This is a genomic window from Pseudoalteromonas atlantica, from assembly GCF_043641955.1.
Classification (GTDB): Bacteria; Pseudomonadota; Gammaproteobacteria; order Enterobacterales; family Alteromonadaceae; genus Pseudoalteromonas; species Pseudoalteromonas atlantica_A.
This window is the reverse complement of record NZ_JBHZRV010000002.1, coordinates 759,186-872,798: the sequence shown is the minus strand read 5'-3', so window position 1 is coordinate 872,798 and position 113,613 is coordinate 759,186. Positions and strand designations below refer to the sequence as shown.

Below are 113,613 nucleotides of genomic sequence, written 5' to 3'. Positions count from 1 at the left end.
GTACGCTTAGTGCCTTTAGTTTCGGTGGTCTTCATAAATAAGTCCTAAATGTGTAAACACATTTCAGGACAAGACATTTATTGCCATAAAAAAAGCCGCAAAATTGCGGCTTTTTTTATGGCTAAAATTTAACACTCGATTATATTTACTGCTAAACCACCGCGGGCTGTTTCTTTGTATTTTGTTTTCATGTCATTACCGGTATCAAGCATGGTTTTAATGACTTTATCCAAAGACACTTTCTGCTCACCACTACCACGAATTGCAAGGCGTGAAGCATTAATAGCTTTAATTGCCCCCATAGCATTACGCTCAATACACGGCACTTGTACTAAGCCGCCTACTGGGTCACAGGTTAAACCTAGGTTATGTTCCATGCCAATTTCAGCCGCGTTTTCAACATGAACTACATTACCGCCAACAATTTCTGTTAATGCACCAGCGGCCATAGAGCAGGCTACGCCTACTTCACCTTGGCAACCCACTTCAGCACCGGAAATTGAGGCATTCTTTTTATATAAAATACCAATTGCGGCTGCGGTTAAAAGGTAGCGAGTGGCAATATCACGGTCAACTTCTTTAATGAATGTGTGATAATACATTAATACTGCTGGCAATATTCCTGCTGCGCCGTTTGTTGGTGCAGTTACAACGCGCCCACCGGCTGCGTTTTCTTCGTTTACTGCTAGGGCAAATAAATCAACCCAATCCATGGCTCTTAATGGATCATTACTTACTTCTACATTCAGTTTTAGATGAAGGCTAGGGGCGCGGCGTTTTACTTTTAAGCCACCGGGTAAGATGCCTTCAGTGCGCATGCCACGTTCAATGCAGGCTTTCATTACTTGCCAAATATTGAATAATTCGTCTTTTATTTCGTCTTCACTACGCAGCGTCTTTTCATTTTTCATCATTAAAGTTGAAACGCTATAACCCGACTCTTTACACATCTCGAGCAGATCTTTGGCTGTTTCAAACGGATAAGGTGCTGGGTTTTGCTCGCGAATATCTAATGCTGCTTGTTTTTCGTTATCAAACTCTTCGTCACTAACGATAAAGCCACCACCAATTGAATAGTACACTTTGCTGTAAACACGCTCTGACTCTTTGTAGGCAATAATTTCCATTGCATTAGAGTGCTTAGGTAATGTTTTACGACGGTGAAAAACAATGGCACCTTGCTTGGGGAATTTAGCTTTGTGAGTTTTATTAAGATAAATAACCTGTTCGTTTTCAATGGTAGCAAGAATGTCATCGACTAAATCGGCGTCGATAGTCTCAGGATCGTACCCTGCTAACCCTAAAATAACGGCTTTACCCGAGCCATGGCCAATGCCTGTTTGACCCAGTGAGCCGTATAACTCAACTTTGACGCTCGTAATATCGGTTAACAGGTTTTGTTGTTGTAATTCGTTAACAAATAAACGCGATGCGCGCATAGGTCCGACGGTGTGAGATGACGACGGCCCAATGCCAATACTAAACATATCAAATGCACTGATCATATATTTTCTCTACTTTTTACTCAGCACGACTGCTGCCTCTGAACGGGCGGATATGATAACGTGTAATTGTGTGCTTGTAACCATTTGCAGCACGGTTTTAAACTGGTATGGCTAGTTGCATGGTAAAGTTTTTTATTATGCTTGCAGTGGCGCCCCAGAGCAGCCCGTGTTCAGTCGAAAATCCTTCAAGAGTAATGATTTTGCCAAACCGTTGAAAAGCTAAAGGTTGCCAATTCTTTGTGTCAATTAATGCACTAATAGGAATTAAAAAGCTTTCTGCAACTTCATTGGGATCGTTAAGCCATTGCGTTTGGGGAGTTAATACGCCAACAAAGGGTGTAATAGTAAACCCTGTTAAGGTTGAATATTCAGGAAGCTGCCCTACAACGTTAATTTGTGATTCGCCAATATTGAGCTCTTCATATAATTCACGTAGTGCAGTATGGCGTAAATTTTTGTCGTTTAATTCGCGTTTTCCCCCAGGCAAACAAATTTCCCCTGGGTGGTGCTTTAAATAGCTGGGGCGTTTACATAGTAAAATATGAGCACTGTTTTGGATGTCAATTAAAGGCAACATAACAGCACTGGCACGTCGTGTTTTATGTGGGTGTGCAATTAATGGCTGGGCATTTGCAGCAACACTCAGTTGAAAACGGGCCAGTATTTGTTGGCTGTTCACGGTATTTTACTTCAGTAGTGGGAGTATTTTATTTACTTTATCGTATGTTTCTTGGTATTCCAAGTCCGCTTGCGAGTCGGCAACAATACCACCCCCAGCCCAACAGTAAATATGTTGTTTGTGGCACACGAGGGTACGAATAGTAATACTGGTATCCATATTACCGCAGGCACTTAAATATCCAATTGAACCACAATAAATACTGCGGCGGTGGGGCTCTAATTCTTCTATAATTTCCATCGCACGAATTTTGGGCGCGCCAGTAATAGAGCCGCCTGGAAATGCGGCTTTTAATTGGTCAACCGCGGTTTTGTCATCCGCTAATTGTGCGGTTACTGTGCTTACAAGATGGTGAACTGCTGGAAAGCTTTCGATAGCAAATAATGAAGGGACTTTTACGCTGCCTGGCTTTGCTACTTTACCAAGGTCGTTGCGCAGTAAGTCGACAATCATGACATTTTCAGCGCGATCTTTTTCAGAGTTTTGTAAACGAGTGGCTTGCTGCTGGTCTTCAGTGACGTCTTCGCGACGGGGTAGAGTCCCTTTAATTGGTTTAGTTTCAACATGGCCGTTATTTACTGAAATAAAACGCTCGGGTGAAATAGAAATGATTGCGCCATCAGGGTGATTAATAAAGCTTGAAAAAGGAGCCTTATTAGCCTCTCTTAAAGTGCAGTATGCTTGCCAAGGCGCACCTTGATATTGTGCAGAAAAGCGTTGTGCGAGATTTATCTGATAGCAATCACCGCTTTTTAAATAGGCTTGAATCTTTTCAAATTTATTAGTGTATTGTTCTGCTGTCATATTTGATAACCAATTTTCGGTTATCTTAAAAGGCTGTCTTTGCTGCTTTTCTTCTTTTAAAGCAGATAGGTAAAGAGAGAGCCTGTCGATATTAGGTTGAGCCACATAAAACCAACAGCTTTTTTGCTTGTCATAGATAAGCGCGTCAGGGTATAGCCCTACAGCGAGCTGTGGCATATCTATATCATTTATCGCTTGTACTGATATACGTTCAATAACGCGACCTAAATCATACCCAAAATAGCCAAGCCAGCCGCCACTAAAAGGCAATGCAGGTGTCACTTTACTGGTGTCGAATTTATCCAGTTCTTTTTGCAGGATCGTAAAACAGTCATCAGTGATTGCTTCATCATCAAGGTACGTCTGATTATTTTTAACTTCTAAGCGCCTAGTTGGCGCTATGACAATGATATCGTATCGACTATTTACATGATCGCTGTTTGCCGAATCAAGCAGCATTGCATACGGTAAATGAGCTAAATGGCTAAAAACCTCTACGCAGTTGAGCGATATGTCTAATTGAATACAGGTTTTGTGTTGTTTTATCATCTATTTTTTACCCTGAATGACTGGCTCGAAACGGGCTGGGAGGGTATCATAAGTTAAAATTTTTTGGCAGCATTTAGTGATGTTGCCAAAGCGCTTTGCAAACCACCGTCACCGGTTTGGTCTAAGTTACGTGTTAATCGCGTAAAGGTAACTTAAGGAACCCCTATGAGTACAATTCGTCAGCAAGACTTTATTGATAGCATTGAAGATGCATTGCAATATATTTCGTTTTATCACCCTCTTGATTTTGTTCAAGCATTAGAAAAAGCTTATAACAAAGAACAAAGTAAAGCAGCCAAAGATGCCATTGCACAAATTTTAATTAATTCTCGTATGTCAGCAGAGGGCAAGCGCCCACTTTGCCAAGATACCGGTATTATTACTTGTTTTGTTAAAGTAGGTATGGATGTTAAGTGGGATAAAACAGATTTAACCGTACAGCAAATGGTTGATGAAGGTACACGCCGTGCATATTTAAACCCAGATAACCCTCTTCGTGCTTCAATTGTTGCAGACCCTGCTGGTACTCGTAAAAATACTAAAGATAATACACCGTCTGTTGTTCATATAGATTTAGTACCTGGCGGCGAAGTGGAAGTAATGGTCGCTGCAAAAGGCGGCGGTTCAGAGAATAAAACTAAAATGGTAATGTTAAACCCATCTGACGATGTGGCTGCATGGGTTGAAAAAACCTTACCAACTATGGGGGCAGGCTGGTGTCCGCCAGGTATGCTCGGAATAGGCATTGGCGGTACTGCTGAAAAAGCGGCAGTGTTAGCTAAAGAGTCACTTATGGACCCTGTTGATATTCATGAGTTGATGGAACGTGGTGCAGAAACGACCGAAGAGAAAATGCGTTTAGACATTTTTGAACGTGCAAATAAATTAGGTATTGGTGCACAAGGCTTAGGCGGTTTAACGACGGTTGTTGATGTAAAAATTAAAACGGCGCCTACTCATGCAGCATCAAAACCTGTGGTTATGATCCCTAACTGTGCTGCTACTCGTCACGTTCATTTTACCCTTGATGGGACAGGTCCCGCGAATTTAAAAGCGCCTAAGCTTGAAGATTGGCCTGAAGTGACGTTTGAAGTGGGTGAAGGCACTCGTCGTGTTGACCTCAATACTCTAACCAAAGAAGACACCCAAGAATGGAAAATGGGTGAAACTGTGTTGTTATCAGGCACCATTTTAACGGGTCGTGATGCCGCCCATAAGCGCTTGCAAGATATGATTAACTCGGGTGAAGGCTTACCTGAAGGCGTTGATTTTGATAATAAGTTTATTTACTACGTAGGCCCAGTTGATGCGGTTCGTGATGAAGCGGTAGGCCCTGCAGGCCCAACAACTGCAACGCGCATGGATAAATTTACCGACATGATGTTAGAGAAAACCGGCATTATCGGCATGATAGGTAAAGCTGAGCGTGGTCCTGCGACAGTTGAGTCTATTAAAAACAATAAATCAGTTTATTTAATGGCTGTTGGTGGCGCTGCTTACCTTGTATCTAAAGCAATCAAAAAAGCCCGCGTGGTGGCATTTGAAGACTTAGGTATGGAAGCTATTTACGAATTTGAAGTAGAAGATATGCCAGTTACAGTTGCTGTAGATAGCGAAGGTGCGAATGCGCATACGCAAGGTCCTGCAATTTGGAAAGCTAAAATTGAAGAACTTGACGGTAAATTAAAGTAATTTGCCACTGTGATAGCGGTATTTGTGGGTGACCATAGACCGCTATCACATCTGACCAGTTCACCTCCTCGTTTTATAAACTCTTCAACCCCTTATTATTAAAGAAGTATTCCACATTACCAAGTTGTAATAATTACTTTACAGTGATTCTGGCTTTTATGTTAACGTAAAGCGAAAAGACTCATATAATATATAATTCGCATAATATATTTTAAAAATGCATTAAAGCTGCATTAATTAGCTTTTTATTGTGTTTTGCGAAGCGAGTTTATGATGCTTAGTGATTTTGATTGGTTTTATCATCTCATATAGTGGTCAGGGTCATTGCTAAGTGATAAAGTCTCGACAATTTCAGCGCGCATACCCTCTCACGGGTTATAAATTTCGGAGTAAAATAAAGTGGCTGTGTTTAATCAAGTTGACTTTGATAACCACGAACAAGTGGTTTTTTGTTCAGATAAAGAATCAGGCCTACGTGCCATCATTGCCGTTCACAATACTAATTTAGGTCCTGCTGTTGGTGGCTGTAGAATGTGGGATTATGCCAATGATGACGATGCAGTAGTTGATGCTCTTCGTTTATCCAAAGGTATGACATATAAAAATGCAGTAGCTCGCCTCCCATTTGGTGGTGGTAAGTCAGTCATAATTGGTAATGCAAAAGAAATAAAATCAGAGCAACTCTTTCGTGCGTTTGGTCGTCAATTAGAGCGTTTAAACGGAAGTTATTACTCTGCAGAAGATGTAAATATTACTTGTGCTGACGTGGCTATCATGAACAAAGAAACAAACTATGTTCTTGGCCTTGAAGGTAAAAGTGGTAACCCATCACCATTTACTGCATACGGTACATTCTTAGGTATCAAAGCAGCTTTACAGCACCAACGCGGGCATCAAGATTTAAGTGGCATTAAAGTAGCTGTGCAAGGTTTAGGTGCTGTTGCTTACGGTTTGTGTAAACATTTACATGAAGCGGGCGCAAAGTTATTTGTAACTGATATAAATCAAGCTGCAATCGATAGAGTTGTTAACGACTTTGCAGCTACAGCCGTTGGCATTGATGACATCTATGATTTAGATGTTGATGTATATGCGCCGTGTGCATTAGGTGCAACCGTTAATGATATTACTATCCCGCGCCTTAAAGCGACAATCATTGCCGGGTGTGCTAATAATCAACTAGCTGAGTCACGTCACGGGGAGATTATTCGTGAAAAGGGGATTTTATATGCTCCAGATTACGTGATAAATGCAGGTGGTATTATTAATGTGTATTATGAAACTGCGCCAGAAGGTTACTCAGTTGAAGCATCGAATAAGCATGTTGAAGGTATTTTTACTACCTTGGCTGAAATTTTTGCTCGTAGCGAAAAAGAACAAAAATCAACGCATATAATTGCGGATGAATTAGCGCAAGAGATCATTACAAACGGTCTTTAATTTATTATTAAAGCAAAGGTGTGCATTTACACCTTTGCTTTGTCTTTTAACTTAGTTACGCTATTGATAAATATCACGACGTGTAACCTATCATGACAGCCATTAATTTAGATACGTGGCCTCGTAGCCAACATTTCTCGCTTTTTAAAGACTTTAGCCAACCTTATTTTAATGTATGCGTGCATATTGACGCAAAGCAACTATTTAATTTTTGTAAATCTAGCCAACAGTCATTTTTTCAAAGTTATATTTTTTTAGTGTTACGTGCCTGCCATCAATACCCACCTATGTTACAGCGAATAATAAATGACGCTCCTTGGCAACTTGACAGTGCTCGAGCAAGTGTTGTTGAACTGGCATCTGATGAGACTTTTCGATTTAGCTATTTTTCACTCAAGCAGCAGTTTGCTGATTTTAGTGAACATATACAAAAAGTTAGTAGTCAGACCAAAGTAGCTCCCTTATTTTCAGATGCCTTTGCTGATACTGAAGGTCAAGCTGATTTAATCCATGTTTCAGTATTACCATGGCTCGATTTTACTAGTTTCTCACATGCATATTCTCATGGTAAAAGCATGGGTATACCTAAGTTAGTGTTTGGTAAATACAACAAAGAAACAGGTAAAATGCCGCTATCGATTGATGTTCATCATGCATTGATGGATGGTTTACACGTGGCACGTTTTATTGAGTATTTTCAAAATTGTATTGCTCAATACTGTCAAACGATGCATAAAAAATAAGCGATACTATTTAGGTAATGAAAATAAAATTAATACTATGCTAGTATGAATGCTAAGTAGACAATAATAATGACAATTTAGTCATAATAAAGAATGAATTGCTGTTCTTGTTACGACTAAATACTTGGCTTGGTGTGCTCAAAAGGCGTTTATATGATGAAGCGGATCAGTTTATTTTTTTTCTGTATAGTTCAATTTACCTGTATTGCAGCCGAAAATACGCGACTCCCACTCAATGATTATTTTTCAGAGACATGGAATACGCGCACTGGCCTACCTCATAATAGTATTAATAGCGTTGCACAAACATCAGACGGTTATATTTGGATAGCAACATGGGAAGGTCTCGCTCGTTTTAATGGCCGAGATTTTAAGTTGTTTACACGCTCCGAAATTGAAGGATTACCCGACTCAGGATTACGCAGCCTTTCAGCTGAACCTGATGGTAGTTTGTACATTGTAGGGGCTCGTGGTGGTATAAGCCATTTAAAGAATGGACAATGGAAAACATCACCCAATGCACAGGCGATGGTTAATCATATTTTAACCCCGACTCCTTCAGAAGTATGGCTAGGACTTGAAGGTAAAGGGCTAGTACTTCGCGACAAAACAACCAATCATGAATCCCACCTATTAATAAACTTAAGTGTTTATCGTTTAATACAAGATAGTAAATCAGTAATTTGGGCTGCTACCAGTGAAGGTTTATACCGGATAAAAGATAAAGAGCCGCAACTTATTACCCCAGATCAAGGTTTACCCATAAGCTCTATTTATACGCTGTTATTAACTCGCCAAGGTCAACTTATTGTAGGTGGAGAAAAAGGAGCATGGCGTTTAGTAGACAACAAGTTTGAGGCAGTCCATACAGACCTTGATGGTGAGTCAGTTTCAAGCCTGTTAGAAGACAATAATAATGATCTGTGGCTAGGGACTATTAATAAAGGCTTATTTAGACTGAGCTCTCTGGGGTTAGAGCAGCTAGACTCTGAGGCCGGATTACCCGCTAATAGAACTTTGTCACTACTGCAAGATAGGGAAGGAAGTATTTGGGTTGGAACAAATGGAGGATTGTTCCGTTTACGTGAAGCCCCCTTCTCAGTGTGGACAAAAAAACGTGGGCTAAGTGGTAATTATATTCGGGCGGTGCTTTCACATTCTGATGGCAGTATGTGGGTGGGTAGTAGTTCAGGCTTGAACCGTATAAAAGGTGATAAAGTTCAAAGTTATTCAGTCACTAATCAAACTAGACCAGTATCTGTATTAAGTTTGGTGGAAGATGACTCCGCTGGCGTGTGGATAGGCACTTATACCTCAGGAATATTGCGTGTTGTGGACGACAAGATCCACCCTGTTCTAAACCGTGATGGAGGGCTTGCAAGTAATGAAGTCAGAGCATTACTGTTTGATAATAAACAGCGTTTATGGGCAGGTACTGCCTCGGGATTGACGCGAATAGAAACGGATGGCTCCATTACTCAATTTACTACCGACGAAGGACTCCCAGGCGACTTTATTATGGCATTAGCGCAAGACGCTAATGGCAATATTTGGGTTGGTACAGGAGTCGGGGTTGCTATGTTTAATGACTCCCTTGGTAAATTTAAAGGGCAGCAATTCCCGCGAAAATTTAATGCAGAATACGCATTCGGCTTTTATAGTCAAAACAATAATATGTGGATGACGACAGACCGAGGGCTGATCCGCTTTAATATTGAAACAGGTCAAATTGATATGCTCGGTAGAGAGCAGGGGTTGCCCGTTGACAAGTTATTTCAACTTGTTGCACAAGGGGACTTATTTTGGCTTTCTAGTAACCGTGGCATCATTCAAATTAAACAACAGCAAGTCAATGATTTTTTAGATAATAAAAATTCGGACGTATTACAGTATCAACTCTATGATGAAGGCGATGGGATGCTCAGTGCTCAAGCGAATGGTGGATCGAGCCCTGCTGCCACGTTACATAATGATGGCAGTGTTTGGTTTGCTACTGCAAATGGTGCAGCGAGTGTTATGCCAGAGCGTTTAAAGCGTGCTTCTCAGCTTGCATTACCTACAATCATTGAGTCACTTGTCGTTGATGGCAAAACAATGAATATCAGCAGCCAGGATGACTTAATTGAGCTGCCACCAGGTTCTGATAGGGTGTCATTTCACTACGCTGGTTTGAGCTTTATTATGTCGCAAAGGCTTAAGTTTCAAACTAAATTGCTAGGTTATAACGATAAATGGGTTGATCGTCATAAACTCAATATCACCGAATATACAAACCTTGCGCCTGGTAAATATACTTTTATGGTGCGCTCAAGTTACCCCAATTCACCTTGGCAAGATAATCCAAAGGCAATCACTTTTGAGATAAAGCCTTATTTTTGGCAAAAAATGAGCTTTAAATTAGTGGTATTTATAACTTTATTACTAATTTGTTTTGGTCTTTATAAATATAGATTGTATCACTACAAAAAGATTGAGAAACGATTAACCGAAAGGGTCGATCAGCAAACGTTTGCGCTGCAAGCTCAAAATGAGGCGTTCGCTCACCAAGCCACTCATGACCAATTAACAGGTATACCTAATCGGCGCGCTTTTGATGATTGGCTTGCAGAAAACTTTAATGACTTCAAACAAACAGATAAACCTTTAGCGTTAGTAATTGTTGATATTGATTATTTTAAGCGGATAAACGACAACTGGTCTCATATTGTTGGCGATAGAGTGATTTGCGTGGTGGCTAATATTCTTCAGCAGTGCTGTGACGATAATGAATACCAAGTGTCGCGGTGGGGCGGGGAAGAGTTTACGCTGCTTATGCCAAACAAATCCATAGAGCAAGCACAAAAGGATTGCGAACAATTACGTGAACAGATTGCGAATTATGACTTTTCAAGTATTGCTACAAATTTAAAGATTACAGCAAGCTTTGGTGTGGCTGATTCACGTTCTGTTGATGAATACGATCGACTCCTTGCAAAGGCTGATAAAGCGTTGTATCAGGCAAAAGCAAACGGAAGAAACCGAATTGAATCCCTAGACTAAAAAGTGACCAGCGTGTTTTTATTTTTAGCCAGTAATAGATTGAAATATGCACCAAGCGCGCATACTTATAAGGTAACAATTCATTATTGAGCCTTAAAATGGTAAACGCTTTATTACTTTTCGCACTCGTTATATTTGTAGCTATTTATTGGAATTGGCCAAAGCTACAGCAACGTTTCTGGCTCAATAAATATCATGAAAATTATCTAAACGATCAACAAAAAGCATTATTAATAAAGTATATGCCAATTTATCGAAATATGACCGATGCAGACCGTGAAAAGCTTGAGCGTCATATTATTTGGTTTTTAAATGAAAAACGATTTATTGGTTGCGATGGTTTAAAGTTAAATGATGCAATGAAACTCATTGTTGCCGCAGATGCGTGTTTGCTTGTATTAAATAAACCATGGCCACTTTATAAAAACGTAAAAGAGATATTACTTTATCCCAGTGCATATTATGCGCCTCAAACCTCAACAGATAATGCAGGCCTTGTTAGTTATCATAATACTGTGCGCCAAGGGGAGTCTTGGCCAGGGGGCACGTTGGTACTAAGCTGGCATGATGTACTTGAAGGAAACCGTTTGCCCAGCGACGGGCATAACTTAGTGTTTCATGAGTTTGCTCATCAACTTGACCAAGAAACGGGAAAAACAACCGGAACTCCAATACTTGCTAAAACGAGTGATTACAAAGAATGGGCAAGAATTTTTAGCCGTGCATACACTCAACTTAAAACGCATGTTGCTTATGGTATGCCCCATGTTATTCATAGTTATGGTGCGACTAACGAAGCCGAATTTTTTGCAGTGATCACTGAAACCTTTTTAGAAAAGCCCGGTGAGCTGCGCCACTACGACCCGGAAATTTACACTATGCTGGTGGATTATTACCAGTTTGATCCAATTAAATGGCATTAACCGCTAAATAAACACGCTTTATCAGATATCGCTGGTAACTTGCTTCGCTTTTTGTTGCAATCGTATTAATAAACAACAAGAACAAGCGAGAATTCGATGAAAAAACTGCTTCAAACAGCGTTGGCTGTATCAGTGTCATTAGCACTTAATGCCAATGTACATGCTGCTGAAAAAGCCGATGAGCAAAAATGGCAAGTTGACGCCCCACAAGGCCAATTTATTGATGCTGCAATAAGCGTTGATCAAGGCACTTGGATGAACGTTGATGTGAGCCCTGATGGCGATACGATAGTATTTGACTTACTGGGCGACATTTACACTATGCCTATCAGCGGCGGAAAAGCGACTCAGCTTACTTCTGATATTGCTTGGCAAATGCAACCACGCTTTAGCCCTGATGGGAAACACATTGCGTTTACCTCAGATCAAGGTGGCGGCGACAATATTTGGCTAATGGATGTAAATGGTGAGAACCAAACGGCTGTTACCGATGAAACCTTTAGATTGCTCAATAGCCCTGCTTGGAGCCCTGATGGCGATTATATTGTGGCACGTAAGCACTTTACTGCAACACGCTCATTAGGTGCAGGTGAAGTATGGCTTTACCATAAAGCAGGGGGCAAAGGTGTTCAACTAACTAAGCGTGCTGATGACCAAAAAGATTTAGGTGAGCCAATGTTTTCACCTGATGGACGTTATGTCTATTTTTCACATGACGCAACACCAGGTAAAACCTTCCATTACTCAAAAGACTCTGTTGCCGGTATTTATAAAATTAAACGTTTTGACCGTCAAACGGGTGAAATTGAAACTATTATCAGCGGTATGGGTGGGGCTATTAGACCAACACCGTCACCAGATGGTAAAAAACTTGCGTATATTAAGCGTGATGATTTTCAAACCAGTTTATATGTTTATGACTTAACCTCAGGCAAGCACAGCAAACTTTACGACAAGCTTGAACGTGATATGCAAGAAACCTGGGCGATACATGGTGTTTACCCAACGATTGCATGGACACCGGATAATGACGAGTTGGTATTTTGGGCCGGTGGTAAAATTCATAAACTCGATGTTGAAGATAAGTCAGTCGAGAACATCGCTTTTAATGTTGAAACAAATAAAAAAATTCAAACCGCTGTGCGTTTTACACAAGATATTGATAGTGAAGATTTCGATATAAAAATGCTGCGTAATGTGCAAGTGTCTCCCGATGGTGAAACAGCTATTTTTGAAGCGCTTGGGCATATTTATAAACGCGATTTAGAGTCTGGCAAGGTGAAGCGTTTAACGCGCCAAGATGATCACTTTGAGTTATTCCCGCAGTATTCTCGTGACGGTAAAAAAATTGTTTATGTTACCTGGGACGATAATGAGCAGGGCAGTGTTCGTGTGGTATCAGCACGAAGCGGTCGCGGTGAGAGCATAACGCAAGAGCCAGGTAAATATGTTGAGCCAACATTTAGCCCGGATGGTAAAACCGTGGTTTATCGTAAAGCGTCAGGCGGTGGTATTTTAAACCCAGACTGGTCATTACACCCTGGTATTTACGCGGTGAGTAGCAAAGGCGGTGAGGCAGAATTAATTACTAAAAGTGGCTATCAGCCGCAATTTGGCGCGACCAGTGACCGTATTTTTGTTATGAGCCCGTGGCCAAAACCAAGCTTAAGCGTGGTTGACCTTGATTCTAAAAAAGTACAAAAGCTCTATGAATCAAAACATGCGACAGAATTTAGAGTCTCACCTAATGGCAAATACTTAGCGTTTGCAGAGCGCTTTAAAGTGTTTGTAACGCCACTTGTTGAAAATGGTAAGAGCATTAATATTGGCCCGAAAGACAGCCAATTTCCGATTGAGCAATTGTCTGTTCGTGCTGGTGAAAGTATTAGCTGGAGCGCAAATAGTGATAAACTTTATTGGACTTTAGGCCCAGAGCTTTATCATGCCAGCTTGGCGGGTATTTTTGATATAAACCAAGCCGATGATGCCGATTTTAAAGTAAAAAGCGGTGATAACATCAGCTTTAGCAAAAAAATGGCAGAGCCAAAAGGCATGTTTGCATTAACTGGTGCGCGTATTATTACTATGCAAGGCGACAAAGTAATAGAAAACGGCGTACTGATCACTGATGGCAAACACATCAAAGCACTTGGTAGTGCAGATAGTGTCACGATCCCTAAAGGTGCACAAGTCATTAATGTGGCAGGTAAAACCATTATGCCAGGTATTGTGGATGCCCATGCCCATGGCTCGCAAGGTAGCAATGAAATTATTCCTGAGCAAAATTGGAAAAACCTAGCGGGTTTGTCATTGGGTGTGACTACTATTCATGATCCATCTAATGACACCACCGAAATTTTTGCTGCCAGTGAAATGCAAAAAGCAGGCACCATCGTTGGACCACGTATTTTCTCAACGGGTACCATTTTATATGGGGCAAATATGCCAGGTTACACTTCGCATATTGATTCGTTAGAGGATGCTAAGTTCCATTTAGAGCGCTTAAAGAAAGTGGGTGCGTTTAGTGTTAAGTCATACAATCAGCCGCGACGTGAGCAACGTCAACAAGTGATTGAAGCTGGCCGTGAGCTTGAAATGATGGTGGTGCCAGAAGGTGGCTCATTATTACAGCATAACTTAACCATGGTTGTGGATGGCCACACAGGGATTGAGCATTCAATTCCAGTGGCGAATATTTATGATGATATCAAACAGCTTTGGTCGCAAAGTGACGTTGGTTATACACCGACGCTAGGTGTTGCTTACGGTGGTATTTGGGGTGAAAACTATTGGTATGATAAAACCGATGTGTGGAACCATCCACGTTTAAGTAAGTTTGTGCCGAAAAACCAATTGTTACCGCGCTCTATGCGCCGCGTTAAAGCGCCCGATCATCACTATAATCACTTTAATAATGCACGCGTAGCGAAAGAGCTGCAAGATTTAGGTGTATTAGTGAATCTAGGTGCGCATGGACAACGTGAAGGTTTAGCTGCTCACTGGGAAATTTGGATGTTTGCACAAGGCGGCATGACGCCACTTGAAGCGCTACGTGCCGCGACACTCGATCCTGCTAAATACATTGGCCTGGACAAAAACATTGGCTCACTTGAGGTAGGTAAACTTGCTGACTTAGTGGTTATTGACGGTAATCCACTGGAGAACATTCGTGATACTGACAAAGTTGACTACACCATGATCAATGGCCGTTTATTCAACGCCGCAACAATGAATGAAGTCGGCCAAAAACAACGTGATAAACTGTACTTTGAACAGAAGTAGTCACGCTACAGGCCATTATTGGTAATAAGCGACGAGAGTCGCTTTTACTTACCCGTATGATTGTCATTGTGCCAGACATAAAAAAACCGCTTAAAAGCGGTTTTTTTATTTAAAGTGCATTACTTTAAATTACACAACACCGCGTGGTAGGCGACAGTCATGATCTTTTTCAGCTAGGTAAACAATCCATAACTCTTCGGCTGTGTAGCCGTCTTCGTTAGGTGTTATTACAGCAAATGGTGCTTTTTTCTCAGCTGGTTTTGCTGGCGCGGCAGTTTTAGTTTTAGTTTTTTTAGCTGGCGCTTTTGCAGCAGGTTGCTCAGCCGTTTTACCAGAAGTAAGCTGCTCAGTTAACTCAGCTACATCTGCAAGGCGTAAATTTTTGCCGCCGTCGATGCTGTACCAACCAGGTTTAGTGGTGATTTCAGGTTTCTTACCATTGGCTGCTTCATATGCTGCTTCAAAGGCATTTAACACTTCTGTTTTGTCTAGTTTGCTCATCAGAGACCCTATACGTTGTAAACACAGATAAAGAATACACATTTATACCTAGTTTTGGGGAACTTTTCAATTTTTTGCGATTTTCCTTCCATTTTGACGTTATAAACGCCAAAATTTGCACAAAATCTAATGCAGAGGTGGCAAAATATTATGCAGCGTAGAGAATTTAACCAATTATTAAATGAGATCTTAAAACCGGATTCAATTAAAGATTTTTGCCCAAATGGGCTTCAAGTTGAAGGGCAGGAAGAGATTAAAAAAATTGTGACGGGTGTCACTGCAAGCCAAGCACTTATTGATGCAGCGATTGCTCATGGCGCTGATACGATTTTAGTACATCACGGCTATTTTTGGAAAGGTGAATCACAACCCATTACTGGGATGAAAAAGCGCCGCATTGGTGCGTTGCTAGCACATGATATTAATTTATTTGCTTATCACCTACCACTTGACGTGCACCCTGTGATTGGCAATAACGCGCAGTTAGCAGAGCTTCTTGATATGCAGTGGGAAACAGGCCTTGAGCCGGTTAATAATAGCGTGGCCGTTAAAGGGCGTTTAAAAACACCGATGATGGGTGAGCAATTTGGCCAAAAAATTGCCCAGGTTCTAAATCGTGAGCCGTTAACAAGCCTAGTACGTGATAAACCAATTGAAACTATTGCTTGGTGTACAGGTGGCGGCCAAAGCTACATAGATTTAGCCGCAAGCCAAGGTGTAGACGCCTACTTAACGGGTGAGGCATCTGAGCAGACAATTCATAGCTCACGTGAACAAGGTATAGACTTTTTTGCTGCTGGGCATCACGCGACAGAGCGTTATGGGGTCAAAGCCCTTGGTGAGTTGTTGTCACAAGAGCATGGCTTTGATGTAACCTTTATTGATATCGATAATCCAGTGTAAACACTGCTCAGGCTACTTCAAGAAAGTAGCCTTCTCACTACAGCGATTGTGGATCAATCCAGCGGCGTAACTCAATCCAAGTACGACCAATTATTTCATGCCAAGTAGCGGTTACCGCTTTTAATACTTCAACATTTGGGATGAATAGTTTGCGCTTTGGCCAAGCGGAAAAGTCATAAAAGTCAGTTGCTGCTGGTATAACGTCTATACCTTGTGCGTAGAAGAGATCTTTCGCACGCTTCATATGACTGGCTGATGTAACCAAGGCTACTTTATAGTCGACCAATGCTGTTGCTAGGAATTTAGCCTCATCTGCTGTATCCATTGCGGCTGGATTTTGTTTTATACGTTTGAGGTTCACACCTAAACTAATAGCGGTTTGCGCCATTAAAGTACTGTTTGTAACCTTGCCAATACCACCACCAGATACAATGAGGTGTGCGTTAGGGTAATAATGCGCCAACCGAAGTCCTTCGACTAATCGACTTTTCGCACAGTTACCTAATTGGCTATTAGCTGTTAGTCTTGGATTAGGGTTTACATCACACCCAAGTACAACAATTTTATCCAGTTGTTGATGTTTTTTTACGTTAAAGACATATTTTAACTGTGAGCTAGGATCAATTAATTTCTGTGCGATATAAGGTGTGCTGATTGAAAGAAGCGTCGCTATAACAACAAATCCTACAATTGATGCTAATTTATGATTACGCAATGTAAACATAAAGCAAAGCAAGCAAAGAAAACCTAGTAATGGGAGAGGCATCAACATGGAGCCAATGATTTTTTTAAGTTCAAACATCACAGTAACATCATCATAATAAGAGCGACTATGCTACTGTGAATGATTGATTTTATCGACCATTATTTAGTTTGCAGGTATTTAAAAAATGCCGATAAACTGGGTTATCTTTCATATTTTTTTTCATTGCTAAGTACATTGGACGCGTTAACCCTAATGCGCCAAGCGGAATAGATTTAATTAAACCTTGGCTTTCATAGGGAGTAACAAGCCAATCAGGTAAAGCTGCCACACCCATTCCTGCGCTGACTAATTGAAAGATTAGCAAACCTTGATCTACATTTTTTAGCGTGCCATCAAAGCGTGCATTTTGGATAAAGTGTTTGAAAATATCTTGTCGTTCTCGAGGGATAGGGTACGAAATAATCGTTTCATTTTTCAGATCAAGCGCTGTCACATAGGCTTTTTTTGCCAATTCATGATCCGGTGCCACTATCAGTTTTAATTTAAAATCGAATAGGTGAGCGTATTCAAGTTTATCAGGCTCGCGAATATCTGAGGTAAGCACTAAATCTAACTCTTCATTGAGTAAGTCAGGTATAGCGTCATAACTAAAGCCACGTTCGTAATCAACTTTTATATCCGGCCAAAAGTTATTGAACTCTTTTATAGTAGGTAATAACCAATGAAAGCAAGCATGGCACTCTACACTAAGGCGCAATTGCGAAATAGGCTGATTCAGGCTCTCTTTTAAACGGCATTTCGTTGCTTCAACACGGGGGAGTACTTCATTTGCAAGCTCTAGTAGCAACATACCTTGGGGTGTAAAGCGAACTGGTTGCGTTTTTCTTTCAAACAATTGGCAGTCGAGTTTGTTTTCAAGGTCTTTGATCTGATGTGACAAAGCAGATTGAGTTAAAAAAAGTTCACGGGCCGTATTTACCAATGAGCCAGTCTCTTTCAAAGTTGCAATGGTCTTTAGGTGTTTTACATCAATCATCTTTAAAAATTCTCATGCTAAAAGTGAGGTTTACACAGATATTAGACATAGTACGCCTTTAATCGAGATGCTTCAACGTCTAGATGGCTAAAATTAAAGGGTGTTTCTATCTATATCCTCATTAATGACTATAGCATTAAATTTGACAGCGCTGTCAAATTTATTTTTAATACAGTTTATTTTGTAATAATGAATTTACCTCAAGTTTGAGTAGAGAGAAGTAACAGTGGGTTTAGCAGTGAGTGTCGTAATTTTTTTACAGTAATAAATCATCAGATTAAATCAATCTTAAATAATAGCTATCCCTTTTATGTTTTGTCGATAAGCTACTGTTTAAATTAATGCTCTTAATCTAAAAAATAGAAGAGTAATAAGAGCTGTTTGGTTATGCATACTTAACCTAAAGTTGTTAAGAGCATGCTTTTTCTGGTTTATCAGTTATTACAGGCCAAGTTTACGCCAGTGAATTATTATATTGGCAAAGCATAAGTGTAGTGTGAAGATAAAGTCGTTGAAGCAGTGAGCTATTTCACAATAAAGCTCGATAGACTCTTATTTTGACTAGTATCTATTCAAATCGCGTGTCAAGTGGGCAAAGTAAGGAGGTTAAAAATCAGTATTAGTCTTTTTTTTGCTCTTTTTCAGTCTCTTTTTTTGGTACTTTAAAGCCTATTTTTGCTGAGTGCTTCAATAACATTACGTTACCGATAATTACAGCTAACACCATTAATATAATAAGGGTTTGCCAGAGTTCCATTGCATTTACTTATCTTATGAAAGAATGGTGTTAGTGTATCAAAAATTTTAAAGGTTAAAAGCGTTTAGCAAAAGATAAGGAGATAAAATCAAGACTAGGGTTAGGCCGTTTAAAGCTGAGTTAGAGTAATATAAATAACGCAAGCCTATACTGAAATCACTCGCTTTAGAAATTATGCATATCTGGACTTCAAACTGATAGTGTGCACTCACATTTTTACTTGCAAATGAAGAGTAGTAGATTAATGAAAACCCAATTCCAGCCTCTATAAATAGCGGTACACTTTTAATATGCCTAATATCAATCCGCAATAATACTCAATCATTTAGCGGGGCTAAACGTGTCGCTACCTGCGTTAATAAATTTTCATTTAGAACAACTAAATAGCGAATTTATTGCCTTGCTATCATCTCGTTTTTCTATCCTAAAAATAGCTCATTTAATTAAGCGAATTTATATAACAGGGTATTTAAGCGCAGGGGAAAGCGTAAATACAAAGTTTGTTTGATGGTTTTTTTGGTACCGTATTTCATAACTTTATGATCGAGTTTAATTCAAGCTGCTCTAAACTCACAAATTTTACATTTAACAAAAACCTAATCTAACTAATTGATTATGAAATATTAATTTAATTGGTGCAAAAACGCCATTAATAATGTGCTGTTTTGTTTCTTTTTACAGGCATGTAAAGCGAGTAAATTACACTCAGTTAATCTTAAGGATATTTACAATGATATCATTTAGTCGTTATTTTTTATTAATTCTAATTTTATTTAGTGGTTCGCTTTTTGCTAAATCAACGCATTCTCCTGTTCAGTTATTGACAGAGGTAGGCGATCAGTTATTTAGTGAAATTAGTAAAGTGAATAACCAAGGCACTGCAAGCCAAGCTGAGATGCAAGCAGTTGTGAATAAGCATTTAATGCCGCATATGGATGTAAAGTTTGTTTCTTATAAATTGTTAGGCAAGCATATAAAAAATATTGATCGCAACCAAGCAGTAGCGTTTATAGGTTCTGTTGAGCACTATTTGAGTACCACATATGCAGGTGCCTTGATGAAATATACAGGGCAAGAAATTAAATTCGAAGATGATAATAAATTGGCATCAGGGGATTTTGCCACGGTAAAAACGCAAATTATAGATCCAAACGCACCAACAATTGATCTTCATTTTAAATTACGTCATGCCAAAGATGGTAGCTGGAAAGTTTATGACATAGTTGCTGAGGGAATATCGTTGTTAAGTGCGAAGCAAAAAGAAGTTATTCAGCGTATTTCTGAAGTGGGACTTGCCCAAGTAACAACAGAGTTAAGTAATAAGTAAATACAATCAGCCTCCAACCTAAAACGACAAGCGATGTAAGTAGTTTGTCGTTTTCTATTATTCTTTTAAATTCACACTCTTTAGTCTAGCGCGGTGATCAAGGTATGTTAGAATAAGCCTTCATATTTAAGCTGACTTTTGATTAATGCTTAAGTATAAAATTGATATTAAGCGCAGTGTCAGTTTTCGCTTGTTATAACTATGCACTCACTTTTTACCCTGCATTTTAAACACTGGAGTTGTGTTGATTTAATGGAAAATGTACTCATTTGGCCTAAAGAATACCCGTTGTTAGTCAAAGGACTTATTGAGCAAAACGGGGCATTTATTTTGGACGCTTTAGAAGCGTGGCCTGCATGTCGCTCAACAGAAGAAAATGATGGCGTTTGCACCACAGTATTACCTCCTATTTATTACCTAACTTGGTTTTCGCCACTTGAACCATTTGAAGAATGCTTTTTTCAACACATTAGTGAGTATGATGAGCAGGCTCAGGATTATATCTCAGCAGCAAAAAATCATTACCTAGAAAATGAATACACATCTGAAAGTCTTGTATTGCTTATGTGTCAACGTTTAGAACAATATGCCAGTGTTGCAGCACAAGCTCAGGTTGATACTCCGCTGACTTTACTGAGTCATTTATTCTCAAAGCGTTATTTCACCGTTATTGAGCATGCGCTTAATGCGGGTAGCAAAGTCAGTGCAATGGATGCGTTAGCAATATGGAAAGAGGTCGACTTTAGAGAGCGTTTTAGTCAATTCATTCCAGCCTCAGTAAGTGATAGTGAGTTATTAAGTAAATTAGCGGCTGAAAAAGTGGCCACTGGTAAGGATTACTTTACTTTATTAACGCAAGTATCTCCTGATGTTGATTCCGCTTACTTACTCGAGCAAGCATTACTTGCTCATTTGAGCTCTTGCAGTGCAAAACAAACAATGGCGATGCGCTTTATCGAACAAGGCGCAACAGGAACTTTAAGCGATCAAAGCCATAAAACAGCGTTTATGTGGGCTGTTGAGAAAGGGTATGTAAATTTAGTTCAACTGTTAATCGATAAACAAGATAAAAAACAGTGTGATGAATTAGGTAATACTGCATTACATTATGCAGTTTTAGCCAAGAACGAACCTTTAATGGTGCTTTTACTGAAATCGGGTTTTGATTTTCGTGTTCGCAACAAAGATGGGCTAAGTTGCTATCGTTTAGCTGTAAGTATTAAAGCTACCTCGCTGGTTAAATGCTTAGAGCGCGATTTTGGTATTAAAGAGCTTTCTCCAGAAGGGCAGTTTGATCGCATTAAAAAAGTACATGGGTTACACGCGCTCGTAACAATATTGTTACCACTGCAATTATTTTTCTTTTTTGATGAGTCAGTTGCTATTAAAAGCGAGCTCACACTGGGTTTAACTATGTTATCTGTGGTGTGCTTTTTCTTTGCGCTGAGCCTTAAGCGATGTGCATTGTACCCTGCAGTTAAGCACCCTTGGGGTTTATTTATATTACGTTTTTTCTCATTTATAAGCCTGATAGCACAATTGGGTTTGGCAAGTATTGTTGCCCTGACTACGCTTAGCGATTTAGTTTAACTATTTAACTTGGGTTTAGGCTATTAAATTAAAAAACCCGCTTGAAAGCGGGTTTTTATTTATCAGCTAATTTTAACGCTATTGTTCATGAGATGCTTTCTCGTCAGCTAAATCATCCTTTAGTTTTCGTATTTTAAGTCCTAATTCTTGTCCACGATGGCGAGCATAATAAGTACAGCCTATAAACATGGCGCTTGCGAATAACAGTTCTAGCAACACCCAAACCACCTGTTCTTGTGCCACCCATATTAAAGTAAAACCATGGATAAAGTAGAACATAACAATAAAGTTTGCCCACGCATAGGTATAGGGTTTATCTTGTAAAATACCTTTTAATGGCAATAATAAAGGCAAAATGTACACAACAAAAATAAACCCATTACTGTGTCCTTCGCGCGGCGCAATTAAGAAGAGCCAGATAGGCATAAGCACTAAAAGACCAAAATATCCAAATAAGGCGATTCGCTGGAAACGCAGTGTTATCGCTTTTTTTTCTGGGCTGATTGGGTGTTTGGTTTCTGTTGTCATTTTAGTTTGCTCGTAATTTTAACTAATCTATGGCCAACACTTTGGCATATTTTGATTTCGTCTTTACTTAATTGATTACTATTATTAGCTCCAGCAACATGTGAAGCCCCATAGGGAGTCCCCCCGGATTGTGTTGCTAATAGTTCTGGCACCTCATATGGAACACCTAAAAGCATCATACCGTGATGCAGCAAGGGTAATGATAGATTTAACAAGGTCGCTTCATTACCCCCATGCATACTACTGGATGATGAAAACACGCACGCTGGCTTATCTATTAATTGGCCTTTTAGCCATATATCACTTGTAGTTTCCCAAAAGGTTTTAGCTTGAGAAGCCATCATACCAAAGCGAGTTGGTGTGCCAAAAGCTAAACCGTCGCACTGAATCAATTCATCTTTATCAATAACAATATCTTCAGGGTTTTTAGCTACAAATGTGCGTAGTAGGGCTTTTCCCCCTTGTGCCTCTATAGCGTCTGCAATTTCATGAGCCATAGCTGCAACAGAGCCATGGCTAGAGTGATAAAGTACAACGATGTTTGGCTGCATTACAGCACACTTAATACGTTTTCAGGTGGGCGACCGATCGCTGCTTTATTTCCATTGATAACTATGGGGCGCTCAATAAGCTTAGGGTTTTCAGCCATTGCTTTTATTAACGCTTCTTCATTAGTTTGTGATTTTAGCTCTAAGGTTTTGTAGAGATCTTCTTTAGTGCGCATCATGTCGCGTGCAGAATCAAGCTCAAGTAAATTAACGAGTGTGGAAATTTGCTCAGCGTTGAGTGGGTTTTTCAGATATTCAACAATTTCAGGTTCGATAGAATTTTTTTCCAGCAAAGCAAGGGTCTCACGAGATTTAGAGCAGCGTGGGTTATGATAAATAGTAACAGCCATAGTAAAAATCCAAATATATAAAGTGGTGCTATTTTAAGATAAGAGAAGCGAGACTTAAAGTCTCGCGAGTTCTTTTTGCATTTGCCTATATTGAGTTAACAAAGCCTTAAGACGTTGTTGTTTTATTACTTCTTGCGGTTCAACAAAGTTTAGTGCTTTTTGTACTTCATCTGCAGCTTTCAGATAAGCACCATATTGTGCAAGCACGTCAGCGTTTGCTTCATGGTAGGATGCAAGGTTTTCTTGCTTTTTATAAACGTCGGCAATTAATTGCTTCGCTAAATTATGCTCTGGTTTTTCAAGTAAAAATGATTTTAGCAAGCGCTCAGCTAAATCATATTGTTTAGCCTCTAATGCTGCATTAGCATAATTTAAGGTAATAACCTGGTTATTAGGTCGGTTATCATGCAGGTTTGCTAAAAACTTAACGGCATCTTTGGCTTTACCCTGACCTATTAATAAGTCAGTGTGGGTATCTATATAAAATAAGTTTTTAGGATCAGATGCCATTAGTTCATCAAGTATGGTGGCCGCTTCCTCATACTTTTTTTGATCTAACAAACTGATACCTAAGCCGTATTTAAGCGCGGTGCTATTATAAAAGGTATTTTCTTTAATCAATTTTCTAAATAGGTTTTCTGCATCAACCGGTTTATGGTGATAGCGTGCTATAACACGGCTTTTAGCGAGGTTAAATTCGAGGCTCTGGGGATATTGGCGCTTTTCGAATTGCTGCGCACGCAGACGCACATCGGAAACCCTTGACTCTGGTAATGGGTGAGTAAGTAAAAATGCCGGCGGTTTATATTTATAACGAATTTGTGCTGCAAGCTTAGTTAAAAACTCACTTGATGCATAGGGGTCAAACCCAGCATTATTGAGGGTTTGCATACCAATTCTGTCTGCTTCTTGTTCCGCCGAGCGGCTATGTGTTAATTGACTGAATGCAGCTTGAGTTTGACTGGCCGAAAGGATAGCAATACCGGCATCAGGTGCGACAATCGTTGCTAAAATACCGGCAACCATGCCAGCAATAGTCATGGCACTGTTATCTTGTTGCTGCTGAATACGCCGTGCTAAGTGACGCTGCGTTACGTGAGCAATCTCATGGCCTAATACTGAAGCAAATTGGCTTTCGTTATCCGATTGGGCCATTAGGCCAGTATGTACACCGACATGACCACCATAAAAAGCAAATGCATTTATTTCTGGATTGTTAATCCAAAAAAATGAAAATGGAAACCTAACATCGCTTGCATTTGCTACTAACTTTCTTCCTAACGTCGTTAAATACTCATCAAGCACCGGATCACTAACAACAGGTGATGAGCCACGAATTTGCATCATCATTACTTCACCAATTGCTTGCTCTTTTTCCAGTGGTAAAGCTTGTAATGCTGAGGTGCCTAAATCAGGGAGTTTAAAGTTAGTTTGTGCCTTTAAAGGCTTACTGTATAAAACGCTTGAGGTGATAAGCGCGAGAAACACAGTTATAAAGGCTGATTTTATTCGCATTTTATTCCTTGCTGGTTGTATCGCCGAGCATAATTCGTGCTATGTCAACTTCATCGCTGCAAGCACGGCTATCTTTTTCACATAATTGGTAGAAATCTTTTATTGTGACTCCATCAAGCTTTACAACGTTCAATTCTCTTTGTAAAAAAGTGATAATTTTATGGACTGTCTTGTGTGCATGAAGAATTAATGCTTTGTCGGCTGTGTCTCCGCGTTCAAAGTAGAAGCCAATAAATTTGTGTAACTGGTTTATGCGAATTAAGTTACGCATGGTAACAGGGTCCCATACTTTAAATTCCATGAAACGATTATCTTTAATATATTGGTCAATCGTGACATCTTTGGCATAAGGTAGTGCCCACAACTCAAAACCTCGGTCTGTAAATATTTGGTGCAGTGCTATACGGGGTTTATGTTCGCAGTGAATTTCCCCCAGCGAATCTTCATGACCGCCGAGCAATTCCAGATTCCAGTTACGCTTATCAATTAAACGTTTAACGGCATTATCAAAACCATGTTCTAATATACCCTCAGACTCACTCACGGAAGAGGCTACTAAATGATAAAAAGGCGGCAGCTCTCCCCAATTTATTTGTTTTTTATACCAATTGATATCTTTTAATGTTGGATTACTTGGTAGTAGCGCTTTATTATTCGTGCCTGGCATGGGGCTTTCCTTACTACAATATATTTAATAAGGATAAACCATTGTGCAGAGGGTTTTAAGAAAAAATTGCAGTTGATTTAAAATGCAATGATGTAGGTGAGGAAAATTCGCGTTCTGAGCTTACTTTTTCACAGTGAGAAGTTATGTTAGAACAAGATTTACGCGCATATAAATGCCCACAACAGTTTATTCATTTCAAGCTGGGCTTAAAACAGGCAAACTTTTATCAACAGCCGATTAAGTTTACGTTAACAATAGAGCAATCAACATCTGATATTGAACGTTTTTTGCAAAAGCATAAATATCATTACCAATTACAAAAACAGCTTGGGCTGTTAATGGTGGAGCCACAACGTGTTTGAATATGTAAAAGCATGGTACGAAAGAAAGTTTTCAGACCCTCATTCGGTTACCTTATTATTTTTATTAGTCGCATTAATGGCGCTATTTTATTTCTTTGGTTCATTAATTGTTCCAGTTTTGGTTGCTTTAGTTATTGCTTATTTACTTGATTGGCCAGTTGCACATTTAGAGCGACTCGGGTTAAGGCGATTTACGGCAACTATATTGGTTATGTTAGCCTTTACAGGATTAATGCTTACCTTAATAGTGGGAATGGGTCCCGTGCTTTGGCAGCAAGCAAGTAACTTGCTGCAAGAATCACCTCATATGATTGAAAAAGGGAAGTACTTTTTATTACATTTACCTGAGCAATACCCTAGTTTAATAAACGCTGAGCAGGTGCAATCGGTAGTAATGAGTGTAGAAGGTAAAGTTATTGAATTTGGTCAAGTAGCTTTATCTGCTTCTTTGACGTCGCTTAAAGATGTAGCTGCGTGGTTAATATATTTGATTCTTGTGCCTTTATTAGTTTTCTTTATGTTAAAAGATAAGCTTGAACTAACGCAAAGTGTGGCGAAATTAGTGCCCAAACAACGGCGTTTAATTTTACAAGTTTGGCACGAAATGAATCAGCAAATCATGAACTATATCCGCGGTAAAGTGTTTGAGATTTTGATAGTGGGTTCAGTATCGTTTATTGCTTTTACTATTTTGGACTTACGCTACGCTGCGTTATTAGGTGTATTAGTCGGTTTTTCCGTTCTCATACCATTTGTTGGTGCGGCATTGGTGACTATTCCAGTTGCTGCTGTTGCACTGTTTCAGTTTGGTGTAGAAACGCAATTTTGGACGATACTCATCGTTTACGGCATCATTCAAGCGCTTGATGGTAATGTTTTAGTGCCTTTACTGTTTTCAGAGGCGGTAGACTTAAACCCAGTCTTCATAATTGTTGCAGTGTTGTTTTTTGGTGGGCTTTGGGGGTTTTGGGGAGTATTTTTCGCCATTCCGCTAGCTTCATTGGTCAAAGCGCTTATTAATGCGTGGTCTACGAAGCAAGAAGAGCAACTAGCCGAGCCGCAGGGGTGAGCAGCCTTTAGTCTTAAATAGAATAGATAACGCACCATAGAGATGAATTGATTATTACACCAAACATAAAATTTATGTAGAATGTGTTATAAGATATATCTTTTAGTAATATGGTGCGTTTTTAATGTCCGAACATGTCCCTTGTGCAGATCTAACCGCGCAAATTTATCTCGATGCAAATGCAACTACTCCTGTTTTACCTTGTATTGCTGACGTTGTTTTGCACACCATGCAAACTTGCTTTGGTAATCCGTCTTCTTCACACATAACCGGAATTCAGGCAAAACACTTATTAGAGCAAACACGGGCACAAGCACGGACAGTCATTGGGGCGCAATGCGGCGATATATTATTTACATCCGGTGCCACAGAAGGTATTCAAACTGCTGTTGTGTCAACACTAATTGCAGCTAAAGACCACTCAATTAAAAAGCCTGTACTGTTATATGGTGCAACCGAGCACAAAGCAGTTCCCAATACATTAATACATTGGAATGAAGTTCTGGGGATTCATGCAGATGTGTTGGCGATCCCAGTGTTAAATGACGGAACCCTTGATTTAGACTTTATTACACAGCATGCCAAAAACGCTTTAATGATTTGTACTATGGCGGTTAATAATGAAACCGGTGTTTATCAAGATTTAGCTGCTATTGAAAAGGCTATTCGAGCGCATAATACTGATGTCGCGTGGATGGTTGACTGCGTTCAAGCGCTTGGAAAGACAAATCTGGCTTTGAGCGATACAACGATTGATTATGCGCCATTTTCAGGTCATAAATTGTATGCACCAAAAGGGATTGGCCTACTCTATATTCGTCAGGGACGTGAATACACCCCATTTATTGCTGGAGGTGGACAAGAAAGTGGCATGCGCTCAGGTACTGAAAACTTACCCGGAATAGCGGGATTAAATAAACTGTTTAGTTTATTGCTCGATGAAACGGACACTACATTTAAGCCTATAAGCGTACTGAACGAGTACCGCGATAAATTACATGCAGCTTTAACCCATACATTTGGAAAAATCACATTCAATCATCGGTTCGACAACAGTGTGCCAACAACACTGAACTTTTCTGTGGATGAGTTAAGTAGTAAAGAAGTGATGGATTTATTTGATGCTGCAGGTATACGTATAAGTGGAGGCTCAGCATGTAGTTCTGGTGCAAATAGAAGCTTTGTACTTGATGCGATGGGTGCATCAAATTGGCAAAGTGAAAATGCCTTACGTTTATCATTTGGTCCTGCCATGTCAGCTTTAGAGGTAGATTTGGCATGTGAGCGAATTTGTGCATTAAAGCCTATTTTGCAAGCAAACTGTTTAGTTGTGTCTGATGCATTGTCGCCTCAACAAGAAACATGTGCTTTAGGGTTAACTCAATACAGGCATCAAGGAGCATGTAGTTGGCTTTATGTAAGTGACAGTAAAGAGGCCATCCTTGTCGATCCGATTGCTGAAATGCTTCCACGACTTGAAAAAATAGTTAACACGCAAGCATTAAACATAGTGGCAATATTGGATACGCATGATCACCAAGATCGTATTTCAGCAAGGACACTTTATGAAAGTGCTTTTTCCTCTACTTTAAGTAATATTAAAACAGATAAATTGGGTTGGCCTGATGATAAAGAGGCACTTGACTTAACCCATATTAATTTGGAACGCATTAAAACCCCTGGCCATAGTAAAGATAGTATGAGTTATTTAATACGAAGCAAAAAATCAGGCCAGATTTTATATTGTTTCTGTGGCGATTTACTACTGCCAGCCGGGCTTGGTAATACGTTATTAGCAGGGGGGGATGCAGATGAAATGGCTAACTCGTTGCGTCAGCTAAATCAAATCGTGCAAAATGAAACAGTGATCTGCTCCGGCCATGATTACCAGCAGTGTTTTGCTATTAACTGGCATGCACAAATTCAACAAACTCCATTGTTAAGTGCCTTATTGTCGGGTGCAATATCTGATGCTGAATTTGTTAAAGCCAAACAAGAGAATGACGCTCACACAATTACCAGCCATTCAGCGAGCTTATGTGGATTTGCTGCAACGCTTGATGAGCCTGCTTTAATGCAAGTTGATGTAACGAAGGCCCAGATCATGTTGAGGGAAGATAATACGTTTCTGATAGACACCAGAGAGCCTTACGAGCACGGTGCTAATGATCTGCATAATACATTCAATTTGAATAAAGGACAGATTATTAATATACCACTGAGTCGAATGGCGCATGCTTTAGTGACTGGGCAATTAGAAAAGGCACATCGTTATATTTTATTGTGCCGCAGTGGTAATCGCTCAAAACAAGCTGCGAATAATTTGGCACATATTGGTTTTGAAAATGTGTACAATCTTAAAGGCGGTTTAGCGTTACTTTAGCCGTATATTAACCAAACTCTGGAATTACCCAATAAAAAAGGCGCTAACATGAGCGCCTATTTTGCTTAGCTTACAGCTTTGGTCCTGAGCTATCTCTGACGACAATTGAAGGAGTGAATGAAGTGATAATATCTTTATCTTGATTTCTCGCTCCTCTCGTCTTTGTAAATAACAACCGTGCAGCATGTTGAGAGATTACATCGTTTTCTTGATGAGCTGTTGTAAGCTTAGGCCATGTTTGGCGTGAGAAAGGAGAGTTCTCGAAACCAGTAATCGAGAGCTGTTCCGGTATTTTTATTCCCATTAAACGCGAGGCGAAAAGTGCTCCCGCGGCCATTTCATCATTACCGCCTAAAATAGCAGTGATAGCTAATTTATTGTCATCTGCTAATAACGTTTGCGCACCTTCAACACCTGATTCGAACGAGTATTTACCATCATAAATAAACGCATCGTTCGTTTGAGTATTATGATCTGCCATCGCAGCTTTATAACCTTCTAATCGTTCGCTTGTCGATTTATGCTCTTTATCACCGCAGATAAATCCAATGTTTTTGTGGCCATGCTTTAAAAGGTGCGTTGTTATCTCATAAGCGGCTTTAAAATCGTTAACATATATACACGTATCCTGGTCCTCTTCACTTGGGCGACCTGACAAAACACGAACATAGTGTATATTTAATTCATCTAATAAATTAGTAATGCTGCTTTGCTCTGATAGGGGAGGGGTCAACACTAAACCTGCAAGCCTAGAACGCTTGATCATCATCTTAAAATCATGCTCCATATTCGCTTCAGAATAACTGCATGGGTGAATAACCAGTTCATAGCCTTCATCTTTGCAACGCGAGAGCACGCCGTTTTGCATATCGATTACATAATAAGCATTGGGATTATCATAGACTAATCCAATAGTGAATGAAGACGTTCCAGCTAGATTACGAGCAGCAAGGTTGGGTTGATAATTTAGTTCGTTTACTGCTTCCATAACCACATCAAAGGTTTTTTTACGTACGGAAGGCTCTTTGTTTATCACTCGCGAAACCGTTTTCATTGAAACGCCAGCAAGCTTAGCTACATCATTTATGGTTACTTTCATACAGTTACTTATTAGGTTGTTATTATCGTGTTGTTTATACGTTTATCAAGCGCCGTTATTTGTTCAAAATCGAATCGATGTTTTTTTAAAATTCTCATCAAGCCAACTAGTGTATCTAATGTAAAGTAAAATTAGCAGTAAAATAATTGATAAAATTTTTATGATACCGGTGTCAAACGAGTAAAATTAAGCTATTATCTCGAATGTAAAATATAAAATCAGAACATTGACAGCGTTGTCATTTTAACTTATCGTTAACTTCGTTTGTAGGTTACTAGACTATCGCTTCACTATAGTTCTATAAAGATAGTTATAAATCAGTTTGTTGCAAGTTTATTAGGGGATGTTAAAAATGGGTTGTCGTTCACAACTAGCTAGTTGGCAAGCACTAAATACCAGTGCTGATAAGATGAAAGAAGTTCACCTTAAAGATCTATTCGCCAATAATAGCAGTCGATTCGAGCTATTTTCGACTCAGACCCCCGGAATATTATTTGATTACTCTAAGCAACTTATTGATGAGAAAGTATTAAACCAATTGCTAAAGCTTGCCGATGATTGTGATGTTGCTGCTTGGCGCGATAAAATGTTTTCAGGTGAAAAAATTAATTTCACAGAAAATAGAGCTGTGCTTCATACCGCGCTTCGAAATAGACACGCCAGTGACCTAGTTGTTGATGGTGAAAATGTCAGTAACGTTGTCAACGCCGAGCTTGAAAAGATTAAAGGATTTGTAGCGAAAGTACGTTCAGGTGAATGGCTAGGCTACACAGGTAAAGCTGTAAAGTCTGTTGTGAGTATTGGGGTGGGTGGTTCAAACTTAGGGCCTCAAATGGCTACTGAAGCACTTAAAAGTTATGCCGACGATACCCTTAGCGTTCACTATGTATCTAATGCTGACGGCGTACAAATAGCATCGGTTTTAGAACAAATTGATCCTGAAACGACATTGTTTGTTATTTCTTCTAAAACATTTACCACATCAGAAACAATGACGAATGCTAAAACCGCTGTTGATTGGTTTTTAAGTTCAGCTAATGACAAAAAATTTATTGCTAAGCACTTTGTCGCTGTCAGCACAAATTTAGAAAAAACGGCTGCTTTTGGTATTGCAAATGAAAACGTATTCACAATGTGGGATTGGGTTGGCGGTCGTTTTTCATTATGGAGTGCGATAGGATTACCTATAGCGCTTTATTTAGGGTTCGAAGCATTTGAAGATATACTTGCAGGCGCGTTTGAAATAGATGAGCATTTTAAATCAACACCTAATGATAAAAATATCCCACTATTGATGGCTTTATTAAGCGTATGGAATACAAGCTTTCTTGGCTACGACGCACAAGCAATATTGCCATATGATCAAGCTTTGCACATGCTACCTGCTTATTTACAGCAAGGTGAAATGGAAAGTAATGGTAAACACGTTAACTTTGCAGGAGAAACGGTTAACTATACGACGGTTCCTATCATTTGGGGCATGACGGGCATTAACGGCCAACACGCTTTTTACCAATGCTTGCATCAAGGCAACGTCATTGTTCCGGCCGATTTTATAGCCTCTGTTAAGCCGCAGGTAAATGTTGGGCAACACCACGATATATTACTATCTAACTTTTTTGCTCAAACAGAAGCAATGATGATGGGTGTTGATGAAAACCAAGTACGTGCAGATTTAACGGCTAAAGGTAAATCTGAGAGTGAAATCGAAACGCTGTTAAACCATAAAATACACAAAGGCAATAGACCCACAACCTCTATCCTTTTAGATGTAGTAGATGCAAAAGCAGTTGGGCGTTTAATTGCGCTGTATGAGCATAAAATATTTTGCCAAGGTATCATTCTAGAAATATGCTCTTTTGACCAATGGGGAGTTGAGTTAGGTAAAGGATTGGCGTCTAAAATAGAAGCTGAGTTACTTGATGAAACAGTTAAACATACCCATGATAGTTCAACTCAAGGTTTAATGAGCTACTACAAAGCGCATCGCGCTTAACTAATTTAGCGATTGGCATTAGTAAATGCTGATTGCAAACCAAATACCTTTGAACGGGTAGCGCTGGAGTTCTTAGGGCCTGTATATTTGTGAGAGGATATACAGAGCCCCTAAGGCTCATTTAATCAGCCATATAGAATCGAATTCAACAGGCTTTTTCTCGATGCGAAAAGCTGACATCACTTTAAACAACAAAAACGTATGCCTGAACTGCAATTAAAGTAGTCGACAACTGGGCAATGCTAACGTAGAGAGTTAATTATGCTAAATCCTTTTGATATTGTAATTTTTGGGGGCGGTGGTGATCTTGCATTACGCAAATTACTTCCAGCAATGTATCGCGCATATCAAGAAGGGAATCTACCAGAGGGGTCGCGTATTTTACCGACCGTTCGCGAAGAAAGTAAACGTGCAGAATACATCGAAACCGCGCATGAAGCGTTAAAACAGTTTCTCAGTAAAGGTGAGTTTAACAGCAAAGATTGGAAAGCATTTTCTGCTTTTCTAGTTCCGGTTGTTACCAATGTAACCGAAGCAGATAGCGACTGGGATAAATTAAAAGATATTCTTGATCGTGATTCATCAGAAAAATCACGTGTTTTTTACTTGTCATTACCACCTGCTGTTTATGGTAGTTGCTGTGAAATATTGTCAGTTAAAGGTTTGATCACCCCGACGTCTCGTGTAGTGGTTGAAAAACCAATAGGCTATTGTGGTCAGTCAGCGGAAGAAATCAATGCAAAAATTGCTGAATACTTTACTGAAGAGCAAATATTCCGTATTGACCATTATTTAGGTAAAGAAACAGTTCAAAACTTAATGGCACTTCGTTTTTCAAACTCATTGTTCGAAAATATGTGGGATGCTAAATCGATTGATAACATTCAAATTAGCTTATCAGAAACGGTTGGTCTTGAGAGCCGTGCAGGGTTTTACGACAAAGCCGGTGCATTACGTGACATGGTGCAAAACCATCTATTGCAACTACTTTGCCTTGTTGCAATGGAATCACCTAATAAATTAAATGCCAATAGTATTCGTACTGAAAAATTAAAAGTATTGGAGTCTTTGCGTCCATTGGTCGATGGTGATGTTGATGACAATATTATTCGTGGTCAATATGTACCAGGTGATCTAGACGGTAAAATTGTTCCAGGTTACTTAGAAGAGTTGAACGAAGGCGCCAGCAAAACAGAAACATTTGTAGCTATTCGTGCGCACATAGATAACTGGCGCTGGGCGGGTGTTCCATTTTATTTACGTACAGGTAAGCGCATGGCCAAACGCTGTGCTGAGATTGTTGTTGAATACAAAAAAGTATCACACAATGTTTACGGTGATAATGTAGGTAAAATAGAGCCAAATCGCCTTGTAATCCGTTTGCAACCGGAAGAAACCATCCAACTTACTTTGATGTCAAAACGTCTTGATAATCTTGAAATGCAATTAGAACCCGTCACTATGAATATTGAGTTATCAGAGGCCTATAGTAATGGTTTCCATTCTGATGCTTACAAGCGCTTAATGCTTGATGCTGCAGCAAATAATCCGTCACTATTTATACACCGTGATGAAGTTCGCCAAGCGTGGAAGTGGATTGATCCAATTATCGAACGCTGGCAAGAGAAAGGTAAGCCTGCATTATACCGCGCTGGCAGTTGGGGCCCGGAAGATGCGGATGATCTTCTTGCTGAAAAAAATCATGTATGGTTCAACACTGGCGAAAAGGGATAAGCATGGCACATATTACTGAGAAGTTTTTTGATTCAAAAGAAGCACTAACTGCTGAACTGTCTGCTAGTCTTGAGAAAAATTTAGTTTCTGGCATTGAGCAAGACGGTCGCGCTGTACTGATGGTTTCAGGTGGTTCATCACCGGCACCAGCTTACAAGCACCTTTCAAACCTAGAGCTAGATTGGAAAAATATCGATGTAGCCATGGTTGATGAGCGTTGGGTCGATGCAAGTCATGACAAGAGTAATGAAGCATTTATAAAAAGTACTTTATTGCAACATCATGGCGCTGCCGCTAATTTTATTACCATGAAAAATGATGCAGAAACGGCAGAGCAGGGTAGTGAAAAATGTGAAAAAGCGTATCAACAGCTTAAACAAGCTTTTGACGTAACAATTTTAGGTATGGGGCCAGATGGCCACACAGCTTCGCTTTTTCCACATGCCGATGGTCTAGAGTTCGGTTTAACAACATCGCAATTAGTATGCGCGATTAATGCTATTGAAAGTGACGTGACAGGAAGTATTACTGAACGAATGACTTTAACCTTGTCTGCTATTGCGCAGTCTAAAGTGGTTAAGTTACTCATTAGTGGTGAGGAAAAGTTAGCTGTTTACAAAGCTGCAAAAGCAGGCGGAGACGTTAACGACATGCCACTTCGAGCCGTTCTTAATCACCCAACGATAAACATAGAAGTTTATTGGGCTCCTTAATTTAACAGCTCCTAGTATTAGAAATGCAGACATTTAGTCTGCATTTTCATTTTTACCAGAATACATAATCTAAACCCTGGTTAAAAACTCGCTAATAAACTGATATTAAATACAAATATCTTCACACTACAGAACTCAGTTTACCTATCTACGTTTCAGAATCCCTTTCCTTAGCATGTTGTATATGGATGCTGACAGGTTCTTACATAATGCCTTTGTTTAAATATCAGCTTTTAATCGAAGAGTTGTTACGTGCATTAAATAAAGATAGACATGTGGTGAAGAGGCCTTTATAATTCAAAATGACAACGCTGTCATTGGTATTGATAATTATTTACTTCCCCTTGATTTGTTTTATTTGCCCAATAGCAAATCATTATCTGTTTTACAGCCAATGTTGATTTTATAGAGCTTTCGCTCTTTAAAACGCTTAAGTGGAGCGATAAGTTTACATATTGTTGTGATTTCGCTGCCTTTTTTACCTTTATTAGGTATTCCTCCTTTCTCTTTTGATATTAAATCATGGTATATTTGCGCCGTTAAAATGTAACAAACTATTCATTTACATTTTTAATTTCACCTTAAATCAATAAGTTGCTTTTTTTTGAGCTGTTTTCGTACAGAAATTAGCTAAAAAATGTAGCACAAATGTAATTTAGGGTGTATGGTTTGTTACTAGATGACAACGCTGTCATCATCACTGGGCAGAAGTGATAAATAAAACCAACAAAATGATTCAAGGGGAATCCTGTGTTAGCTAAAAATTTTAAAAAAAGCTTATTAGCAGTAAATATCGGTCTTGTAATGAGTGCCGGATTCACTGGAGCTGCATTCGCAGCAGAAGAAACTCAAGTTCAAGAAGATGTTGAAGTAATTGAAGTACGTGGTATTCGCGCATCAGCTAAAGCGGATATCAACAACAAGCGTTTCGCAAATGCAGTTGTTGATTCAATCACAGCTGAAGACATCGGTAAGTTTCCTGATAAAAACGTTGCTGAGTCACTATCACGTATCACTGGTGTAGGTGTTAGCCGTGAATTTGGTGAAGGTGAAAAAATCACAGTTCGTGGTTCAGATCCTACTAAAAACCGTACTTTGCTAAATGGTCAGAATGTAGGTACGGCGGATTGGTTTATTCTTGATAATCCGTCACGTAGCTTTAACTTCACAATGTTACCTTCATCATTGGTAAGTAACCTTGAAGTTTATAAATCACCAGAAGCCCGATTAGATGAAGGCTCAATCGGTGGTACAGTTATCCTTCACACTCGTAAGCCATTAGATTTGGATTCTGGTACGACTAACATCACGTTACAAAGCCAATATTCAGAAGCATCAGAAAAACACGATCCATTAATCGAAGGTTTGTTTTCATGGAAAAATGAAGACGAGAAATTTGGTATTTTAGTTTCAGGCTCTAAGTCAGATCGTACTGTTCGTCGTGAAGGTTTTGAAGTACTAGGTTGGGATGCGCATGATGACGGTACATACACACCTCGTACAATGGGTGTGCCAGTTTTCCGTCAAGATCGTGAGAGAACAACATTTTTCAGTTCAATCCAGTTTGCACCATCTGATGATTTTAGCGCGACACTTAATATCCTAGACTCAAATATGGATGTTAATAACACTAACTCTAACTTCCTTCTTATGAATCCTGCGAGTAGCTCTACTCTTAGCTATGAAGGTGCGAATGCTGTTAAAGGCTCAGGTGGTACAGATGTACGTTGGAACCACATTAACCGTATTTCAAGTACTGATACAAACTCTATCCATTTAGATATTGATTTTGCTACTGATTCATTCACTATGAATGTTGAACTTGGTACTACTGAAGCTGAAGGCGGCACGCTCAACGAAACTTCGTGGGAATATGGCGGTGAAGGCAACTATAACTTTGATTTAACTGGAAGTACTCCAACTGTAAATGCAGGTATTGACGGTACAGATCCTTCTAAGTTTAACGGTGGTTGGATTTGGGGTGGTAATAAACCAACGACTGATGAAGAGTCTTACGCACAGGTTGATTTTGATATCCCAGTTGATATGGGCGCATTTACAGCGATTAAAGTTGGTGTTAAATATCGCGACCAAAAGCGTACTCAAGATAGAGAAGCATACAGCTGGCACTGGGGTTATGCAAATGACGGTGTAAGCGCAAATTACATGAACCAGATTCTAGCTACAGATTGTCCTACATTAGCACAATGTGACCTATCTGTAGGCACTGATAGCGTTGGTTCAGATGTTGTTAACGGCGATATTACTCAGCAGTTAACACACAACAGTGCGAAAATGCTTGAGCTAGGTTTAGGTCCAAATGCCTCATATGCAGCTCACAAGAACTTAGCTGAAATATTTGAAGTTGTTGAAAAGAAAACATCTTACTACATTCAAGGTGATTTTTCTGGCGATGACTACCGCGGTAACTTAGGCTTACGTATAGCACAAACGGATCAAGACTCTTCTGGCTACTTGTACTCACCAGATTCTTGGGGCTTACTAACAGTTGACAATCCAGGTTTAAACCCAGATTTAGTACCAAGCACGTTAGAGTGGAAAACTGAATCACGTACTTATACTGAGATTTTACCAAGCTTTAACTTGTCATATGACCTAGCAGAAGACCAAATCGTTCGTTTATCTGCTGCTCGTACAATGGCACGTCCAAATTTCTTTGACATCTCACCAATCACTGCACCTGGTGACTTAGGTGAAGATAACCCTACAGCTCAAGCGGGTAACCCTAACTTAGACCCACAGTTAGCGAATCAGTTTGATGCTGCATGGGAATTCTACTTTGATGATGCATCTTTGTTTGCAGTTACATTGTTCTACAAAGATATAGAAAGTTATCAAACATCAGGTACTTATAGCCAAGATTTCTATGATCAAGAAACTGAAACTTGGGTATCTGCTACAGTTACGCGTCCTGATAATGGCCCTGGTGGAACAACTACTGGTCTTGAAGCTTCATTACAGTATGATTTAGGTGACGGTTTTGGTTTATCTGCCAACTACACTTACACTGATGCAAGCAATGACGCTAAACGTGACGTTATGAATCCTGGTTCAGGCTTGGTGATGGGTGCTTCAGAGAATATGTTTAACGCATCAGCATTCTATGAAGAAGACTTATTCTCAGTTCGTGCAATGTATAACTACCGTACTGCTTGGTATAAAGGTTTACACTCTTCAGGCGCAGAGCTTTGGAATGATGACTACGGTCAGTTAGACTTTAGTGCCAACGTAAACATTACTGAAAATATTTCAGTGGTATTTGAAGGTATTAACTTAACAGATGAAAAAGTTGTTGAGTACAACACTAGTAAAGACCGTGTATTGTCAATATACCAAAATGGTCGTCGATTTGTACTAGGTGCAAACTTCAAATTCTAACATTTATTGTTAGAAAAAAATGCCGCTCTTTAGCGGCATTTTTATTTATTCTACTTTTATTTGAAAGCATTTACTGAGGTGTAAATTGATTTAAATTAGTTTTTATGTATTAATTTAATATTCACTATTAATTAGTTTTAAGCTTTTCTTTAATCGCTTCAAAAGCCATTTTCATTTGGTTTATATCCCCATCTAATATGCTGTTACACCCTTCATCTTCATTCTTACTATACTTCGTGTTTTCAAAAATATAATGGTCAAATAGCTTTTTCCATGACTCTTTTTGTTCTGTTGGTAAATGCCTAATAGTAAGAATGCTATGAAGTAAACTATCTGATGGATCGCACCCTAAAATTTTATTGCTTACTTCATCTTTCCACCAATAATTTATTAGAATATTAATCCGTTCGGTTGCTTTTACATTATGCCACCATAATGGGGGGATAAATAAAGCCTCACCTTCATTCAGAGATGCTTTAAGAACGTCATCTTTTACTTTAGAGAATTTTGGGAATTTTTTTAGATTGGGTTGTTCAAAGTCTACCAAGCTAATTGCAGGTCCAGTAATAGACTTATCAATAGGAGCAACGTAAATATCATTAATCGATTCTGTGGGTAAGAGATAAAAAGTTCTTTTCCCACATAGGTTTAAAGCAATGTTATAGTCGCAGTCATAATGTCCAGGGACACTTGCTGAATTACCTAACCAAATTCTAGGCTCAATATCTTTTAAAAAATCAGGTGAAGGATTTTTGTCTAGAAAAGACGTTAAACACTCTTTTATGAGGGCACTTTGTACTGCTACCTTTGTTTTATCATTTGATTTTAAATCTATTATCATTTTTTTTATAACGGATGAAAAAGGAGCATCATATTTTTTAAAAGTATAAGATTTAAAAGTGTCATCTGTGTAACCTATTAAACCATTATATTTATCATCTATAATCAAAGTATCTACAAGCCTTGGCTTTGCGTGGTTTATTAAATAGCGTAATATTTTCTCATCGGAGTTTTTTGCAATCTCCAACGCAGGCCAGCTTTTGAATAAATCAGTAATAATTATTGGAGTGTTAACCCCCTCAAGATAGCCTCTTAAATTATTAACCTCATTTGCACTTATTCGTTCGATTTTCATGCTTTAACTTACCTTGAATACATGTTATTTTTAATAAAATAATAACATATTAGTGAGTAATTAATGTCAGATGATTATGAAGTATTTAGCTTAGAAAAGCATAAAGAATATTATGTAGAGCCTAACGATAAATTTTCTCATGCCAGTAAGCTTCATATGGTAAGTATATTACCTAGTGAGATAGCTAAAGTGGCATTGAACTTCCCAATCTCTTTCGTCAAAAAGCAACAAGGCGGATATCAAATGGTTGCTATACTAGGGCTTCATACAGGGTCTAATGTATTTATTGACAATGGCCATTTTGATAGCGTTTATATACCTCAGAATATCTCAAAGTACCCATTTGCATTAGCTAATAACGAAGCTGGCGACATTGTAATGGCTATCAGAACAGATGCGCTGAATGTTCAGGGTCAAGGCAATGCATTAGTAAACGCAGACGGTAAACCTTCAGATTATCTTATTTCAAAGCAAAAGCAACTGCAGAGCTTAGCAGAGCAAGAAGTCGTTTCTGAGCAGTTTGTTGAGAGATTGAGTGAGCTAGGCCTGCTAACTGAACAAGGTTTTAAGTTTGACTTGGGTGATGGTAACAGAAAACAGATCTCGGGACTGTTTTCTGTAGACCGAGATTTATTAAATACTTTAAGCGATGAGGATATGTTATTAATGCAAAAAAATGGCATGCTTGAAGCTATTTATTCTCATTTAATTTCTTTAGGGCAGTTTCAACGTCTTATTGATAAATCAGCTAAAGTTTAAGTTCACGTCATCGCTATAAATGATGGCGTAGTAATTAAGTGTACTTTACCAAAAGTTACCGCATTTAATCAAAAGCGCTATGTACACTTTGACACAAAATTTTCACTTCCTTTTTGTGTTCAAAACCTTTAGCCTTAGGGCACTAACAGCAAAAAACATAATTTATAATTTAATGGAGCAGTAACATGGCGGAGCAACAAGTACAGCCTTTACACAACGAAAAACATGCCAACACTAAAATTCAAAATGGCATCAACGTTGAATTTTTAAAATCACAACATTTAGTGCCAGTCGTTGCACACGAGTTTGCACGTGTAGCAAATGAATTCCCAATGTCTTTTGTAAAAAATAATGAAACAGGTCAATTCCAGGCCGTTGCTATGTTCGGCTTAGAGCCAGGCGAAAACTTATTTGTTCAAGATGGTAAATGGACTGCTGCCTATGCACCAATGGCAACAACACGCTACCCACTAGGTTTGGTTAAGCATCCTCAAGAAGATCAGTACGGAATCGTTATTGATGAAGCAAGCCCACTAGTTGGTGAAGAGCAAGGTAGTGCTTTATTTGAAAACGGTGAAGAAACTGATTATTTAAAGCGTCGTAAAGAAGCATTAGTATCTTTTATTGAGTTTTCTCAAGTGACAGAAGCGTTCACTAAATTTTTAGCTGATAAAGAGCTGCTAGTTGCACAGACACTAACAGTTGATATTAAAGGCGAGAAAAAAGACATCAATGGTATTTACCTTATTGATGAGAAAAAGCTTAATGAACTAAGCGATGAAGACTTTTTAGACCTTCGTAAGCGTGGTTATTTAGCACCAATGTATTCATTTTTAACGTCTACTCACCAAGTAGCGCGTTTAGCACGTTTAAAAGCACAAGAAGCTTAATTAAACATGTATGACGAAAAGCGCCACTAGGCGCTTTTTTTATGCGTTTTATCTGGTAAAGGTTGTAATAGGAGGTAACTTTATACACAGTAGTATCACACTAAACAAACTAAATAGAAAAATATGAATAAATTAGTTTTAGCTAGCTTAATAAGCGCTACCTCACTTATTGTTACTCCACAATTGCTTGCCAACACAACACCATTCGCAATCGCTATTCATGGCGGTGCAGGCACTATCGAAAAGAGTAGGTTCACACCAGAGCAAGAAAAAGCATACAGAGCTAAACTCAAAGAGGCTGTAGAAACTGGTTATAAAGTGCTTGATCTAGGTGGAGAAAGTCTGGATGCCGTTACAGCCGCAATAAATGTTTTAGAAAACTCCCCTTATTTTAATGCTGGCCGTGGCGCTGTTTACACATATGATGGCGAACATGAGTTAGATGCGTCAATTATGGATGGGCGTAACCGCCAAGCAGGTGCTATTTCCGGTGTAAAGCACATTGAGAACCCTATTAACCTGGCCCGTTTGGTGATGGAGCAATCAGTTCATGTGATGCTTAGCGGTGATGGTGCTGAGGAGTTTGCAAAAAATAACGGTGTCCTGTTAGTTGAAAACAATCTATTTGATACAGAAAATCGATATAAATCTTTATTGAAAGCCAAAGAGAAACTAGATAAAGCAAAGCAAACAAGTAAAGACTACCAAGCCGCTCACTCAGCACTGCCCGTGAACTTTAAAATGGGTACCGTGGGGGCTGTCGCGCTTGATAAAAATGGCAATCTAGCAGCGGGTACCTCAACGGGTGGTATGACTGCAAAACGTTTTGGTCGTATTGGTGATGCGCCTATTATTGGTGCCGGTACATTTGCTGAAAACGAGTCTTGTGCAGTATCAGCGACTGGTCATGGCGAATACTTTATTCGTTATACCGTAGCCGCAGATGTTTGTGCTCGTGTAAAATATCAAGGTAAAACAATTTCACAAGCTGGTGATGAGGTTATTAACGGCGTGCTTAAACCAATTGGTGGAACGGGCGGTGTAATAATTGTTGATAGAGAAGGGAACATGAGTATGCCGTTTAATACCTCTGGTATGTATAGAGCTAGCAAATCAAACACGCAAGCTACTTATGTTGGTATATTTAAAGGGGAGTAACAGCTTTCACTAGGCGATGTAATATATAATTTATGTGGGTGATGCAGTCAGTTTATTTGTGTAATCACCCTTAATAATTTCCAATGCCTTTAAAACATCTTCAGGTTTGACATTGTTTTCTTCTAATAATTGAATGAGATCAACAGCTAGTTTTATGTGGGTAGGTGCTTGTTCAAGTGTTTGACTCATACCTTTCCTTTTTTTGCGATTTGGCTGATAGCAACATCAATTGCAATGTTTACTTGGTTTTCCATGTGAATTCGCTCGTCTTGTGGCAAATAAAAAGCCATATCAACATCAAAACGAATATATCGCGGTGTTAACTGATTTAACACAGTGCAACAAAAATCCGCCATAGTATCATCGTCATATTGCTTATCGAGCTTACGCTTAATTATCTCTTCAACCACTATTTTTTCAAAGTAGTTGTGTATATCATCATGAAGTCTCACGGCTTTGCTCACTTAATTTATGTTACTGATTTTAGTTTATACTAAGGTGTTGAATAAATCGAATATCTGTTGCAAAACTGAGCGTAAAATTATGATTTTTGCAAAAACAATGTTTGGATAGAGTAGCTAACGTAGTTGTTTTTTTTCAACAAGTTGAATTTTTTCTTCAGTGGCCGATATTGCTTTTCTACAGCGACCTAAACGACCGTGCAAGGTTAGTATTTCTAAATTTAATTCAGAGGCTTTAGCGGGTCCGACATTTTGCATTTTTAGCTTACGTTCTTCTATCATCAATACAAGTCTTCGCTCGAACTCATGATTTTGTTTTAACTCATCATAGAGTTCATGAATCGGTTGCATGATTTTTTTTGCGGTTTGCTGAAAAACTTTTGCTTTATTGCGGGGTTTAAATGTATTTTTATTTTCTTTCGCCCAGATTGGTGTTGATTTAATAACAATAAATACGGCCTCTACTTGGTTGCCAATACGTTCGAGAGCATAATTGTAAGCATGGCGATGCTCTGCAGGAGGCAACTTTGCTATTTCATCTTCTATTTCAATTACGTAGTCAGCCAAATTTAAGCTTTTAGTAGAAAAAACACGACGGTCAAATAAGCTTGGTTGAGCTTGCATATAACGATTTTTAGTAAGTAATTTAGCATTATCAAACTTGATAGCTTGTTGCTTGAGTGTACTTACTTGCTGGCAAAGCTTTTCAAACGCGATTGATTGCATATTACAAATATGCCTCATAAATTAATTTAAGCGCTAAAATAATCACAACTGTATTAAAAACAGGCTTTATAAACTTACTACCAAAGCGAATTGCAGAGTGAGCTCCTAACCATGCACCTAGCATCAGAAACAGCCCCATTGTAACGCCCAGTATAAAGTTAACATGGCCCAGTGCAACAAAGGTGATTAATGACACAAAGTTTGAAACAAAATTCATGGAACGCGCTAAACCACAGTTTAATAGTAAGCTCATTTTATAAAGCAAACTGTTAGTTGCAGTCCAGAAAGTACCTGCACCTGGTCCTGCTAATCCGTCAAAAAAACCTAAGCTTAAGCCTTGCAGCCATTGCTTAACCTTTGTTGAGCGATTAAGTGGAGGTAACGCATGCTCTTCAGTCGCGCTCAGGTTTCCGAATAAGCTGTAACAAGCTACAACAATAATCACAACGGGTAAGAGTTTATTTAAAAATTCGATACTTAGGTAATCAACAACCAGTGTGCCAATTAATGCACCTAAACCGGTAGCTATGATTGAAGCGGCCCAAAAACGGGGATTAAATAGTTGTTTACGAAAATACGTTACGCTTGCGGTGAGTGAGCCAAAGCTCGCGGCTAATTTATTTGTGCCTAGAGTCAAATGGGGTGGTAATCCGGCCGTTAATAATGCAGGTACGGTTAACATACCGCCGCCGCCAGCTATGGCATCAATGAAACCTGCGGCCAGTGCCACAGCGCAAAGGAGTGCCCATGTTGTTGGGTCAAGTGCAAGTTCAAACATTAATAGTCTATTTGTCTTTTAAAGGGTGGTAGCGTATCAAGCATGGCTTTTCCATATCGCTTGGTTACTAATCGGCGATCAAGAATTGTGATTCGTCCTTGATCGTTTTCTTTTCGTAGCAGTCTACCACAGCTTTGTACTAATTTCTTTGCTGCATCGGGCACTGTGATTGATAAAAATGGGTTCCCACCCTTACTTTGAACAAACTCAGCTTGAGCTTCTTCTATCGGTGAGGTTGGCACGGCAAAGGGAATTTTAGTTATCACGAGGTTTTCAAGATATTTACCGGGTAAATCGAGTCCTTCGGATAAACTTTGTGTGCCAAATAATATGCTTCCTCTGCCTTGTTCTATGTTTTTATTATGTTTTTTCAAAAGCGCTTCTCGTGACATTTCGCCTTGTACTAAAATATCTATGTTCTTTAACCGCAATGCTTTGACTACATGATCCATCTGCCAATACGATGCAAATAGCACTAAGTTAGCTTGTTGTTTATTTAAGTGATTGGGCAGTACAGAGGCTAAATGATCACTAAAATCTTTATCAGTAGGTTCGATAGTCGATTTTGGAATATGTAATGTAGCTTGATTTGGATAATCAAAAGGTGAAGGCACTTTGAGATATTTTACGCCTTCTTCTTTGGCTAAGCCGCTTTCATATGCAAAATGATCAAAAGACCCCAGTGCGGTTAATGTTGCAGAGCACAAAACAGCACCAGCACATTGTCGCCAAAGTTTATCTTTCAAGTAATAACCCACTTCGATAGGGCAGTCACTCAATAGGTGATCATGATGGTTTTTATACTCTAAACGTTTTATCCAACGCGCATGTGGAATGCCTTCGCCTTTATTAGCATAACTAAACCAAAGCTTGTTGAGTTGCTCTAACCGGTTTATGTAATGACCACTTTCACCTAGTATAGGATCGGCTATATATGGTTTGATATCGCCATCACTTACATCTTGTACTAATGTATCGTGCATTTTATTTAAACAACGAAGAGCATCTAGGGTCGCTTCGCTAATATCTTTAGATTTGTTGTATAACGAATCGGGTATTTCACCATGTTCAAAACGATACGTGTCATCTTTAGAGTAATTAAAATCAGCCTTATCTAATAAATCGCGAACAACCTTTAAATCTTTATTAGCATCGTTCACGCTGTCACATAGTTTAAAGTTTTGTCCTATTGCTTTTTGGCCGACTAAAACCTTTGCCATTTTCCCACTGAACTTTGTGAGTTTGTCTAGCCAGTCAATAGTGCCTTTAATCGTGGCTGCTGCAGAAGAAAAGTCACGTGTTATGTGTGCTAAATGATGAGCTTCGTCGATAACATAAATGGTGTTATCAGGTTCGGGCAAAATTTTACCGCCACCTAAATCAAGATCTGCCAGTAATAAGGAATGGTTGATGACCAAGACATCCATTTGCATTAATCGTTGGCGAGCAAGTTGAAATGGGCATGTTTGATGCGCTTTCATTTGCCTTTGACAGGCGTGCTTATCGCAGGCAATTAGCCCCCAAACACGATCAGGGATAGTATCAGCCCAGCTATCTCTATCGCCTTGCCATTTTTTGTTGGTGTAAGCATCATAAAGTTGTTTTAGGCATTTTGCTTCCATTGGGCTCAAAGGAGAGCTCAACGAAGGCATAAATTCCATATGTGTTTGGCTATCACCATTTACAGCATTGTGGAGCTTATGTGCGCATATATAGCGTTGGCGCCCTTTTACTAAATCAAATTTAAAATCAAGCCCTGAATGGGTTTTAAAAAATGGCAGCTCTTTACTTATAAGCTGCTCTTGCAATGCAACGGTTGCAGTTGAAATAACAAGTTTCTTTTTTTGCGCCAGTGCTAAAGGCAAAGCCCCAAGGCAATAAGCGAGTGATTTACCAGTACCAGTTCCTGCCTCAATGACACAAATACGCTGTTGTTTATGGTATTCACCGGCTAGTGTTTTCGCTATTTCAGCGACTAAGTAGTTTTGGCTGCTACGAGGGCGGTAATCACTCAGGTTATCGGCCACATGCTTATGAATTTTTCGTATGGTGGCTTTTAATGGATCAGAAAGCATGGGTGAATAACCTAAAGTATGTATATAATTACAGTGCTATATATTAATTGGGATCGGACATTGACACAAGCAATCTATCAAGGCTTTATACTATCAAGGCAACAATACTCTTCTAACAAGTATAACCCCCAAGAAGGTATTACTCTGTGTTATTGGTTGTCTAGCGATGTTGGCCCGATAAAAGTGTTAATACCTAATCAATCGGCTTTGTTTTTTATACGCTCCTCAGATGTTGAAAAAGCAAGCGCTTTATTACAGTCCGCTACAATTCCAGTCGACATAAAAGATGTATCAATACACCATTTTGACTCAGAAAAATGCATAGCCTGTTACTTTTCTTCAACTCAAACATTATATAAAGCACGCACATTACTTGAGCCGTCAATCTCAATTTATGAAGCAGATATTCGCCACACTGACCGCTTTTTGATGGAGCGCTTTATTCGTGGCAGTGTTTATGTCACTGGAGAGGTCACGCAAAAGCAAAATTACATTCAAATTAATCATGCGCAAATAAAAGCAGCGGATAACTATATACCCTTATTTAAGCGTTTATCGTTAGATATAGAATGCAGTGGAGAAGGAGTACTTTTCTCAATCGGTCTTGTGGGTGATGACATAGATTGTGTGCTGATGATTGGCGAGCCAATAGAATCTAAAAAGTCAATTGTGTGGTGTCATGATGAACTTGATTTACTCAATCACCTTCAAGCTTTTATCTTAGAAGTGGATCCCGATATCCTCATTGGCTGGAATGTAATCGAGTTTGACTTTTCTGTCCTTTACAAGCGTGCTGAAGAGCTTGGAGTAAAGCTATTAGTAGGAAGAGATCACTCACCTCTATTTGTAAAGGAAGGTCATTTTACGCGTTTAACAATACCTGGTCGTTGCGTTATCGATGGAATTGATACGTTAAAAAATGCAACGTATCACTATGATAGTTTTTCGCTTGCAAACGTGAGTCACAAAGTATTAGGTGAAGAGAAACTAATAAAAAGCAATAACCGTTTAAGTGAAATCGTTCGCCAATATAATGAAGACAAACTGGCACTTGCAGCCTATAACCGCCAAGATTGCGTTTTAGTTAATAGAATATTCGATAAGCTTAAACTTATAGAGTTTGCCGTTGTTCGTACTGAATTAACAGGCTTAGAGCTTGAGCGGATGGGTGGCTCAGTGGCTGCGTTTACTAACTTGTACTTACCGTTACTTCACCGAAGTGGCTATGTTGCACCTAATTTAGGTGAGCATGGTTTAACGTTTGAAAGCCCTGGTGGCTATGTTATGGAGTCAACACCAGGACTTTATAAAAACGTGTTGGTTTTAGATTTTAAAAGTTTATACCCTTCTATTATGCGCACCTTTTGTATTGATCCATTGGGTTTAATTAAAGGGCTTGATAATGTGAGTGATGCAATCCCTGGGTTCTATGAAGCTTACTTTTCAAAAGAGCAGCATCATTTACCAAACTTAATCAAAGAGCTTGCTGCGTCTCGCCAACGTGCTAAAGAAACCGACCAACCTATGTTATCGCAAGCGATTAAAATTATAATGAACAGTTTATATGGTGTGCTCGGTTCAAAAGGCTGTCGGTTTTATGATCCGCGTTTATCGAGTTCAATTACCCTTCGCGGCCATGAGATCATGCAAACGACACGTAAATGGCTCGAAGAACTGGGTCACACAGTTATTTATGGCGACACTGACTCGACCTTTGTCTGTCTAGATGAAGCAATGACTGCACAGCAATGTAAGCAGGAGGGGAGCCGGCTGGCTCTTATCATCAATAAACAATGGCAAGAAGATATAAAAAGTCGATTTGATTTAGAAAGTTATTTAGAAATAGAATTTGAAACTCACTACAGTCCCTTTTTTATGCCCACTATACGTGGAAAGACAACTGGCTCCAAAAAACGCTATGTGGGTCAAGTTGATAATGATGGAGACAAAAAGCTGGTATTCAAAGGTATGGAAACCGTGCGCAGCGATTGGACACAGCTTGCACAAGAATTTCAGGTAGCGCTTTTTGAGTTGTTATTTAAAGATAACTTTGACGCCACAATGTTAACAACAGTTATCGAAAGTTATATCGAACGATTATATGCTGGTGAGTTCGATAGTAAGTTAATTTACCGTAAACGCCTAGGCCAACATTTATCCGATTATCAAAAAAACATCCCACCTCACGTACAAGCAATAAAAAAATATCAAGCTAATAACCCTGAATTTGAAATAGCAAAGGGACAGGTTGTTGAATATGTATATACAAATAACGGGGCGCAATTACACCAAATTGGCAACAAGTTTGATTATGCAGTCTATGTCGAAAAACAAATAAAACCTATCGCACAAATGATACTTCAACCATTAAAGTTAGACTTTCAAAGTACAAAAAAGAGCCAGTTAGACCTGTTTTGATTGTTGTCAAAAAGGAAACTAAGTTCCCATATTAAATCCTCAGATGCTAAATTGTAACATTTAAAGAATTTCAATTGTCCCTTTAAAGTGTATTTTTGTACCTTTTTGGTGTGTTTTTTGGGTTAATTGCTCAAATTAGTTTAATTATTCGTGAACAGATGTTGGCAGTCGTGATTTTTTTGTTTAGTATCTTTGTGTGATTGCAACTTTAGATGTGTAATCGTTTACAAAAGCTAAATAAAAATAACCGCAATATAGTGGTCCAGGGAGAATCAAATGTTAAATAATAAAGTTTCAAAAGCTGTTCGCTTAGCGATTGCTTTTGGTGCAGTTTCAACTGCAGCCTTTTCAGCAAACTCATTTGCTGCCGAAGAAGGCGCAGAGAAAGTTGAACGTATCCAAGTAACAGGTTCACGTATCAAACGTACTGACCTTGAAGGTGCGTCACCAGTTATCTCACTTACAGCTCAAGACATAAAGATGGAAGGTGACTTTACAGTTGCTGATGCTTTACGTTCTAGCTCTTTAAACTCTTTCGGTTCATTCTCTGAGCGTTCAGGTAGCTCAGCGCAGTCGCAAGCAACTATTAACCTTCGTGGTGCTGGTTCACGTCGTACTCTTGTACTTCTAAATGGCCGTCGTTTCCCAGGTTCACCTACTCTTGGTGGTGCTTCTGCAAACCTTAATGCTATTCCAATGGCAGCTGTTGAACGTATCGATATCATGACTGAAGGTGCTTCTTCAATCTATGGTTCTGATGCAATGGCAGGTGTTGTTAACGTAATCTTAAAAGACAACTTTGAAGGTTTAACTTTCAATGTTGGTGCTGGTCATCGTGACCAAGATGAAGGCACAACTTCATCTGAGTTCTCAGTGGTTGGTGGTATTTCGAACGACAAAGGTAACATTACGTTCTCTTTCGACCATCAAAAGCGTAAAGGCATCAGTGATGCTGCTCGTGAATACACTAAGGCAAAAATTGGTGATTTAGACGGCGACGGTGACATCGAAGCTTACACTGCTGATACTGTTGGTTGGTCTTACTACGGTGCAACTGTTTTATCTCCAGATTTTGAAACGGCATCTGCATCTTTAAAGTGTGATGATTTAATAGCAGAATACGGTGAAGATACGTTCCGTCGTGTTGACGCAAATGAAGATTGGGGCCCTGGTTCTGAATACTGTATGTATGCTTACGGTAACGTTTCTTACAACACTGCTTCAATCGACCGTAACACATTATATGTAAGCTCTAACTATGAGCTATCTGAAAATGTAGAGTTCTTCGGTCAAGCAATGTTTGTTCAAAACTCTTCGTTTGGTCGTTACGCTCCTCCAGCTGCTGCGTGGACAAACATGTCAGCTGATAATGAACATAACCCATATGGTGTTGATGGCGCATACGGTCTTTTCCGTTGGGTAGGTATCGGTACTCGTGATGGTAACGTTGATGATTACAACCTAGATCTTACAGCGGGCCTTCGTGGTTTCATTGATTGGAACAATGCTTCTTGGGAAGTATATTACCACCGCAACAAGGCTGACAATAAGTCTGTAGGTCAATACTACCTTTCTTATTCAGGTCTTGCTTATAACGAACAAAATGATATCGATTTAGGCTCAGATGAAGGTACTGCTAACATGAAAGCAACTACTCTTCAGGAGTCTGCTTCTACATTCGACCAAGTTTTTGCTGGTATCGGTTTTGATTTAGGTGAATTATCTGGTGGTACAGTATCTCACTATGTAGGTGCTGAATACTTCGAGCAAACTTATGAAGATATCTATGATGGTCAGTCAGAAGCAGGTCTAATCGGTGGTTCAGCAGGTAACTCTTCTGAAGGTGTTCGTGATGTAACAGCTGTATTCTTTGAAACAGTGTTACCGGTAACAGATACTGTAGAAGTTAACTTAAAAGCACGTTACGATGATTACTCAGATTTCGGTGATAATGTTGCTCCAGCTGTATCAGCTCGCTGGGAACTTGCTGATGGTCTAGTATTACGTGGTTCATACTCTGAATCTTTCCGTGCGCCTGGTCTTGATTTGTTAAATGCTGCACGTACGTTCTCTGCTGAGTCAGCAATCGATTACGCTAACGGCTCAACTACATCACGCCAATATGATACTTATTACACAGCTAACTCAGAGCTAGATGCAGAATCATCTGATTACACTAACTTAGGTTTAGCATGGGATGTGAATGACAATGTGAGCTTAAAACTTGATTACTTCCAACTTTCAGTTGAAAACGTAATCCAGTCTAAGTCTCTACAGGGTCTTCTATCTGACGAAAGTGCTGGCTTAATCAGTGCTGTAGCAGTCGATGCTGATACTTCAAACGAGACTTTCTACTTGAAGCGTGCAGCATCAGGTACTCTAGTTGAAGCAGGTACGTCTTACTTCAACGGTGCAGGTTTCGAAATTGAAGGTATCGATTTCACAATCAATGCTAACCTTGAAACTGCATTCGGTGACTTACGTTTCAGCAATGTTAACAGCTTTGTACTTGCATATGACTCAGAAGTAGGTGGTACGGTTCAAAATACTACAGGTTGGTCTGGTCAACCAGAACTTAAGTCTGTAGCAACTGTGTCATGGTCTTATGAAGATCACTCAGTATCTTGGAACTCTACTTATACAGATAGCACATCTGAAACTGAACTTGATTCAGATGGTGATGGTTTCTACGAGCAAGATGGCAAGCTTGACAGCTGGTTAATCCACAACTTAACTTATACTTACCATGCAGGTGATTACGGTTCAGTTACTTTCACTGTTAATAACTTAACTGATGAAGATCCAGTGTTCTCTTCAGCTGGTACGTGGGACAACCAAGACTTGTATAATAACTTTGGTCGTGACTACCGTGTGAACTACACAGTTAGTTTCTAAGTTTTAATAAAACTATATTTAAAAAGGGCTGATTATTCAGCCCTTTTTTTACATCAATAAGAAGGGTATATGAAAGATTATTGGAGTGAATATTGGGCGCAGGGTTATATAACTTCTTTTGGTCAAGATATAAAAGATAATTATTCAGGTAAACTAAAAGAGTGCTGGGAAGGTTTCTCAAGTACATTAAATGCAGATGCTACTATTCTAGACATAGGTACAGGTAATGGAGCATTAATTGATTTAATAAATAATTCTCGCGTTCACAGTTTTACATTTTTCGCAGTCGATCAGGCACAATTAAAAGAAGATATTATAAAAAACTTACCAGGGACATTTATACCTAATACGAATGCAGAAAATCTTCCATTTGAAGATGAGTTATTTGATGCAGTAGTATCACAGTTTGCAATTGAATATAGTGACCTTCATGCCAGCATTAAAGAGTGTGGCAGGGTTTTAAAGAAAGGGGGCGCTTATCAGTTCATTTGTCACGAAAAAGACTCTGACATCGTTACTCCAAATGTAGATATATTAGCTTCAGCTAAACGAATTCAAAACACGTTTTTAAATGAGCTTCATCAGCTAATTATGTGTATCAAAAAAGGCGATGAAAAGTTAAGTGAAAAAATTGATTCTATAGAACTTTTGATAAAAGAAGAAAACTTAATAAACCCTTACGCATTCAATGCAACATTATTCCCAAGTTTTTATGAGTTTGTTTTAAGTAATAGAAAAATCGACCTAGAAAGGGCATTTACTTTATTCAATAAAGAGCTTGAAGGGCTAATATTTAGACTGAGTGATTTAGAAAATGCTGCAAAAAATAGTAACGAAATTTTAGGTTACATAAATGAATATAACTTATCAGTATCTACTGAAAAATTAATCGATAAAAATAAACAGTATATTGGAACACTTTATCAAGGTTATAAGCTTTAAAGTTGTGGGAAGTCCATTATATTTATTTTATGGATTTAGAAATGTAAAAAACCGTTGAGTAAAGCTATATACTATTCTGGTTTTAAAATTTCTTAGCCACCAATTAAATGCTAATGAGAAGCAGTTCATATTTAATGCCATTTATTTTCTTTTCGGTTTTTTTCTAGTAGTTTTATCATATTTCTACCTAAATTACATATGGTTACATTTCACCTTCACTGTTAACAGACGTTTTTTTTGTAAACAAAACGCCTCGCAAGTTAAAAAACTGTTGACCAAATGATGTTCCTGATATTAGTATATTTTCTCGCAATGGGGTACTTAGTTGCCATTACGTTAACTAAGTCACCCCTTTGGGGTCTAAAACTAATAAAATCATATTTCAAATATGACCAGGGAATAATCAAATGTTAAATAATAAAGTTTCAAAAGCAGTTCGCTTAGCGATTGCTTTCGGTGCAGCATCAACTGCTGCATTTTCAGCGAGCTCAATGGCTGCTGAAGAAGGCGTAGAAAAAGTTGAACGTATTCAAGTAACAGGTTCACGTATTAGCCGTACTGATATGGAAACTGCAACACCTGTTACAGTCTACACATCTGTTGAGATTGAAAAAACAGGTGTTTCTACTGTGGCAGAGTTTTTAAGAACTAATGCTTCTACTGGTGGATTTAATGAATCATCAACTCTTAGTCAAGCTGCAGGTGCTTCAGGTGTTGGTATCCGTGGTTTCGGCCCAGATTACACGCTAATTCTTTTAAACGGTCGCCGTTTACCTAAAAACTCAGCTGGTGGTGTATTTACTGATATTAACCAAATTCCTATGGCTGCCGTTTCACGTATTGATGTACTTACTGATGGTGCCTCTGCTATCTATGGTTCAGATGCTGTTGCTGGTGTAATTAATATCATCACAAAAACTGATATGGAAGGTGTTGAAGCTAAGGTAAAATATGGTGCTGCAGTTGAGCATATGGATGGCGACGAACTTCAGTTCTCTGTTACTGCAGGTGCTACAAGCGGTAATACTAATATCCTTTTCGCTGCTGATTACTTTGAGCGTCGCCCAATTATGGCAAAAAACCGTGAGATGGGTAGTACAGCTTTTCTAGAAGGTAAAGAAGGCGGTGACGGCCGTTCATCTTATGGTATTCCTGGCTGGACATTCTTATCAACCGATGTAGATGCAGCTGCTGGTTATGCTCCATTTTCTGATTGCCCTGAGCGTGATGTAGCAGCACCAGGTGTGTGTAAGTATGACTTTGCTCCACTTTATCAATTACAACCAGCAAGTGATAGACAATCAATATTCACTTCTCTAAATCATGAATACAGCGATAGCTTATCTTTTGATGCTCAGTTCCGTTATACAAGAGCTTATACTCTAAGTTCAAATGCTCCTGCTCCAGGCCAAGTAAACATCACTAATAGCCCATATTTAGAAGACTTTTTACTAAATGATCGTTTTGATGGTGATCAAGCCTTAACAGATCAAGTTATGGATTCAATTGAAGCTGGTGGCACGCAAGCATACATTGGTCGTCGTTATATTGATTTCCCTAATCGTCAGAAAGATAATACAAATGAAACGTTTGAAGCAATCGGTGGTGCAAACTATCTGATCAATGATAATTGGGAATTAGACTTTGATATCGGCTTCTCTCGCTTAACTAACCGTCAAATTGGTAAGGCTGGTCAACTACTTGTAGACGGTGTTGAGAGTGCATTTGCTGATGGTACACTGAATCCATTTATCGTTAATGATTGTAGTTCTGCTGAACTTTCTGATTTCTGTGAAGGCTTGAATTCTGCTATACACAGAACATCTGAATATGAACTTGCTTTCTCTTCATTAGCAGTTTCAGGTATTACTGGTTTAGAGCTTCCAGGTGGTGAAGTAGGTATTGCTGCTGGTGTTGATGTTCGTCGTGAGAATTATTTAGACCGCTCTGATCAAGCTTCAATCAACGGTGATGTAATTGGTGGTGCTGGTTCAAATGGTGGCGGTGTATTCCAAAACGAAGCAGTTTTCGTGGAAGTTAACTTACCGATTCTTGATAACTTAGAAGCGAGCCTAGCAGTACGTAATGACTCTGCAGACTGGGGTGAATCAGACGCAAGCGAAACAACTTACAGTGCGAAAATTTCTTACCGCGCGACAGATGACATAATGCTTCGTGCATCATATGGTACAGGCTTTAAAGCTCCAGCACTTGATTCACTTTACTTATCTTCTTCATTTGGTGTTACCAAAGCGGTTGACACTAAGTTATGTCAAGCAGCTGGAAACGATCCAAAACACCCAGATTGTTTAGAACAAGAGCTTAACTCTAAATCTGGTGGTAATGTTGAGTTAGAACCAGAGACGTCAGAGTCTTACAATTTAGGTTTAGTATATGATGTAACTGAAAACCTTTCATTTACAGTCGATTACTGGTCATTGACTATAGAAAGTATTGTTGGCTCTCTTGGTATTCAAGAAATCCTTGATGAAGAAGCTAAAGGTAATCTTACTGAATTAGTAGTTCGTAACTCATCAGGTCGTTTAACTGATACTGCTAGAACTGGTTTTGTAAAAACAGATTTACAAAACTTAAGTGAAGCTAGTGCGTCAGGTTTGAACTATGACATTCAATATGACACAGATTTAGGCTTTGGTTCTTTAACATCACGTCTAACTATTGAGCAGTATTTAAGCTTTGAGTCTCAAAATTCTGCAACTCAACCATTGTGTGACTCAATTGAAGATGATTCAACTCGTAAATATAACGCAAATGGTAATCTAACGCTTGAAACTGGTGATTTCACCACATCAATTAATATGCGTTTCTTACCAGGTTATGATTCGTACGATAAGCGTGATACAGCTGCAAAGTCGTGTAATTTAGTTGGTTATTATGATACTGAACAAGATAAGGATGGTAACTACACTGACTTCGGTCGTAGTCAGCATTTTGCCTCTTACCTACAGTTTGATTTAACTGGTGCATATCATATCGATGAAAGCAACAGCTTAACTATTGGTATTCGTAACTTACTTGATAGACAGCCACCATTTAGCTCAGTAAATGATTGGCCTTTCTACAGTCAGTCAACTTATGACAACATTGGCCGATTCGCATATGTTCAATATGACATCAAGTTCTAATATTTATTAGGAACAAATTAGAGCGCTTTTTAGCGCTCTTTTTTTAATTAAGGATAAGTCTCTATGAAAGTTATATCAATTTTAGTTGTTTTTTTTATTGCGGGTTGTAATTCAACGTCACAATCAGAAAGTGATGAAGTTGCACTTAAGAATGCAGAAAGTGATAGTAATTACGTATGTCAGACTGTGAAGAAAACAGGTTCACATTTCAATAAGAGAAGATGTATAACAAAAGAAGCTAAAAAAAGGGAAGAAGAAAATGCAAAGAAAACAATGGAAGATCTTGATCGCAATTGGACCTTAAATGGAGGTTAAAATGTACTATCGTTTTTTTCGAATATTTTTAGTCTTCACACTTTGTAGTACCTCTTTTTTTTCATTTGGTAGTGCATCTGAATGGATTGATTTTGAAGTTAAGAATGGCAAAGTGATTGTACCCGCTAAAATTGAAGGGATTAAAGTTAAAGCAGTACTGGATACTGGTTTAAAAAAACATTACATAAGTGATTCTTTTTTAGCAAAACACCCTATTTCTGAAAGGAAAGGTCAGTCGATAACTATAAAAGACACTACTACAGAAAAAAATAAGTTTTTATACAATCAAGTTCAATTAGATATCTTTGGCTTTGAGAATAAACTAGACACTATGATTCCTACATCAGTTTCAGAAGGCGATATTGTCTTAGGCAGTGGTTTCTTTTTTAATTTTGTGATGCAATTTGATTTTTCAAATCAACGATTAAGATTTCTCGAAAGAGGTTCAATCAACTTAAAAGAAGTCGAAAATATTGAGATGCGTCTGCATAGACAATCAGCTTTGCCGATAGTTAAAGTTAAGCTCGATAATAAGAAAAGTGTTTGGGTGATTTTATCTACGGGTTCAAAAGAAGGCTTAAGGTTGGATAGGTTGGTCGTAGAATCTGAAGGTTGGGATAAATCTTTACCTTCTCAATCGATTGAAATAACAGAAATCAACGGCAAACAGTCCTATGACATTATGAACTTACCTAAAGTAGAGTTTGGTCCATTTAGCATTGATGAAGTTTCAACTGCTTTTTCAAAGAAAGGAGCTAAATTTCAACTTTTAGACAATAACTCTTTCACCGGTTCATACATGAAAGGAATGGACGTTAAGGGTGTATTAGGTTACGATATTTTACAGCACTTTTTAATTACAGTGGATTTCAAGAATGGTCGTATGCATGTAGGTATCCCTGAATAAAATATGATTATTACTTATGCTAAGGGCGTGAAAAGTCTTTTACTACTTAAATTTTACAATGCTAGTATAATTAAGCGCCCTTTAATTAATCTTTACCTGAAGTAAATACAAGCTCTAACTGATTGAGTAATATTAATTTTAAGCTTTTTCGGTGTAGTATAATAATTCAGTTTATGTATCCACTTTGTGTTTTAAGGTAAATCTGCCATTAATTAAACTGGAAGTTTTAAGCACCAAAAATGGCTATGTGCAATCCCTCTTAACTCCGATTTTATCAAGTGTTGACCTACCAACCTTTAAATTAGTTATTGGTATATTGGTTTTTATTTCTATAGGCCAAGTATTTCATTAAGCTTCGTTTATGATGGTATTTAATGGAGCCCTAATTTATGGAATGGTAGCTTTATTACCTCATATTTATTCCAGATTTTTTTCATGCTGGATCTCCCATACCTAAACTAATTAAAGTAATAATTAGGCACTTGGACTTTATAGTTTCCATCAAGTATTTAAAATAAGGTGGGGGTGGACTATGTGATACATTAAATACCTTAGCGAGTTTGAAAGCGATAAGCTGATGAGAACGTATATATTATGATTTATATCTTCTATTTTATATCACTACTAGCGATAGTTACGCTTTTTGTAATAACTATTAAAGTTTGTAAGATTAAAGGTTGGTTTGTAAGAAAAGACATGTTTGTTCAAAATATGCATGCCATGGAATCTGTTATGCCATATTTTTATATTCAAGACACTGAAAATATATTTTTATATTGTAATGAGGCATGTCTAAAAAAATTTAATGTTTTATTTAATGATACGAGTGGGTCTTTAAGTGGAATTAACTCTTTAGCACAGTACATGTTTCGGTTAAATGATGAAGTAATTGATACTTCTCAATCATTAAGTTTTTGTATATTCATACCTAATAATATAGGCTTATTAATCAAAGTAGAATGCTCTAAAACCCCTTATTTAAATAATGCAGGCAAGATAGCTGGCGTCATTACTTTTTTAACGGAACTAAAACCGGTTGTTAATGAAAATATATTCTCAAATATTCAACCTGATCAAAATACCGGGTTAATAAATGCTTTTTCAGACGGTAATTGTCAGTTTGAATATTTTCCGAATGGAGAAGGGCGTTTTTTAGAGTTATCAACAGATGCATTGATACTGTTAGGTTTAACAGAGAGTGCGGTTAATAAAAAAGGAATAACAGGGTGTATATCACCTGCTATTTGCGACAAAGATAGAGTTAACATAGCCCTTGCTTTTAAAAATATTGATAGCGATACCAATAAACTAGCGTGTTCATTTCGTTACAACTCGAAAGGGAAAATACGCCAATGTAACTTTGTTGCGATTAGAGATGTTGCATTTAGCGAAAAATCACAAAGTAGTTTATGGCATGGGATTTTTATAGACGTAGGTATTATAGGTAAAGATGCTGAACTTGAAAAAAATTTGGCCCCACTGATAGACCAAGGTATAAGGAATAAAGAACCATGGCTTCTATTCAAATATCACCAGGCTTTAGTTGATGGTCTTACTCTCAATTTAATTAACTTTAAAATATGCCAACAACCTACTATAAGTGACGTATTAAATAATACGGCTAATATTGTATTTATGTTGGACGATTTAGTTCAGCAGTATGGTCGAAAGTGGCTTGACTGCATTATTGATTTTAAAGGCAAAGTGATTGTTGTAGCAACAAATGGCGAACAGCTTCATTATTATACTGAATCAATAGTTCAAATACCGTTAACGCAAATTAGTAAAATTAAATTCGCAACCCTGTTCTGTCATACTGATTCATCTTTGGCAAATAAGGCACCTTTTCAGCCTTGTAACTTTAATGTGTTAGTTGCAGAAGATAATCAGATCAATCAATTTCTAATTAAAAACCAGCTTGAACAGTTAGGGTGTGATGTAACGATAGTTGATAACGGTAAGGTTGCACTTGAAAAATTAAATGAACAGAAATTTGATATCGTCATTACTGACTGTCAAATGCCTGTGATTGACGGCTTTGAGCTTGCTAAGCAAATTCGTCAGAACGCGCTACCAATAATCAGAGACTTACCCATTATCGGCCTTACGGCAGATAACTCAAAAGATATATCTGTTTTATCTCATAATGTTGGTATAAATCATGTGTTGTTTAAACCGTATGCAATTGCTGATTTGTATGAGGTTTTAATTGATTTGGTTGAATCATCTGCCCTAGGTCATAATGACGTTGAATCGTTAGTTTGTAGTGAAATAGCTGTTCCAGAGTTATCTCAATGGGTGGGGGTTTTCGGCACTGAAGCAGATGCAGTTACGATGGCGCGTATTTTTCATGAAACATTAGAAGCAGATATATTAGCGCTGCAAAAGGCCATTGAAGAGAATAATCCTCCAATGTGCCAGAAAATATTGCACCGAATAAAAGGGTCAATAGTGATGGTTAAAATGGATACAATCACACAACAAATAGAAGAGTGCGAAGCGTTCATTTCACTTGAAAATCGTATAGATAATCGGTTAAATAAATTAGTAACCAACCTTGTGCAAATAAATAAAGTTGTTCTGACTTGGTTAGTTTAAAATAGTTACTGCTTAGATTATTATTAATAATATGCTTATAATGGATTATAGTTAAAACCTAAACCCTTTATTTATTTTTGAGAGTCAAATGAAAGAAATACGTTCATTTATTAAAAATGCTAGTTTATCTGAGTTAGAAAAAGCGCAGTCATTAATTAATAATGCAATTGATAAGTTCACCGAGCAACAACAGGCTAAGCAAGAAGTGCTCGACTTACTAAAAGAAAAAGGATTAACACTGGAAGATCTCCAAGATGTTGCTGGTGACAAGCGCACTAAGGTGTTACCTAAATACAGAATTGAACACGAAGGTAAAATCGTAGAGTGGACTGGCCGTGGTAAACGTCCTAAAGCGTTTCAAGGTGTAGAGTTAACAGATCACCTAGCATAATTTGAATATGCCCATTAATACGCCAATGATTCATTCATTGGCTTTTTTGTTTAAGTAGTATCGATGAGTTATATATTAAGGCCTTATCAACAAGAGGCTGTAGAGCGCACTGTTGCTCACTTTAGAAAAACAGATAATGCAGCAGTCATTGTATTACCAACAGGCGCAGGTAAAAGCTTAGTTATTGCTGAATTGGCTCGTATCGCCAAACAAAAAATTCTTGTATTAGCCCATGTAAAAGAGTTAGTTGAACAAAATGCAGAAAAGTATTTAAGCTATGGCCTTCAAGCAAGTATATTTTCAGCTGGATTGAAGCAAAAATCCCTTTCACATCAAGTTACATTTGCCAGCGTACAATCTTTATCGCGAAACCTATCACAATTAAATGAACATTACTCTTTACTCATTATTGATGAGTGCCACCGTGTGAGTGATGATGAAAACAGTCAATATTTAAAAATAATCAAAACACTTAAAGAATATAATCCAAAGCTCAAAGTGTTAGGTTTAACAGCGACGCCTTACAGATTGGGTATAGGGTGGATATACCATAAGCATTATCATGGATTTGTACGCGGCAGTGAGGCAAGTCCATTTAAACAATGTATATTTGAATTACCACTGCGTTATATGATCAAAAATCAGTTTTTAACATTACCAAAAGAGGTGGATGCTGCATTAAGTCATTATGATTTTTCATCGCTAAAAAGTGATAGCTTTGGCCGATTTAATCAAGATGACTTAAATACATTATTAAAAGCAAACACGCGGGCCACTCAGTCTATTTGTAGCGATATATTAACTCTTAGTGAAACGCGTAAAGGGGTGATGGTGTTTGCCGCAACGGTCCGCCATGCGCAGGAGGTATTAAGTTATTTCCCTCAGCAATCCAGTGCATTAATAACAGGAGATACCCCTACACATGAGCGTGATGAAATGATCCGCTCTTTTAAGTCAAAACAGCTCAAGTATTTAATAAACGTGTCTGTTTTAACAACTGGATTTGATGCCCCTCATGTCGATTTTATAGCGATATTACGCCCCACAGAGTCAGTAAGTTTGTATCAACAAATCGTAGGTCGTGGGTTAAGGTTAAGTGAAGGAAAGAAAGATTGCCTTGTGATAGATTATGCCGGAAATGGGTTTGATTTATTTTATCCTGAGGTTGGAAATAAAAAGGCAGACAGTGATAATGAACCTGTGCAAGTACTTTGCCCAGGCTGTGGGTTTGCCAATATATTTTGGGGTAAAACCGATTCTCAAGGGAAAGTCACCGAGCATTTTGGCCGGCGTTGTCAAGGCTTGCTAGAAGACGAAACAGATTCAGCACAATGTGATTATCGCTTTAGATTTAAAGAGTGTGAACAGTGCGGTGCTCAAAATGATATTGCAGCGAGAGTGTGTCAATCGTGTGATGCAACACTTGCTGATCCGGATGATAAATTACGCGCAGCGTTAAATTTAAAAGATGCATTAGTATTGCGATGCAGCGGCTTGAGTGTCCAGGCACTGAACTCAAATAGTAGTGTTATTAAATTAACCTACTTTGATGAGGATGGTGCAAGCTGCGATGAAATATTTGATTTTTCTAATTCGAAAGCCCGCTATATATTTAATAAACAGTTTGGCGTTCGCTCTTCCCAAGGGCGTGTACCGATTGAGTATCAAACGGCCAGAGAGGTAATTGCTGATGAGCTTAACTTAACTGCGCCTGATTTTGTTATTGCTCGAAAAAGCAAAAAGTATGGTTGGAAAGTGGCTGATAAACTATTCGATTACAAAGGTAACTTTAGAAAGGCTAACCAGTTAAGTCGTTAACTACTTAACTGGTTCCAATAGGGATTATTCGCTTTCTAATCCCCAACCATCGCCGTAGCCTTTATGGCCATTAGCAATGCTTTCTAGATACTGTTCTGTTTGACCAAGTAAGGTGTGATCAGGAACCATTTGAACTTGGGTGATAACTTCCCAGATACCTGTGTCTTTACATTGCACAAGTTGTGTTGTTGGCGCTAATTCATCTTCACTAATCGCTTTTGCAAATTGTTCAGCTTCAGGTTTTTGCTCAAACAAAATATAAAAATCAATTTTGTGCATTTGTGCTAAATCAATACCAGCATCAGCTATTTCAGTTAGTAATTGGCCATTGTCGTCATCAGGAAATTGCATTTAGAAGCTCTATAATATTATCTCAAATTCGTTATCGCTATTGTAACCAAAATAAAGCAATTAAGCGTACTAATTTTCACATTTGAGTTGATGTGTCGCGGTACAGGCTTGTGGTATTATTAGGTTTCTTGAAGGTTCACTTGTTTTTTAGTAAGGAAATTACTTGCCTAGTCGTGTATTTGCGCTCATCGCAGCAGTATTCTTTTTTATATCGTGCAACTTAGTTGCCGCTTCCCAGGTTGTAAAGAGTTACGATATCAATGGTATTAGTGGTGAGCTTGAAAAAAATGTAGAGTTGTATTTAAAGCAACTTGAGGGAGAAAAGGCCACAAGTACGCTGTTAAGTCATGCTAAAAAGCAAGTTGCAAATAGCTTAAAGGCACTGGGGTACTATAAGCCTAATATTAAACTAAACTATATCCCCGAGTCCCAAGAGCTTGTTGCCACTATTGAACGGGGCCCTGCAACACGTTTAGCTGATATTCGTATCACTGTAAATGGAAGCGGGAATGAAGATCCGCAATTAATAGATGTAGTAAAATCAATTAAGTTAAAACAAGGTGATATTTTAAACCACAGCCATTACGATGCAGCTCGCAAAAGAATTGAAAGCCAATTGCTCGAGTTGGGTTATTTCGATGTTAAGTGGCAAACTCACCAATTAGCGATTTCTCTAAAATCAAATAGCGCTGAAGTTATTTTAACCTTCGATACTGGGGTTAGGTATCAATTCGGTACGCTAATCTTAGGTGAACAAACCCCGGCAGAGAAATACATTCGCTCACTTGCTGAGTTTAAGCAAGGGGAGCAATATCAAGCCTCAATTGTTTCAGAGTATAACCTCTCTCTATCTACAACCCCTTATTTTAATAGTGTTCGGGTTTATGCTGATATAGCAAACCGTTCAAACCAACAAGTACCAATAAATGTAGATGTATTGCATAAGCCTGCAAACAGCTTCGAAGTGGGTGGTGGTTTTGACACTGACTTAGGGCCTAAAGTGAGGTTCAAATGGTCAAAACCATGGATCACAGAAAATGGTCATTACCTTGAAAGCAACTTAAATGTAGCTGAAAAACAGCAAGATATATCACTTGGCTATACTGTGCCAGTTGACAATCCTAATGACGATTTATGGCGTTATTCAATTGGTTACAAGCTTGAAGATGAAATAACTGATGATATTTACAGCAAAATATTTACTGCACAATTGCAACGACAATGGTTGACTGAGAGCGATTGGGTACGAACTGCATTCATCCGTCGTGACTACGAAAACTATCGGTTTGGAGATGATGAACAAAGCTCCAAAATGTTGATGCCCGGCATTAGTTACGCTAAAAAAGAGACCAAAGGTGGTACAACACCCTATTGGGGTGAGCAATGGCTTATTTCAGCAGAGTTTGGTTTAGAAGATGCGTTTTCAACAACCAATATTATACGAGTACAATTTCAAAATGCATGGTTACGCACTTATTTGGATAAGCATTTACTTTTTTTAAAGGCAAATGTAGGTGCTATGTATGTTGATGACATTAATAATGTGCCTTTATCTCTTCGCTTTTACGCAGGTGGTGATCAAAGCGTGCGAGGCTTTGCTTACGAGTCAATATCGCCAGAGGATGAGGAAGGACGCTTAATAGGTGGTAAATACTTACTTTCAGGTACGGTTGAATACAACTACCAATTTGCACAAAGTTGGAGGTTAGCGTTATTTATTGATAGTGGTACGGCAAGCAATGATTTTTCGGACCGAGTTGAAGTGGGCGCTGGTTTTGGCTTTCGTTACCTCACGCCTGTTGGGCCTGTTAGGGTTGATCATGCTTGGGGATTAACAAAAGAAAGTAAAAGTACACGATTAAGCATTACAATAGGGCCTGAAATTTAATGTCAAAAATGAAAAAAATTACAGCCGCACTGACCATCGTAGTCAGTACTCTAGCAGTTTTCCTATTTTGTTTGCTATTTACAGCTCCGGGAAACCAATTACTTGCGTACACAGCAAATAAATTAGTTGATGGACTTTCTATTAATATTAAAGACGGTCGCTTTTTATATAATGACGCGTTTGACGTTGACTATAAGTCACCGAGTCTAAACTTTACAGCAAAGCAGTTAAAACTCGACTTATATTGGTGGCACTGTGATGGACTTTGTATTGAAAACCTCAGCGCTAAGGCTATTAATTTAAACATTAGCGAAACTCAAACTGAGGGTGATAGTTCTAAATCTGTTGATGACGAATTATTAAATGACTCACCCGACGAAAAAATGGCACAGATTAGCTTACCTTTTGCTGTGTCAATTAAACGCGTTGCAATAGCTAACTTTAACTTGTCACATTCTAGTGCAGATGTAATGGTTCAGCAATTTCAATTAAGTGCTAAAGCGAAAGATTCTTTATTTACCTTAAAGTCCTTGAATGTACAGCAAATTGACGTGCAACTAAAGCAGAGCGAACAGCCATCAGTTGAACCTTTAACTGCATTGGCGCCACTACCTAATATTGAATTTAGTTCACCTATTAATGCAAATGTTGAGCAAATGGCAATAAATTTAGTACGCATAACCCAAGGTGAGCAAGAGCACGAAGTTAAACATATAAATACAGCCCTTTCGCTGCAAAAAGACCAGCTGGTGTTGCAAACACTCAGCGCAGATTATTTACAATGGCATCTTTCAAGTGAGCTAAAAGCAGAGCTAAAAGGGCGCACCCCTTTGAGCGCTAAAGTTGAAGTTACAAGTACAGAACATCAATTAACTTTACTCGCCAGTGGTGATTTAACCGACCTTCAACTTGATGCAACCACGCAAGGCCTTTACCCATTATCAGCTAAATTAAAAGTTGATCTAAAAACGGTAAACTTTCCTTTTACGCTAAAAGCAAATATTGCACAGTGGCAGCTAAACACTCAAAGCAGCCCGTTAACGGTGGAAAATTTTGATTTAAATGGTAAAGGTAACGCGGATGACTACGTGTTAACGCTTACGGGAAGGAGTCAACTAGGTGCCTACCCTGAGGTAAACCTAAATGCGATGTTAAATGGTGGATTAACTCAAATAAACGTGGAGCAACTTGCTTTAGCCGCTAATGAGAGCAGTGCAATGCTAAAGGCATCAGCGAACTGGGATAATGGTATAAAAAGCCAATTTTCTGGAAAATTAGACCAACTTAGAGCGCAATACTTAACGGATGTCATTACCAGTGATATTTCTGGTCAATTTGCTGGTTCTTTCGAGGCTGCGAATGATAACTGGCAGTTAACTATGCAAAATAGTCAACTAAAGGGGCTCATTGATGATGTTAACTTTAACTTTGTGTCAGACTTTGATTTAAATAGTGATTTACATGCAAATATAAAAGTATTTGAGTTAACAAGTGGTGAGAATACACTGTCTTTAGCGGGGAATATCGAGCAGCAATGGAATATTGATGCAAAGCTACATTTAGATAAACCAGAACAAAAAAAGCTGCCTTTCACGGGTGTAGGAAATGGGAACCTTTCAATACGAGGCAAACGTTTAGAGCCAATAATTAACTTAGACTTAGCCTTACAGGATTTAACTTATGATGATATAGCAGTTGCAGCATTATCTATTAAATCTGACTTTAATTATGCAGCTGACTGGCAAACGAATGCCAGTATTAAGTTAACGGATGCTCAACTTGGCGGGCAGCATATTAATAGCCTAAATATAAATGCAACAGGGGACAAGAAAGACCATACAGCGCAGTTTGAATTAGATGCTCTCGAAGGTAAAGCTGAATTTGAAATAGCAGGAGCGCTTGTTAATAAGGTCTGGCAAGGGCAGCTAAGCAATGTGTTATTGACAGATAATACAATACAATTAAAAGCAGTTCCTAAAGTAGCTGTAAGTTTTGACACAAATACTGGCGACTTTTCAGTTGATAAACATTGTTGGCAAACTAAAAATAGTAAGTTATGCATTGATAAACTTAAGCAAGTTAATAAGTCGGGGCATTTAGCAGCTAAGTTGGATAATTTAGATTTAACTGAGTTAAAACACTTATTACCTCATAACGTAATTACTAAGGGGGGCTTTGATGGAGTAATTGAAGCTAAGTGGCAAGCCGCTAGTTTAAGTGTGCTCACAGCTTCATTGCAATCTCATCAACTGTCAGCCACATTTATTGATGATGAAAAACGGTATCAGTTACCAATTGAAACGTTTACGCTAAAAGCGAGTTCTGATGCAGTTAATGGCCAACTCCAAGCTAATCTTAGTTCTAGCTTGATAGGAGATATAAGTGCTGATATTTCAGTGCAAGATTTACCTTCTAATCAGGCATTATCAGGCAACATAAACATAGATGAAATTTTACTTACAGATCTGCAACCTTTTATTGGCAACCTTGAACAGTTAAAAGGCAGTATTAGCGGTCAGGTTGCACTTAGTGGTTCTATAACTGATCCGTTGTTAAATGGTAAAATTAACGTCGCTCAATTAAATTTACAAGGCGACCAACTCCCTGTTTCAGTCGTTGATTCAAATATTGATATCGGCTTTGATAAAACAACGGCTACTTTAAATGGCAAGATCAATGATAGCGAAGGTGGCAAAATTATCCTCACTGGCGATATCGATTGGGGAGGAGAAAAGCCTGCAGTAAATTTAGACTTAGACGGTGAGCAGTTTTATGTTAGGGCACAGCAAGGTGTACTCTTTAAGGTATCGCCAGATCTAAAAATTAACCTCGCAGCTAACACGTTCAAACTAGCAGGCAAGGTTGTGGTGCCTTATGGCCGAATCACTATTGAAGAATTACCAGAAGGAGCTGTGCAGGTCAGTGACGATGAGATTATTATCGATAAGCAAGTAGAACAGTCCAATGAAATGCCATTTGATTACGATGTTGATCTAAAATTGATTGTAGAAAATGATGTACGTATTGATTCGTTTGGGCTTGAATCTAAAATAGCGGGTAACTTGGCCATTAAAATGGATCAACAAACTCCCATGATTACTACTGGTGAGCTAAACTTACTTAAAGGTACTTACCGTGCATTTGGGCAAGACTTAATTATTACTAAAGGACAGATTGGTTTTAGTGGACCAATTGATAAACCTTACTTAAATATAAAAGCAATACGTAACCCTGAGAATACCGCGAATGATGTGGTAGCGGGTATTACATTAACAGGAAATGTTGAGCAACCTTCTTTAAAAGTATTTTCAGAGCCGGCGATGGATCAAGGGCAGTCATTAGCTTATCTTTTAAATGGTCAGCCGCTTGATGAAGGTGATAGCTCAACAGACGCCATGTTAACTCAACTATTATTAGCGCAAGGGGTGAGTCGCAGTGAAGGCCTTGTGTCAAAAGTAGGCGAAACCTTTGGCTTATCAGATGTTAGCCTCAGTTCTAAAGGCAGTGGAGATGACACCAAAGTTGAAATTTCTGGTTATGTTGCCCCAGGAATCCAAGTGAAGTACAGTGTTGGAGTATTTGAATCGTTGAGTGAAGTGGCTATTCGTTATCAGCTCCTCTCTCAATTGTATGTCGAAGCGACCAATGGCTTAACCAGAAGTGTAGACATACTTTATAAATTTGATTGGGATGAATAAACATTAAAGTGAATAGACTCTTAATTATTGGATGCATATTAATGTCATTTATGACTGCGGCTGAGGATTTAACAGTCCGTTATACTGCGGGTGGGCACCCATATATCAAAGAGTTGCTTAAATTAGTGCTAAGTAAATCAGACATCACCATCAAACCAATTGAAGTTGACAAAATCCCGACACAGACTCGTGCTATCCGCCTTTTAGGCGAACAAGATGGCATTGATGTTTTCTGGACGGTAACCAGCCCTTCTTCTGAAAAAAAGGCAAAAGCGATATTAATACCTATAGTAAAAGGGTTGATGGGATATCGCATTGCATTAATACAAAATACAAGAAAAGATATTTTTTCAGGTGTTACTCATTCAGGCCAACTGAGCCCTTATACATTTGGCTTACGCCAGGATTGGCCTGATACCGCTATTTTTCAAAGTAACCATTTAAAAACTGTTGAGTACGGACAAGGAGCAGATCCAATGAGTATGCTCACCAGTGGTCGTTTTGATGCTTTACCATTTGAAATATTCGACCTCGCAAGTTTACACAATGAGCAAGTTGTTGGTGATCAATACATTGCTATTCGATACCCAAGTGCAGTGTACTTTTTTGTTGCTAAAAACGATTTGAAGCTTCATAAGCTGATAGAGTCAGGCTTACTAAAGGCTATCCAGGATGGCTCATTTGATATGCTATTTAATCAACACTTTTCACAAGTTATTAAGCAGGCAAAATTAGGTAGTCGTCATATTATCGAGCTTAAAAACCCATTACTGCCCCCAAGTGCGCCTATTCACAATGCACATTATTGGCTTGATAAAAATAAATTAAAGCAATAACCTATATAAAAACCTTATAAGCCTTTGTTATGCGTAAACACTTTTCTGCAGTTATTTTCACCTCTTTACTACTTCATTCGCCTTTAATAAATGCTCAGCAGCCCAGTGCAGCTGCCATCATTGAACAAGCACAACAATCACAGTGGCGACAAGTCGATCCTAGCAACGTGCTTAAAATATCTTTACCCACAGGTGACGCTTACGTTGAGTTAAACCCGCTTTTAGCACCAAACCACACTCAGAATATTAAGCGTTTAGCTAAAGAGGGCTTCTATAAAGGCTTGAACATGTACCGCTTTGTTGAAGGTTTTGTGGCGCAAGGGGGAGATGCAAGTGGTAACAAAATCACAAAAACAGCTAATAAAAAGATACCCGCAGAGTTTTATCTGACGACTCCAACAGCACTGACGATTACTGAACTTGATAAAAGTGACGGCTACGCCCCAATTACTGGTTTTATAAATGGGTTTGCTGTGGCTCAAAATGAGACAAAAACCCAAACATGGCAAGTACATTGCCATGGGATTTTTGCTATGGCCAGAGGAAACGAAACGGATAGTGGGGGGACTGAGTTTTACACCACAATTGGAAATAGCCAGCGTTATTTAGATAGAAATATAACCGTTTTTGGTCGAGTGTTAGAGGGGATGGAGTACTTTAACCGATTGGATAGGCAGCCAATTGATGGGAAAGCATTTAATCCTATTACTGATGTGCAGGTATTAAATGATATCGCCAAAGATGACAACAGCCAGTTTGAGGTAATGCGTACGGAATCCGCTGCGTTTAAAGCACTGATCGAGGCCCGTAAAAACCGCACTGAAGCGTGGTTTGTTACATCACCTGGTTACATTGATGTGTGTTCAATGCCCATCCCGACACGCCGTATTTCCCGATAATAAGGTAAACTAGCCCCAAATGCATGGGGTTAGTTTTTGTTAACGGCTACTGGCGGTTTATTTTTACATTAAATGGCACGGTGTCATTACTTGTAGAGCGGTATGGATTAATGTCTAAACCACCTCTGCGTGTATAACGTGCATAGACTTCTAAATTTGATAGCTGTAGCTGAGTATTTAAGTCGCAAAAAATACGTTCTACGCATTGCTCATGAAATTCATTATGGGTTCGAAACGAAATTAAATACCGCAGTAACGACTCTTTACAAATTTTCTCACCAGAATAGCGAATAATGATACTTGCCCAATCAGGTTGTGAAGTAATTAAACAATTAGATTTGAGTAGGTGACTGTGGAGTGTTTCAGTTACATGCTCATTGGATGCGCTTTTGAGGTTTTGAGCATCTAAATCATAACTATCTATTTCAATGTCTAAATCGTCAATACATACACCAGGCAATGGGGTGCAAGGTAAGCAGTTATAATCATCAGGGCTATATAAAGTAACCTTTACAGGCATTGCAACGGCCTTTGATAAGTCATCAGTTAGTGCGCTTTTTACTTTCTCAATTGAATCAAATCGTGTTTGATTAAAACTGTTTAAATAGAGCTTGAACGATTTAGATTCAATAATATGGCTTGTTTGGCAAGGGAACTCAAACAATGCGACAGCAACCATCGGTTTTCCCTTATTATTTAACCAAGATATTTCGTAGCCAGTCCATATATCTTGCCCTTTAAAGGGTAACTGCGCTTCGTTGATGTTTAAATCATCACGATTAAGCTTGCGCGCAATAGGAAAAAGTAAGCTAGGCGTGTAAATATCTACGTACTCTGTCGATTGACCAAGAACGCTGTCTTTTAGTTCAGGTGAATTGCTGTAATCTGTCATGTTGCGTCTTTTATAGTTACAATACGTTTATTATACCTAAAGCTAATGAGTTTCGCAGTATGTCTATTGTTAACAACTTAGAACAACTCCATAAAAAATTTGCTCAACATACCACACAGAAAACCGGTAGATTCCCTCTAATAGAACAAGATAGTAATTGGCCTAGCCCCTGTGAGATTGGTGATGTGGATGAGCATGGTCAAATACAATGGCAAGCAGTTCATCGTGAAAACCCTGGATCATTAATTGATTTAGCTAAAGCACTGGATGTAACGTTTCCTGAAGCACTGAACCAGTATTATGGGTCTTTTTTTGGCGGCTGTATTATCGCTACAATCGAAGAACATGAAGTAGAGTTATTACAAGCTTGGAGTGACGATGATTTTGACTTACTTCAGCAAAATATTACGGGCCATGTTTTAATGAAGCGCAAGCTAAAGCAAAAGCCTAGTGTATTTATTGGTTTAACTGAACAAGAAGACTTATTGGTTACTGTATTACTAGAAAGTGGGGAAGTGTGCTTAGAGTATGTAGGTAAACAACCGCACCATGTACTTGCTCCTAACCTTGAAGAGTTTGTAAAAGCGCTCAAAGTTTAAAGTATTAGCGGAGTACAGCTTACTCCGCACCAATTTGATTACTGAAAATCCCATGATATGTTTGATACTAAACCGCATGGCTCGCATCTGAAATCAAATAAACCAAACCATGGTTCGGCTAGCTTCCAATCACCATTGCAACTTGGGCACTTACGAGCCAATTCAGACGCTTTATCTTTCCCGCCTACTCGGTATAAATAGTAGTAAACCGGTTTTTTAGTTAAAAACTTAATACGTTTAGCGATATCTTTGCCACGACGAGACAAATCGCTTTCTATATTTGATATTTCATCCAGTGCTGGGAACTCACATCGTGTTGCGCCATTAATCTGAATTTGGTCGCATGCTTGCCAATCTTCTTGCCATTTTATAAGGGTTTTATAATCACCGTTTGCAATAGCAGGGATATTAAATAACGGTACAGGCAAAAAGTCATCGCCACAATACAGAGGACTACAGGTATGCACGTATGTTGTATAGAGAATATAAGATGATGGCGCTTGGCAGCTATCCGCGCCATTTGAATGAATGTCTTGGCCAATCACTTTTACTTTAGGCGCTAATAAACCTGCATCATGTAGCTTGTCAATACTGTGTTTTACAAATGGGCTGTGATTCAAAGGATGCATAGCATCATCGGTCGGGCACATTACACGGGTAACAAAATAGCCATCCTTGAGTACTGTTGGGAACTCTTCTCCCATGATTTGGCCGTTAAAACGCAACGCATTCACTAAACGTATAATCGCTTGCTCAGCATTTTCTAAGGTCGTATCTTGGTAACAGTCGAACGTTAAATCAACAACAAACATGTCATTTTCTCAATTAATTTTTGCTAAGTAATGCTAACAATGTATCTAATTTAGCTTCAATGCGATCTAGTTGGTTATGATTTGCAGCGTGTTTGCTTTGTTCAACCGGTTGTTTTGTCAGACTGTTAATTGAATCTGGATTATTCTTGTATTGGCTAACAGCAGCAATTATAACTGGCATTGGAACAGGTTGAGACAGCCTATTTTTAGTCAAAGCAACGGTGGGAGTTTTGCCTTCTTCAAGAAGGGCTTTTATAGCATCTAAAACAACAGCATTCATGTAATTAAAAGACTCTTAGATTTGTATGAGACGCAGTAGTGCGACACGTGTGTATAGTATCAATTTACACACGAGTGCTCAATGTTGACAGTATGACAACACAAGCATCAACATGATGGACTTTTACAGTTTAACTTGCGCTGAATTTGCGTTTTGTTACAGATAGGAATATACCTATAAGTAGCAACATAAAAATAATCAAAATAACAATACCAACTATAGCAAAAGAGTGATCGTGTCATACGGTAAAAAAGTAACTATTACAAAGCAAATTTATTCACTAGCTTTCAATACAATAATACCCGTACAGAACAGCTCACTCATAATTTGAGTTCGCTTTAACTAAATTGGTACAGTAAGGATGACTTATGACAACTATCACGCCAGACGATGTATATAACGTACAGTATATTGCAGCTGAAGATATTAGCATTGCAGCAAGTTTAATTTATCAAGCGTACCATGATGATCCTGTTCTGCAGAAAATGCTCAACTACTCAGGAGATGATTTAGCAGCCTATGAAAAAAAATTACGAGCGTTAATACGTGAAGAACTAAGTACATTTTGGCAGGAAAAACAACCGCTGATTGGTTTGTACAAAAACGATAGGCTCAAAGCTGTAGCGTGTGTATTTGAATCAAACAGCCAACTGCAGGCACAGCGCTATTGGCACTGGCGTTTAAAATTGATGCTAAGCGCGGGTTACTTACAGACAAATCAGTTAATTGAAAAAGAACAAACCATTCGCGATGCACTGAAAGAGCAAGGAAATTATTACTTTTTAGCCTTTATTGCCGTTGACCCTCACTTTCAAGGCGAAGGGCTTGGTCGCTATTTACTACGAGGCCTTGATGATTTAGTAAAAAGTAATGCTCAAGCAACAGGTATGGCTGTATTTGTTACCCAAGAGCAGCATATTGCATTTTTCCAAACTGAAGGGTTTGAAAAGCTAAAAAAACTAACATTTAATAACGTCGAGGGGGAGTTATTGTTTAAGTAACTGTTGCTCTTAGATAAAGCTGAACTGCCAATATTAGAAGTTCGTTATTATACAACCTGAACTCTGGTTAAGAGATTTAACAATATATTGATATTAAATCACAAATATATTTATTAGCCTCCAGCCGGAGACTTTTAGCGATAACAAGGCAAATTTACGCGTCAATAGCTGGTCTATTGTAACTAAATTCCAAGCAGTTAGCGTTGAAGGTAGCCACTGGCGATAGAGTTATTATCCAAAGTTCATGTTAAATATATTCAGTAATTATAAACATTCCATTTGTTACCCTTACCTTAAATGTCCAACTTAATAAGGAGGGTTTATGGCAAGCGGATGGGCACGAGATGGTGCTATTCAAGAACAAATTGACGCAAGCGTTAATGATGCCGTTCAGTATGCTAGGGTTAACCTTGTTTCTGGTACAAGTGCAGAGTTATGTGAAGAGTGTGATGAGGAAATACCACAAGCTAGAAGGCTTGCACTGTCGAGCGTTCGCTATTGTGTGACTTGTCAAAGCAAAATAGAAGGTGAGCAAGCGCTCGGTAAAGCTTTTAATCGGCGTGGTAGTAAAGACAGTCAGTTACGATAAAAAGGTGCATACAGCACCTTTTTTAATATCGTATCAGAGTTGAGCTTAGATAATTAAAAAGGGGTTAGTAAACCTATTAAATAAATTTACTAAAATTTATTCATGTTCTCTTTTTTCTGAATAAGTTCAATTGAGTAGCCATCTGGATCTTTTACAAACGCAATTTCTGTTGTACCACCCTTTACTGGTCCTGGTTCACGGCTAACGTTACCACCAGCGCCCTTAATATCTTCACAGGCTTTATAAATATCATCAAACTCAATGGCGATATGACCATAGGCATTACCTAAATCGTAGCTGTCGGTATCCCAGTTATAGGTTAGTTCAAGTACTGTCGTGTCAGTTTCATCACCGTATCCTACAAAGGCGAGGGTGTAGCGGTACTCTTCGTTATCAGCACGGCGTAACTCTTTCATACCGAGCACTTGAGTATAAAACGCAATTGATTTATCTAGATCAGCAACCCGTAACATGGTGTGTAGTAAACGCATTTAAACCCTCTTAAAATTCTCATAAATTTTGATAACGCAGCTACTTTGTAACGACTACTGCTGCGCTGTTAAAATATCAATAACCCGATTATAAATTATTTCTGTGAGCATCACAGTATCATCGCCATTAGTATTTATAAACTGTACAACGACTGTATCGATATCCTTATAATAACGAGCAATGCTTGAATACCCTAATACCCAACCCGTGTGTTCATACTTATAAAGCGATGTATACAAAGCTTGCTCTTGTTCGTCGAAAAAAGTGCCTTTGTTTAAAGCAATAAGAAAGTCGCCTATATCTTGTGCGGTTGCCACATAGCCTTGATCTAGTGCTTTAAAATCATTCTCATAACCTACGTAGTAACCACTCATCAAATCTACTAAATTTATTTCATGCACTGATGAAAACGTGTTCGTTAGGCCCAGTGGCGTTAAAATTTCATCTTTAATATATTGGTTGTGATCATAACCCAGTACGTTAGACATAATTTTTCGCAGCAACAAATAATTAGTATTAGAATAGCCATAATCAGCATCAGGGCTAAAGTCCGCGGGTTTATCGAGCACTAATGCAAGTGGATCAGGGTAGGTGATTGACCAATCAAAATTATGGGTGTCTGTGTAATTGGGTATGCCACTTCTGTGCTTTACCATCATTCGCAATGTAATTTTATCTGCGTTTTCAATGCGACCAATTAATGATGGAAGATAGTCAGCCAGTGTTTTATCTACATCAATACGTCCAATGGCTGCAAGCTTAGTTAAAGCCGCTGCGTCATAAAGCTTTCGGATACTGCCTATTTTAAATAGTGCAGATGGATAAGCTGGGATGGCAAGTTGCCTATTATGCCAACCTTGGGCATAAAGTTGAGGCTTTTCACCTTGCTTATGAACGTAAACAATGATGCCATCCAAACCTTGCTCTACAGCCTGCGCTGCCTGTTGTTCAATTGAAGTAGGCAATGGGTAGAAGTAATACACAGCAAACTTCCATGGCGCGAAAAAGTAAATACTCATAATAGTAACAACGGCAGCAGCTATACGCATAAGTGTAATTGCTTTTTTACTTTTTAATTTATTCATGGCGATTTTTCACTGAGTTTGGTTAGATTTACATACTCAAAAAAGTGTATGTTGTCTGATTTAAAGCACGTATCTAGGTTGAGTACCCATTCAACTGCAAATATTAACTTTGAATATATGTATGAAGGTACTCGAACATAAAAGAATATTTATAAAATATCAACTCATAGTGAGTACTTTATATATAACGCTTTTAAAGCAACGCTGGTGGGGTTATTTGACGGTTTATATGCTGGTTAATTGTATCCATAATATGTGGAGCATTCTTTACCTGTTTATTTAAATATAAATAGACGGGAAACTCATCAATTTTATAAAATGTCAGCTTTAAATCAGCATGTTTTGCTTGTTCAACGCGAGTCGGTGATTCATAACCCAAAACACAATCAGCTCTTTTGTATTTAAGTGCCTTTACTGCACTATCATGATTTTGCGCGTGAAGCTCTATATTATAGCCGCCTTGCTCATTAATTTGTTTTTGTGTGCCATAGGTATACCCAGACAATAAAATTAACCTGAGTTGCTTTAGATCATTTAATGTTTTTATGTTTAGTGAATCATCTAAACATACAGCTCCTAATACAATCCGGTAGATTGGCAAGTTACTTTTCAAAAAATTATTAGGCGTAGAAATAAAGCTTTCGATTACTGTAGAAAAATCGACTCTACCTTGTGTGATGTATAACTTAGCTCTTTTATTGGGCAGTTCTACGGCGGAATATGTTAACTTTGCATCATTAAATATGTACTTAACTTGTTGCGCAATAACCCCTGCTACATTTTCGTTTTCACTGTAATGGTAGGGTGCAAAATTTACATATCCCCACGTTAAAGAGCGTGAATCATTAGTTGCAAAAGCCGCCGGATTAAAGAAGAGCAACATTGCAATCAAGTATAAGCGATTCATGATAATTATGAGCACCTTTAAGAGTAACGGAACCGTTGTTCAATAATTACATAAATTCCCAATAACGCAAACATGATGAATAATATAATTAACGGTTAACTTAGTTTGACATTGCCAAAGCTAAAACTCTGTTTTAATTACTGCTTAGTGCAAAATCAGGTGAAACCTTAGGGTAACAAGGTTACTCCTAAAGTGAATTTTTAGCACTCACGCTTAAAAAAAGCGCGAGAACAATAAGCGTAGTGACAAACTATTGTCAGTATCAACCAGTGGGCTGTCAGTTATATTTGAATCGCTTAATGTATAATCAACACTTAAACGAGTGAATCCGTCAAAGAATATTGGTGTCGCAACTGAAAAACCGATCGTCGTGTTTAAAGCGCTGTCAGCTTTATAAGCCGGTCTTAACGTTGTTGCCTCATAATCTCTCACGCCATAGTAATAATTCACATGATTAGCATCAAGATAACTAACTGAAATTGTAGGCTCATAAAAAATAGGACCGCTCTTAAATGCACGCCCAAGTGATGCTTTTAGCTCGTAGCCATTGGATTTATTAAGTACGTCAAACATAGACGATAAACCTACATTCCAATCATTACGCTCATACTTAACTCCCAAACCAGCATCAAATGAAAAGTCTCTTTCATCCATTCCAATAAAAACATCGCTGTCTGAGCTATCAAAACCTTGAAATCGAGGTGACGCCTGAGCTGATAACTTAATCCCATCTTGGTTCAATACATCATAGCTAACAAAAGGGCCCAATACAGAGAGCCTATCACCTCTATACCCTAATATTGGTAAAGGAATAACCCGTCGATCATATCCTTTATAAAGTTCTTGCTTAACACCTAAGCCAAACCCATATAAAAAACCTTTTGGTTCTAGACGTTGTCGTACTTCTCCTCGATCATCAGCGAGAACGGGTGTAGTAAGGCACAGGGCTAGAGTCCCAAAAGTAAATAAACTAATATTTTTGTACATTGTAAATTTCATAAATAATTTTTATTGTTATACCTTACGTACCAAACGATTTTTTAGCTTACTTTTTACTCTAAAAATTAAACTGCTATAGACGCAGCAGCAATGAAACAGACATTGCTGCTGGAATAATTGAGGTGATTTATTTGTTTGCCTTGGCCTTTAAAACATAAATCTCGCCGTCGAAACTGCCTTGAATCGTCAACCCTTGCCCAGCTAACTCTTTTAGATATTCTATATGCTCCTCAGTGATATGCTGACCAGGAACTAAAAGCGGAATACCTGGCGGGTAGGGGGTGACTAACCCTGCACAAATGCGATTGTTGCTTTTGCTAATGGGTACTGACTCACGCTCGCCATAAAAAGCGTCACTTGGAATACACGCCAGATCTATTGCGGGTAAACTCTCTGGTAAGCGAGAGCGTCTGGTCGATGTTGCCAACTTCACTTTACCACTGTCGAGCTTTTTCAATGCATTATATAAACGAATAATCTTCGAACGTGTGCCGCCTAGTGTCAGCAATACCAAAATAGTACTGTGCGTGTACTTTTCTATTTCGAGGCCTATTTCATCCAGCAAAAATTTATGAATATCTTTTAATGAATAAGGCAACTGACTAATATCGATGAGAATTTTCAACGGATCATGACCCATGTTGTCACCACTAAAGTGTGGGAATATGTTCATAAAGTCTTGCTTACCTAACACTTTAATATGCTTGAGTGACGCCATCTGTTGTTTAAATTCTTCTACGTGGTTTAACAAAGCATTAAGTAACTTATAGCCTTCCATCTCCAACTGTTTTTGGCATACATCAAGCGATGCGATTAACTGATACTTAGGCGATGTGCTGGCGTAAATACTGTAAATCTCTCTAAAGAAATCAGCATCAAAATCGGGATCGTTTACATGAATATAAGACGCCTGAGAAAACGCCGACACTACTTTATGAGCAGAGTGAGTGACATAATCTGCACCGGCATGAATAGCGGAGTAATAGCGCAAACTAGGGTGGAATAATGAATAGGCAAACCACGCTTCGTCGATAAACACTTTAATGCCATGCTGGTGGGCAAACTCCACGACTTGTTTTAGATCACTCAATAAACCATCGTATGTGCAGCCCGTGAGTACCAATAGTTTTGCGTCGGTATTTTGTTCAATCGCTTGTTTAATATCGGCCAATGACGGTGGTGCAAAAATGCCATATTTAGGGTTTAACACACTCGATAAATAAATAGGGAAGCTGGCTGACTGCAAAATGCCATAATGCACAGATTTATGACAGTTGCGGTCGATGATCACTTTGTCACCCTTGCGTAGTAATGTCTGCAAGATGATTTTATTTGAAGTTGATGACCCATTGGTAACAAAGTAAGTATGCTTTACTTCAAATGTAGCCGCAGCGGACTCTTGGGCACGGCCAATTGTGTTGGTGCTGTCGGATAATGAACCTAATGAGTCAACGGATACAGACAGGTCTCCAACGAAAACATTGCGACCATAAAATTGGTAAAAATCTTTGATGTAAGGTGAATTTCTAAAGCTAGAACCACCACTGTGACCCGGTGTATGCCACGAGTCGTTTGATTCACCCACATAACGACGATACGCTGTCCAAAATGGCGTTTCCGACCGGTCATCAAAGTCGTTGATCATATACCCCAAAATAGCTTCTGGGTCTGAGATTACTTCATCTTTAAAAAAGAAAGACTCGATTTCTTCTGATTCGTTTACAATTTCCAGCCCATTAGTATCGTCGCCGATAACGTATACTGGCAATTCTAAGCGAATAGCCTTCAATTGTTCAATAAATCGACTGTAAGTGCGTTCACCGACCTTGTTGTGTACATCCCAACTAAGTACGACAGCCTGAATATCACCATCTTCTTCAACACAACCTAACGCGTGTTTTAGTTCAAGGCTTTCAATGATATCGATTTGAATATCATCTCGCTCAAAATTAGCAATTGTTTTGGAAAGATTCGCAGAAAGCTCTTTTAAAGTGGTTTGCTCTTGCTCTATCAGCAATATTCGAAGTAAAGGTAACATGGGGTGTCGCAATTAAATTTTATAATACTCAGTAGCATAACCAAAGCATTGACACTTGTGAAATTAATAGCTTGAAAATGTTCTAATAATTGCTTTTAAAAAACCTATCCGTATAAATAGCATGTATTTAAATTGATTTTCCAGAGATTGAAAGATGAATTTACTCTGTTCTATCCTTGAACTCATACAAGTCTTCATTAAAACAGCTGCCACATATAAGTATATGGGCGTTATAAACTTAGCGCTTGTTTACTTTTAACCTGTGGTGCGCATCAACGTTAAACTCTTTAGAAAAACTTTTTTAGCTTTTTAGCACACCCACATTTTTACCAAAGCAAACTTGGTAAGGTTTGATACACGGTTAATAAGGTCGTCCTAGTTAATGGTCGATTAGACATAAGATTTTAAAACTAGAAAGTGAAGTATACCTCAAGTTTGCATATTTGAGGCGCATGGAACTGTGTGAATTTAAATAATGTTACAAATAGTTCCTTGCATGACATGTAATACCTACCTATATTAGCAATAGCTTTCGCAAGTGCTTGCGGATATTTATGATTTGAATAAGAGAATTAAATTCATGACTAAAGAATCACATTTTAGTAATCAAATAAGATCGAATTATGCTTTTATGGCAAAGTCTGTTTTTGATTTACATTGCCTTATACAAAGCCAGTCTGAAGAGTTATATACTGAAAAAGAAATGGGTTTTCCCGTTTTTGCTTCATCTACATTGTTGTTTTTATCTAATGTAGAGAGCGCATCTATTATGCAAATCTCCCAAGGACTAAATTTATCTCATCAGTTGGTTTCTCAGCGGTTAAAAATAATGCTCAAGCTAGAATTAGTTGAAGGCATCAAAGATGGTAATGACAAGCGAAGAACCTTGTATCACTTGACGCCTAAAGGGCAAGAAAAATCTGAGATACTAAATTTGTATTGTTTGGACGCTGAGCAAGCATTTAAAGACTTATCTAACGAAGTAGGAGTAGATATTCAAAGTGTGCTTAATTCAGCAATAACAGCACTTCAAAACCAATCTTTTGGCAAGCGTTTTCCTGAACATTTACAATCATATAAGCAACGAGTTGCTTTAAAAAAAGATGAGAACGCCTAATATGAACGCGACTAAAAACACCTATATTACACTCGCCACATTTTTGGCCTTCGTTATTGCTTTTTACTTCCTAGGATTTTGGCTGATATTTAGAATGGGGCAAGCAACGCCCCTTATGTTGTCAGTAGGAGCTGCTACGATTTTAACTTGTTTAGTGAGAAAGAAGAGCTTATCTGAGCTGGGTTGGAAATGGGGGAGTTGGAAAGTTCAATGGAAAAGCTATCTAATACCCTTTGCTATTGCGTCAGTGGCTTATTTACTTATTTGGTCTTTGGGGGGCGGTGAATTATACAACAGTGAATTCTTAGCGGACAAAAAGCAAAGCTATAACTTAAGCGAATGGAATGATTTAAGTATATTTCTTTTTCATTTGATTTTAGTCGCATGTATCAGCTTCATAATGTCAATTCCGTCTATTTTAGGTGAAGAAATTGGATGGAGAGGGCTATTAGTTCCTGAGCTTTCTAAAATCACATCATTTACAGGGGTCGCGTTAGTAAGTGGCATACTTTGGTCTGCGTTTCATTGGCCGTTGATTTTTTTAGGGTTGTATGGAAATAGCGATACATCGATTTACTATCAACTATTTTTCTTTACGTTATTCATTATTTCTAGCGGAACTATCATGGCTTATATCCGGTTAAAAACAGACAGTGTCTGGACTGCTGTTATGTATCATGGTGCTTCTAATATATTTATTCAGAAAGTTTTTACGCCGATTACCATTACAAACGAGAACTCAAGTTATTACATTGATGAATTTGGAGCTGTATTAGCGTTGGTTGCCTCCGTTGTTGCGTTTGTCTATTGGAGGAAAGGCGTAAAGGAGTTTTCTTTATTAGCTCAAAAAACATAATACTCTGTAGAGGGATATACTAATTAAAGCATCAATTGAATAAACATAAAACATTATTCAGTTTTGCCTTTAAACTCACATCACTATTTAACAATACATGAGCCGCTTCTAAGTTTGCGAGCAGTCCTTACAAAGCGGCCATGTATGATTTAAGGGTATTGTACGTCTACTTTAAACTTTGCTGGCACAACGTTAAGAGGCTTTTTTCAACCTGTTAAACCCTTTTACCCATTGTAATAGCCCGATTGCTCACACGGAGTATACGTGTATCTTAAGCGATTGTCGGGCAGCCAAAAGATAACAACAGTAGATTGTGGAATGCTCGTGTTTGGCGGTTTGAAACGAATTCCAGTTACTCAAATTCACCCAGTCGAATGATTTTAGCAACAGGGCTTGAGCAATCATTAGCATAGCTTGGCATCAATCGATTGGATAAACAATAAAGTGGTCTGTAATCACCCGTGATGGTAAATTTCTGCTCTGCATAATTTCATTTAGCAGGCTAAGATCTTTAACGGACATAGGTAGCGCTGCTTCTTCTGGCTGATAGGTCGTTCCCATTTTATAATCTTGTCCTGGGGTATTCTTCATTTCAATATGCGTACCCATTAATGCCGATATGACATTATTTTGCGAAAAATCAGTTAGCCGAGCTATGCTATTACGAAATGCTTCCCAGTCTTTCACATACAAGCGACCCGGATAAAGACTATCGCCTGTAAGTAGCCACTTGGTTTCACTGTCATATACGGCTATTGCATCTGACTTGTGTCCTGGTAGTGCAATAATAGTGAGGTGACGATTCCCTAATTCAACATTAGCATGAACGTTCGGCCACTTGTTGCCGTGCAATCTGAATGCTTGCTTGACCGACTCCAAGTTCGGCTTGATCAGGGATACATTAGGTTGATTTAGAAACTGACTATCACCTGCAATGTGATCTCCGTGCCCATGTGAATGAGCAACTAACCAAGATAAATTGTCGTAACTCGGCCTTCTTTGTTCAGCTAACTTGTTGACGATGGATTCAATGGTTCGAAACAATGGAAATGTAACTGGATCTGATGTCGCTCCAGTATCGAGTACAAAAACCTTGTTCTTACCGAATAATAGGTAAATAAAGGGGGCTTCGTAGTGGCTACATTTGCTTTGCCTGAGTATATAGGTTGTATCTGAAAACTGATAAACTTCTATAGACGGATCACTATTACCCTCACACATTGGTGAACCGTGAATCCATGTGTGTTTTGCAAGTTTAGCCATTCGGTTATCAAAATCGTTTTCTCTTGCTAATGAATTGTCCGAAGAAAATAAAGCAATTGAAAGCAGTACAAGTATTAACTTCATTTGGCAAAATCCCTTATTTCAAAGTACAACACTTCCATCGACTGACATTGCTTTATTTTAGAATACAACGTGCCAATGTCAGGCACTGATTCGGACTGATTCACTAAGCTATTAGCAAGGCATTGATGACCAAACACGATTGCGTCAAACGATGGCGCAGCTTGAATAGGATGGATAAGCAGTTGCTTGTTATCTGGTCCTGTATCCAAAATATGCCACTCTATTTGATTTGGTTTTTCTGCGGTACGCAAAGTTGTTAGTGGCCGTTTATATATTTGACGGACAAATGTGAAGTTTTTGTCCTTCAGCCATTTCTTACCACCTCGCTCAAAGTGGCCAAGGTAAAACTGAGTGTCTATCTCAAAAGATTGACCGTCGATAAGTGTGTTTAAGTCAAACGTTGCTGGCAGCAGCGTTATCATGTTTTCCACATAGTGCGCGTGTGTCGTTTTATTTGTTTGCGTTAAGTGTTCGAGCAATTGCTGGCGATGTGTACTTTCCACTTCATAAACAAGTTGGTAATCGTGAGGCGCTTGATATAAAGGTAAGTGACTGGCAAAGAGACGCTTGCCGTTAGTAAACAACACCATGCCATGAGAACCTACTCGTGTATGTTTTTCATGTAGGTCATGTTTATTAAGGGAAGTTTGTGCATCTAAAGTCATGCTTGTTAATATTAACAATGTGAAAAGGGTGTGCGTTATGTTTTTCATGGCTGGTACACTTAATACGTTATTATACAACACGAACTATTGCCTTTCCGGTGTTTTGCCCTTCAAATAATCCAGCCAATGTATCTGGCAGATATACAAAACCGCAGACCTCTGTGGACTTGAACTCTATTTCACCCGTTTTGATCCAAGGGGCAACATGCTCGATCATTTCTGCCATACGGTGAGTAAAATCACGTGCCAATATTCCTTGCACAGAAGCTCGTTTATACAAAAGCTGATGTAAAAAGCGAGGGCCCACTTCAGGGATATCCAGACCGACGTTGTATTGTGAAATTTGGCCGCAAACAACAACACGGGCCCTCAGATTCAGACTGGTCAACGCTGCATCTGTTATCATGCCCCCAACATTATCAAAGTACACGTCAACACCACCCAGCTCCAAAAGTTTAGTTTGCAATTGCTGCGCCGAAGAATACGACTTGTAGTTCAGTGCTTCATCGACCCCCATTGTTTTTAACCATTCACATTTTTCTTCAGAACCCGCAATACCGATCACACGGCATCCAGCTTTAATAGCAAACTGAGTTACGAGCGAGCCAACGGCGCCTGCAGCACCAGATACGAGTACAGTTTCACCGGGTTTGGGTTTGCCAGCTTCCATTAGTCCAAACCACGCAGTTCTGCCTGGCATACCTAAGATCCCCAATGCAGTTTTTACATCGGCTTGTTCAGGATCGATAGTCTGTATTTCATTGCCGTGCACAACAGCATGAGTTTGCCAGCCAATATATCCGCTCACCCAGTCTCCGGGTTGGAAGTTGTCATTGTTTGATTCAAGTACTTTAGCTACAACCGCAGCACCCTGCACAGTATTTAAAGGGTGAGGTGGTTCCCATGAGTGTGTTGCTGCTTGCTGGATCCGCATGTAAGGGTCAACAGAAATGTATTCAGACTTTACCAGCACCTCATTTTTGGACAATTGGGGACTAAAATCAGACTCTCTGAGTTCATAGTGCTCTGTGCCTACAAATTCATTAGGTCGTTTTACGTAAAACCATTGCTTCAACTGATAACTGCTCATTTCTATCGCACCTCTTGTATATAATGAGCGAAATTGTTGCATGTAATTTATGTCTCGGTAAGCTATAATTATTCTGCTAATGATTCCAATTTGGAAATGATGGATTAAATGGATACCGAAGATTTAAACAAATTTCTAATTGTTGCTGAGACATCAAATTTACAAACAGCATCTGAACAGCTCAACATTACAGCAGGAGCGCTTTCAAAAACAATTAAGCGCATTGAAACCAAGCTCAACATACGACTTTTTGACAGGGTTGGCCGAAACATTCGGCTCAATCAACACGGTGAGAAATTTCGTCACTATGCATCACATTTGGTGCATGAAGCAGAGCAAGCAATTAGTGAGTTTAGTGGCGATAGAAATAAAACATTGGTGAAGATGGTCGGGCCTTCATTGTTACTTCAGCACTATATTCCCAAACTTACCTTAGGGTTAAACAAAGAACATTATGATTACAGTTTAGAGTCGGTTTGGGAAGGCCGTGCCATTGCGCAGGTAAATACGGGGCAGGCACATTTAGCTTTGGTAACTCGGTTTGCACTAGAAGAAAGTTCCTACAGAGAGGACCTTGCGAGCATACACCTTGGTACTTCTGAGTTTAAAGTCGTAGCAGCAGTTCAGCACCCTTTGCTCAAACGCTTTCCAGATGGAGAGGTCACTGTTGATCAGTTGCGTGAATTCGGTTTTGCTTGTCCGAGTGTATCGCCCTTTTGTGGTATCAAAAGAGGCATTGGTTCTGACGGCTGGCGCGACGATAAAGTGCCTCGTACTATCACCTATCGGTGTTCCGAGTTTAGTGTGCTGATGTCCTTGGTTAACAATGGGATTGCACTTGCGTATGTGCCAGACTTTGTTGCCCGTAATGCAGGGTTAGTGATTATCGATGTGGTGGGATGTGAGCACAGTTGCCAAGAGCATATAGAACTTATCTATAAACCGAGCCTAGCGGCTGGTTGGTTACACCGATTTACGGGTTCTATCGCGATTGAAGAGCAATAAGTAGGGTTATCCGGTCTTATACTCATAAAAGTATTCAAAATACAGTTGCCGCACTTAGGTTTACGGGGGGACACTTATAGCGACCGTGCAGAATAAACCAATGGTGCATATCTACTTTAAACTCTTTAAATATCACTTTTCGAACTTTTTTCTACTCCAATATTGTTCTTACCTATGGTAAATCGAGAGCGGTTTGATACGCGGTAAAGTATGGTGATGTTTAAGCGAGATATAAACGTTGAAGAGCGTTTTATTTTAGCTTTCTGATACTATGCGAACGCTATTTCAATTTTGCTAATCCTAGCAAAAATGACTTATTTGTTTTCTAACTGCTGCTTACGATACTGGCCAGGTGTAAAACCAGTAAACTCCTTAAATGCTCGTGTAAATGGAGCGGCGGAAGCAAAACCACTTTCAATTCCAACAACAAGTACAGGCCAGTCACTTTTATCCGGTGCAATCAAAATGGTTTTAGCATATTCAATACGCATTTGATTTACGTAATGGTTAAAGTTTTTAGCATTAAAATGGTTGAGCATTACAGAACGGATACGATATTCGGGTACGTTCAATTCACGAGCGATGTCAGCAACTCGTAAACTCGATTCCAAATAACGTTTTTCATCAACCAGAATCGCCTGGATTTGTTTGGCTAGTGCGGGCTCCTCCTGAGCAGAGGGCGCTGTGTTCTGTTCTTTTTGATCAAGTTGCTGTTGGCGGAAGAGTATTAATCCATGAGTGCTGATCAGTATGACTAAAAACGCGAAAGTCGAGAGCCAGTCTCGTCCAGTGCCAGCCAATAAATCATTTGGAAGAGTTGCACCTATTAACATGACACTAACAACGCAAAAAATGAATGACGATAGGTAAATAGTTGCCATTTTGCGCTGTAATGCAGTTGAACTATTTAACACCCGATATCCTTCCCAGAAAATAAGAATGAGCATACCCGGGTACAAAATCGAAATTATTTCAGTTAAAACGTTTGTTAATAAGGAAAGCCAAACTGAATGGGCTAGCCACAACTTTTTAGAAAGAAGTAAAAGGTGTTGCAATATTAGACATGCTGAAAGTAACCCAACAAAAATTAGATGGTGACGATTAATAGAGTTATTTTTTCGGAAAAAAGCGCGAGCAAATAGCCAATATGCACTAGAGACGCCAACTCCCAGCATACCGATTAAATGGTGATAAGGTTCCCAAAAGACATTGGTTAACTTGTGTGCGACATACATAGAAGTTGATGCACAGAAAATCGCAAAAACAAAGTGTAAGAGATGCCTTTCTTTTAGGCGAAAATGAAAGATGGCTAATATAAGACTTAGCAAAATTATAATTAATTGGGCTAGATTTAACAGTTCCAACTTTTACTCCCTTTGTTTCTTACGTTATTTTACAGTAACTCAGTTCTTTTTCTATAATCTTCTTGTTTTTGTTCATTTTCGTATATCGATTTTCAAATTTGATGCTCCTCAGGCCTTACGACATGCGAGTATTGATGCGAAATTTGAACAATAAGGTTATTGCTATGAACAGTAAATTGATCACAAATAACGACAGTGTTATTGCAAGTAGAAGTATTAAAAACGAAGACAATTTAACGCAAAATAACGCGCCATTAGTACCACTATGGCAAACTTGGGGACTTCGAGTATTTTTTGCGGGATTAGTGTTTGTCATTGGTAAATGGCAGTTGATGTCTATTTTACAGGGACCTTTTGAGTGGACATCATGGCGAGGTGTGGGGCATTCGCTTTTATTTACACTTGCTTTATTGGCTATCGGCGGCATGTTTCGCCCAATAGTATTTCTACCTATTATGCTATTTGAAATCGTTTGGAAAGTAGTTTGGTTGGCTGCTGTCGCACTGCCACTATGGATGGCAGGTGAGCCAATTCCGGGCGTTGTAAGTGTAAAAGGATCGCTAATTGGGGTTGGTTTAATCATTATTTGTGTCCCTTGGAAATACGTTTGGTGGAGATATTTTTCACAACCTATTGAGCCATGGAGACGCAAAAAAAAGGTGAGTAATAAAAGTAGCAACTAAACAGTGATTAAGGCAGGGGAGGAGATCTATACCCAAGCCACCTCAAGATGCGAGTTTCAGTTGGAGTTAAAAGCGATTTAGGCAAGGCATTGATTGCAAGTAATGGTGGTTCTATTGTTAAAATCAATAACGCAGTATAAATCGCTTTTAAACCAACCCTCTGGGCGCTTCACAGGAACTTACTTTCATCGTTGTAACTTATTAAAAGGGACTGCCATTCTTGCAAAGTAACGCCTTGATATTAAGCCCCTGTGAAACGCTGAATTCTGCATCTTGAGGTGGTTTGGGTATAATTGTGCTTAAATGGATTACATACTGTGCTCGAACCTACTTATAATTAAGCTCGCTCATCGCTTAAAACAGCATCACGAAAATACAATGCCTTAAATCCGTTTATTGGTTGTTTTAACAACCCTAAGTGGAATTAAGGCTGATCTGTTTTATCCTTGAATTTACACGAATCTTCAACAATACAGTTACCACATTCAGGTTTACGGGTCGAACACATGTAGCGGCCGTGCAAAATCATCTATTCATGTACGCCTACCTTAAATTCAGCGGGCAGGCCTTTTAGTAACTTTTCTTAAAATTTTAAAGCGTTTTGCCCATAGCTAATTTAGTGCGGTTGGAAACGCGGTAAATATCTCTGTCTAAGATGGTGGGTCAGTTAGATGGTAAAGAAAGTAGATAAGCACTCTATGTTTAATAAAATCATACCGACTTGTTTAGCGGCAAGTCAACGTAATTAGACTCAAGGGAATTTATTTAAAAATAATAAAAGTGTCGTTTAAGCTCACTGTTTCTCTAGTTGGCAGGAAACTGGCGGCTATCTGGCGTGTTGAATATCAATCGAGTTAGTCATACTATCTGCAACTGAAAGACAGGAGTTATAAACAAAGATGAAAGTATGTAAAAATAAAATTGTCACGCTTAGAAAAGAGCATGGATGGTCTCAAAGTACACTTGCAGAAATATCTGGCTTGGGTGAAAGAACCATACAACGAATCGAAAAAGAAGGGGTTTGTTCACTTGAATCTGCTATGGCATTAGCATCTGTATTCGAATTAAGCCCTAAAGAACTACACGTTGACGTTGAGGTAAACCAAATTGATGATGAGGTTATTCATGCTAGAGAAGTAAATTGGGGCGGAGTGATTGGCATGATTGTTTTGTTTCTGTCTGCTTTTTTTATCATTGATTTAACGAGTAAATACCCAAACTGGGAAATGGTAAGCGCTTGCTTAATATTAGGTCTTTCCTTTACTCTGTCTTGTGTCGCACATGGCATTAGAGAAACCTTATCAAGTTTAGCTGCGACGGCGTGGATTATTCGTTTACCAACGGTCGTACAGGGGGTCAGTAAGAAGATTGCGATAATAAAATCGTTGCGTGATTATGCATACATTGTTGGCATAGTTAGCTCGCTAGTATGTGGATTAACAATAGTTAACCACTCTCAAATTGACCTATTGCACCTTACAAATTACTTCACCTATGCTATTCGACCACTTGTATACGGGATATTGATATCTGAGCTTTGGTTTAGGCCCTTAAAGCACAGACTAGAGCATATACTTAAAGTAAATGCTGTACCTCATAAGGGGGAGAGCAAGTCATGAAAAGAATTTACGTTTTTTGGTTGGTCTTGTTAACTATCACACCTATCACAATAGAGGCAAACACGTTAGAGTCTGAGTTGAATGATAAAGTAGTAAATATTATTGAACAATTTCAAACCCAACATGGGTTTAATGGTTCGATTGCCATAAAACTAAAAGCAAATCCCATTTTTACTTACTCTGTGGGCTACCAAAAGCAAAACACTAAGTTAAACGCAGAGCACTTATTTAGCAGTGGTTCAGTTGGCAAAGAGTTTACAACAGTTGCGCTTTTGAAGTTAATAGATGAAAGCCGTTTGACACTCGATGATCTCATTGGCAAGTATATTCCGACACTTCCACCTTGGGGGCAACAAATCAAAGTTAAGCATTTACTTTCCCATACATCAGGTCTGCCTAAAATTAGCTGGAAAAATAACATCACAACCCAAGATGTCATGGACCAAGTAATGGCTTTGCAAGTTTTAGAATTCCCACCCGGTACTGATTATTTGTATGGCAACATTAATGTGATGTTGCGAGCTAAAATTGTTGAAAACATAACAGGGCAGGAATTCGATAAATATTTAAAAGATCATTTCTTAGACCCGTTAGGAATGACGAATACAATTCAATCAGTAACAATTAATCAATCAAAGCAACAGGTTGCTGGTGATTATCCTACGGCCATAAACGGTGTAACAATCTATACTACCGCATCTGATTTATTACTTTGGGAAATGGCACTGCTAGACGGAAAAGCTCTAAATGGGAAGTCGGTTTTGAGGTATATATCCAAACACAAACTGTCGGGAAAACCGAACCACATTGAATATGACTTTGGCCAGTTTTATATGGGAAATGAAAAAATTTCTGCGATTAAACATGATGGCAGTAATCCTTCCCACCATGTGCTGAAGTATACAAATTTGACCTCTCAACTCTCCTTAGTCGTTATGTCCAGTGATGGAAACAAAAACTTACTGTATTTAATAAAAGACGATATAGAGGCACTGTTCCAATCGATTAATTAAGTTTTTAGGTCACTTAACCTGCTTTTGAGCACTTAAACGTTAGCAAGCATTATTAACCTAATTCGGTTTTGATAGCTCTAAATATATAACGTTTATTTCAGATAATAGTGAAATACCTTGCTCAGTATAAACGAGATTTAGCTGGTTTGGGTTAGATAGACTGAGTAAATTAGAGTTCCAACTTTACTCAGTCTAATCTTTAAACTCACAAGTCTTCGATAATACAGAGGCCGTGTACTATCAACCAGTGGTGCACATCAACTTTAAACTTTTTAGGTACTCATTTTTCGAGTTTTTTTCTGCTTCAACAACGTTCTTCCCTATAGCAAACTTTGTACGGTTTAATAAACAAACGATATGAGTGTCGACATCTGTTGTAGGCCAACCATAAGATAATTAAGGTAGATGAAGTGCTTGGTTTATTTCCTGTATGGTTTTCGACTTAACGTGCTTTTGGTGATAACAAGGGACTTTAATAGTGGAGAACGAGTTAATTATAAAAATTTTTATTCACTGTGACACAATCGTGTTTTATCACCGACTAATTAAATATCTAACCAATTGGTAATATGCAAATACAGATGCGAAAACAATTCGAACAAATGATTATCAACAACCAAGGTCGCATACGTTACATTGCTTCCCGATATAGTCATGACGGCGAATTTGACGACATGTATCAGGAAATATTACTGCAGCTTTGGAGAAGTTTCGAGTCGTTTAGCGGCGAGTCGAAACAAGAAACGTGGGTTTTTAAAGTTGCATTGAATACGGCTTGCACATTTGTAAGGGCAGCAGTGAAGCAAAAAGAGATTAAACAGTCTCCATTACACCAATCAATGCAAGCGCTTCAGCCTACGCAGGACAGCTGCCAAGCAGACATCCTTAATCGATTTATGGATGGGCTGAGTGACATAGATGCGAGCTTGCTGATGATGTACTTAGATGGGCTATCTTCGGACGACAGCGCTAAAGTGCTTGGTATTAGTTCCAATGCCGTTAGGTCGCGTATTAAGCGCATTAAAAATGAATTTGAAACCAATTACATAGGAGATTGATATGAAGCTAGATGATTTAAAGCAAGACTGGCAACAAGCCATTGAAACCGAATCAACTCCTGATAATTTAACTGAGGTGATAGACATGATTGAGCAACAAACCACTAAGATTGATAAGGAGATTAAACGTCGCGATTTCCTCGAAATTGGAATTGCAGTATTTCTTATCCCGGTTTGGTTATGGGGTCTATTAAATTCGGCAAGCACGATGCAAAGTATTGGATTAATCATCGCGATTGTCGCTTGCATATACATACCATATCGACTGATATCTGCAAAAAAAGTAAACGCTAAGAAAAGTGACAGCGTTAAGGATTTTTTAGTCCAAGAAAAACAAAAAATTCAGCAACAAAAACAGATGTTGGAGTCGGTTGTATGGTGGTACATAGCACCGCTGACGGTTGCAATTTTACTCATCACGTTAGGTGCAAAAGTGAACGAACAAGGTATTCCTCAGATAGCGTTGGGCATGGTTTGGTATTACGCTTGTGTTGGTTTGCTGGTTGTGGGTGTGTACTTCTTAAATAAACGTGCTGCCAAAAATAAGTTTGCCCCATTGTTAAAGAACATCGAGCAACGATTGGCAGAAATGAGCTAACTAACCAAAGTCAGCTCATTCTTTTCTAACTCTCTAATTCATAAAGCTTTAATGGCACTTTGAGCGACTTGTTGAGCAAGTCGCTTCGGGCAAATGCGGCCAAAATTGACTAAGGAATTTCGACCATGAACAACAAAGAAACAAACAGCAAACAACAAAGTAATAAGAAAGCTTCGTCTTCGACGATTATTGTCGTTTTGATCACATTAATAATTGCGATAGCCTCTGGTAGCTCATCGGCTGCAAATGCCGAACTAGAAAAGGTGCTTAAACACAAAGTAGAAACTGAAAAACTAAGTGTTGGGATCGCCGTTGCCATCATCGAAAACGGTCAAGTGAGCTTTATTAACGTTGGTGTTGCAAACAAGGAAACGGCTCAAGAAATCGACCAGAACACCTTGTTTGAAATTGGCTCTGTTAGCAAAGTAATGACATCTACGGCACTTGCGACCTTTGTCGACGAAGGGACGTTAAAACTATCCGATCCCGTTCAAAACTATTTGCCTAAGTCAGTCAAGTTACCAATGAAAAATGACAAAGCCATCACGTTTGAGTCTTTGGCAAGTCACCGTTCGGGTTTACCTAGACTTCCAAGCAATATGCAGTTTAGTAACCCGTTAAACCCTTATGTAGATTACACGACAGAAATGATGTACGAGTTTCTTAATCAATACACCTTGCCTCGTGAGGTAGGTGAGTCACCAGAATACTCAAACCTTGCAGTTGGTTTATTAGGACACACGCTTGCTAAAATTGATGATATGAATTACGAGCAAATGTTGATGCAACGTGTTCTAAAGCCATTAAAAATGAAGGATACCTTTGTTGACGTGCCTAAATCTGCGTTGACAAGAAGAAGCAAAGGGCACAACGGAAATCTTGAGACTACCGACTATTGGCAACTACCAGCAATGGCTGGCGCAGGTGCTGTTGTTTCAGATGCTACTGACATGGCACTTTATTTAAAAGCCAATATGCAACAAAACGAGTTAGCGTCGGCAATCAAATTGACCCACCAGCCTACGGCCGAATTTGGAAACTCACTTACTAAAGTGGGACTAGGGTGGATCATCCAAGGCACAGCGGACGGTGATGTTTATATGCACAATGGTCAAACTGGCGGATTCGCTTCGTTTATTGGCTTTAATCCTACTTCGCATAAAGGTATCGTCATTTTATCGAACACTTCTATATTAATGGATGAGGTAGGGTACAGTTATTTGACGAATTCTTTGGCATCTTTAAAGCTAACGACGCCTGTAAAAGTGGCTGAAGCAGAGTTAGCAAAACTGATTGGGAGGTATGAACTGGTACCTGGCTTTATATTGTCGATAACTCACGATGAGGATAAGTTATTTGTTCAAGGTACAGGACAACCAAGACTGCCTCTAACTGCCAACTCAATCAATGAGTTTGTAAATAATGCAGTAAAAGCGAGGATACAATTTGAGCTTGATGCTAATGGCATAGCAACGTCACTTACTATGTATCAAGGTGGTCAAACACTTCCTGGCAAAAAACTAAAATAGAAAGATAGTTAATTGCAGCTCAGAGCTTTTCATTTTGCGCCTTTTTACAAGGCGTCTCTTTCTTACTTGGTTTTATCCTTAAACTCACACAAATCCACAATAATACAAGCGCCACATTTAGGCTTGTGAGCAACACAAGTGAAGCGACCGTGCAAAATGAGGCAGTGAAGCACATCGACTTTCAATTCTTTCTGTACAACTTTTAGATGTTTCTGTTCAGCCTCTACTACGTTTTACCCATCGCAAATTTAGTGCGATTGGATACGCGGTCGATATGGGTGTCGACAGCTATTGTCGGCCAGCCAAAAGATAATGAAAGTAGATAAAATAAGAAAATTAGACTTCACTGATTGAGCTCCTTCATAAAGGAATGTGCTCTGTAGCGTTTAATTAATCTATTATGTTGGAGAGGGAGTATTTGTATTTTTCTTTAAATTTAGGAAGTAAATTCGTTAATTGATTACTTATGTCACTTTCTAAATGGCCAATACTTTTGTGGATTGTATGGTGGATAGTTACCTTACCAAGTTGAACTAAATTAAATTTTTCTTTAAATAGGGGGAGTGTATCTTCATGCTCTAAATAAATTAAATATTCAATTCTGTCTATTTTTAACATTTGTAGCAATGTGGCTGCATTTTCTATCGTAGCGAAATTGAACTTTAGATCTAAGCTTTCAGTCAGATGCTTTGTGCCTTTCGCTGCAAATACGTGATTCTGTTCACTCATTGCCGTGTCGATATCACAAGTTACTTTTTTATTGCAAAGTAAATATAAAATAGCATTACCTAATGGAGGAGTTAATTTTATTAAACTTTCTCTAGTATCTATAGCGTATGATAACCGTGCAACATCAGCTTGAAACATTCCTTTTTCTAATTCCTTCAAACCGCGCCCCGATGGCATAGACACAATCTCTATATCAAAGCCAAGGCTGTTATAAACTTGACTAATTAAAGGCCAATAAAAGTAAGCTTTGGGGTGATTGGGTGATTGGGTGATTGGGTGATGAAACAGAAAGTTTTTCTTTTTGAGCGGTTACAGTCGGAGTAACTAGAACAGCTATGGGTATTAGCAAATGTGAAAATGATCTAGTTAATTTGCTTGTTAGACTCAACTTTGTGTCACCCCCCATTTTTTTGCCTTTAGAACAATAATCCGACTATTTAAATAATAGGAGACATTCGCTTTTATTGCCAAATTATTTTGTGGCGAGTGTACAAAATTCAAAGCTAGAAAGGGGAGTTAAGTCTTTAGAATGGAGGCACTTATACAAAACGCTTAAACCAACCATTACTAATTTAAATTAGTCTAATATATCGGTGACGCAGTAGACCAATAAAAGCTTTACTCCGTTTTATCTTTAAACTCACACAAGTTTTCGATAATACAGCTGCCACATTTAGATTTGCGGGCGGTACACATAGCGGCCGTGTAGAATCAACCCGTGGTGCACTTCTACTTTAAATTCTTTCTGCACGACTTTTAAAAGTTTCTGTTCAACCTCTACTACGTTTTTACCCATAGCAAACTTGGTCCGGGTGTAACAGATGCAGAAATTGAAAAGATAACCACGGAGATTAAATACTCCATAAAAGCTCCTGTACGGCCTATATTATCAATTACAGTTATATTTGACGTTAGAAAGGGTTAGGTTATTTTTCCATCACTAAAATAATAAGCGATGAGGCCTAAGGAGTTGATCAACCCATGCGCAATGATCAGTGGGAATAATTTTCGACCGTTATATAAATATACCAAAGCGAAAATGACAGCTACAACACCCGTGCTAATAATTCCTGGTATACCTTGAGATATATGAAGCATACCAAAAATAGTCGCGTGCAAGATAACGGCTGAAAGAATGCCTGCTTTCCTTTCTCCAAATAACGACATTAGGTTGTTCAATAAAAAACCACGCATTAATAGCTCTTCACCTATCGCTGCACCAACCCAAATTACAACTAGTAAATATATGGCTAAATACAAAGGATTACCTAATAAGAATTCAAACCTATCGGTAGAGCTTTTGGGTATGGTGACATCAAGGGCACTTGAAATAATCGGAACTACTGCTGCCATAAATGCGAGTACTATCACCACTATTAAAATGGCAATGCCTATAGATTTGAACAAACTTCTCCCATCAGTAGGTAAGTTAAATCCGCGACTTTTCCATGTGATGTCTTGTTTCTTCATAAAGTATGTTGCGACAAATATTCCACACCACATTGCGATTGAACCCGCACCAATAACACTTAACCTGTCTGCGATGTCTTTAACGAGTAACATTACGCCTAGGACTACAACAACTTCAAAAATTGTTTGTTGTTTCGAAGTTAACTTTATCATTATCAAATTTTTCCTACTATTGCCGAGTTTTAACTTTTCGGTGGTATTGTATTGGCCTATTAAAATAATGGTTTAGTCCTTATTATTTAAATGATAATATTTAATTTATTTATTAGTAAAAGAGATAACTGGTTTCCAATGGCATTACATCCGGCAACGTTAACTTGTCTTCAAGTATTTAGCGCAATAGTTGAAGAGGGTGGTTTTAGTAGGGCATCCGAACGGTTGGGGTTGACGCAAAGCGCGGTAAGCCACCGAATAAAACAATTGGAAGAAATCACAGGTGTAACACTTATTAATAGAACAACGAGATATATGAAGGTGACTGATGTTGGCCAACGTTTATATAATCAGTCTCGACTGAATCTTGTTGAACTAGAGCGTACATTATCCAGTTTGAAAAGCATGTCTGAAGCTCCTTTAAGTTTAACCACTATATCGTCATTAGCGACCAAGTGGTTGCTACCTAAACTCAATGAGTACAACCAAGAACACCCTAATCAGCCATTATCGGTGCTAACTGATGATAAAATTATCGACTTAAATTATGAAGGCATCGATGCCGCAATACGCCTAACCGATATTAACGATCCTGCTCTGCATATGACCTTTATTTGTGATGAATGGGTTTTTCCCGTAGCAAGTGGTGCTATAGCTAAAGATGAAAATATTATTGCTCAACCAAACCTGTTATTAGATTTTCCTTGGCTTATAGATGTTATTGCTGAAAAAGGAAGTGATGAAAGCTCTTGGAAAGGTTGGCTCAGCAACCAAGCACTAGGTTTTCCTGACAATCATAAGAAGCAAAGCTTTAACCGAACTGACATTGCACTTCAGGCAGCGGCGGCGGGGCAAGGGGTTGCCATCGCTAGGGCAAGTTTAGTTGAAACAGATATGCTGGAAATGAAACTTTTTAAACAAGTAGGACGTGCAGTAAAGATGAAATATTCATATTATTTTGTATGTCCTCATGAAAAGGCAGATCACCCTGTGATAGCCAACCTTAGAGATTGGATATCCAAAGAACTAAAGGCATCAGTGAGCAGAGTTAAGCAGCATATTTGTTAAATACAATACACGTGAAATAAAGTGTCTAATTAACTAGGGATAGATAATTGGCACGTCTGTAGATGCGTTAGCATTTAATAGTCCAATAAGTCGGTTGCATTAAGCTTTAAGCATAATTCCAGAATACTCATCTTTCAGCTTGTGTAATTAAAGTGAACCTAGTTATTCACTCTGGTCTTTAAATTCACACAAATTTTCAATAATACAAGCGCCGCATTTGGGTTTACGGGCTACGCAAGTATATCGACCTTGAAGAATAAGCCAGTGATGCACATCGACTTTAAATTCTTTCGGTACAACTTTTAGACGTTTCTGTTCAACCTCTACTACGTTTTACCCATCGCAAATTTAGTGCGATTGGATACGCGGTCGATGTGGGTGTGTAAAGCGATAGTAGGCCAGCCAAAAGATAATTAAAGTAGGCATTGTGACTGACTCAATTTTTAGATCTGCTTTTAGCCAAAAGCTGAGCTTAACTCTTGAGTTACTAAAATCAGTTCAGCAGAGCCTAAAATCGACAAAATGCCTTTATGAAATAAACCGCAACCTAATCTAAGACCTGGCCTCTGCTAGTTTATGAGGCTAAACCAATCTGTTAGCTGACTATCAGTTTCAAATACACGAGAAAGTTATATTTAACGAAAAGTAGCAAAACGCGTTTTATTTAATTACTAGAGAATACATCGAAATTTCGATTCTTCGTATAAGCATATACAAGAGACATTTTTGAAATATCAAATCGGGATGGTAATTGGTCTGCCAAAATATCAATTTTCTTCGTTTGTTCTGAATACCTTTTTATTGCGTTTTTTTGTCCTAATGCTAACCAGAACCATTGTTCACCATACTTCTTAATATTTAAAGAACGATGAGTAATTAAGGAAATATCATCAGTCGGAGTATTTGTATCTATCGTTCCATTTGGTCCTGATTTCACAATATTGTTTTGGTCTACCCAAATAGTGTTTTCAGAATTACTTGCATGCTGGACATATTTCCAATTGGGGGATTCAATTGATGAAATTTCACTCATTAAGTCATAAATATGAACTTGCCATTTACCTTGTTTCTTCATGCTAAAACTAATTTGTTGATCTGTTTTGAACGATACAGCGCGCAGTTCCTGCTCTGGTAAAGGTAATTTGGTGACTTTAAAATCAGATAAATTAACATAAAATATACTATTGATACCCAGCGCTATTAGCGCTTGGCCATTTGGAGAAAACTTCAAATCGAAGTAGTGATTTTGGTGATCAAAGTTAGTTAGCTTTAAGCGCTTTTCTGTCACAACATCATAAAGCCATATTTGTTCACTGCCTGTAGCTTCACTTATATAAGCTACTGCTTTACCGTTTGGAGAAAATGCTGGTAGCCTGTCACTAACACTAGCATTTGCAATAGTTTTGCTGTTCCCATTAATTAGATCTACAAGTTTAATATCTTTGTTATGCCTACCTGCAACATACAAATAGTCCGTGCCGATACTATGTCTGTAGGGTCTTACGATTTGTTCACTGGCAGAAAAAATAATTTCTTTTTCCTTACCTGATAAATCATAGCTAGCCAATTGATATGATGGGAAACCATCCATAAGGACAATTCTGTTTCCTTGATGAGACCATATTCCGCAGCAAATATAAGCATTTTGCTTGAACAGTAAATTAAGTTTTTCACTTTCTAAATCAAGAGAGTAAAACCCTACCCACTGCTTTTCATCAGGCGATGAAATGAGAAGCTTGTTTTTTGTTGGGTGGAGATCAAATTGACTATTTCCTGCCAGATGAACACTCGGCTGATTTAATCGTGTTTTTATTTTGGTTTTAAGATTTAACTCAAATAATTCATAGGGTGTACCAGCCCCGTTATTTTCTGAAAATACAACTGTATTCTTATCGTGGGTATACGACATCCCCCCATAACTTCCTTTATTACAAGTATAAATCAATTCTGGCTCTTCTAATTGCAGACCATTGACGGCTCTAGTGTAGTATTGGCAAGTATTGACACTAGTTACCAAGTAAACTATTTCTTTACCGTCTGGGCTCCAACTCGCAGGACCAACATCTGCATCATTACTATGTTGCACATATACTTTCTCATGACTTTTTAAACTTTTGATGACAAGGTTAATTTGGTTGTCTGATGTAATCGACATATAGCTAATTCTAGTGCCATCAGGAGAAATCGAAGGTTGAACTTCATTACCGGCATCAGTGGTAAGAACAATTGAACCTGAAATTTTAATGTCTTTATCTATTGTTAGCTCAGAACTAGGTTTATCTTGAACAAGTAGGAACCAAGAACAAAATGCAGCAATTAACAGAAAAGTTGCTAGTAACAAAAGTTTTTGATTACTTTGTCTAATTATTTCGCTGCTTCGATCAGCATGTATTTCGATCAAAGGTTGTTTTTCTTTATAATCAGCTAAAGGTTGAACATTAGCGATAAACTTGTAACCTTTTTTTGGAAAAGTAGCGATAAAGTTAGGCTTTCTTGCATCATCTAGAAATACTTTCCTGAGCTTTGTGATAATCCTAGTCACAGCATTATCGGAAACAATGCGGCCTTGCCATACATATTCAATTAGTCGGTCTTTACTAATGATTTCATTCGGATGCTGACAAAAGTAAACCAAAAGCTCTACCATCATAGGTTCTAACTGGCTCGAACCATCCTCAGATAGCAAAGTCTGCTTTTCGTCACAAAAAATATAATTATTAATTTGCCAACGCATATAAAATATTTTAACAAAGGTAAGTATTTGAAAATTAACATACATCCTCCATTTAGTCACATAAAATCATAACAAATCACAAGATTGTCACGACTTATTTTCACCATTCCCTTAACTTCTTTTCGCAATCTAAATTTATTGAACTAAAAAGCAGGTAACTATGAATAAAGCGTCTTATCTATTGGCCATTGCAGCTTCTATTTCTCTAACGTCATGTTCTGTGAGCAGTACAAAAAGTGAAGCGACATTAAGGGCTGCGAGTGTTTGTTTTTCAACTAACTCAAGTGCAGATATTAAAGCCCAATTTGAAAACGGTATCGTGTCGAAAACGATATTCACTAACAAAGAGGAATCTTTATCTAGCATTGAAGAACGGTTAGAAGATCTTAATATTCCTTCCCTTTCATTAGCTGTAATGAACGGTGGTATTATCGAGTGGTCTGCTATTTATAATTCACCATCAAACAAAGCGCTAATAGATTGTAATACACGTTATCAAGTGGCTTCATTATCAAAGCCTGTCACTGTCATGGCTGCGATCCGTATGCAATCAAATGGGTATATCGATCTAAATGAAAATATCGAAAACTATTTAAAGAGCTATAAACTGCCAAAAGGCAAGCAAACGAAGAGTGCGCCTATTACGATTAAAAATACGCTAGATCACTCTTCGGGGATTAATTCTGGAGGTTTTTTAGGGTATCAACAAGGTTCGCCTATACCATCTGATATTGAAATATTAAAAGGTAATAAGCATTCAAATTCAGCACCTTTATCTGTTGTTAGTAAACCAGGAGTGCAACTTGCTTATTCAGGAACAGCATATACGTTAGCTCAAGTTGCATTAAAGGATATATTCAAAAAAGATTTTTCCAGCATTATGGATAAATGGATCTTGTCGCCGTTGGGGATGGAAAACTCCAGTTATCGTTCTCCTGATATATCTTCTATAAATCAACCAAACTCAAAAATACAGGCAATTTCAATTGCTAAAGGCCATGACTCTGATGGTAAAGAAATAGAAGGTGGTTGGAGAGTTCATCCTGAACTAGCCGCCGCTGGAATGTGGAGTAACGCCAATGATATGGCTACTTTTATGCTTGAAATATACAAAGGCTACCAAGGCAAGAGTACTTTGTTTTCTCAATCAGAGATAGAGCAAATGCTTGAAAATGAAAAAGATGGCCACGTTTATGGGTTTATTTTAAACCATGAAGGAGATGACATTACTCTCACCCATTTTGGCGGTAATGTGGGTTACCGAGCTGGCATGACTATTAGCTTAAAAACGGGAGATGGCTTAGTTTATTTACTTAATTCTGACAATGGTGCAGCGTTAGGAAACCAATTAATGATGACCGCATCAAAACTGTACGATTGGTCCAGCTTTAAACAAATCATCAAAACCAAACGTGAAGCCAAGATAGAGATATTGAAGTCTCTAGTAGGTAATTACTTGTGGAACGAGCAACTAGCGTTATCCATTAGTTATGAAGATGAACATCAACAGATTTCACTGCATTTCCCCAATGGTGATCAATACAAACTCACTCCTATAAAAGGAGTTGGTAAATCCTTTATACATCAGGACACTGCCACACTTGTCTCTTTTAACTCATGGGATAAAGAGACTGAATTTACTGTATATGGACAACGAGCTGTAAGAATGAAATAACGCCAACACGCCTCGTTAACAATGAGCGTGAATGACACCCGAAAGCAATTTACTAAAAGGAAAAAAAGATGAAAACACTAACGGCGATAATACTAACATTACTGTTACTCACGACAAATGCGACAGCAGAGCCTAGAAAAAAAATATTAATAGTTGCCTCTAATATGATTGATATGGGCGATCCTGAAAAACACGACGCAAGAAATAATTTATGGGAATTCGCTCCGCCGTATCATATTTTTGTTAGTCATGGATTTGATGTCGACTTTGTATCACCTCAAGGTGGAAAAGTGGATTTTATGATGGATCCATTAGGTATTAGTAGTTACACCATCAAGTATGAAGGTTTTCTAGAAAAAACGAACAGTTCATTATCGCCTGCTCAAACTGATCCAAATGACTACTGGGGAGTATTCATCGGTGGTGGTTACGGGGTTATGTTTGACGTTGCAGAGAATAAGGAAATACATTCGATTATAAGCCGGGTATATGAATCAGGTGGTATTGTTGGTGTCGGCGGTCATGGCTCAGCAGGTATCGTAAACGTAAAATTATCGAACGGTGAGTTTTTGGTGAAAGAAAAAAAAGTGGCCGGTTTTCCTAACTCTACCGAAAAATCTAAATCATGGGCAAAGCAAGGGACACTTTTGCCTTTTCTTATTGAAAGTCAGTTAAATAAAAATGGCGCTATCGCTCAGAATAAGAAAACACTAAAAGATAAACATGCAGTGGTAGTAGACCAACGAATAGTCTCAACAATGTTCTTGCCTCCAGCAGCAATTGTCGCAAAAGAAATGATTTTATTGAAAGAAGCTAAATAAAGCGCGATGACGAAAGTAGCCGATGCTAATTAGCAATGCGCTCGATTTTAGCTTCTTCTAATTAAGTACAATAAGGAAAATGTATGGTTAACCTATTAAAAATATTAAACTTTTACAGTATCGTAATTACCAGTTTGATGTTAAACATCGATGCACACGGGCAGGTTGGTGGTAGTGCGGGCTACGACAGTTCTTTACGAGCAATTGAACCTAAAAATATTACCTTTAATGCCGGACTTGCTGGTTCCTCTTCGCCTCAAATAGGTAGACTAATAGTCGCGAAAAGTCACAGGCACGTAATTTACAGTCTAACACCAAATTAAACATCGTTAATTCTTGCAGGTTATTTGCCAGCTCTAACCTTATTCTAATTGACCATATATCTTCGAGTTTTAGAGAAAGTTTTGACTAACTAGTTTGCCTTTATTCCAGCAAGATTTTCGTGAAGTTGATTTGCTGTCGACCATGATAGTGCTCCTTTCATGAAGGGACTATAAGTATGACTGGGAGCACTGAATTTATTAATAGCAGACATTGTGCGTATGTAATTAAGGAATGCTTCACTTAGCCAGTTTCGGACATTAGTTTTTGAGTTACTAACGGCAGCTCAGAGTCTGAATCGGACATCGATCTTTTGTGATGCCATAATCATACTAAGGGTAATATTAAACCAAGATTTCAACTTATTTGTGACGCGGGTTCAAGCTCATTGCAGCCGTAACAATTTGCGTTTCTAAAACAAAAAACGACTATTTTAGTAATTTCGCTTTCATTGATTCTAATTTTTAATTATTAGGGGTTATGTAAGTAATACCTGTCTTTATGTCAGTGATACTTGACACCCATTAACTTTGATGTAATGCTTACCTTACATTATGTCATGAGCTAGTGACATGATTAGATAGTTGATTAACGATAGCAAGGTAAAGACCGGAGATTAAAATGAGTAATGAATTAGATAAAAAGGAAAAGAAGTTTCTAGTCAAATTTATGTTGCATATAGCGATGTTTTTAGCGGTTTTAGCGATATCAGTAGTAATGAATGAGACCAATAATTTGTCTATATACAGCACTGGATTCCTCGCAATGTCTCCTGTAATTCCTGTGATATTTTTATTGCGGCTGGTGGTAAATCATTATAGGTCATTAGATGAATACATCCAGAGAGTAATGGGTGAAAGTTTGCTTTGGGCTGTAGGTGTTGTTGGTTGTGCGGCAATGGCTTATGGCTTGCTGGCAGAAATGGTTGAGGTGCCAAGCTTTAGCCCCGCCTTTATGTTGCCAGCAATAGCAGTCATCTTTGGTGTAGCGCAGTTTATTAAACTATCGGGCAATACCCATGAAGAATAGGTTACGGGTACTTCGTGCAGAAAAAGGCTGGTCTCAAGCAGATCTTGCTGAAAAGTTAGGAGTGTCACGTCAAGCCGTGAACGCTATAGAAACAGGAAAACATGATCCTTCTTTAACTCTTGCTTTTGCTCTTGCGGATGCTTTTGGACAACGCATTGAAGATTTGTTTTTGCACAAAGGGTAAATCTTAAACAATATACCTTCTTTTGGCGAACTGTCGTCGTTATTCTGTGCGAATAATGCATGTCTGCTTTGTCGGAGAACTTGTCGTTAGATAAGCGAAGGCTAATGTCAGCAGTTGTATCAAAGTAGACAAAAGCTATTCTGTCTTATCTTTAAACTCACACAAGTCTTCGATAATGCAGCTGCCACATTTAGGTTTGCGGGCGGTACACACATAGCGGCCGTGTAGAATCAACCAGTGGTGCACATCAACTTTAAACTCTTTAGGTACTACTTTTTCGAGCTTTTTCTCAACCTCAACTACATTTTTACCCATCGCAAATTTTGTGCGGTTTGAAACGCGGTCGATATGGGTATCTACGGCGATTGTCGGCCAGCCGAAATATAAGAAAAGTAGATGTTAAAATGTTTTTATATCAGGCTGTTATGTGCCAATGTAGACATTAACCGTAACTTACTTCTGTTGTAACATCATTTAGTACTAGAAGCATTAAGCATTAGAAAGTCAACTTGGTACTTGACCTGTCTATCGCTTTATAGTTTACATTTATTATCGCATTTAAAATGTATGAGGTTATATGTGTATCTTATTTCTGAGTTAGCTTCGTTGGTTGGCTTATCTAGAACGACTTTACTTTATTACGAAAAGCTTAATTTGATTTCGGGTAAGAGGCTAGAAAACGGCTATCGGGCTTATAGTGAAAGAGATTTACAGCAAGTTCGTTTAGTTCAACAACTACAAAGTGGTGGATTAACCTTGGCGGAATGTAAATCTTGTCTTGAAAGTAAATTGGATAGGTCTGTTCTTAAATTTCGTTATGAAGAGTTAGAGCAAGACATTGAGCGAAAACAAAAGTCGTTGGCTTTATTGTCTTCCCTGTTAGGAGAAAACAGTAGTAAGTCATGGCATCAAACACTCGCTGAAGTCGCGCCAGATGCACATATAGACTGGTTAAAAGTCCAAGGGTTTGACGAAAAGCAAGCCCTAAGAATCAAATGGTTATCAAAAGACATGAACGAACATGACAAATATATGCAAGATTTCATGAGCGTATTTGAGGCGCTGGAGTCTTGGGGACCAAATAGTGAAGCTGACACTTCAAGAGCGTATGAATTACTCAGCACCAACCCTGAAAAAATTTTGGAGGTTGGTTGCGGTAAGGGCAATTCAACCATGTTACTCGCTAAACTATCAAGCGCAGAAATAGTAGCGACTGACAATGAACAAAATGCTCTTGATAAAGTAGGAGAAAAAATAAAGCAAAATAACCTGAGTGAACGAGTATCAACTAAGTGCATTAGCATGACTGAATTAGATTTTGGTTTAGAGAAATTTGACGTTATTTGGGCTGAAGCTTCCGCTTATGTTATGGGCATCGAAAACGCACTTAAGAAATGGAAATCGTTACTCAAAGATGATGGAACGCTGGTTTTTAGCGATTTAGTCTGGTTAATAGACGATCCAAGTCAAGAAGCTATTGACCATTGGAAAAGCGACTACCCCGATTTACAAAGCGTTGATACCCGCAGATCACAAATAGAAAAGGCTGGCTACGAACTTCAACACACATTCACGGTATCCGAGCAGGCTTGGAAGAGCTACTACGAGCCATTGGAACAACGTCTGAAAGAGGTCGCTTCAAAAATGGTAGGATCACAAGCTGTGATGGATATCCAAAAGGAAGTTGATTTGTATAAATCAAGCCTCGGTGAGTTTGGTTACCAATTTTTTATTGCAAAAAAACTTTGACAGATCAACAGAAGTGGACTGATTTAAAATAACAGACAATCTTAACTCTAACACCACTCAAATGAAGGTTTTTGAATGGTGTTATATAAACTCTTTATGCTTAATAAAGCTAGAGCTATAGTTTGTTTTTACTCTTTGAAGGCTTTAGCTATTCCGTTTTATCTTTAAACTCACACAAGTCTTCAATAATACAGCTGCCGCACTTAGGCTTACGCGCCACGCAAGTATAACGACCATGTAAAATGAGCCAGTGATGTACATCGACTTTAAATTCTTTGGGGATCACTTTTTCGAGTTTTTGTTCAACCGCTACAACGTCTTTACCCATGGCAAGCTTAGTGCGGTTTGAAACACGGAAAATATGCGTATCTACAGCGATTGTCGGCCAGCCAAAAGCGGTGTTCAGTACGACATTAGCTGTTTTACGGCCCACGCCAGGCAGGGCTTCTAAGGCTTCTCTGTTCTCTGGTACTTCGCTGTTATGTTGATCCACTAATATTTGGCACATTTTATATACGTTAGCGGCTTTTGAATTAAATAAACCAATGGTTTTAATATAATCACGCAGTGCGTCGTGGCCAATATCTAAAATAGCTTGTGGTGTATTAGCAACTGGAAATAGTTTGCGTGTCGCTTTATTCACACCAACATCAGTGGCTTGTGCTGACAGTGTAACGGCAACGAGTAACTCGAATGGGCTTGAATACTCAAGCTCTGTTTCTGGGTTTGGATTATTATCGCGTAGGCGAGTAAGTATTTGATAACGTTTTTCTTTATTCATGCAACTTAAAACGCATTAGCTTTTATTAAGTTAATGCGCTTTCCCCTTAAGTTAAGCTAGTAACACGCGCCCGAGGGCCTTTTTCAGCTTCTGGCGATGTTATTTGTTTTGATTTTATTTGTGCGTCGATAACGTTTTTAGCTGCAATGAGTAAACCTAAACCCAAAAATGCACCGGGTGGTAAAATAGCGAGTAAAAATTGATTATCAAAACTAAACACTTCTATGCGTAAAACGCTAGCCCAAGGGCCTAGCAATAAATCAGCGCCATCGAATAATGTACCTTGTCCTATGAGTTCGCGCATTGCACCTAAAACCACGAGTACAACCATAAAACCGGCCCCCATCATTAACCCATCAAATGCAGATAAGTGAACGGGGTTTTTAGATGCATATGCTTCAGCACGGCCAATAATGGCGCAGTTAGTAACAATAAGGGGAATAAAAATTCCCAGAGATTGATACAGACCAAAGGTGTATGCATTCATTAATAATTGAACAATCGTTACAAATGCGGCAATAATCATTACAAAAACAGGAATACGGATATCTTTTGGTACCCAATTACGTACTGCAGAAATAGTTACATTTGATCCAATGAGTACCATCATGGTTGCAAGTCCAAGACCTAGCGCATTAGTGATGGTAGATGTAACAGCTAACAGTGGGCACAACCCGAGTAACTGCACTAATGCAGGGTTGTTTTTCCACATGCCTTCGTTGATTAACTCTTTATACTGACTCATGCGTCACCTGTATTACATGCATTGGGGGCATCAAATATCATATTAAATTGAGATTGCGAAAATAACACTGCGTCTTTTACAGAGCCTACCACTGCACGTGGTGTAATTGTGGCACCTGTAAACTGATCAAAATTACCGCCATCTTTTTTTACAGCCCAGCGATCATCATTTTCACCTAATACGGTTTTTCCTTCAAAGAGCGTGATCCAAGGCGACTTTTTAAGTTCAATTTTATCGCCAAGACCTGGCGTTTCTTCATGCTTGGTTACACGTACGCCGCCAATAGTGCCGCCTGCGAATACAGAGGTAATCAAATCAATATCACCACTATAACCTCTTGGTGTTACGTGTCGTATTATTAACGCAACAGGTTTGCCTTTCATGCGGGCTCGGTAAATTATTTGTGGGGACTTACCAAGTTGTGGGTCATTAATAAGCACACAGTCTTGATATAATGAATTATCATAAAACTGTGGTTTCAGAACCTCTTGTAGTTGGGTTGATAATTGATTGCGTTCTTGCAGTGCGATGTTATCAGCAGTTAAGTTATAGACTACAGCAACAGCCCCCGTTGTTGCTAACGCAAAGGCTGTCAAAAGGGCACCGTTTTTAGTCATTGAGGGTAAAATCATTATTTTTTCACCCCATGCCCGTAGGTCCTAGGTTGTGTGTAGTAGTCTATTAACGGAACAGCCATATTTAATAATATCACAGCAAAAGCCACTGCATCCGGAAAGCCACCAAAGGTACGAATTAAATAAATTAATAAACCGATAATTGCGCCATATATTAATCGACCTTTATTGGTGGTTGCAGCAGATACGGGATCAGTCGCGATAAAAAATGCAGCAAACATAGTCGCGCCACTAAATAAATGAAAAACAACCCCAGGTTCTGTACCTGGCGATGCAATATAACCAATACCACTACATAGAGCGAGTGTTCCAACTAGGCTCATAGGGATATGCCAGTTAATGACTTTACTTTTAATCAGATAGAGCCCACCGATTAAAAAGCCTAGATTAACCCAACCCCAACCTTTGCCAACCCATTCATTGAATAAAGGAGATTGCATACTTTCTGACACGGTTAGGCCATGGGCGATATCCGTTTTTACAGTATCGAGTGGGGTAGCCATTGTCATCCCATCTATCCCTACTCGTAATTGATCAACACTAAAACCAGTTGCAGTGAAATCAGTGAATATCACCCCCAGTTGCTGACTAAAATCAATTGAATTACCGAGTAAGTCGCTGACCGGTAACCAAGCTGTCATTTGAACAGGAAAGGAAATAAGTAATAATACATAGGCGGCCATTGCGGGATTGAACAAATTAAACCCTAAGCCTCCGTATAGTTGCTTTACTATCACAATCGAAAATAGGCAGCCAATTACAATAATCCACCAAGGCGCAAGTGGTGGAATGCTCAATGCAAGTAGGACACCCGTTAACCAAGCACTGCCATCTTTTAAAGTCTGGAAAGTAGGGCGCTTTCGCATTTTCATGATTGTAGCTTCTGCCACACTCACTGTAATAAGCGCAAGTACAAGTTGAATGACTACCCCAGTGCCAAAAAATATAACCTGTGCGATAAAGCCGGGAATACAGGCTGCAATCACCGTGAGCATAAGCTTGTTTAAAGACTTATGGCTATGGTTGTGGGGCGAGCTGGCCATGGTTAATTTCATGACTTATCACTTCCTTCTTGTTGGTTCTTTTTAGCTTTTGCTCGTGCAATAGCTTTTGCTACAGCGGCTTTCTTTTTATCTTCAGCACTGAGCGGCGCACTTTCTTTGGCTTGTTCAGGCTCAGAACTGACAGTCACCTCATCTGCGCTTTTGGTTACATCTGCCTTAGCTGCTTTTTTAGCTTTTGCACGGGCAATAGCTGCGGCAACAGCTGCCTTCTTTTTATCTTCATCGCTGTGCAAAGCACTCTCTTGCGGTTGCTCAGGTTCAGAAACCACAGATACCTCATTTAGTTCTTCAACTTTATCTGCCTTAGCGGCTTTTTTAGCTTTAGCCCGCGCAATGGCTGCGGCAACGGCCGCTTTTTTATCATCAGCAGGAGACTGCTCTGTTGCTGATATTTCCTCAGCCTTAGTTGCTTTTTTCGCTTTGGCACGAGCGATAGCTGCGGCAACGGCGGCTTTTTTATCATCAGCAGGAGGTTGCTCTGTCGCTGATACTTCATCAGCTTGTGCGGCTTTTTTGGCTTTAGCACGAGCGATAGCTGCGGCAACGGCGGCTTTTTTATCATCAGCAGGAGATTGCTCTGTTGCTGATACTTCATCAGTCATAGCGGCTTTTTTGGCTTTAGCACGAGCGATAGCTGCGGCAACGGCAGCTTTTTTATCATCAGCAGGAGATTGCTCTGTTGCTGATGTTTCCTCAGCCTTAGCTGCTTTTTTGGCTTTGGCACGAGCGATAGCAGCCGCTACAGCAGACTTTTTATCGTCAGTGGTTTCATTAGTGTTTGAACCAGCTTCTTTTTGTGCTTTGTAAGCACGTGCTTGTTCTTTACGTGCAGCACGTTCTTTTGCGACTTCACTATTATCTGGTTCAAGTTCACCAGAGTTCTTTTTAGCTTTAGCGCGGGCGATAGCAGCGGCTACGGCTGACTTGTTATCTGATTTTTCATCTGAGCTTTTAACTCGCGCAAGAGCATCTGCCACTTTTTGTTTTTCGTCGGCAGATTTTGTTGTTGCAGGCTGACGTTTATGACGATTCTGCCTTGCTTCTTGCTCTCGTTCCAAACGCTCTTTTCTTAGCTCGAAGCGCTCTTTCGCTCTTTCGGCCTTAATTTTTTCGGCTTGCTGTTCTTTTATTTCAACTTTTGCGACACGGTAATATTGCACCAAAGGTATTTCACTTGGGCATACATAGGCACATGCACCACATTCAATACAATCAAATAAGTTGTATTCTTTTAATTTGTCGTATTCTTTTGATTTGGCAAACCATTGTAACTGTTGCGGTAGTAACGAAGCTGGGCATGCATCAGCACACGCGCTACAGCGAATACACGCTTGTTCAGGGCCCGGCTCTGCAAGTTCGTCATGATCAGGAGCTAAAATACAGTTGGTTGTTTTGATAACCCCTATACGCACAGTGGGTAAGGTAAAGCCCATCATTGGGCCGCCCATTACAACACGTTGTTGTGGCACCGGTGAAAAGCCTTGGCAGTCGAGCAGGTGTTTAATCTCTGTGCCAAGCAAAGCCCATACATTACCCGGTTTGTGAATAGTATTGCCTGTTACAGTCACAACACGTTCAATTAAAGGCTTGCCTTCTAGAACAGCTTGTTCAATTGCATACAAGGTGCCGACATTATGAACGAGCACCCCAATATCAGCAGGGATCCCACCACTGGGTACTTCTTTATCAGTCAATAATTGTATTAACTGTTTTTCACCACCTGAGGGATATACAGTAGGCACCGTTTGCACAATGATATTGTCATCATGTTTGGCGGCCAGTTGCATTGCTTCAATTGCTTCTGGTTTATTATCCTCTATACCGATAATGGTTAGTGTAGGGGATAGCAGTTGTTGCATTATTTTAATGCCGGTTACTATCTTATCGGCATGTTCACGCATTAAAACATCATCAGCTGTGATGTAAGGTTCACACTCAACGGCGTTAACAATTAAAAACTCAATCGGTTTTCGGCTATCGGCTTTTATGTACGTTGGAAAGCCTGCGCCTCCCATGCCCGAAATACCACTGTTATGAATGATATCAATGAGTTCATCATGCGATAAATTAGCAAAAGAGGCATGAGGTGCAAGTTCACACCAGTTATCTTGTCCATCAGGCGTAATAATAATGCTTAACTCTGGCAGCGCAGAAGGGTGTGCAGATGGCATTTGGCAGATGTCGGCGATCACTCCCGATGTAGGCGCGTGAACCGGTACTGACCAATTAGCTACAGGTTTGGTGAGTGCTTGCCCTTTTAATACGGTTTGGCCTTTTTCAACAATAAGTTGGCCATTAGCGCCAATATGTTGTTTAAGTGGAACAACAAGTTTATCTGGCAGTGGTAATCGAGTGATTGGCCTTGCATTAGATAGACTCTTTTGACCAGGTGGATGAATACCACCGGGAAATGGCCACACTTTGCCTTGTTTGATCTGTTGAATTAATTTTTCCATGTGTGACCTCAATCTATTTGCGTAACAGGGATTGCATCTAACTGCCATTTCCACGTTTGTTTTGTGGTTTCTAAAGGCAACATATCAATACAATCAACTGGACAAGGTTCAACACATAGGTCACAGCCAGTACATTCATCAATTAGCACTGTGTGCATTTGTCTCGTTGCACCAACAATAGCGTCAACAGGACATGCTTGAATGCATTTAGTGCATCCAATGCATTCATCTTCGCGAATATATGCAACAGTTTTGACAGGCTCAGCTTGTTCTCCGCCTGCAAGTGGCTTGGCCTCAACACCCATTAAATCAGCTAGCTTCTTAACTGTTGATTCGCCTCCTGGGGGGCATTTATTTATTTCGTCACCATTGGCAATGGCTTCAGCGTAGGGGCGACAACCCGGGTAACCGCATTGACCACATTGAGTTTGAGGTAAAATGGTATCAATTTGTTCAACTATAGGGCTACCTTGTACGCGAAATCGTACTGCGGCAAAGCCTAAAATCAAGCCAAAAATAAGTGCTAGCGAGCCAAGCGCTAGTAATGCATAAAACAAGGTCATGTTAAAACTTCACTAATCCGGTAAAACCCATAAAGGCCATCGACATTAAGCCTGCAGTGATCATTGCTATCGATGCACCTTTGAAAGGAGCAGGGACGTCTGCGGCAGCTAGGCGCTCCCTGAGGGCTGCAAATAAAACAAGAACTAAAGAAAAGCCCACAGCAGCACCAAATCCATACACTGCAGATTGAAGAAATGAGTGATCTTCTTTTATATTTAATAGGGCAACGCCAAGTACTGCGCAATTGGTGGTGATTAATGGTAAAAATATACCTAATAATCTATATAAAGTAGGGCTTGTTTTTTTAACAACCATTTCGGTAAATTGCACTACAACAGCAATGACTAAAATAAAGCTCATAGTACGCAAAAAGGTTATGTCCAGAGGGATCAAAACGTATTGATTGACTAAATAGCTTGTTACAGAGGCGAGTGTTAGCACAAAGGTCGTCGCGAGCGACATACCAATAGCAGTATCTAATTTACCAGATACTCCCATAAAAGGGCATAAACCTAAAAACTGTACTAAAACAAAGTTGTTAACCAGCACGGTGCCAATCAACAGCAAGACATATTCTGTCATATTCGCCTCAAGCTATAATAATCGCGGACATTATCCTTTTTTCTCACTGCTTTAACAACACATCACACGGAAAAAAGCTGCTTTTGTAGCACTCAAAGTGATACGTATTGATTAAAATAAATGATTAGTTTTGGAAGAGTCTAAGAAGCTGTAAATTAAAAGGCGCTGTGCGCGCCTTTTAATTGCTAGTAAGGTGTTTAAATATCTTTGGGTTTCTCGATGTAATAACCTTGAACACCATCTAAACAAAGTGTTTCAACTATGTGTTTTTCTTCTTGGCTTTCAATGCCTTCAGCAAATACGCTAACGCCAATTCGATGAGCTAAATCTACCATCAAGCGCATAAAATATTGATTGTTTTTATCTTCTTCAAGACCGCGAGTATAGCTTGCGTCCATTTTGATAAAATCCGGTTTTAAATCACGGAAGAACTTAAATGAGGTTAAACCTACACCAAAACGTTCTACAGTGATTCTAGCACCAACGCGGTGTACCATATCAATAAAGCGTTTACTGGCTTTAATATTTTGTTGTAAGCCAAACTCACTCACTTCAAAAACCAGTTTAGAAGCGATGTTGCTGTCTTTGAGTAAGCGCCGCTCAAGCCAAATCACAAACTGGTCGTTGTGCGCACTTGATGCTGTGACATTGATACCAAAATACTTCTCCGAAAAGTTGCGGCTCTTAATTTTTTCTAAAGAGGTATCAATGATCAATCGATCAATTTCTATTGCCATATCAAGCTTTTCAGCCATCGCTAAAAATGAAGCCGTAGGGAGTACTTGGCCTTCTTCAGTTTTAAAGCGCACTTGTATTTCTGCATACGCTTTTGCACTTTTACCAATCGGCATGATGTTTTGCATCACTAAGTTTACACGTTTTTCTTCAATCACTTCGTTAATTACTTTACGCCAATTTTGATTACCAAATCCTGCGCTTACGTTATTAATTAAGTCTGTTTCACGTTGAACATGCCACGCATTGGCTTGTTTTGATTGTGCCATGCTCATCGCGTTATCAACGACAGAGAGTAATTCACCCAGCGGCTTACCTTTTTCATAACCAACAATACCGGTATTCGCCACTGAGCTGAGTTCTTGATTTTGTTGATATTGAGTAAATCGCGATTGCAGGTTATCACCAAATCGTTCTGATTCTTTTAGCGGGACGTTGGGTAAAACAACGGCGAAGTCAGAGCTATTAAGGCGAAATACCTTACTGGCTGTATAAGTGCCACTAATATGTTTAATAATATCAGCAACTGCTTTTACGTATTCATCACCTTTTTGGTAGCCACGAGTCTGGTTGATAATTTGTAGTTCACTACAACGAACCATTGCTAAAGAGCCAAATGTGCTTTTATCACTGCTTTCTATATTTTTTTCGTAATATTCAACGAACATATTCCTGTTGCCAAGATCTGTTACAGTATCTTTGTAGGCTTCTTGTTTTATCGAGTGCGCAGCATTTTGAATATCATCATGTTTGCTTTGTAAAAAGTGAGACAACCGATTAAAGCTTGGTACAAGGTCTGAAGCTAACTTTTTAATCTTGCTGCTATCAATGGCGGTATCCAAGCCATCGTTTACTTGATTTTGATTAATATAAACATCAACAACGTCAGCAACAGTCATGCTTATATTTCTATTTAATCTTTTTAGCATCGCTTTCATAAAGATGACGGGTATAATTGCCATCACACCTGATACCAAAATCACGATAAAAAAAGCGTGTTGAAGTAAAAGCGCTAAATTACTGGCATTGATAGTAAACTCGACTTTTATATCAGACGCATTGTTAACTGCAAACTGTGGCCTTACTGAGTTGAATGTAGAATTCACCATCGCTGCAAAAGCTGGTAACGGAGCAGGGGACTGTATATTGACTATTTCTTTCCCGTCATAGTCACGTAATATAAACGTCGAAAAAACTTTCCCATCCATTAGAGCTTTTTGGATTTTTGATGAAGAAAAATCGTCCATAGTTTGTGCATTTATATAGGTACTAATTACATTTTGCGCTGCTTTTTGTTTTTCACTTACTGCACTGTTAAAAGCAGATGCAACAAAGTAACCGCCAATGCTGGCAAATAGTAACCAAGAAATGAGTTGTATAAATATGAGTTTTTTAAAACCAGCCATGATTTAGTCTTTCATTCGTTCAAAAGGGAAGGAATCAAATCCTTGATTTATCAGCGTACTTTTTCAATTACTTGCGTAATTTAAAATATTTACATTTGATTGGCTTAGAGTAGAGGAAATACTTAGAAAAGTCTAATTGATTCGTTAAGTT

At 38.7% G+C, this 113,613-nt stretch carries 95 protein-coding genes and 5 pseudogenes; 51 read left to right on the top strand and 49 right to left on the bottom strand.

From position 1 onward, the window contains the following. Nucleotides 1–128 precede the first annotated feature (128 nt). From ACHUE3_RS07385 to pabB, 3 genes are all read right to left on the bottom strand, one after another. A complete protein-coding gene (locus ACHUE3_RS07385) occupies nucleotides 129–1,505 on the bottom strand; it encodes an L-serine ammonia-lyase (protein ID WP_394191623.1) in 1,377 nt (458 codons plus the stop codon). Between the two features lie 97 nt (nucleotides 1,506–1,602). Then, nucleotides 1,603–2,184 (bottom strand): NUDIX hydrolase, encoded by a 582-nt coding sequence (locus ACHUE3_RS07380; protein WP_394191621.1) that lies wholly within the window; start codon nucleotides 2,182–2,184, stop codon nucleotides 1,603–1,605. A gap of 6 nt (nucleotides 2,185–2,190) precedes the next feature. Further along, complete coding sequence (gene pabB / locus ACHUE3_RS07375) at nucleotides 2,191–3,537, bottom strand: aminodeoxychorismate synthase component I (protein ID WP_394191619.1); 1,347 nt, start codon at nucleotides 3,535–3,537, stop codon at nucleotides 2,191–2,193. A gap of 165 nt (nucleotides 3,538–3,702) precedes the next feature. On the opposite strand from pabB, the gene ACHUE3_RS07370 reads away from it, so the two are divergent. From ACHUE3_RS07370 to ACHUE3_RS07345, 6 genes are all read left to right on the top strand, one after another. Further along, complete coding sequence (locus ACHUE3_RS07370; RefSeq protein ID WP_394191617.1) at nucleotides 3,703–5,229, top strand: fumarate hydratase; 1,527 nt, start codon at nucleotides 3,703–3,705, stop codon at nucleotides 5,227–5,229. Between the two features lie 399 nt (nucleotides 5,230–5,628). Beyond that, complete coding sequence (locus tag ACHUE3_RS07365; RefSeq protein ID WP_394191615.1) at nucleotides 5,629–6,669, top strand: Leu/Phe/Val dehydrogenase; 1,041 nt, start codon at nucleotides 5,629–5,631, stop codon at nucleotides 6,667–6,669. Nucleotides 6,670–6,761: 92 nt separating this feature from the next. Continuing rightward, entirely contained in the window at nucleotides 6,762–7,412 is a 651-nt protein-coding gene (locus tag ACHUE3_RS07360; protein WP_394191613.1) for a CatA-like O-acetyltransferase, read from the top strand. A 153-nt stretch (nucleotides 7,413–7,565) separates the two neighbouring features. Beyond that, complete coding sequence (locus ACHUE3_RS07355) at nucleotides 7,566–10,451, top strand: diguanylate cyclase (RefSeq protein ID WP_394191611.1); 2,886 nt, start codon at nucleotides 7,566–7,568, stop codon at nucleotides 10,449–10,451. Between the two features lie 98 nt (nucleotides 10,452–10,549). Beyond that, a complete protein-coding gene (locus ACHUE3_RS07350) occupies nucleotides 10,550–11,374 on the top strand; it encodes a M90 family metallopeptidase (RefSeq protein ID WP_394191609.1) in 825 nt (274 codons plus the stop codon). A gap of 96 nt (nucleotides 11,375–11,470) precedes the next feature. Continuing rightward, nucleotides 11,471–14,656: an amidohydrolase family protein gene (locus ACHUE3_RS07345; RefSeq protein WP_394191607.1), complete on the top strand. Its 3,186-nt coding sequence runs from the start codon at nucleotides 11,471–11,473 to the stop codon at nucleotides 14,654–14,656. A 129-nt stretch (nucleotides 14,657–14,785) separates the two neighbouring features. Here the strand turns inward: ACHUE3_RS07345 and ACHUE3_RS07340 are convergent, their stop codons facing one another. After that, complete coding sequence (locus tag ACHUE3_RS07340; protein WP_394191605.1) at nucleotides 14,786–15,157, bottom strand: hypothetical protein; 372 nt, start codon at nucleotides 15,155–15,157, stop codon at nucleotides 14,786–14,788. Nucleotides 15,158–15,307: 150 nt separating this feature from the next. Between ACHUE3_RS07340 and ACHUE3_RS07335 the strand changes: the two genes are divergently transcribed. Further along, a complete protein-coding gene (locus tag ACHUE3_RS07335; protein ID WP_394191603.1) occupies nucleotides 15,308–16,060 on the top strand; it encodes a Nif3-like dinuclear metal center hexameric protein in 753 nt (250 codons plus the stop codon). 37 nt (nucleotides 16,061–16,097) lie between these two features. On the opposite strand, the gene ACHUE3_RS07330 is transcribed toward ACHUE3_RS07335, so the two are convergent. The 4 genes from ACHUE3_RS07330 to ACHUE3_RS07315 form a co-directional block, all read right to left on the bottom strand. After that, nucleotides 16,098–16,862: a YdcF family protein gene (locus ACHUE3_RS07330; protein ID WP_394191601.1), complete on the bottom strand. Its 765-nt coding sequence runs from the start codon at nucleotides 16,860–16,862 to the stop codon at nucleotides 16,098–16,100. Between the two features lie 52 nt (nucleotides 16,863–16,914). After that, nucleotides 16,915–17,802: a LysR substrate-binding domain-containing protein gene (locus tag ACHUE3_RS07325; protein WP_058558405.1), complete on the bottom strand. Its 888-nt coding sequence runs from the start codon at nucleotides 17,800–17,802 to the stop codon at nucleotides 16,915–16,917. Nucleotides 17,803–18,421: 619 nt separating this feature from the next. Next, entirely contained in the window at nucleotides 18,422–18,559 is a 138-nt protein-coding gene (locus tag ACHUE3_RS07320) for a DUF2897 family protein (RefSeq protein ID WP_394191599.1), read from the bottom strand. A 47-nt stretch (nucleotides 18,560–18,606) separates the two neighbouring features. After that, nucleotides 18,607–18,870, bottom strand: coding sequence for an acyloxyacyl hydrolase (locus tag ACHUE3_RS07315; RefSeq protein ID WP_394191597.1), 264 nt, complete (start codon nucleotides 18,868–18,870; stop codon nucleotides 18,607–18,609). Between the two features lie 419 nt (nucleotides 18,871–19,289). On the opposite strand from ACHUE3_RS07315, the gene ACHUE3_RS07310 reads away from it, so the two are divergent. Further along, the gene (locus ACHUE3_RS07310) at nucleotides 19,290–19,886 is read left to right on the top strand and encodes an MlaC/ttg2D family ABC transporter substrate-binding protein (protein WP_394191595.1); all 597 of its coding nucleotides are present in this window, start codon (nucleotides 19,290–19,292) and stop codon (nucleotides 19,884–19,886) included. A gap of 252 nt (nucleotides 19,887–20,138) precedes the next feature. Further along, a complete protein-coding gene (locus tag ACHUE3_RS07305) occupies nucleotides 20,139–21,476 on the top strand; it encodes an ankyrin repeat domain-containing protein (protein ID WP_394191593.1) in 1,338 nt (445 codons plus the stop codon). Nucleotides 21,477–21,554: 78 nt separating this feature from the next. On the opposite strand, the gene ACHUE3_RS07300 is transcribed toward ACHUE3_RS07305, so the two are convergent. The 5 genes from ACHUE3_RS07300 to ACHUE3_RS07280 are packed head-to-tail and all read right to left on the bottom strand — an operon-like array spanning nucleotide 21,555 to nucleotide 25,084. Continuing rightward, nucleotides 21,555–22,004, bottom strand: coding sequence for a DUF2069 domain-containing protein (locus ACHUE3_RS07300; protein WP_394191591.1), 450 nt, complete (start codon nucleotides 22,002–22,004; stop codon nucleotides 21,555–21,557). Further along, the gene (gene wrbA, locus ACHUE3_RS07295) at nucleotides 22,001–22,555 is read right to left on the bottom strand and encodes an NAD(P)H:quinone oxidoreductase (protein ID WP_394191589.1); all 555 of its coding nucleotides are present in this window, start codon (nucleotides 22,553–22,555) and stop codon (nucleotides 22,001–22,003) included. Before wrbA ends, ACHUE3_RS07300 begins: the two co-directional genes overlap by 4 nt. Then, on the bottom strand, nucleotides 22,555–22,902 hold the full coding sequence (gene arsC / locus ACHUE3_RS07290) for an arsenate reductase (glutaredoxin) (protein ID WP_394191587.1): 348 nt from the start codon (nucleotides 22,900–22,902) through the stop codon (nucleotides 22,555–22,557). Before arsC ends, wrbA begins: the two co-directional genes overlap by 1 nt. Nucleotides 22,903–22,956: 54 nt before the next feature. Further along, a complete protein-coding gene (gene bepA, locus ACHUE3_RS07285; protein ID WP_394191585.1) occupies nucleotides 22,957–24,417 on the bottom strand; it encodes a beta-barrel assembly-enhancing protease in 1,461 nt (486 codons plus the stop codon). A gap of 1 nt (nucleotide 24,418) precedes the next feature. Next, on the bottom strand, nucleotides 24,419–25,084 hold the full coding sequence (locus ACHUE3_RS07280; RefSeq protein WP_394191583.1) for a hypothetical protein: 666 nt from the start codon (nucleotides 25,082–25,084) through the stop codon (nucleotides 24,419–24,421). A 143-nt stretch (nucleotides 25,085–25,227) separates the two neighbouring features. On the opposite strand from ACHUE3_RS07280, the gene ACHUE3_RS07275 reads away from it, so the two are divergent. From ACHUE3_RS07275 to ACHUE3_RS07265, 3 genes are all read left to right on the top strand, one after another. Further along, nucleotides 25,228–25,446 carry a sulfurtransferase TusA family protein gene (locus tag ACHUE3_RS07275; RefSeq protein ID WP_394191581.1) on the top strand — a complete coding sequence of 73 codons (219 nt, stop codon included), beginning with the start codon at nucleotides 25,228–25,230 and terminating at the stop codon, nucleotides 25,444–25,446. After that, a complete protein-coding gene (locus ACHUE3_RS07270) occupies nucleotides 25,439–26,515 on the top strand; it encodes an AI-2E family transporter (RefSeq protein WP_394191579.1) in 1,077 nt (358 codons plus the stop codon). The genes ACHUE3_RS07275 and ACHUE3_RS07270 overlap by 8 nt, the downstream gene beginning before the upstream one ends. A 124-nt stretch (nucleotides 26,516–26,639) precedes the next feature. After that, nucleotides 26,640–28,898 (top strand): aminotransferase class V-fold PLP-dependent enzyme, encoded by a 2,259-nt coding sequence (locus tag ACHUE3_RS07265; protein WP_394191577.1) that lies wholly within the window; start codon nucleotides 26,640–26,642, stop codon nucleotides 28,896–28,898. Between the two features lie 70 nt (nucleotides 28,899–28,968). On the opposite strand, the gene ACHUE3_RS07260 is transcribed toward ACHUE3_RS07265, so the two are convergent. Beyond that, nucleotides 28,969–29,997 carry a LacI family DNA-binding transcriptional regulator gene (locus ACHUE3_RS07260; RefSeq protein WP_394191575.1) on the bottom strand — a complete coding sequence of 343 codons (1,029 nt, stop codon included), beginning with the start codon at nucleotides 29,995–29,997 and terminating at the stop codon, nucleotides 28,969–28,971. A gap of 352 nt (nucleotides 29,998–30,349) precedes the next feature. On the opposite strand from ACHUE3_RS07260, the gene pgi reads away from it, so the two are divergent. From pgi to ACHUE3_RS07240, 4 genes are all read left to right on the top strand, one after another. After that, the gene (pgi, locus tag ACHUE3_RS07255; protein WP_394191573.1) at nucleotides 30,350–31,993 is read left to right on the top strand and encodes a glucose-6-phosphate isomerase; all 1,644 of its coding nucleotides are present in this window, start codon (nucleotides 30,350–30,352) and stop codon (nucleotides 31,991–31,993) included. A gap of 261 nt (nucleotides 31,994–32,254) precedes the next feature. Further along, entirely contained in the window at nucleotides 32,255–33,727 is a 1,473-nt protein-coding gene (gene zwf / locus ACHUE3_RS07250) for a glucose-6-phosphate dehydrogenase (RefSeq protein WP_394191571.1), read from the top strand. 2 nt (nucleotides 33,728–33,729) lie between these two features. Continuing rightward, nucleotides 33,730–34,440 (top strand): 6-phosphogluconolactonase, encoded by a 711-nt coding sequence (pgl, locus tag ACHUE3_RS07245; protein ID WP_394191569.1) that lies wholly within the window; start codon nucleotides 33,730–33,732, stop codon nucleotides 34,438–34,440. A gap of 750 nt (nucleotides 34,441–35,190) precedes the next feature. Beyond that, nucleotides 35,191–37,839, top strand: a complete 2,649-nt coding sequence (locus ACHUE3_RS07240; protein WP_394191567.1) for a TonB-dependent receptor — start codon at nucleotides 35,191–35,193, stop codon at nucleotides 37,837–37,839. Between the two features lie 127 nt (nucleotides 37,840–37,966). Here ACHUE3_RS07240 and ACHUE3_RS07235 read toward each other — a convergent pair whose 3' ends face one another. Next, entirely contained in the window at nucleotides 37,967–38,974 is a 1,008-nt protein-coding gene (locus tag ACHUE3_RS07235) for a cupin-like domain-containing protein (protein ID WP_394191565.1), read from the bottom strand. 63 nt (nucleotides 38,975–39,037) lie between these two features. Between ACHUE3_RS07235 and ACHUE3_RS07230 the strand changes: the two genes are divergently transcribed. The 3 genes from ACHUE3_RS07230 (at nucleotide 39,038) to ACHUE3_RS07220 (ending at nucleotide 41,781) form a co-directional block, all read left to right on the top strand. Further along, complete coding sequence (locus ACHUE3_RS07230; RefSeq protein WP_394191563.1) at nucleotides 39,038–39,733, top strand: SapC family protein; 696 nt, start codon at nucleotides 39,038–39,040, stop codon at nucleotides 39,731–39,733. A 185-nt stretch (nucleotides 39,734–39,918) separates the two neighbouring features. Beyond that, a complete protein-coding gene (locus ACHUE3_RS07225; RefSeq protein ID WP_394191561.1) occupies nucleotides 39,919–40,623 on the top strand; it encodes a SapC family protein in 705 nt (234 codons plus the stop codon). Between the two features lie 123 nt (nucleotides 40,624–40,746). Next, nucleotides 40,747–41,781, top strand: coding sequence for an isoaspartyl peptidase/L-asparaginase family protein (locus tag ACHUE3_RS07220; protein ID WP_394191559.1), 1,035 nt, complete (start codon nucleotides 40,747–40,749; stop codon nucleotides 41,779–41,781). Between the two features lie 30 nt (nucleotides 41,782–41,811). On the opposite strand, the gene ACHUE3_RS07215 is transcribed toward ACHUE3_RS07220, so the two are convergent. The 5 genes from ACHUE3_RS07215 to dinG all read right to left on the bottom strand — a co-directional run bounded on the left by ACHUE3_RS07215 (nucleotide 41,812) and on the right by dinG (nucleotide 45,821). Continuing rightward, nucleotides 41,812–41,970: a DUF2496 domain-containing protein gene (locus ACHUE3_RS07215; protein ID WP_394191557.1), complete on the bottom strand. Its 159-nt coding sequence runs from the start codon at nucleotides 41,968–41,970 to the stop codon at nucleotides 41,812–41,814. Next, on the bottom strand, nucleotides 41,967–42,233 hold the full coding sequence (locus tag ACHUE3_RS07210; protein WP_099295879.1) for a late competence development ComFB family protein: 267 nt from the start codon (nucleotides 42,231–42,233) through the stop codon (nucleotides 41,967–41,969). The genes ACHUE3_RS07215 and ACHUE3_RS07210 overlap by 4 nt, the downstream gene beginning before the upstream one ends. 126 nt (nucleotides 42,234–42,359) lie before the next feature. Further along, a complete protein-coding gene (locus ACHUE3_RS07205) occupies nucleotides 42,360–42,968 on the bottom strand; it encodes a primosomal replication protein (protein ID WP_394191554.1) in 609 nt (202 codons plus the stop codon). Between the two features lies 1 nt (nucleotide 42,969). Beyond that, the gene (locus ACHUE3_RS07200; protein WP_394191552.1) at nucleotides 42,970–43,746 is read right to left on the bottom strand and encodes a sulfite exporter TauE/SafE family protein; all 777 of its coding nucleotides are present in this window, start codon (nucleotides 43,744–43,746) and stop codon (nucleotides 42,970–42,972) included. Further along, a complete protein-coding gene (dinG, locus tag ACHUE3_RS07195; protein ID WP_394191550.1) occupies nucleotides 43,746–45,821 on the bottom strand; it encodes an ATP-dependent DNA helicase DinG in 2,076 nt (691 codons plus the stop codon). The genes ACHUE3_RS07200 and dinG overlap by 1 nt, the downstream gene beginning before the upstream one ends. A gap of 60 nt (nucleotides 45,822–45,881) precedes the next feature. Here dinG and ACHUE3_RS07190 point away from each other — a divergent pair, with 60 nt between their 5' ends. The 9 genes from ACHUE3_RS07190 to ACHUE3_RS07150 all read left to right on the top strand — a co-directional run bounded on the left by ACHUE3_RS07190 (nucleotide 45,882) and on the right by ACHUE3_RS07150 (nucleotide 61,251). Beyond that, nucleotides 45,882–48,239, top strand: coding sequence for a DNA polymerase II (locus tag ACHUE3_RS07190; RefSeq protein ID WP_394191548.1), 2,358 nt, complete (start codon nucleotides 45,882–45,884; stop codon nucleotides 48,237–48,239). A gap of 276 nt (nucleotides 48,240–48,515) precedes the next feature. After that, a complete protein-coding gene (locus ACHUE3_RS07185) occupies nucleotides 48,516–51,134 on the top strand; it encodes a TonB-dependent receptor domain-containing protein (RefSeq protein ID WP_394191546.1) in 2,619 nt (872 codons plus the stop codon). 69 nt (nucleotides 51,135–51,203) lie between these two features. Further along, nucleotides 51,204–52,076, top strand: coding sequence for a class I SAM-dependent methyltransferase (locus ACHUE3_RS07180; RefSeq protein WP_394191544.1), 873 nt, complete (start codon nucleotides 51,204–51,206; stop codon nucleotides 52,074–52,076). 407 nt (nucleotides 52,077–52,483) lie between these two features. Further along, the gene (locus ACHUE3_RS07175; protein ID WP_394191542.1) at nucleotides 52,484–55,222 is read left to right on the top strand and encodes a TonB-dependent receptor domain-containing protein; all 2,739 of its coding nucleotides are present in this window, start codon (nucleotides 52,484–52,486) and stop codon (nucleotides 55,220–55,222) included. 63 nt (nucleotides 55,223–55,285) lie between these two features. Next, nucleotides 55,286–55,537, top strand: coding sequence for a hypothetical protein (locus tag ACHUE3_RS07170; protein WP_394191540.1), 252 nt, complete (start codon nucleotides 55,286–55,288; stop codon nucleotides 55,535–55,537). 1 nt (nucleotide 55,538) lies between these two features. Continuing rightward, nucleotides 55,539–56,444, top strand: a complete 906-nt coding sequence (locus ACHUE3_RS07165; protein WP_394191538.1) for a hypothetical protein — start codon at nucleotides 55,539–55,541, stop codon at nucleotides 56,442–56,444. A 696-nt stretch (nucleotides 56,445–57,140) separates the two neighbouring features. After that, on the top strand, nucleotides 57,141–59,042 hold the full coding sequence (locus tag ACHUE3_RS07160) for a response regulator (RefSeq protein WP_394191536.1): 1,902 nt from the start codon (nucleotides 57,141–57,143) through the stop codon (nucleotides 59,040–59,042). 88 nt (nucleotides 59,043–59,130) lie between these two features. Further along, nucleotides 59,131–59,433, top strand: coding sequence for an H-NS family nucleoid-associated regulatory protein (locus tag ACHUE3_RS07155; protein ID WP_394191534.1), 303 nt, complete (start codon nucleotides 59,131–59,133; stop codon nucleotides 59,431–59,433). 63 nt (nucleotides 59,434–59,496) lie between these two features. Then, nucleotides 59,497–61,251 (top strand): DEAD/DEAH box helicase family protein, encoded by a 1,755-nt coding sequence (locus ACHUE3_RS07150; protein WP_394191532.1) that lies wholly within the window; start codon nucleotides 59,497–59,499, stop codon nucleotides 61,249–61,251. 24 nt (nucleotides 61,252–61,275) lie between these two features. Here ACHUE3_RS07150 and ACHUE3_RS07145 read toward each other — a convergent pair whose 3' ends face one another. Continuing rightward, complete coding sequence (locus tag ACHUE3_RS07145) at nucleotides 61,276–61,602, bottom strand: ribonuclease E inhibitor RraB (RefSeq protein ID WP_394191530.1); 327 nt, start codon at nucleotides 61,600–61,602, stop codon at nucleotides 61,276–61,278. A 163-nt stretch (nucleotides 61,603–61,765) separates the two neighbouring features. Here ACHUE3_RS07145 and ACHUE3_RS07140 point away from each other — a divergent pair, with 163 nt between their 5' ends. The 4 genes from ACHUE3_RS07140 to ACHUE3_RS07125 are packed head-to-tail and all read left to right on the top strand — an operon-like array spanning nucleotide 61,766 to nucleotide 68,923. Further along, nucleotides 61,766–63,490, top strand: a complete 1,725-nt coding sequence (locus ACHUE3_RS07140; protein ID WP_394191528.1) for an autotransporter assembly complex protein TamA — start codon at nucleotides 61,766–61,768, stop codon at nucleotides 63,488–63,490. After that, the gene (gene tamB, locus ACHUE3_RS07135; RefSeq protein ID WP_394191526.1) at nucleotides 63,490–67,188 is read left to right on the top strand and encodes an autotransporter assembly complex protein TamB; all 3,699 of its coding nucleotides are present in this window, start codon (nucleotides 63,490–63,492) and stop codon (nucleotides 67,186–67,188) included. Before ACHUE3_RS07140 ends, tamB begins: the two co-directional genes overlap by 1 nt. A gap of 41 nt (nucleotides 67,189–67,229) precedes the next feature. Further along, on the top strand, nucleotides 67,230–68,024 hold the full coding sequence (locus ACHUE3_RS07130; protein WP_394191524.1) for a hypothetical protein: 795 nt from the start codon (nucleotides 67,230–67,232) through the stop codon (nucleotides 68,022–68,024). A 29-nt stretch (nucleotides 68,025–68,053) separates the two neighbouring features. Then, on the top strand, nucleotides 68,054–68,923 hold the full coding sequence (locus tag ACHUE3_RS07125; protein WP_394191522.1) for a peptidylprolyl isomerase: 870 nt from the start codon (nucleotides 68,054–68,056) through the stop codon (nucleotides 68,921–68,923). Nucleotides 68,924–68,969: 46 nt separating this feature from the next. On the opposite strand, the gene queF is transcribed toward ACHUE3_RS07125, so the two are convergent. Then, entirely contained in the window at nucleotides 68,970–69,815 is an 846-nt protein-coding gene (gene queF / locus ACHUE3_RS07120) for an NADPH-dependent 7-cyano-7-deazaguanine reductase QueF (protein ID WP_394191520.1), read from the bottom strand. Nucleotides 69,816–69,874: 59 nt separating this feature from the next. Between queF and syd the strand changes: the two genes are divergently transcribed. Further along, entirely contained in the window at nucleotides 69,875–70,414 is a 540-nt protein-coding gene (gene syd, locus ACHUE3_RS07115) for a SecY-interacting protein (protein ID WP_394191518.1), read from the top strand. A gap of 38 nt (nucleotides 70,415–70,452) precedes the next feature. Here syd and ACHUE3_RS07110 read toward each other — a convergent pair whose 3' ends face one another. Together ACHUE3_RS07110 and ACHUE3_RS07105 are read right to left on the bottom strand one after the other, a co-directional pair. Further along, entirely contained in the window at nucleotides 70,453–71,226 is a 774-nt protein-coding gene (locus ACHUE3_RS07110; RefSeq protein WP_394191516.1) for a Zn-ribbon-containing protein, read from the bottom strand. Nucleotides 71,227–71,239: 13 nt separating this feature from the next. Continuing rightward, nucleotides 71,240–71,506 carry a hypothetical protein gene (locus tag ACHUE3_RS07105; RefSeq protein WP_394191514.1) on the bottom strand — a complete coding sequence of 89 codons (267 nt, stop codon included), beginning with the start codon at nucleotides 71,504–71,506 and terminating at the stop codon, nucleotides 71,240–71,242. A 368-nt stretch (nucleotides 71,507–71,874) separates the two neighbouring features. Here ACHUE3_RS07105 and ACHUE3_RS07100 point away from each other — a divergent pair, with 368 nt between their 5' ends. Further along, nucleotides 71,875–72,507: a GNAT family N-acetyltransferase gene (locus ACHUE3_RS07100; protein WP_394191512.1), complete on the top strand. Its 633-nt coding sequence runs from the start codon at nucleotides 71,875–71,877 to the stop codon at nucleotides 72,505–72,507. Between the two features lie 322 nt (nucleotides 72,508–72,829). Next, the gene (locus ACHUE3_RS07095) at nucleotides 72,830–73,096 is read left to right on the top strand and encodes a DksA/TraR family C4-type zinc finger protein (protein ID WP_394191510.1); all 267 of its coding nucleotides are present in this window, start codon (nucleotides 72,830–72,832) and stop codon (nucleotides 73,094–73,096) included. Between the two features lie 89 nt (nucleotides 73,097–73,185). On the opposite strand, the gene gloA is transcribed toward ACHUE3_RS07095, so the two are convergent. The 5 genes from gloA to ACHUE3_RS07070 form a co-directional block, all read right to left on the bottom strand. After that, the gene (gene gloA / locus ACHUE3_RS07090; RefSeq protein WP_010388396.1) at nucleotides 73,186–73,587 is read right to left on the bottom strand and encodes a lactoylglutathione lyase; all 402 of its coding nucleotides are present in this window, start codon (nucleotides 73,585–73,587) and stop codon (nucleotides 73,186–73,188) included. Nucleotides 73,588–73,641: 54 nt separating this feature from the next. Then, a complete protein-coding gene (locus ACHUE3_RS07085) occupies nucleotides 73,642–74,673 on the bottom strand; it encodes a serine hydrolase domain-containing protein (RefSeq protein WP_394191508.1) in 1,032 nt (343 codons plus the stop codon). A gap of 193 nt (nucleotides 74,674–74,866) precedes the next feature. Beyond that, nucleotides 74,867–75,580 (bottom strand): substrate-binding periplasmic protein, encoded by a 714-nt coding sequence (locus ACHUE3_RS07080; protein ID WP_394191506.1) that lies wholly within the window; start codon nucleotides 75,578–75,580, stop codon nucleotides 74,867–74,869. Between the two features lie 213 nt (nucleotides 75,581–75,793). Continuing rightward, on the bottom strand, nucleotides 75,794–76,567 hold the full coding sequence (locus ACHUE3_RS07075) for a MipA/OmpV family protein (RefSeq protein ID WP_394191504.1): 774 nt from the start codon (nucleotides 76,565–76,567) through the stop codon (nucleotides 75,794–75,796). Nucleotides 76,568–76,706: 139 nt separating this feature from the next. Beyond that, on the bottom strand, nucleotides 76,707–78,617 hold the full coding sequence (locus tag ACHUE3_RS07070) for an aminotransferase class V-fold PLP-dependent enzyme (protein ID WP_394191502.1): 1,911 nt from the start codon (nucleotides 78,615–78,617) through the stop codon (nucleotides 76,707–76,709). A 580-nt stretch (nucleotides 78,618–79,197) separates the two neighbouring features. Here ACHUE3_RS07070 and ACHUE3_RS07065 point away from each other — a divergent pair. Together ACHUE3_RS07065 and ACHUE3_RS07060 are read left to right on the top strand one after the other, a co-directional pair. After that, the gene (locus ACHUE3_RS07065) at nucleotides 79,198–79,734 is read left to right on the top strand and encodes a MarR family winged helix-turn-helix transcriptional regulator (RefSeq protein WP_135474970.1); all 537 of its coding nucleotides are present in this window, start codon (nucleotides 79,198–79,200) and stop codon (nucleotides 79,732–79,734) included. Nucleotide 79,735: 1 nt separating this feature from the next. Then, nucleotides 79,736–80,590 (top strand): CPBP family intramembrane glutamic endopeptidase, encoded by an 855-nt coding sequence (locus tag ACHUE3_RS07060; RefSeq protein WP_394191499.1) that lies wholly within the window; start codon nucleotides 79,736–79,738, stop codon nucleotides 80,588–80,590. A 420-nt stretch (nucleotides 80,591–81,010) separates the two neighbouring features. On the opposite strand, the gene ACHUE3_RS07055 is transcribed toward ACHUE3_RS07060, so the two are convergent. Genes ACHUE3_RS07055 through ACHUE3_RS07045 form a run of 3 tightly spaced genes read right to left on the bottom strand, consistent with a single transcriptional unit; the run spans nucleotide 81,011 to nucleotide 83,692 of the window. After that, nucleotides 81,011–81,937: an MBL fold metallo-hydrolase gene (locus ACHUE3_RS07055; RefSeq protein WP_394191497.1), complete on the bottom strand. Its 927-nt coding sequence runs from the start codon at nucleotides 81,935–81,937 to the stop codon at nucleotides 81,011–81,013. After that, nucleotides 81,934–82,650: a hypothetical protein gene (locus ACHUE3_RS07050; RefSeq protein WP_394191495.1), complete on the bottom strand. Its 717-nt coding sequence runs from the start codon at nucleotides 82,648–82,650 to the stop codon at nucleotides 81,934–81,936. Before ACHUE3_RS07050 ends, ACHUE3_RS07055 begins: the two co-directional genes overlap by 4 nt. 22 nt (nucleotides 82,651–82,672) lie before the next feature. Further along, nucleotides 82,673–83,692, bottom strand: a complete 1,020-nt coding sequence (locus tag ACHUE3_RS07045; RefSeq protein ID WP_394191493.1) for an NADP-dependent oxidoreductase — start codon at nucleotides 83,690–83,692, stop codon at nucleotides 82,673–82,675. Between the two features lie 108 nt (nucleotides 83,693–83,800). On the opposite strand from ACHUE3_RS07045, the gene ACHUE3_RS07040 reads away from it, so the two are divergent. Next, nucleotides 83,801–84,697, top strand: a complete 897-nt coding sequence (locus ACHUE3_RS07040) for a LysR family transcriptional regulator (RefSeq protein WP_135474965.1) — start codon at nucleotides 83,801–83,803, stop codon at nucleotides 84,695–84,697. A gap of 314 nt (nucleotides 84,698–85,011) precedes the next feature. Here ACHUE3_RS07040 and ACHUE3_RS07035 read toward each other — a convergent pair whose 3' ends face one another. Beyond that, entirely contained in the window at nucleotides 85,012–86,061 is a 1,050-nt protein-coding gene (locus ACHUE3_RS07035; RefSeq protein ID WP_394191491.1) for a helix-turn-helix domain-containing protein, read from the bottom strand. A 164-nt stretch (nucleotides 86,062–86,225) separates the two neighbouring features. On the opposite strand from ACHUE3_RS07035, the gene ACHUE3_RS07030 reads away from it, so the two are divergent. From ACHUE3_RS07030 to ACHUE3_RS07020, 3 genes are all read left to right on the top strand, one after another. Beyond that, a complete protein-coding gene (locus ACHUE3_RS07030) occupies nucleotides 86,226–86,744 on the top strand; it encodes a hypothetical protein (RefSeq protein ID WP_394191489.1) in 519 nt (172 codons plus the stop codon). An 899-nt stretch (nucleotides 86,745–87,643) separates the two neighbouring features. After that, on the top strand, nucleotides 87,644–88,363 hold the full coding sequence (locus ACHUE3_RS07025; RefSeq protein ID WP_394191488.1) for a helix-turn-helix transcriptional regulator: 720 nt from the start codon (nucleotides 87,644–87,646) through the stop codon (nucleotides 88,361–88,363). Beyond that, entirely contained in the window at nucleotides 88,360–89,376 is a 1,017-nt protein-coding gene (locus ACHUE3_RS07020; RefSeq protein ID WP_394191487.1) for a serine hydrolase domain-containing protein, read from the top strand. The genes ACHUE3_RS07025 and ACHUE3_RS07020 overlap by 4 nt, the downstream gene beginning before the upstream one ends. A gap of 205 nt (nucleotides 89,377–89,581) precedes the next feature. On the opposite strand, the pseudogene ACHUE3_RS07015 reads toward ACHUE3_RS07020, so the two are convergent. Further along, a pseudogene (locus ACHUE3_RS07015) lies at nucleotides 89,582–89,769 on the bottom strand (endonuclease III); the annotation flags it as partial. 188 nt (nucleotides 89,770–89,957) lie between these two features. Here ACHUE3_RS07015 and ACHUE3_RS07010 point away from each other — a divergent pair. From ACHUE3_RS07010 to ACHUE3_RS07000, 3 genes are all read left to right on the top strand, one after another. Further along, the gene (locus ACHUE3_RS07010; protein WP_099295841.1) at nucleotides 89,958–90,434 is read left to right on the top strand and encodes an RNA polymerase sigma factor; all 477 of its coding nucleotides are present in this window, start codon (nucleotides 89,958–89,960) and stop codon (nucleotides 90,432–90,434) included. Nucleotide 90,435: 1 nt separating this feature from the next. Beyond that, nucleotides 90,436–91,032 (top strand): hypothetical protein, encoded by a 597-nt coding sequence (locus ACHUE3_RS07005; protein ID WP_394191485.1) that lies wholly within the window; start codon nucleotides 90,436–90,438, stop codon nucleotides 91,030–91,032. Nucleotides 91,033–91,157: 125 nt separating this feature from the next. After that, the gene (locus ACHUE3_RS07000) at nucleotides 91,158–92,561 is read left to right on the top strand and encodes a serine hydrolase (protein WP_394191483.1); all 1,404 of its coding nucleotides are present in this window, start codon (nucleotides 91,158–91,160) and stop codon (nucleotides 92,559–92,561) included. Nucleotides 92,562–92,623: 62 nt separating this feature from the next. On the opposite strand, the pseudogene ACHUE3_RS06995 reads toward ACHUE3_RS07000, so the two are convergent. From ACHUE3_RS06995 to ACHUE3_RS06980, 4 genes and pseudogenes are all read right to left on the bottom strand, one after another. Continuing rightward, a pseudogene (locus tag ACHUE3_RS06995) lies at nucleotides 92,624–92,883 on the bottom strand (endonuclease III); the annotation flags it as partial. Between the two features lie 68 nt (nucleotides 92,884–92,951). Further along, on the bottom strand, nucleotides 92,952–93,473 hold the full coding sequence (locus ACHUE3_RS06990; protein WP_394191481.1) for a hypothetical protein: 522 nt from the start codon (nucleotides 93,471–93,473) through the stop codon (nucleotides 92,952–92,954). A gap of 435 nt (nucleotides 93,474–93,908) precedes the next feature. Beyond that, nucleotides 93,909–94,101: pseudogene (locus ACHUE3_RS06985) on the bottom strand (endonuclease III); the annotation flags it as partial. Nucleotides 94,102–94,211: 110 nt separating this feature from the next. Continuing rightward, on the bottom strand, nucleotides 94,212–94,913 hold the full coding sequence (locus tag ACHUE3_RS06980; protein ID WP_394191479.1) for a CPBP family intramembrane glutamic endopeptidase: 702 nt from the start codon (nucleotides 94,911–94,913) through the stop codon (nucleotides 94,212–94,214). A 138-nt stretch (nucleotides 94,914–95,051) separates the two neighbouring features. On the opposite strand from ACHUE3_RS06980, the gene ACHUE3_RS06975 reads away from it, so the two are divergent. Continuing rightward, nucleotides 95,052–95,981: a LysR family transcriptional regulator gene (locus ACHUE3_RS06975; RefSeq protein ID WP_394191477.1), complete on the top strand. Its 930-nt coding sequence runs from the start codon at nucleotides 95,052–95,054 to the stop codon at nucleotides 95,979–95,981. Between the two features lie 162 nt (nucleotides 95,982–96,143). Here the strand turns inward: ACHUE3_RS06975 and ACHUE3_RS06970 are convergent. Both ACHUE3_RS06970 and ACHUE3_RS06965 read right to left on the bottom strand, forming a co-directional pair. Then, nucleotides 96,144–96,391 (bottom strand): annotated as a pseudogene (locus tag ACHUE3_RS06970) (endonuclease III); the annotation flags it as partial. Between the two features lie 254 nt (nucleotides 96,392–96,645). Next, nucleotides 96,646–98,715: a winged helix-turn-helix domain-containing protein gene (locus tag ACHUE3_RS06965; protein ID WP_394191475.1), complete on the bottom strand. Its 2,070-nt coding sequence runs from the start codon at nucleotides 98,713–98,715 to the stop codon at nucleotides 96,646–96,648. 160 nt (nucleotides 98,716–98,875) lie between these two features. Here ACHUE3_RS06965 and ACHUE3_RS06960 point away from each other — a divergent pair, with 160 nt between their 5' ends. The 5 genes from ACHUE3_RS06960 to ACHUE3_RS06940 all read left to right on the top strand — a co-directional run bounded on the left by ACHUE3_RS06960 (nucleotide 98,876) and on the right by ACHUE3_RS06940 (nucleotide 102,745). Further along, complete coding sequence (locus ACHUE3_RS06960) at nucleotides 98,876–100,390, top strand: serine hydrolase domain-containing protein (RefSeq protein ID WP_394191473.1); 1,515 nt, start codon at nucleotides 98,876–98,878, stop codon at nucleotides 100,388–100,390. Between the two features lie 68 nt (nucleotides 100,391–100,458). Then, nucleotides 100,459–101,211, top strand: a complete 753-nt coding sequence (locus tag ACHUE3_RS06955) for a type 1 glutamine amidotransferase domain-containing protein (RefSeq protein WP_394191471.1) — start codon at nucleotides 100,459–100,461, stop codon at nucleotides 101,209–101,211. An 83-nt stretch (nucleotides 101,212–101,294) separates the two neighbouring features. After that, the gene (locus ACHUE3_RS06950) at nucleotides 101,295–101,534 is read left to right on the top strand and encodes a hypothetical protein (protein WP_394191469.1); all 240 of its coding nucleotides are present in this window, start codon (nucleotides 101,295–101,297) and stop codon (nucleotides 101,532–101,534) included. Between the two features lie 619 nt (nucleotides 101,535–102,153). Further along, nucleotides 102,154–102,561, top strand: coding sequence for a hypothetical protein (locus ACHUE3_RS06945; RefSeq protein WP_118961473.1), 408 nt, complete (start codon nucleotides 102,154–102,156; stop codon nucleotides 102,559–102,561). Next, nucleotides 102,551–102,745, top strand: a complete 195-nt coding sequence (locus ACHUE3_RS06940) for a helix-turn-helix transcriptional regulator (protein ID WP_394191466.1) — start codon at nucleotides 102,551–102,553, stop codon at nucleotides 102,743–102,745. The genes ACHUE3_RS06945 and ACHUE3_RS06940 overlap by 11 nt, the downstream gene beginning before the upstream one ends. Before the next feature lie 135 nt (nucleotides 102,746–102,880). Here ACHUE3_RS06940 and ACHUE3_RS06935 read toward each other — a convergent pair. Beyond that, nucleotides 102,881–103,126, bottom strand: a pseudogene (locus ACHUE3_RS06935) (endonuclease III); the annotation flags it as partial. Nucleotides 103,127–103,324: 198 nt separating this feature from the next. Between ACHUE3_RS06935 and ACHUE3_RS06930 the strand changes: the two are divergent. Continuing rightward, nucleotides 103,325–104,494: a methyltransferase domain-containing protein gene (locus ACHUE3_RS06930; RefSeq protein ID WP_394191464.1), complete on the top strand. Its 1,170-nt coding sequence runs from the start codon at nucleotides 103,325–103,327 to the stop codon at nucleotides 104,492–104,494. 148 nt (nucleotides 104,495–104,642) lie between these two features. On the opposite strand, the gene nth is transcribed toward ACHUE3_RS06930, so the two are convergent. The 8 genes from nth to ACHUE3_RS06890 form a co-directional block, all read right to left on the bottom strand. Further along, the gene (gene nth / locus ACHUE3_RS06925) at nucleotides 104,643–105,275 is read right to left on the bottom strand and encodes an endonuclease III (protein ID WP_394191463.1); all 633 of its coding nucleotides are present in this window, start codon (nucleotides 105,273–105,275) and stop codon (nucleotides 104,643–104,645) included. A 46-nt stretch (nucleotides 105,276–105,321) separates the two neighbouring features. Continuing rightward, a complete protein-coding gene (locus ACHUE3_RS06920) occupies nucleotides 105,322–106,020 on the bottom strand; it encodes an electron transport complex subunit E (protein ID WP_394191461.1) in 699 nt (232 codons plus the stop codon). Continuing rightward, nucleotides 106,017–106,652, bottom strand: coding sequence for an electron transport complex subunit RsxG (gene rsxG, locus ACHUE3_RS06915; protein ID WP_394191459.1), 636 nt, complete (start codon nucleotides 106,650–106,652; stop codon nucleotides 106,017–106,019). The genes ACHUE3_RS06920 and rsxG overlap by 4 nt, the downstream gene beginning before the upstream one ends. Next, nucleotides 106,652–107,710: an electron transport complex subunit RsxD gene (gene rsxD / locus ACHUE3_RS06910; protein ID WP_394191457.1), complete on the bottom strand. Its 1,059-nt coding sequence runs from the start codon at nucleotides 107,708–107,710 to the stop codon at nucleotides 106,652–106,654. The genes rsxG and rsxD overlap by 1 nt, the downstream gene beginning before the upstream one ends. Next, nucleotides 107,707–110,175, bottom strand: a complete 2,469-nt coding sequence (gene rsxC / locus ACHUE3_RS06905) for an electron transport complex subunit RsxC (RefSeq protein WP_394191455.1) — start codon at nucleotides 110,173–110,175, stop codon at nucleotides 107,707–107,709. The genes rsxD and rsxC overlap by 4 nt, the downstream gene beginning before the upstream one ends. Before the next feature lie 8 nt (nucleotides 110,176–110,183). After that, a complete protein-coding gene (gene rsxB / locus ACHUE3_RS06900; protein WP_394191453.1) occupies nucleotides 110,184–110,738 on the bottom strand; it encodes an electron transport complex subunit RsxB in 555 nt (184 codons plus the stop codon). A gap of 1 nt (nucleotide 110,739) precedes the next feature. After that, nucleotides 110,740–111,321 (bottom strand): electron transport complex subunit RsxA, encoded by a 582-nt coding sequence (gene rsxA / locus ACHUE3_RS06895; RefSeq protein WP_394191451.1) that lies wholly within the window; start codon nucleotides 111,319–111,321, stop codon nucleotides 110,740–110,742. 197 nt (nucleotides 111,322–111,518) lie between these two features. Next, on the bottom strand, nucleotides 111,519–113,462 hold the full coding sequence (locus ACHUE3_RS06890; protein WP_394191449.1) for an EAL domain-containing protein: 1,944 nt from the start codon (nucleotides 113,460–113,462) through the stop codon (nucleotides 111,519–111,521). Between the last annotated feature and the right edge of the window lie 151 nt (nucleotides 113,463–113,613).

Bases quoted from the DNA above. Each gene is read 5' to 3' on its own strand.
- arsC (WP_394191587.1), bottom strand. From the start codon at position 22,902: ATGGCTGTTACTATTTATCATAACCCACGCTGCTCTAAATCTCGTGAG.
- ACHUE3_RS07100 (WP_394191512.1), top strand. From the start codon at position 71,875: ATGACAACTATCACGCCAGACGATGTATATAACGTACAGTATATTGCA.
- pabB (WP_394191619.1), bottom strand. From the start codon at position 3,537: ATGATAAAACAACACAAAACCTGTATTCAATTAGACATATCGCTCAAC.
- ACHUE3_RS07350 (WP_394191609.1), top strand. From the start codon at position 10,550: ATGGTAAACGCTTTATTACTTTTCGCACTCGTTATATTTGTAGCTATT.
- ACHUE3_RS07185 (WP_394191546.1), top strand. From the start codon at position 48,516: ATGTTAAATAATAAAGTTTCAAAAGCTGTTCGCTTAGCGATTGCTTTT.
- ACHUE3_RS06975 (WP_394191477.1), top strand. From the start codon at position 95,052: ATGGCATTACATCCGGCAACGTTAACTTGTCTTCAAGTATTTAGCGCA.
- ACHUE3_RS07085 (WP_394191508.1), bottom strand. From the start codon at position 74,673: ATGAATAAATTAAAAAGTAAAAAAGCAATTACACTTATGCGTATAGCT.
- ACHUE3_RS07020 (WP_394191487.1), top strand. From the start codon at position 88,360: ATGAAAAGAATTTACGTTTTTTGGTTGGTCTTGTTAACTATCACACCT.
- ACHUE3_RS07230 (WP_394191563.1), top strand. From the start codon at position 39,038: ATGTCAGATGATTATGAAGTATTTAGCTTAGAAAAGCATAAAGAATAT.
- ACHUE3_RS06920 (WP_394191461.1), bottom strand. From the start codon at position 106,020: ATGAGTCAGTATAAAGAGTTAATCAACGAAGGCATGTGGAAAAACAAC.
- ACHUE3_RS07205 (WP_394191554.1), bottom strand. From the start codon at position 42,968: ATGCAATCAATCGCGTTTGAAAAGCTTTGCCAGCAAGTAAGTACACTC.
- ACHUE3_RS07080 (WP_394191506.1), bottom strand. From the start codon at position 75,580: ATGAATCGCTTATACTTGATTGCAATGTTGCTCTTCTTTAATCCGGCG.
- ACHUE3_RS07125 (WP_394191522.1), top strand. From the start codon at position 68,054: ATGCGTAAACACTTTTCTGCAGTTATTTTCACCTCTTTACTACTTCAT.
- ACHUE3_RS07000 (WP_394191483.1), top strand. From the start codon at position 91,158: ATGAACAACAAAGAAACAAACAGCAAACAACAAAGTAATAAGAAAGCT.
- rsxG (WP_394191459.1), bottom strand. From the start codon at position 106,652: ATGATTTTACCCTCAATGACTAAAAACGGTGCCCTTTTGACAGCCTTT.
- ACHUE3_RS07160 (WP_394191536.1), top strand. From the start codon at position 57,141: ATGTTTGTTCAAAATATGCATGCCATGGAATCTGTTATGCCATATTTT.
- dinG (WP_394191550.1), bottom strand. From the start codon at position 45,821: ATGCTTTCTGATCCATTAAAAGCCACCATACGAAAAATTCATAAGCAT.
- queF (WP_394191520.1), bottom strand. From the start codon at position 69,815: ATGACAGATTACAGCAATTCACCTGAACTAAAAGACAGCGTTCTTGGT.
- ACHUE3_RS06955 (WP_394191471.1), top strand. From the start codon at position 100,459: ATGAAAACACTAACGGCGATAATACTAACATTACTGTTACTCACGACA.
- syd (WP_394191518.1), top strand. From the start codon at position 69,875: ATGTCTATTGTTAACAACTTAGAACAACTCCATAAAAAATTTGCTCAA.
- rsxB (WP_394191453.1), bottom strand. From the start codon at position 110,738: ATGACCTTGTTTTATGCATTACTAGCGCTTGGCTCGCTAGCACTTATT.
- ACHUE3_RS06940 (WP_394191466.1), top strand. From the start codon at position 102,551: ATGAAGAATAGGTTACGGGTACTTCGTGCAGAAAAAGGCTGGTCTCAA.
- ACHUE3_RS07225 (WP_394191561.1), top strand. From the start codon at position 39,919: ATGGCGGAGCAACAAGTACAGCCTTTACACAACGAAAAACATGCCAAC.
- ACHUE3_RS07280 (WP_394191583.1), bottom strand. From the start codon at position 25,084: ATGCCAGGCACGAATAATAAAGCGCTACTACCAAGTAATCCAACATTA.
- tamB (WP_394191526.1), top strand. From the start codon at position 63,490: ATGTCAAAAATGAAAAAAATTACAGCCGCACTGACCATCGTAGTCAGT.
- ACHUE3_RS07325 (WP_058558405.1), bottom strand. From the start codon at position 17,802: ATGATTGATGTAAAACACCTAAAGACCATTGCAACTTTGAAAGAGACT.
- bepA (WP_394191585.1), bottom strand. From the start codon at position 24,417: ATGCGAATAAAATCAGCCTTTATAACTGTGTTTCTCGCGCTTATCACC.
- ACHUE3_RS07300 (WP_394191591.1), bottom strand. From the start codon at position 22,004: ATGACAACAGAAACCAAACACCCAATCAGCCCAGAAAAAAAAGCGATA.
- ACHUE3_RS07260 (WP_394191575.1), bottom strand. From the start codon at position 29,997: ATGAAAGTAACCATAAATGATGTAGCTAAGCTTGCTGGCGTTTCAATG.
- ACHUE3_RS07305 (WP_394191593.1), top strand. From the start codon at position 20,139: ATGGAAAATGTACTCATTTGGCCTAAAGAATACCCGTTGTTAGTCAAA.
- ACHUE3_RS06980 (WP_394191479.1), bottom strand. From the start codon at position 94,913: ATGATAAAGTTAACTTCGAAACAACAAACAATTTTTGAAGTTGTTGTA.
- ACHUE3_RS07150 (WP_394191532.1), top strand. From the start codon at position 59,497: ATGAGTTATATATTAAGGCCTTATCAACAAGAGGCTGTAGAGCGCACT.
- ACHUE3_RS07040 (WP_135474965.1), top strand. From the start codon at position 83,801: ATGGATACCGAAGATTTAAACAAATTTCTAATTGTTGCTGAGACATCA.
- ACHUE3_RS07175 (WP_394191542.1), top strand. From the start codon at position 52,484: ATGTTAAATAATAAAGTTTCAAAAGCAGTTCGCTTAGCGATTGCTTTC.
- ACHUE3_RS07370 (WP_394191617.1), top strand. From the start codon at position 3,703: ATGAGTACAATTCGTCAGCAAGACTTTATTGATAGCATTGAAGATGCA.
- ACHUE3_RS07310 (WP_394191595.1), top strand. From the start codon at position 19,290: ATGATATCATTTAGTCGTTATTTTTTATTAATTCTAATTTTATTTAGT.
- ACHUE3_RS07145 (WP_394191530.1), bottom strand. From the start codon at position 61,602: ATGCAATTTCCTGATGACGACAATGGCCAATTACTAACTGAAATAGCT.
- ACHUE3_RS07275 (WP_394191581.1), top strand. From the start codon at position 25,228: ATGTTAGAACAAGATTTACGCGCATATAAATGCCCACAACAGTTTATT.
- ACHUE3_RS07200 (WP_394191552.1), bottom strand. From the start codon at position 43,746: ATGTTTGAACTTGCACTTGACCCAACAACATGGGCACTCCTTTGCGCT.
- ACHUE3_RS07055 (WP_394191497.1), bottom strand. From the start codon at position 81,937: ATGAAGTTAATACTTGTACTGCTTTCAATTGCTTTATTTTCTTCGGAC.
- ACHUE3_RS07235 (WP_394191565.1), bottom strand. From the start codon at position 38,974: ATGAAAATCGAACGAATAAGTGCAAATGAGGTTAATAATTTAAGAGGC.
- ACHUE3_RS06950 (WP_394191469.1), top strand. From the start codon at position 101,295: ATGGTTAACCTATTAAAAATATTAAACTTTTACAGTATCGTAATTACC.
- ACHUE3_RS07220 (WP_394191559.1), top strand. From the start codon at position 40,747: ATGAATAAATTAGTTTTAGCTAGCTTAATAAGCGCTACCTCACTTATT.
- ACHUE3_RS07165 (WP_394191538.1), top strand. From the start codon at position 55,539: ATGTACTATCGTTTTTTTCGAATATTTTTAGTCTTCACACTTTGTAGT.
- ACHUE3_RS06890 (WP_394191449.1), bottom strand. From the start codon at position 113,462: ATGGCTGGTTTTAAAAAACTCATATTTATACAACTCATTTCTTGGTTA.
- ACHUE3_RS07025 (WP_394191488.1), top strand. From the start codon at position 87,644: ATGAAAGTATGTAAAAATAAAATTGTCACGCTTAGAAAAGAGCATGGA.
- ACHUE3_RS07010 (WP_099295841.1), top strand. From the start codon at position 89,958: ATGCGAAAACAATTCGAACAAATGATTATCAACAACCAAGGTCGCATA.
- ACHUE3_RS07105 (WP_394191514.1), bottom strand. From the start codon at position 71,506: ATGAATGCTGTTGTTTTAGATGCTATAAAAGCCCTTCTTGAAGAAGGC.
- ACHUE3_RS06945 (WP_118961473.1), top strand. From the start codon at position 102,154: ATGAGTAATGAATTAGATAAAAAGGAAAAGAAGTTTCTAGTCAAATTT.
- wrbA (WP_394191589.1), bottom strand. From the start codon at position 22,555: ATGCAGCCAAACATCGTTGTACTTTATCACTCTAGCCATGGCTCTGTT.
- ACHUE3_RS07215 (WP_394191557.1), bottom strand. From the start codon at position 41,970: ATGAGTCAAACACTTGAACAAGCACCTACCCACATAAAACTAGCTGTT.
- rsxD (WP_394191457.1), bottom strand. From the start codon at position 107,710: ATGAAATTAACCATGGCCAGCTCGCCCCACAACCATAGCCATAAGTCT.
- ACHUE3_RS07180 (WP_394191544.1), top strand. From the start codon at position 51,204: ATGAAAGATTATTGGAGTGAATATTGGGCGCAGGGTTATATAACTTCT.
- ACHUE3_RS07155 (WP_394191534.1), top strand. From the start codon at position 59,131: ATGAAAGAAATACGTTCATTTATTAAAAATGCTAGTTTATCTGAGTTA.
- ACHUE3_RS06960 (WP_394191473.1), top strand. From the start codon at position 98,876: ATGAATAAAGCGTCTTATCTATTGGCCATTGCAGCTTCTATTTCTCTA.
- rsxC (WP_394191455.1), bottom strand. From the start codon at position 110,175: ATGGAAAAATTAATTCAACAGATCAAACAAGGCAAAGTGTGGCCATTT.
- ACHUE3_RS07330 (WP_394191601.1), bottom strand. From the start codon at position 16,862: ATGTTTGAACTTAAAAAAATCATTGGCTCCATGTTGATGCCTCTCCCA.
- ACHUE3_RS07065 (WP_135474970.1), top strand. From the start codon at position 79,198: ATGACTAAAGAATCACATTTTAGTAATCAAATAAGATCGAATTATGCT.
- ACHUE3_RS07005 (WP_394191485.1), top strand. From the start codon at position 90,436: ATGAAGCTAGATGATTTAAAGCAAGACTGGCAACAAGCCATTGAAACC.
- ACHUE3_RS07095 (WP_394191510.1), top strand. From the start codon at position 72,830: ATGGCAAGCGGATGGGCACGAGATGGTGCTATTCAAGAACAAATTGAC.
- ACHUE3_RS07385 (WP_394191623.1), bottom strand. From the start codon at position 1,505: ATGATCAGTGCATTTGATATGTTTAGTATTGGCATTGGGCCGTCGTCA.
- gloA (WP_010388396.1), bottom strand. From the start codon at position 73,587: ATGCGTTTACTACACACCATGTTACGGGTTGCTGATCTAGATAAATCA.
- ACHUE3_RS07345 (WP_394191607.1), top strand. From the start codon at position 11,471: ATGAAAAAACTGCTTCAAACAGCGTTGGCTGTATCAGTGTCATTAGCA.
- ACHUE3_RS07050 (WP_394191495.1), bottom strand. From the start codon at position 82,650: ATGAAAAACATAACGCACACCCTTTTCACATTGTTAATATTAACAAGC.
- zwf (WP_394191571.1), top strand. From the start codon at position 32,255: ATGCTAAATCCTTTTGATATTGTAATTTTTGGGGGCGGTGGTGATCTT.
- ACHUE3_RS07130 (WP_394191524.1), top strand. From the start codon at position 67,230: ATGTCATTTATGACTGCGGCTGAGGATTTAACAGTCCGTTATACTGCG.
- ACHUE3_RS07265 (WP_394191577.1), top strand. From the start codon at position 26,640: ATGTCCGAACATGTCCCTTGTGCAGATCTAACCGCGCAAATTTATCTC.
- ACHUE3_RS07340 (WP_394191605.1), bottom strand. From the start codon at position 15,157: ATGAGCAAACTAGACAAAACAGAAGTGTTAAATGCCTTTGAAGCAGCA.
- pgl (WP_394191569.1), top strand. From the start codon at position 33,730: ATGGCACATATTACTGAGAAGTTTTTTGATTCAAAAGAAGCACTAACT.
- ACHUE3_RS07030 (WP_394191489.1), top strand. From the start codon at position 86,226: ATGAACAGTAAATTGATCACAAATAACGACAGTGTTATTGCAAGTAGA.
- ACHUE3_RS07335 (WP_394191603.1), top strand. From the start codon at position 15,308: ATGCAGCGTAGAGAATTTAACCAATTATTAAATGAGATCTTAAAACCG.
- ACHUE3_RS07060 (WP_394191499.1), top strand. From the start codon at position 79,736: ATGAACGCGACTAAAAACACCTATATTACACTCGCCACATTTTTGGCC.
- ACHUE3_RS07070 (WP_394191502.1), bottom strand. From the start codon at position 78,617: ATGTTACCTTTACTTCGAATATTGCTGATAGAGCAAGAGCAAACCACT.
- rsxA (WP_394191451.1), bottom strand. From the start codon at position 111,321: ATGACAGAATATGTCTTGCTGTTGATTGGCACCGTGCTGGTTAACAAC.
- pgi (WP_394191573.1), top strand. From the start codon at position 30,350: ATGGGTTGTCGTTCACAACTAGCTAGTTGGCAAGCACTAAATACCAGT.
- nth (WP_394191463.1), bottom strand. From the start codon at position 105,275: ATGAATAAAGAAAAACGTTATCAAATACTTACTCGCCTACGCGATAAT.
- ACHUE3_RS07075 (WP_394191504.1), bottom strand. From the start codon at position 76,567: ATGTACAAAAATATTAGTTTATTTACTTTTGGGACTCTAGCCCTGTGC.
- ACHUE3_RS07045 (WP_394191493.1), bottom strand. From the start codon at position 83,692: ATGAGCAGTTATCAGTTGAAGCAATGGTTTTACGTAAAACGACCTAAT.
- ACHUE3_RS07110 (WP_394191516.1), bottom strand. From the start codon at position 71,226: ATGTTTGTTGTTGATTTAACGTTCGACTGTTACCAAGATACGACCTTA.
- ACHUE3_RS07170 (WP_394191540.1), top strand. From the start codon at position 55,286: ATGAAAGTTATATCAATTTTAGTTGTTTTTTTTATTGCGGGTTGTAAT.
- ACHUE3_RS07355 (WP_394191611.1), top strand. From the start codon at position 7,566: ATGATGAAGCGGATCAGTTTATTTTTTTTCTGTATAGTTCAATTTACC.
- ACHUE3_RS07320 (WP_394191599.1), bottom strand. From the start codon at position 18,559: ATGGAACTCTGGCAAACCCTTATTATATTAATGGTGTTAGCTGTAATT.
- ACHUE3_RS07360 (WP_394191613.1), top strand. From the start codon at position 6,762: ATGACAGCCATTAATTTAGATACGTGGCCTCGTAGCCAACATTTCTCG.
- ACHUE3_RS06965 (WP_394191475.1), bottom strand. From the start codon at position 98,715: ATGCGTTGGCAAATTAATAATTATATTTTTTGTGACGAAAAGCAGACT.